Origin of the sequence: Sporomusa sp. (assembly GCF_035561155.1) — a bacterium.
GTDB lineage: Bacteria > Bacillota > Negativicutes > Sporomusales > Sporomusaceae > Sporomusa.
Window position 1 is genome coordinate 1 of record NZ_DATMYD010000146.1, and the last position, 84,935, is coordinate 84,935.

Here is an 84,935-nt window from a genome sequence, read left to right on the forward strand (position 1 = left end):
TCGATAGTTAATCTTCCGTTCGGGAATTATTCGATTCTTCGGTAGTGGCATGCAAAAACCCCCATCAAATCAGATAATATCTAATTCGACAGGGGAGTCATTTACTCCTGTTAGTTAATTGGTCTGCCGTAGTTTTTTTTGTCATAAATTAATTTCGCAACACATATCTATGTAAAGAAAGGGAAGCGTTGAGACTTGAGACAAGTCGCCCCACAAATAAATAAGGATGAAAGACGCATGAAAAATATTCAAACTACCTTAAACCAACATATTTACCCTGTTTTACCCCTGCACATTGCAAGGTTAATCATGTCATTGCCTGGTAGCCAGCTGCATAAGGTCACTGAGATTCGTATCAGAGTTAACCAGCCGCTGCAATTGGTGTTGGGCAATCATGACATAACGGTGGCAGAGCCCAGTCAAGCAGAGGGGGGAACGCAGCCCTATCGCTGCAGTGGTGAAGATCTTAACAGAACCTTTCAGCTAATATGCAAAAACTCGGTCTATGCTTTTGAAGAGGAATTACGGCAGGGGTATTTGACCATCAATGGTGGGCACCGGGTTGGTTTAGCTGGACAGGCAACAACTTTTGACGGAACAGTCAAGACGCTCAAAAATATAAGTTCATTGAATATTCGCTTGGCAAGAGAAATACCAGGCTGTGCTGACCGTATTCTTCCGTTTGTAAAATCAAAAGAGCAAAACGAGGTGTTCAGTACCTTAATTATTTCCCCGCCACGTTGTGGTAAAACAACAATTTTGCGGGATTTAATCCGGCAACTGAGTACAGGTAACCCTATATTGGGTATTGCTGGCGTACAAATCGGATTGGTTGATGAGCGTTCAGAGATCGCGGCCTGTCAAAATGGTATCCCCAGTGTAGACTTAGGGCCGCGTGTCGATGTACTTGACGCTTGTCCTAAGGCTAATGGACTATTAATGCTCATTAGATCTATGGCTCCGCAAGTAGTTGCCACTGATGAGTTAGGACGCGCAGAAGACGCCGCCGCTGTACGTGAAGCCGTTTGTGCTGGAGTAAGCGTTATTGCGACTGCCCATAGCCGGACAATTGATGAATTGCATAGCCGACCTTACGTTGGCGAGTTAGTAAAAGAAAATTTTTTTGAGCGGTATGTTATATTAAGCAATCGGTCAGGACCAGGCACTGTTGAGGAAATTTTCGATTCCCGGCAAGGAAAAGTGATATATACCTGCTTGAATGAGGTGAAGGTATGTGGTTAAAGATTCTCGGAAGTTTAATGGTTGTTACTGCAGGGGCTTGCATCGGATTTAGTTTAGCGGCGCGTTATGTGGAACGTCCGAGGCAAATCAGGCAGCTTATCAGTTGTTTGTCTGCCCTTAAATCTCACATTAATTACGTGGCAGTGCCGCTGCCTGAAGCTTTGTCCCAGTGTACCGGCGGCATTAACGGGCCGGTAGCCAATTTGTTTCATACTATGTCAGAATTATTGGCAAATGGCTGGCTTACTCCGCAGGCTGCCATGAGCCAGGCTATGAAAGAAACAGATCGGCTTGTTTTAAGCAAGCCAGAACAGGAAGTTTTGGCTGTATTTAGTGCAAATTTAGGCGGTATGAACCGGGAAGAACAACACAAATCTTTAGATTTAGTGCATGAGCAGTTGTCCAGAATTCAATATGAAGCTGAAAAGCTTTGTGATCAAAACGTTAAAATGTATCGCTATTTAGGCGTTTGTGGGGGTTTGGCAGTAGTCATAGTTTTAGTATAAGGACGGTTATCTGCTTATATAAGAGAGGAGAGAGTGAGGAATGGGAATAGATGTGTTGTTTAAAATTGCCGGAGTGGGTATTTTAATTTCAGTTTTTCATACAGCATTAAAACAGGCCGGTAAAGAAGACATGGCTCATTTATGTACCCTTGCCGGTTTTGCCATGGTGTTGTTATGGGTAGTGCAACTATTGGGCCGACTGTTTAACACCGTTCAGGATGTATTTAAGCTGTTCTAAGGGGTGTAAACGCCATGGAAATCATACAAATTATTGGGCTAGGGTTTGTCGTTACTCTTTTAATTTTAATTATTAAGCAACAGCGGCCCGAACTTGCCGTACAGCTTGGCCTAACACTGTCGACTATTATCTTTTTAATGGTGCTCGGTAAGCTTAATGTTGTGCTGGACTTATTTCGCGATTTATCGGAAAAGGCCAACATTAGCCAAATGTATTTAAATACTATCCTCAAAATTATTGGGATTGCATATGTTACAGAATTTGGTGCCCAGGTGTGCCGGGATGCCGGCGAAGGCGCAGTGGCCGGCAAAATTGAATTTGCCGGCAAAATCTTAATCATGGTTATGGCTGTACCAATAATTGCCTTGGTACTGGAAACCATCGTGAGACTCATTCCTTAAGGTGGAGTGCACGTGAAAAAATTAATCATTACAGCGATTATCTGTATTTTTTGGAGTAATATCGCTTGGGCGGCGACTGATACAAGTCCGGAATTACCAATCGATTTGCTTGAGAACACATCAGTTAATCATGTCAATCACTTTATTCAGGTTATTAATAAAGAACTAAACGAAGAAATACCTTTATTGACTCCTGAAACAATCAAAGACATAGCGACTAAAGGCCTGGCGTTTAACTGGCAGACCATTTCGAATAAGTTTATTTCCTATCTGTTTAAAGAAATAGCCACAAATATTCACCTTCTGGGCAAACTTCTATTCTTAGCGGTGTTATGCGCTCTGCTGCAAAATCTGCAAAACTCATTTGAGCAGTCAGCTATTTCATTATTGGCGTATAGTGTATGCTTTATCTTTTTATCTGTGATCGCGTTGAGTGCCTTTTATCAAGGCCTGATACTAGCTAGAGAGACTGTAAGTAATATGGTCGGCTTTATGGAGGCGCTGCTGCCATTATTACTATCACTCCTAGCCGGAGTAGGTGCACTAACATCAGCGGCGCTGCTTACTCCACTTATGCTGCTGGTTGTAAGCGTAACAAGTGTTGTTGTCAAAGACATAATTCTACCGCTACTGTTCTTAACAGCCGTCTTAGAATGTGTCAACTATCTTTCCGGCAGCTATAAGCTTAGCAATTTGACCGGAGTACTTAAGCAGGCCGGAATGATGACACTGGGATTAGTACTGGTAGTTTTTATTGGTATCGTTAGTATCCAGGGGGTAGCTGGCAGTGTTGCCGATGGCTTGACGTTGAGAACCGCAAAATATGCAACTGCAACTTTTATACCTGTAGTGGGTAAAATGTTTGCTGACACTGTTGAACTAGTTATGGGTGCATCGCTGCTGTTAAAAAACGCGGTGGGCATTTTCGGAGTACTAGCAATTACACTGATCTGTGCACTGCCGCTGGTTAAACTAATTTCGCTGGTCATAGTAATAAAGATTGCCGGGGCGCTGATTCAACCTATGGGTGACGAAAAAATGGCCAAGTGTCTTGATGCTATGGGGAATAACCTGCTCTTAGTGTTTGGCGCATTATTGACAGTTGCCTTGATGTTCTTTTTGGTAGTTACTATGATTATCGGTGCCGGCAGTGTTGCCATGATGCTGCGTTAGAGAAGCCTTTTGCGGTAGGTGATGATATGATAGCTTCTATTACTATCTGGGTTAAAAGTATTATATATGTGGTATTATTTGCCTCATTTCTAGAGCTTCTGCTGCCCAATAACAGTATGCAGCGCTTTATAAGGGTGATTATGGGTTTGTTTGTCATGCTGGCCATTTTAAATCCTGTTATCAGCGTTATAGAAAACAGGCTGTCAGCAGACCAACTTCCGGCATTAGCCCGGACTGGCAGTAGTTTATCTGATGCTGAGATTTTGAGCACAGCCACTCATGTCGCTGGTAAACGCGATCAACTAGCCCGTGAGTTGTATGCCAGAGATTTATCCAAGCAAATTAGGGCAACAGTACTGGCCATCGACGGCGTGGCTGATGCTAAAGTAACAGTAGTTATTGCCGATGATACTCAGTCAGGCAATAAGACTGTGGGAAAGATTAACGGTGTAGTAGTGTATATTGAACCGGGATTTACTGCTGATGAACGAAAAATTGCTAAGATTGCTATTGGCTCAAATGCAGCCGAAGCGGCTAAAGAGTCAGGCAAGCTATCGCCAGCAGTAACTGACAAGGTGAAAAGGGTGGTGACTGAGTTATATCAGCTTAAGTCTGGCCAAGTTGAGGTTAAACAGATAAAATAGGAGGTTAAGCGTGTATGGGTGCGTTAGGAACTTCGCTGAAGGGATGGCTGTCTGGAGCGAAAAAGGTTGTGCCTGGTCAACTCTTAAAAGATGGTGTGATAAACGCTAGGCTGATATGGCTTGGATTACTTGGAATTATGCTGCTGGTAGTTGGGGGTGTATATGAACCGTTTTCAGCAAAACCTCAACAATATATTCCTACTGAAACTGCCAAAGTAGCACCGGCTGTCAGCCGCAGCTACGAAGAAGCGCTGGAAAGCAAATTATCTAATTTATTGGCTCAGATTAAGGGAGCCGGTGCTGTATCGGTGAGTGTAATATTAGAAACTGGCGGTATGCAGGAGCATGCCAAAAATATTACCAAAGAGACAAAAACAGTGCAGGAAAAGGATAATGCGGGCGGCATTCGTACAACAACTGAGACTAAAGAGTCTGAACAAGTATTATTAAGCAAGGAAAACGGCGCTGATCGGCCAGTGATGGTACGAGAATACAAGCCAGTGATTAAAGGCGTACTGATAGTAGCAGAAGGAGCCTATGATTCAACAGTTAAGGCCAATCTTACCAGAGCAGTGGAATCTGGATTAGGGATTCCTTCGTATAAAATTACAGTATTGCCGCAGAGAAAGTGAGGTAGAGAGGCATGAGAATATTCTCGGTTTTTTCTTTAAATAAAGTAGGTAAATTTGCTGCATTTATAGTGGCAGCAGGCATACTTTCACTACTTATCAGCGGCACTTGGAACTATGCTCAGGATATGCGACAGACAAGAGCAGACAGATCAAATGCTATGCAGGTGACAAAACCGGTCATTACCGATCAGGTTGTGCCAGTAATGGCTCCCGATTTTTTTACTGAATATCGGCTTGAAAGAGATAAGATCAGAAGTGAGCGATCAGATCTCTTACGAGAAATTATAAAAAATGCTAAAACCGACGATACTAAACACCAGGCTCAGGAAACCATTCTAAAAATGACCTTGGAAAAGCAGCGAGAAGCAGAAATGGAAAACCTAATCAAAGCTAAGGGGTTTGGGGATGCCTTGGTATTTGTCCGGGATAACTCAGTAAGCGCAGTCGTTAAGACGACAGCCCTTACGCGGGAAGAAGTTGTCCAAGTGGCTGAAGTGATTTGCCGCATTGCAGGGGTTAAGCCTGAAGATGTTACTGTTAGCGCTAAACCATAAGTGGAGCTCAAAGGCTCCTCTTATTTTTTCACCCAAATTGTAAAATTGGAAAAAGCTTGGTATAATAATAAAGTTATAAGATATCTGTCTATGTAATAGATTGTAGTAGCTAAGTAATTTTGGGGGGGTTGGAATGGAAAAGAGAGAGCGTATGGAAAAGACTGAGCATAATGATGTTGGCTCTATTCGGATCGCTGATGAAGTTGTTGGTATAATTGCCGGGCTTGCGGCCACCGAGGTTACCGGAGTTGCCGGGATGAGTGCTGGTTTGGTCGGTGGCATTGCGGAGATGCTGGGCAAAAAAAATCTTTCCAAAGGGGTTAAGGTTGAGGTCGGCGAACGCGAGGCGGCAGTAGATCTATATATCATTGTTGAATATGGCGTACGCATCCCCGATGTTGCGCTAAGAGTCCAGGAAAACGTTAAGCGGGGGATTGAATCCATGACAGGCCTTGATGTTGTCGAAGTTAACATTCACGTTCAAGGCGTAGGATTTTCTCCAGAAGGTAAAGAAGAAGACATTAGGGTAAGATAATTGGGAGAGGCCAAAGAAAGGAGAGCACTATGGGGATCATTGACCGCATTATCCTGTCTATTTACACATTTTTATTGACTGTTTTATCATTTGCTGTTATTCTCCTGTCTTTACGCCTTATTCCTTTGGAATTGGCGTGGACAAGCATTGCATACGTGTATGGTCAATGGGAAGCTTCGCTGGTTGGAGCGGTATTTTTTCTAGTGAGCATCAGACTGCTTTTGGCCGGCCTTCGCTCCCGTAAAGCCAAAGATACCATTGTTCATCATAATGATATAGGAGATGTGCATATTTCCCTGGATGCGGTGGAAAATTTGGTGGAGAAGGTGGTACGGCACATACGCGGTGTACGCGGAATTAAGGTAAATGTGGCGCTGTCCGCTCAGGGGATTACAGTTCGAATCAAAGCGGTAGTTAGCCCGGAAAGTCATGTACCGACTGTGGCTGGCGAAATTCAGAAACGTGTCCATGAGTATATAAAAAACACCGTGGGGGTAGAACTGGCTGACGTCCAGGTTACCGTAGAGAACATCAGTAATGATTTCAAAGCTAAACAGCGTGTCGAATAGAGGTGACAGTATTGAATTCCAAACTACTGGAGGAAATCTGGCAGCACCATAGCGGTAAACTTCTTGGGATGCTATTTGGCTTTGGGTTTGGCATCCTTGTCATAACTTTTGGTTTTTTTCGTACACTATTTGTAGTTTTATGTGTTGTTGCCGGTTATATAGTCGGTAAACGCATTGACCAAAAAGAAGATATTATGGAAATATTGGATAAGCTGCTGCCTCCTGGATATAATCGGTAGGAGCTTTAGAAAGAGGGAAATTATGAGCCGTAGAAAGGCCCGTGAAATGGCTGTTCAAGCATTATTTCAATTAGATTTTAACGCAGGCGTTACCAATGATGAAGCGCTTAATTCTGTATTTTGTGAGCGAGAAGATATTAATGAGAATACCAAGCTCTACGCCAAGTCATTGGTAGAAGGCACATACAACAATTTAGCTGCAATTGATGAATACATATCAGAGTTGTCACGGGAATGGAAGATTGAACGCATGGCGGGTGTTGACCGTAATATAGCCCGGATGGCTATTTATGAAATGAAATATAGTAACGAACGACTGCAGCCAGGCGTCGCCATTAATGAAGCTGTTGAATTGGCCAAAACTTTTGGTACTGAGGACTCAAGCCGGTTTATTAACGGAATTTTGGGGTCAATCGTAAAAAACAAAGGGCTGTCATGAACTATTCGTTAGGAATAGATACTAGTTGTTATACTACTTCAGTAGCTATATTGAATGAGCTGGGACAACTAGTAGCTGATTGCCGGAGAATTTTAAAGGTCAAAGCTGGTAGCCGGGGGCTTCAGCAATCGGAAATGGTGTTTCAACATACACGCAACATGCCGGAATTGTTTGCTGAGGCCTGCTGTAATATTCCTCGGCCAGTATCTTTTAAATCCATTGGTGTGTCCGCTTTTCCCCGGCCGTTGCCTGACTCCTATATGCCGGCATTTCTCGTCGGAGAAGGCTATGCTAAGGCACTGGCATTCAGTCATAATGTACCGCTTTATCGCATTAGTCATCAGGAAAACCACGTTTTTGCCGGCATATGGTCGGCAGGCGGTCCTAAGTCAGCGAATTTTCTCGCTGTCCATTTATCTGGCGGTACAACTGAAATTGTGCGAGTGTCATCTGATGGAAGCTTAACGAATTCAAGAAGATTGTCACTGGAAATAATTGGCTGCAGCCAAGATATTCATGCCGGACAACTAGTCGATCGTGTTGGGGTTCTTCTGGGGTTACCCTTTCCTGCCGGGCCTCAACTGGAAGCTCTTGCTGCGTCACATCATGACCAAGCTGTAAGCATACCAGTATGCGTCCGGGAAGCCGCTGTTAGTTTTACTGGCCCTGAGACCCATGTTCGCAAGCTTGTTGCGCAGGGTACTGACGCTGGGGCAATTGCTGCCGGAGTGGAACTTTCTATTGCCAAAGCGGTGATGGCTATGGTTAAATATGCGGTTAAAAGTACTGGGCTCACTGAGGTATTACTGGTGGGCGGGGTAATGGCAAACAGATTTATCAGGCACTATCTTCTAGAGCACCTGGAACGTCCCGGTGTGGCCAGGCTGTACTTTCCTGACAATATTTATAGCCCTGATAATGCAACCGGCGCTGCTTATTTTGCGCAAAACTCTCGATAAATTCTCTTATAATTCACCATCGCTGCCTCCTTTGCATATGATACATAAACTCATATGCCGGGAGGTGACACCATGGTACCCTATATTTTAGCAGGTGCAGTCATTGGCTCAATTGTTGGGCATCTTATTCCGCCCGGATATTTTTTTTGGTTTGTGGTGGGAAGTGTAAGCGGGTATCTGACGCAACGCTATTTTGGCTCCAGGTTTTAATGCCATAAAATTCTTTACCCAGACTTATGTCTGGTTTTTTTTGCATTTATAGGTTATTATTATAAAGTGAGACTTAGCTTCAGGTGGGGTTTTTACCCCACCTGAAGTTTAGTCAGCCTTATATAGGGATTTAGCCGCTCTTAACTCCCCGCTTATACCCTGGCAGGGCACAGGTAGAAGATGGGAGTCTTAGGGCGGCTTAGTCATCGGATTAACGCGTTTAAGGTTCGACTGGTGTCGAATCAGAAATATGATGTGAATAAATCAGGTGGAATAAATATGAGCAGCATATATACCGTTAGCGACCTAACTAAATATATTAAAGGGCTGTTTGACAGAGACACTAAACTAGTTTCAGTTTCTATTAGGGGTGAGTTATCTAATTTTAAATGTCATTATTCAGGTCATTGCTATTTTACGCTTAAAGATGCCGGTTCTCAAATAAAAGGGGTTATGTTCAAAAGTCGGGCACAATTTTTGAAGTTTGAACCACGTGATGGGCTCAAAGTAATCGCGTTTGGTCAGGTGACAGTGTTTGAAAGGGATGGACAATACCAGCTTTATGCCGACCAGTTAATACCTGATGGCTTAGGAGAGCTGAGTATTGCTTTTAACCAGCTTAAAGAAAAGCTGGCAACAGAAGGTTTATTTGATGAAAGCCGTAAACGGCCGCTCAAGCTTTTGCCAAGAGCAATCGGTATAGTGACGTCACCGACTGGGGCAGCGCTGAGAGATATTATTACAGTTGCCAAACGACGCCACCCGGGTATGCCGCTTATTCTGTATCCGGTTCAAGTTCAGGGACTGGAAGCTCCTGGCCAGATCGTACAGGCTATCCGTGCATTTAACACCCTTGATAATGTAGATGTGATTATCGCAGGCCGGGGTGGTGGTTCAATAGAAGAATTGTGGGCCTTTAATGATGAAAACGTAGTGCGCGCCATTGCTGAATCCAGCATTCCAATTGTCTCGGCGGTAGGGCATCAGACAGATTATACATTAGCAGATTTTGCAGCTGACCGGCGGGCGGCAACGCCTTCACAGGCTGCCGAACTTGTTGTACCGGATGTTTATGAACTGAAGCGGTACATAAAATCACTGCAAACTATGCTGGAAAACAATATTCGGGCTTTCATTAAAGAGCAGCGGCAAGTGATTCGACAGCTCAGAGATAACAAAGTATTTGTTCAGCCGGAAAAACTTTTTGTCGACAAAAAGCAACTTACAGACCTGTATGTCGAGCGATTGGGACAAGCAATGCAAAAAATAATTTTATCCAAACAGCATGCTTTAAAAATACATACTGAAAAACTCTCAGTGCTTAATCCACTTGATGTGCTGGCCAGAGGCTATTGCCTCGCACGTACACCTGAGGGGCAAGTTGTAACCAAGGCCAGTCAGGTAACGCCAGGGCAGCAGTTGGAGATTATCTTAAGGCAAGGCAGATTGGACATTGAGGTTGTTAGGGTAAGGGAGGACAAAAATGGCTAGTAAAGCAAGTAATAAGCAAAATAATGTATGTTTTGAAGACGCTCTTGGCAAATTAGAAGTAATTGTAAAACAACTGGAAACAGGAGAATTACCGCTGGAAGAAGCCTTAGATAGATTTGGCCAAGGCATCTCCTATGCTAAACTATGTTTTGAACGCCTCAACGCGGCAGAAGCCCAAGTGGATAAAATTTTGCAGCAGGAACAGGGCCGTTTGGTTGAGAAACCGCTTAATCTGGTGGAGGCTGATTGATTGCTATGACAGAACGATATTCACTAAGTCAATACTGCCAGAATAAAATCATTTTGATTGACGATGCTCTTTCACAATATACGCCAGTCGATGCTTATCCGCCTGAAATCTATGATGCTATGCGTTATAGCCTGTTTGCGGGCGGTAAACGATTGAGGCCGATTATGCTTATGGCCGCGGCGGATGCCGTAGGCGGCTGTGGTTCTAATTATTTGCCTGTTGCCTGTGGCTTAGAGATGATCCATACATATTCACTTATCCATGACGATTTGCCGGCCATGGATAATGACGATTACCGACGCGGTAAACTTACCAATCATAAAATATATGGTGACGGCATGGCTATCCTGGCAGGTGACGGGTTATTAACGGCCGCTTTTAGCACGATGCTGTCGCAGCCTAATGTTGATTCTGCAATATTAGTCAATGTAGTCAGGGAAATAGCTGCTGCTGCTGGTGCTTCCGGTATGGTTGGCGGTCAGGCGGTTGACCTTGCCTCTGAAGGACAAACTATTGATGCAAAAACCCTGGAGTTTATGCATCAGGCAAAAACCGGAGCATTATTTAAAGCGGCGCTGCGGGCAGGGGCCCTGCTGGCTAATGCCAGTAAGCATGAAATCGAAGCACTAACCAATTATGCCAATCAGTTTGGTCTGGCTTTTCAGATTACTGATGATATTCTTGATGTGGTTGGCACTCAGGACAAGATCGGCAAGCCTGTTGGCAGTGATATGAGGAATCAGAAAGTAACTTACGTAACACTTTACTCACTGGACGGTGCTAAACAACTGGCACAAAAGGCAGTAGATAATGCCCTGGCTAGCTTAATAGGATTCGGATCCGAAGCAGAAATATTGCGTGACTTAGTAGAGTATTTAATCACTCGTGAAGCCTGAGGTGTAGACTATGGCCGAATTTATGGCGGGAATTGGAAAAAATATTATATTGATGACAGCCATTACCGCTTGGTTTACGGCACAAGTTTTAAAAACAATGACATCTTACTGGCGGCATGGATCGTTTAATGCAGAACGGCTTGTTGGTGCTGGTGGTATGCCGAGTTCACATACTGCATTAGTGGTAAGTCTGGCTGTTGGTATAGCACTTAGGCAAGGGCTTGATTCCGATTTGTTTGCCCTAGCCGTCGTATTGGCCGGAATCGTTATGTACGATGCTGCCGGGGTACGTCGCGCGGCAGGAAAGCAGGCCAAAGTAATTAATAAATTAGTACGTGAGATGCGGGTGGAACACAAAGTCCGGGATACTAGACTTAAAGAGCTGTTAGGGCATACGCCGCTTGAAGTGTTGGGCGGTGCCGTTCACGGCACCCTCATTGCTTACGCGTTTTATGTATTTTGTAGATGAATGTTAGTATTTAAATATGCTATAATATGTTTGAAAAATAGAAATTATCATTATAGCAACCTACATGACTTCTGTCAGGGAAAGCGGGGAACTTAGTTTGGGGAAACTGCTTGATGGCATTAACGGGCCACAGGACCTTAAAAGCCTCTCCTTAGGCCAATTAGAAAAGCTCGCCGGGGAAATCCGCGAGCTTCTTATACATACGGTGTCCACTAACGGCGGGCACCTAGCACCTAATTTAGGTGTTGTTGAATTAACACTGGCTCTCCACAGAGCATTCGACAGTCCTAAAGATAAGTTTATTTGGGATGTAGGACATCAGGCGTACGTACATAAGATTTTAACCGGACGGCACAAACAGTTTTCCACACTTAGGAAAACTGGCGGCATTAGCGGTTTTCCTAAAAGATGTGAAAGCCAGCACGATGTCTTTGGAGCCGGGCATTCAAGTACCTCAATATCCTCAGCCTTGGGGGTAGCACTGGCTCGTGATATGTCAGGCGATAATTATAATGTTGTCGGCGTGATTGGAGATGGTTCGCTTACCGGCGGACAAGCGTATGAAGCACTTAACCATGCCGGGCATCTCGGTATAAATCTTACAGTTATCTTAAATGACAACGAGATGTCTATCGCTAAAAATGTGGGCGCGATGTCAGAATATCTAGCAAAAATGCGTACCGCACCAACTTATTCGAAAGTAAAACATGATATAGAGTATTTACTGCGCCGTATTCCCGCGATAGGTGATAGTGTTGCCAAAACGGCAGAACGGGTAAAAGACAGCTTAAAATATTTTTTGGTGCCTGGAATGCTGTTTGAGGAATTAGGTTTTACCTATTTTGGTCCAATTGATGGCCACAATATTCCCTCGATTTTAGATGTGCTTGACAAAACGAAAAGCGTTAAGGGTCCAGTACTTATTCATTTACTTACGCAAAAAGGGAAAGGTTATGCGCCGGCAGAATGCAATGCTGATAAATTTCATGGTGTTGGGCCATTCTGCATTGAAACAGGGGAAGTAATAAAAACAGAGGGCGCCCCCTCCTATACCCAAGTGTTTGGGGATACATTAGTCAAACTTGCTGAACAAAATCCCGATATTGTTGCGATAACGGCAGCCATGCCTGAGGGAACAGGGCTGAAAAAGTTCTCAGCCAAATACCCTAAGCGTTTTTTTGATGTGGGCATTGCCGAGCAACATGCAGTTACCTTGGCTGCGGGTATGGCTACACAGGGAAAGCGGCCGGTAGTTGCCATATATTCTACTTTCATGCAACGTGGCTATGACCAGATACTACATGATGTGTGCCTGCAAAACCTTCCGGTTATATTTATGTTAGACCGGGCTGGTGTTGTTGGCGAAGATGGGGCAACTCATCACGGCGTATTTGATTACTCTTTTTTGCGGCATATCCCCAATATGGTAATCATGGCACCCAAAGATGAAGACGAGCTCCGGCATATGCTCTATACCGCCACCGAACTTAACGCCCCTGTCGCTATTCGCTACCCTAGGGGCAATGGTCTTGGCGTAGAGTTAAAACCAAAGTTTACTAAACTTGAATCAGGAAAGGCAGAGGAGCTTTTACAAGGGAAAGACGTGGTGTTCCTTGCAGTTGGCACTATGGTTGAAGCATGTCGTAGCGCAGCTGGCCTTTTAGAGGAAAAGGGCATTGCTGCCGGTGTAGTAAACGCACGATTTGTCAAACCCCTGGACGAGCAGGTTATCCGTCAACTGGCAAGAGACATAGGTATTATTATTACAGTCGAGGATAATGTGTTAGCTGGAGGGTTTGGTTCGGCAGTGCTTGAATATGTTAATTCACAGCACCTTAACTGGGTAAAGGTGTTACGGCTTGGATTGCCTGACAAGTACATTGAGCATGGGCCACGCGGCTATTTGATGACTCAGTATGGCTTAGATCACCAGGGAATTGCTGCCAGTGTCGAAGCGTTTATCCGGCAGTTTGGAGCGCGGAAATGACAGGAGAACGTACAAAAGAGCGTCTTGATGTTCTATTAGTCGAAAAAGGATTGGCTGCCAGCCGCGAACGGGCCAAAGCTTATATCATGGCTGGACTGGTAACTGTTGATGGCCAAAAGTCAGATAAAGCCGGCACTGTTATCGCTACCACCGCTAAAATAGCTGTTCATGGGGACAGTATTGGCTATGTTAGCAGGGGCGGACTTAAACTTGCTAAAGCACTTGATCAGTTTAGTCTTGACTTGCACGGCAAGGTAATGGCTGACGTTGGCGCATCAACTGGCGGATTTACCGATTGCGCCCTGAAAAATGGTGTTGCTAAAGTATATGCCATTGATGTTGGTTACGGACAGTTAGCGTGGTCTCTTAGAACAGACACGCGAGTAATAAACATGGAACGCACTAATATTCGGAATGTAAAACCAGAGGATTTGGGCGAATTATTAGATTTCGTATCAATTGATGTAGCGTTTATCTCACTTGATAAAGTAATGCCGGTAATAAAGACATTGCTTGCCCCGCAGGGGGAAGTGGTAGCGCTTATCAAACCGCAGTTTGAGGCAGGACGGGAAAAAGTCGGTAAAAAGGGTGTAGTCCGGGATCCTGCCGTTCATCGTGAAGTTATTAACAATGTCGTAAATATGGCTGGCTCGCTTTCACTGGTGCCTTTAGGACTTACATTTTCGCCGGTCAAAGGACCAGAAGGCAATATTGAATATCTTTTGTATCTAGCAAATTATCCGACCAATGCTGCAGTAGACGAGGCAAGTATTGCTGCCGTAGTCGCTGATGCCCATGCCAATTTAACGGGATGACGGAGGAATACGGCGTGTTGACTGTAGGGCTGTTTCCCAACACAAAAAAACAAAGCATTAGTACAGTGTTGGGGTGGATTGTGCAGTATTTTAAGGAACGTAATGTAAGAGTGGTTTTGCCGGAAGATGCTGCTTTGGAACTTAAATGTACTAATTTGGCTGGAAAACTGGAATGCGTAAAAAATGATATTACATTTGGCATTACCTTAGGCGGTGACGGAACACTCTTAAATACCGCTCGGGAGATTGCGCCGTTCGGTATCCCCGTGTGTGGCGTAAACATGGGGAATCTGGGTTTTTTGACTGAGATTGAGGTGCCTGATCTAAGTACCGCATTAGACAGGCTGGTTCGCGGTGATTATTACATAGAAGAACGACTCATGCTAGATGCTGTTGTTATCCGCAACGGAAGCCCTATTTACATTTCGCCAGCGCTTAATGACATTGTTGTTGCCAAAGGCGGTTTTTCACGCATGATAAAATTAAAATTGTTTATTGATGAAGAGCTGACTGCCGACTATCCTGCCGATGGACTCATTATTGCTACTTCAACTGGTTCAACAGGCTATTCTTTATCCTCAGGTGGACCTATTATCAATCCTAAGCTGAAAGTTATTGTTATTACACCTATTTGTCCACATACGCTGCATTCTCGTGCATTGGTCATTTCTGAGCGGGAAGAGATAAAAGTACGGATGCAGGCGACTCATGATGATATCGTTCTTACGGTCGATGGCCAAGCAGTATATAATCTTTTGCCGGATGATACTGTAGTTGTCCGGCGCTCGCCTTTTCGTGCACGCTTTATCCGGTTTACTGGCAAGAGCTATTACGAAACATTGAGAACTAAACTAAGACGAGGCGATCGAGATGGAAGTTGCTAATGCAGTAGTTATGGCGCAGCGCCTTTTAAGGCCCAAGCTGGTTACTGCTATCCTTGTTGTTGACGCTACCGCCGGTAATGGCAACGATACTTTATTCTTAGCAGACAATACACCAAATACGACTGTTGTGTGGGCTTTTGATATTCAAACACAAGCTCTTACTAAAACACAGGAGCTGCTTACTAACCATGAGCTTGATTATAAGGTGCACCTTGTTTTAGATAGTCACGCCCATATACCAAAGTATATTAACCAGCCTGTGGACGCTGCAATGTTTAATCTGGGATATCTGCCCGGAGGAGACCACGCAATAAGTACTTCGTCAGATACTACCATACAGGCGATAGCGCAAACGCTGCAACTGCTCGCTGCCGATGGGCTGGTTACTATTGCCGCCTATCCCGGTTATGAGCATGGCAGACTGGAACTCCAGGCCGTGCATGAGTATTTAACTAGTTTGAGTCAAAAAATGTTTACTGTTGCCTGTTGGTCAATGGTAAATCAGAAAAATTCCCCGCCGGTTCTATATGTAATTGAAAAGATAAGGAGTGAACAGCTTGAAGGCTCTACGTCACTCAAAGACTAAAGAAATCATTGATCGATATATAATCGAAACTCAGGAAGATTTGGCAGATGCGTTGAGTAAACATGGTATTGATGTTACCCAGGCTACAGTTTCACGTGACATTAAAGAACTTATGCTCATTAAGGTACCGACAGGCGACGGTCGGTACCGGTATGCTTTTCCACCTGAACAGAATATTATTATGTCGCAGGCCCGTCTGGAGCGTACTTTTCAGGATTCTATCGTAGCAATCGACTATAGCCAGAATATTGTCGTTCTCCGAACACTGCCAGGTACAGCCCAGGCCGTTGCATATACTATTGACTATGTAAAATGGCCTGAGATTATCGGCACAGTGGCCGGTGATGATACTATTTTTGTACTGGTAAAACCTATGGATGCTGTCCCGCAAGTTATTGCTAAATTCCGATCGCTCATGGGCAGTGGAACAGGCGTGGTTTGAGGAGAGGTAATAATGTTAAAGTCACTCACTGTCGTCAATTTTGCGCTTATTGATAGAGCGCATATTGAATTTGTACCTGGCCTCAATATCCTGACTGGAGAAACGGGGGCAGGCAAATCTATTTTAATAGATGCCCTATCAGCCATTATTGGTGGCAGAGCCTCTGGAGACTCTATCCGTTCAGGGGCTGATCATTTCCGCATAGAAGCAGTTTTTGACATAACAGGTGTTAGCTCTGTCCAAAATTTTTTGGATGAACAGGGAATTGCAGCTGAAGACGACGGCACCATAATTATTGCCAGACGATTGACCAAACATGGGAGAAATTCTATTCATATCAATGGGTGCCAGGTAACGCTGGCAATTTTGCGACAAATTTGTGAAAAACTTGTTGATATGCATGGTCAGCATGAAAACCAGGCGTTGTTAAAACCCGAAACACACCTGGCTCTCACGGATGCCTTTGCAGCCGACATTAAATCTAAACTTGGCCAATATCGCCAGATATTCAAAGCTTGGCAAGGAGTTAAAAACGAGCTAGTAGCGCTTACCCAAGATTCACGGGAGCGTGTGCAGCGCGAAGAGATGCTCACCTGGCAAACGCAGGAGATTGCTGCCGCAGTATTGGTTCCAGACGAAGAGGAAAAGTTGGAAAGCCAGGTTCGAGTCCTGGCTAACGCTGAAAAAATTGTTAATGCCGTATCCCGTTCGTACATGCTGTTAAGCCAGGGAAATAAAGGCTTTAATGGGATAATAGCTTGCCTTGCTGATATGAAACGTGATCTTGAATTAGCCGCCCGCTTTGACAAGACAATTAATCAGCAATTGGGGGTTGTAACTGAATCACTCTACCAATTGGAAGAAACCATGGGCGAGCTTAGGGATTACCGTGAAAACATAGATTTCAACCCCGCTAAATTGGCTAAGCTCGAAGACCGGCTGGATGTAATCCATAAACTGAAAAAAAAATATGGGGCAACAGTCGAAGAGATACTAGCGTATTGTGAGCGTGTTGCAGCGGAACTTGCAACAATTACTCATTATGATGAGAGTGTAAGCAAGCTTGAGCAACAGGAGCTTGAGCTTAAACTCCAACTGGAGCAACTAGCCGACGAACTTGATAAGCTAAGGCAGCTGGCAGGAAAGGAAATGGGTCAACAAATTTCAGCCCATTTGGCTGATTTGGGAATGTCCAAAGCGCAATTTATCGTAGATGTTAAACAAAATAATCATTATTCTGCAACTGGTGCCAATGATGTCGTTTTTCTATTTTCCGCAAATCCAGGCGAAGAACCCAGGTTATTACATAAAATTGCATCAGGTGGCGAGTTGTCGCGGATCGCTTTGGCGATAAAAACGGTATGCTCAGAACGTGACGAAACAGCGACAATGGTATTTGATGAGGTGGATGCCGGAATTGGCGGACAAACAGCTCAAAAGGTAGCCGAAAAAATTGCCAGAATTGCTTCGTTTGACAAACAGGTTTTGTGTATTACTCATCTCCCGCAAATTGCTTCTATGGCTGACTGCCATATTTATATCGAAAAAATTGTTGAAGACGAACGGACAATGACACAGGTAACCCGATTATCCCCTGATGCTCAGTTGCGGGAATTGGCTAGAATGGCATCTGGCGATATAACACAACTTTCCATTGATAATGCAGCGCAGATGCTAGAAATGTCTACGATAAAAAAAGCAAATTGGAAATATAAAGCGCAAGCGTGAGCTTGCGCTTTTTTTATTTAAAAAACGGTCAGAATTCAGCTTCCAAGGCAATAAATGCTAATATTCCCGGAATAATCCCTCTTAAATTCGGGAAACTCTAAGTTTGCAACCGGTTGAAAGCAAAAATTAAAAGTAAGTGAAAGGCGGAGTGGCAAATTTGGGAAGAATGTAATAGGGAGTGATGGAAGAAAACATGACAAGATTTAATCGGCTACTAAGCAGCAAGCTGATTTTGGCAATGTTTATTATCAGCGCAATCTTTGCATTTTGTCTTTCTCCCCAATTCCGAAGTATTTACGGTCTTCCCATGCATATCCGGATTATTGAAGGTGAGACGGCACTATTTGACGTAAATTTTCCGCTTACCGTTAATGTCAGGCATGACGATGACAGTATTCGCGTACAGACCTTTGAGTCATTGCCAATCATTGCGTTATCGCGGCCAGTGTCACTTGAACCTGTCAAGCTTGGACAATCAACTGTAGAATTTAAGTTGTTCGGAATTATACCATTCCGTACTGTCCAGGTAGATGTGCTGCCGCCTATTAAACTGATTCCAGGTGGTCATTCCATCGGTGTAGTGCTTAGATCACAAGGCGTTATTGTTGTCGGTAATTCGCCAGTACTCAATATGCAGGGACAGTATGTCACTCCTGCTAAAGATGCGGGAATATCCGTGGGGGATGTTATTATTAGTATTAATGGCATTCCTGTACAAAGCGATACGCAGGTAGCCGAAATTATCGATGAAAACGGCAAAAATAACCGCAACATTGATGTTTTACTCAAGCGTACTGACGGACAGCAGCATGTTAATGTATCGCCAACGCTATGTCATGATACCAAACGCTATCGAATTGGCCTATTTGTGCGCGATAGTGCAGCAGGAGTAGGGACGCTGTCTTTTTATGAACCAGAATCAAAAATATATGGAGCTCTCGGTCATATTATTACTGACAGTGACACTAATCAGCCCATAGATTGCGAACAAGGTAAGATTGTGCTTGCCACAGTATCGGGGATTCAACATGGCACAAGAGGCCATCCTGGTGAGAAAATCGGTGTATTTATTGAAGAAGATCAACTGTTAGGCCATATTAGCAAGAATACCCAGTTCGGAATTTATGGGGAACTGAGTTCTAAATTACCAAATGAGCGATATCCTCAGGCAATTCCAATCGCTTCCATGAGCCAAATTCAAGTGGGTCCTGCGGAAATGTTGACAGTAGTTAACGGCCAAGCAATTGAACAATTTACTATCGAAATCCAGAAAATTAATCTACAAGAAGCGCCTGAAAGTAAAGGATTAGTTATCAAAGTGACTGACCCAAAATTAATCGAAAAAACAGGTGGTATCGTGCAGGGAATGAGCGGCAGTCCTATTATTCAAAACGGTAAAATAGTTGGTGCCGTTACACATGTTTTTGTTCATGATCCAACAAGCGGTTATGGTTGCTTTGTTGATTGGATGTTAATGGAAAGCGGTATAATTCCAAAGAAAGAACGCCATTCTGCCAGAAAACTTTTTACGTTTTCTGGTAGTTTTTTTATATATGTTCAGCCTCAGGTTAAAATTACTTGTCATAATCTACGGCTGTATATATAATTAAGATAAGATTTTGGAATATTTACTAAAAATAAAATGGATTCTTTTTCCAAACTAGGAAGGAACTGGCGGGGATTTGTCGAATAGATTTATTAACATACATATATACGATTTAGCAGGGAGAGGATTCCAATGGTAATGGTAAAAGAAACAATTAAGGTAGCTATCGCTGACGACAACAAAGAGTTTTCGGAAATTTTGCAGGAATGTCTTAACCGAGAACCTGATATTGAGTTAGTTGGTGTCGCCTTTAACGGAGAGCAGATGTTATCTATTATTGAAGAGAAATCTCCGGATGTCATAGTTTTGGATATAATTATGCCGCATTTAGACGGGATTGGCGTGTTAGAGCGTATTAACACTTCACATAGTAAGCGCCCGAAAATTATTATGCTTACTGCGTTTGGTCAAGAAACCATAACCCAGAGGGTGGTAGAATTAGGCGCCGATTATTATGTCTTAAAACCGTTCAATATGGACGTACTTATCAATAGAATTAGACAGCTGGCTGGCACAATGATTACTGCACGTCCTGTTGCCGCTGCAACCGTCCAAGCAGTTAAGGCCCGACCTATGGATGTAGAAGTGACTAATATTATTAGAGAAATCGGCATTCCCGCCCACATCAAAGGTTACCAATACCTACGTGATGCAATTATGATGATAATCTCCGAAGTCGAATTATTAGGAGCTGTAACCAAAGTTCTCTATCCTATGATTGCTGAAAAATACTCTACTACCCCCAGCAGGGTAGAACGAGCTATCCGCCACGCCATTGAGGTTGCCTGGAACCGGGGAAATATCGAAATGATTAATAAACTGTTTGGCTATACTATTAAACTAGATAAAGGCAAACCTACTAATTCAGAATTTATGGCTATGATTGCTGACAAACTGCGCATGGAAATGCGGGCCAGTTAGTTAAAAGCCTTATTTAGCAAATATTTTTCAAACCTTGCTAGACAACCATGTCTGCAAGGTTTGTTTTTTTCGTTGCAGGATTTTTTCTCCTGGCAATGAATAAAATAACTATTGTCATTTAAAATTGGATATGGGGGCTAACTATGCAGCAGTATAAGATATTAGCAATTAATCCTGGTTCAACTTCGACTAAAATGGCTGTATATATGAATGAGCAAATAGAGTTCGAACAGGTTATACGTCATAGTACTGATGAGCTTAAGCCGTTTGTTAAAATTTATGACCAGTATGATTACCGGCGGCAACTAGTAGAAAAGGCGCTGGCAGCTCACGATATTAAAATCAGCGATTTGACAGCTGTAGTCGGACGTGGCGGCCCCTTAAAGCCCATGGATAGCGGTACTTACACTGTAAATGAAACTATGGCCGAAGACTTAAAAGTAGGTGTGCAAACCGAACATGCCTCTAATTTGGGTGGCCTATTGGCAAGAGGCATAGCCAGTCAAGCCGGAATTCCGGCGTTTATTGTCGACCCGGTGAGTGTAGATGAATTTGAACCATTAGCCAGAATTACCGGTTTGCCTGAAATGTCTCGCCGGAGTCTGTTTCACGCCCTTAATCTAAAAGCTGTGGCACATAGGGTTGCTAAGGATTTAGGAAAGGACTATAATTCACTTACTTTAGTTCTGGTTCACCTAGGTGGTGGCATTTCAGTCGGTGTACAAAGGGACGGACGCATGATTGATGTAACCAATCCTAATGATGCGGGCCCGTTTTCGCCTGAGCGCGCTGGAGGATTACCATCACACGAATTGGTTAAAATGTGTTTTTCCGGCAAATATACATTTGATGATATTAAAAAGAAATTAGTTGGTGAAGCCGGTCTGGTGGCTCATCTCGGCACTAACGACGGGCGCGAGATAGAAAACCGAATTGCCGGCGGCGACGCTAAAGCGACGCTTATTTATGAAGCCATGGCTTATCAGATAGCTAAGGAGATTGGCGCTATGGCTACTGTGGTACATGGCGATGTTGACGCAGTTGTACTAACCGGTGGATTGGCTCACTCAAAGCTGCTTACTAAGATGATTTGCGATCGTGTAAAATTTATTAGTCAGGTACTGATCTACCCTGGTGAAGATGAATTAGAAGCGTTGGTTGAAGGTACTCTGAGGATCCTGCGTGGAGAAGAGCAACCGAAAATATATGAGTAGAAGGTAATGAAATAGTATGGAAGATAACCGGATAACTATTTTCTTGGGTGAATTTGGCAGCGGAAAAACTGAACTTGCCGTCAATTATGCACTTAAATTAAAGCAGACCGGACAAGAAACAGCCATAGTCGACATTGATCTGATAAAGCCATATTTTCGCACTAGAGAAAACCGCGAACTGCTTGAAACAAACGGAGTCAAAGTCATTGCGCCCGATTCCCGTTTGTCTCATGCCGATTTGCCGATTTTGCCCCATAATCTAGTCGAGATTTTTTCACAGACCAATACCAGGGTAGTTATGGATGTTGGCGGCGGTGAATCGGCTATCGCATTAGGACAACTTAAACGATATTTTGATCAATCTAGCTATCAGGCTTTATTAGTTGTTAACACCAGGCGACCATTTACCAGCAGCGCTGAAGGCATTATCAACATACTACATCGAATCGAACAAGTTTCACGCCTCAAAATCAGCGGTTTGGTTAGCAATGCGAATCTTGGCCCTGAAACGACTTTAGAGCATATACATGAAGGCGTGGCTATTGTTGAGCAGGCAGCCAAGGCACTGGGCTTGCCAATTAAATGGGTAGTTGTGCCTGAATGGCTTGAACAAGTTGTTCAAATCAGCAGACCGTTATTTATTCTCAAACCTTACACGCATTATCCGTGGATGGACTAACCGGTAGAAAAAAAACCGTAGCCGCCCACGGTTTTTTCATCGAAACTCACTGTAAGGTTTTATTAACAATATCTTGCAAGGTGCTGTACTCTTTGCTCAAATTGCGCAATTCTTTCAGCAAATCTTTAATTTTACCACTAAAATAAAAGCCGTTTCTGGCAATCATTTTCATTGGACATCCCTCCCTCTGGAGGTAATATATGATAGTCTTTGGGAAAATATTCCATAAAATTGGAGGTCATAGTATGCCGCATACTGAAACAGATTTTCATGAAATACTAATAAACTCAACTCGATTGTTTGAGGGGAAAGTAATTAACCTACGGCGTGATGAAGTCACGCTGCCAAACGGAAAAACCGGAACCCGAGAGGTTGTTGAGCACCCTGGAGCAGTTGCCGTTGTACCTTTAACTAAAGATGGCAAAGTAATCCTCGTTCGGCAGTTCCGTCACGCTGTACAGCAGGTGATGCTTGAGGTTCCTGCTGGCAAGCTCGATCCTGGTGAAATGCCAGAAGCTTGTGCACTCAGAGAGCTTGCGGAGGAAACAGGCTTTGTTGCCACCAGGCTCCGCAAATTAACCTCAATGTTTACAACGCCCGGCTTTTCCAATGAGGTTATCCATATATATTTAGCTGAGGATTTGGTCGAATCGGATAAAGAACCTGATGAAGACGAGTTTATTAACAGCGAAAGCTATACTCCGGACCAAATTGCTGAAATGGTTGCCAAGGGCGAAATCTGTGATGCTAAGAGCTTAGTGGCATTGTATCTGGCAGGGATACAGTTGCATGATTAAACAATATTTTGCCGACCTGCACATTCACGTCGGAATGAGCGAAAGCGGTAAATGGATTAAGATTCCTACGTCCCGCCGGTTAACAGTACGCGAGATTCTGAAGGAAGCGGCAAACCGCAAAGGGATGAATATCGTCGGCATCGTGGACGCCTTATCACCGCTGGTACTTGCGGATATAAAGCGGCTGACTGAAGAAGGATTACTTACTGCGGTTAATGGCGGCGGTTACATCTATAAAGAAAAAACACTGCTTATACTTGGCGCCGAAATTGAAACAAGGGAGCCTGGAGGCGGTTTAGCGCACACACTGGTGTTTGTACCTGATATTCAGACTATGGCGGCTTTTTCGGCATACATGAGTCAATTTATCCGCAATATCAGTCTTAGCTCACAAAATGCTCATATGCCCCTGCAACAGCTTGTCAATATCGCAAGTAATTTCGACGCGCTCATTATACCGGCCCATGTCTTTACACCTCATAAAAGTGTATACGGTGTATGCTGTGAACGGCTAGCCCATATTCTATCTGATAAGGAGATGGGTCAGTTGGCTGCTATTGAGTTAGGGTTAAGTGCTGACAGCGATATGGCTGACAGAATTGGTGAGTTGGCTGGTTATACGTTTATAACCAATTCTGATGCTCACTCACTGGATAAGATCGCACGGGAATACAATATTTTTGCCCTGTATGAATTGTCTTTCAAAGAAGTGGCTTGGGCCTTGTCTCGCACAGCCGGCCGGGAAGTCAAAGGAAACTATGGCCTTAATCCCCGTCTGGGGAAATACCATCGCACTTTTTGTACTGGTTGTGGGTTTATTGATACAGGTGGTCTTATGGAGCACTGCTGTCCGGAGTGTAACAGTAATAGCCTCGTTAAAGGGGTATTTGACCGGGTTAACGAGATTGCCGATTATCCTGAACCTCATCATCCACTTCACCGGCCTCATTATTTCTATCAGATACCATTAGAGTTTATTCCTGGGCTGGGGAAAAAGATTAAAGATAAACTGCTGGATGAGTTTGAGACAGAGATGAATATTGTGCACTATGCCAGCCATACCGAATTAACCAAAGTTGCTGGTACTAAAATAGCAGATTTTATCATGAGTGCCCGGGCAGGTACAGCCGCTATTGCTGCGGGCGGCGGGGGTACTTACGGCAGGTTGCTTAAAATATAATGGACAAATAGGTCTAAACAGTTTCAGCAGGACATATATTGTAGCAGGTACTGGCAGGGAGGTACATGCATGCTAAAACTTCTTCGCAAGAATGCTGCTGACTATGTTCGTGCAAATATTGTCGCCTATTTTTTTATGATTCTTATTTTTGTTATTGGGATAGTTATTGGAGCTATGGCTGTAAAGACACTGCCTGATGAACAAAAAGCCGAGCTTGTCGGTTACTTACGGGTTTTCTTTCAAGGATTGGTCGAGCCTCAGAATGCAGCAGGTGACACGCAAACACTGCTGGCTGGGGTAATGGTGAATAACATCAAGATAATCGTTATTATGTGGCTGTTAGGCTTTACAATTGTCGGCATCCCTTTTGTGTTATTTATGGTTTGTTTGCGGGGATTTGTGATCGGCTTTACTGTTGGGTTCTTAGTCAATGAGTACATAATGAAAGGGTTATTATTTGCCCTTGTTTCGGTATTGCCTCATAATTTTCTTGCGGTACCGGCTGTATTAGCAACAGGAGTATCGGCGACAACATTTTCATTGATGTTGGTGAGGCGTAATAAGAGTAAAGATAACTTATTTTATAATTCCATTGCTTATTCGGTTTTTTGTTTAGCCATGCTTGTTGTTATGCTAGGTGCTGCTCTGGTAGAAGTATATGTTTCGCCGGTATTTATGAAAACAGTGGCGCAAATGATTGTAAAGTAATAGAGAAAGACTGCTTGATTTGCAGTCTTTTTTTATTTATTATGATTGAATTTTTAATTTACGCATAAACCTGCTATTTAGCGAATATGTATGATATTAAGTTAAGCCGGGGACACATGATAATTTAGTTACGGGGGGAGGGAAGTAAAGGCGCATGGTAGTGACGTTTTCTCTGCGCAGTATCATAAAGAAGTCCAAGTTATACGTCAAAATCGTCCTATTAACGCTGATTATTTTCTACATTCTGCCCAAATTAATGACGATGTTTTGGGAGTTAAATAATCCTGGTCTAAAATTGCGAGACCAGCATCTGTTGGAAAAACCGTTACGAGTTATGAATCCTTTCAACTCGTCCAACTCACAGTATGACATCAGTTTGCAGTCATTAACAAAAAAATACTAAAACTTTACGAAACATTATAGACAAATAAAGGAAAAGTAAACTTAATGTTGAATAAAGTAGCTAGACCAGATACTGTAAATGTTGGCTGGAAATCTGGGAAGAAAAAAGGGTGGTAAAAATAAATGGAATCGTATGTTAATGAATTTATTAACTATCTTGCAGTCGAGCGGGGGTTGGCTCAAAATACGTTAGAATCCTATGGGCGGGACTTACGGCAGTTTCAAACATATTTGCAAAATAGTCAATTAGATTTTTTACGGAATTCTAACCGTGACACCATCCTAAGTTATCTTAACAGTCTCCAATTAAAGGGGCGGGCTGTTTCAACTATATCACGCAATCTTGCTGCGATAAAATCCTTTTATCAATACCTTGTTAGGGAACGCCATCTTGAGAAAGATCCCGCTGTAAATTTGGAGTCCCCCAAGTTAGAGAAAAAATTGCCGAGGATTCTTTCCATCGGTGAAGTGGAAGAATTGTTAAAACAGCCCAATACCTTTCAGCCTACTGGTCTTAGGGACAAAGCTATGCTCGAACTATTATACGCAACCGGCATCAGAGTATCAGAGCTAATATGCCTAAATATATCTGATGTAAACCTTGATATGGGATATATTAAGTGTTACGGCAAAGGAGCTAAGGAACGTATTGTGCCACTAGGCTCGATTGCTGCCAAGTGTGTGCAGGAGTATATCGGTAAAGGTCGTACTAAACTGGTACGTACTTATGAAGAACCATCGCTCTTTGTCAACCATCATGGCAACAGACTGACTCGGCAAGGCTTCTGGAAAATTATTAAGAAGTATGCGATGGAAGCGTGCATTACTAAAGAGATTACCCCTCACACTTTACGACATTCATTCGCTACCCATCTCCTGGAAAATGGAGCAGATTTACGCTCTGTTCAGGAGATGCTGGGGCATGCCGATATATCGACAACCCAAATATATACCCATGTAACTAAAAACCGTTTGAAGGAAGTATATGATAAGACCCATCCTCGAGCATAATAAGGTTAGATTATTTTATAGAGGAGCCGTAAATTTTGTTCAAACGAATATTTGTTATTGTACTTGACAGTGTAGGTATCGGGGCAATGCCTGATGCTCCTGAATATGGCGATGACGGCGCTAATACATTGGTACATATTGCAGAGCTCAAGGGTGGACTTAATTTACCAACATTAGCAGGCATGGGGCTTGGATCAATCGAGCCCATTGCGGGTGTTCAGGTAGTTTCCCGCCCTACGGCTGCTTTTGGTAAGATGACCGAATTGTCTAAAGGAAAAGATACAACAAGCGGTCACTGGGAATTAGCCTGCTGCCCAGTGTTTACCTCTTTTCCTGTATATCCAGATGGTTTTCCACCTGAAATTGTTGAAAAATTTAAATTTTATTCAGGGCATAGCATTTTAGGCAATAAAGCCGCATCGGGAACCGAAATTATTGCTGAGCTGGGAGAACAGCATATGCTTACAGGCCAGCCGATAGTTTATACATCGGCTGACAGTGTTTTTCAAATTGCCGCGCATGAAGAAGTGATTCCCCTTGAACGGTTATATGAATTATGCAAAATTGCCAGGGAAAAAGTGTGTATTGACGAGCACGCCGTAGGCCGAATTATCGCCAGACCGTTCATCGGTAAACCAGGCAGTTTTACCCGGACTGCCAACCGTCATGACTATAGCTTGGAACCGCCGGCAGCAACAGTGCTTGATGTACTGAAGCAGGCCGGTTTTGCCGTCATTGGCATTGGTAAGATTGCTGATATTTATGCCAACAGGGGATTGACTCAATCTTACCCAACAAAATCTAATAAACACGGCATGGAGGTCATTACCGACCTTGCCGAACAGAGTTTGCCGGATGGTTTGATTATGGCAAATCTAGTTGATTTTGACAGTGCTTACGGGCATCGCAATGATGCAGCAGGGTATGCCCGGGCGCTTGAAGAATTCGACACAGCCCTAGCTGTTTTTAAGTCTAAGTTATCTGCAAACGATTTATTAATTATTACAGCCGACCACGGCTGTGACCCCACGCGTCCGGGAACTGATCACACCCGGGAATATGTGCCGATTTTGGTTTATCACCAGGGCTTAGCACAAAGACATAGAACCGTTAATTTAGGGGTAAGGTCAACGTTTGCCGATATGGGAGCCACTGTGGCTGCTAACTTTAACTTGCAACCTTTGGCTTATGGACAAAGTTTCCTAAAAGACCTGTTGAGGTGAAAATAGTGCGTGCTACTGATATAATTACAAAAAAGCGGAATGGTGTAGAACTTTTAGACAGCGAAATTGAGGGGCTGATCAAAGCCTATACCACCGATGAAATACCTGATTACCAAATGGCGGCCTGGCTGATGGCGGTATATTTTCAAGGTATGACAGATAGGGAAACAGCCGCTCTCACTATGGCGATGGCGAAGTCTGGCGTAATGGTGGATTTAAGTCAAGTGCCTGGCATAAAGGTGGACAAGCATAGTACCGGCGGAGTAGCAGACACGACTACTTTGGTACTGGCACCACTGGTTGCGGCTGCTGGGGTGCCAGTGGCTAAAATGTCAGGGCGGGGCTTAGGATTTACCGGTGGTACGATTGATAAACTAGAAGCTATTCCCGGTTTTAAGGCTACGCTTGAGCGTGATGAATTTATTGCAAATTTGCAAAAATATAATATTGCAGTAACCGGCCAGTCTGCCATCATTGCACCAGCAGATGGTAAGCTATATGCGCTCAGAGATGTAACAGCGACTGTCGAGAGTATCCCGTTGATCGCGTCGTCTATCATGAGCAAGAAGATTGCCTCAGGTGCTGATAAGATTGTCTTGGATGTCAAAGTCGGCAGCGGCGCTTTTATGAAAAACCAAGCTGAGGCTATAACATTAGCGGAAACTATGGTACGTATTGGCCAGCTTGTGGGAAGGGAAACGGTTGCTATACTAACAAGCATGGAGCAACCGCTGGGAGCAGCTATCGGTAATAGCCTAGAGGTCAGAGAGGCTATTGAAGTACTGTCAGGACGAGGTGAACCAGCCCTTAGAGAAGTTTGTCTGACACTCGGTTCACATATGCTGGTACTGGGCGGTAAAGCGCTCACGACGGAAGCTGCACGCCGTCAGCTTGAAGGACTTATTGGCAGCAAACAGGCGCTTGCCAAATTCGGAGAATTCATTGCCGCTCAAGGCGGTGATGCTGATATAATAAACAATACCTCTAATTTGCCGCAGGCTAGATATGTTCTAGAGGTTAACAGTGATTGCCAAGGTTTTGTCAAAGAAATAAATGCTGCCCAAATAGGTTATGCAGCTATGCTGCTGGGGGCAGGCAGAGAATATAAAGGGCAAGTAATTGACTTGGCTGCAGGGGTTGTTATAAAATGCAGGATTGGCCAGTATATCAGCCCAAAACAGCCCATAGCTACAATATATAGTAATGATAAGTCAAAATTGGATCAGGTGGCATTAATCTTAAAGAAAGCTGTTAGTATTCATACTCAGGCTGTGGAAAATCCGCCGCTGATAATAGGATTGGTTACTAAAAATGGGCTTTACATCGACTGACATTATGTCAGTCGATTTTTTGTTTGAATTTCCCTGTTTAAGCGGTTTTAATATGGGAAATTATAATTTCAAAAGAAGGGAGTGTTTTCATTGATTCGAAAAATTGCGCTGGTGACATTACTGTTCTTTGTTTTGGTTGCTGCCACTGCTTTCAGCGCCCCGGCAACAACGGCAAAACTACAGTCTGGCACTCAATTGGATACTAGTGCTGTATCGGCTGTACTTATGGATGAGAATGGCACTGTACTTTTTGAAAAAGACCCACATAAGCGACTCCCCCCCGCCAGTGTAACCAAGATTATGACTTTGCTCTTGGCGGTTGAAGCTGTAGAGCAGGGCCGCATTAATCTTACAGATGAAATTTTTGCAAGTGAAAACGCCTGGCGGCAAGGAGGATCGCAGATTTGGCTTGAACCTGGCGAAAAGATGACAGTGAAGGAAATGCTGTCAGCTGTGGCGGTCGTTAGCGCTAACGATGCCGCCGTTGCGCTGATGGAACATATCTATGGTAGCGAGCAGGCCGCGGTTGACGCAATGAATAAGCGGGCTGAAACGCTGGGACTTGCTAACACCCACTTTAATAATGTCAATGGACTGCCAACAACTGATCATTATATGAGTGCGTATGACGCAGCCTTAATTGGCAGAGAAGCTGTAACCCATCCTCTCTACATGGATATGTGCGGCATTAAAGAAGCTTGGCTTAGAGATGGTAAAAATTGGCTTGTAAATACCAATAAACTACTGTGGTGGTATAAAGGCGGTGATGGTCTTAAAACAGGCTGGACTGAAGAAGCAAAGTACTGTTTTGTCGGAACTGCCAAGCGTGACGGTCTACGACTTATTTCTGCAGTCTTTGCGACACCCGAACCACGCTCGCATTTAAGAGAAAGCATGAAGCTTCTTGATTGGGGTTTTGCCAATTTTTCAGCTGTATCCATTGTTACCCAAGGTACAGTTGTCGAACGGCTCAAGGTCAATAAGGGTATAGATAAAGAAATTCAGTTAGTAGCAGCACAAGATTTAAATTTAATCCTTGGTAAGGGTCAAAACAAAAATTTGCAAAAAAAGATAATAGCAGAGTCTACTGTGACCGCCCCGGTGGCAGAAGGTCAAAAATACGGGGAACTTGTCGTGCTTAAAGATGGTAAAGAGGTAGGCAAAGTTGATTTGATTGCCGAGAAATCTATACCAAAAGCCGGGCTGATGAGAATTTTCCAAAACATGATTACCAATATGTTCAATATATCAAAATAAAAGTTGTGATTATTAATAGATGTTTCCTACTCAAAAAACTGTGGTAAAATTTACCACAGTTTTTTTGTGAAATTTGCAGGAAAATATTTCCTTTTAGCGAATTGTCTATATATAAAGTAAAAGTAGGAGGTTATGTTGTTGAAAGTCGTTACAGTTATGAAGCAAGGAGTCCTAGTGATCAGGCTTGAGGGGGAGTTGGATGTTTACGGAGCCAATGAATTCCGCGCGGCAGTTGACAAAGAATTAGATGAGACTGGAGCCAAACATATTTTGCTTAATATGCAGGCAGTTGATTTTATTGATAGTTCAGGCTTAGGAGTTATTCTTGGACGATATAAGCGTATTGCCCAGCTTGGTGGTAAAATGCTTGCCGTCCATCTTGAACCGCACGTGCAGCGGATATTTGAATTAGCTGGGTTAATGAAAATTTTAACAATTTATCAATCCGAAGAACAAGCCTTAGAGCTGCTATAAGGAGGCCATGCCAATGGAAGCAAAAATTAAAAACCAAATAAAACTCTCGATCTTAAGTCTCAATGAAAACGTTGGCTTTGCCAGAGCAGCTGCAGCTGCTTTTGCTGCGCAGATTGATTTGACGCTTACTGACATCGACGAAATTAAAGTCGCTGTTTCGGAGGCGGTGTCTAATGCAGTAATCCATGGGTATGGCGAAGATAATCAGGAACATAATTATATTGAATTAACCATGATCTTATATTTGGACAAGATTGAGTTTACTGTGATTGATTACGGGCGGGGGATCGCTAATATTGAAGAAGCGCGTCAGCCTTCGTTTTCCAGCGATCCTGAGCGTATGGGTCTGGGATTTGTCTTTATGGAGTCGTTTATGGATGAACTTGAGGTTAAATCTGAGCTAAAGCAGGGTACAACGGTGAGAATGGCCAAAACGCTTGCGCCAGTCACCGAACATTAGGTGAAGGACATGCTCAAAGAGGAAGAGTTTAAAGAACTATTACTCAAAGCTCAGTCGGCAGACCCTGCCATCAAGGAAGTAGCTACCGAACGAATTCTTGAAAACAATTTGAATTTGGTGCGAAGCATTGTCCATCGCTTTACCAACCGCGGCTATGAGTGGGATGATTTGTTTCAGATAGGCTGTATTGGACTTTTAAAAGCTATTGAACGGTTTGACCTCAATTTTAGCGTTAAGTTTTCTACTTATGCAGTGCCGATGATTATCGGCGAGATTCGCCGTTTTATTAGGGACGACAATCCTATCAAAGTTAGCCGACCGTTAAAAGAGCTAGCTTACCGTGTTCATAAAATACAAGAAAAGCTGCAAGGAGCTTTAGGGCGGGAACCAACAATCGGCGAGATTGCCAAAGAGTTATCGCTAGCGCCGCAGGAAATTGTTTCTGCGCTTGAAGCCGTTCAACCCCAGGTATCGATATATGAGCAGGCGTTTCAGGGGAGTGATGGTGGCGATGCAATTCACCTGCTTGACCAGTTGATGCACTCAGATGGCCAGGATACTGCCTATTTCGATAAGCTAGCATTAAAAGAAGTACTGGCTCGTTTACCGGTGAAAGAACGTACGGTGATATATTTACGCTTCTTTAACGATAAGACTCAGGCCGAGATTGCTGCAATAATTGGTTTATCACAGGTACAGGTATCACGAATAGAAAAGCAGGCGCTAAAAATTATAAGAGAGTTTTTACAGACCTCGTTGTGAGGTCTGTTTTTCATTGCAAGTATTAATACAATTTAGGGCATAATAATATCAGAGGTGATTGTGATGAGTAACAGTGTAATCAACAAACTAAAAGGCAAAGGAATCATTTACCTTTTTTTAGTGTTTCTATTGATGGCAGGTAGTACAGCAGCTTGGCTATATTTTGGCGCCGATCTACCCAAGAAAGCCCCAATTAAAGCTAAACAGGTTTTTCTTTGGCATAACAATCTAAATAATGCACAGACTATAACTGTTAACAAAACATAATCAGTAACAGGGGGTAGTAATAATGGTTGTAAAAGTGATTGAACTTGTGGGGACTTCCCGCCACAACTGGACTGACGCTGTAGATAATGCGGTATTGGAAGCTGCCAAAACTGTTGACGCCATCCTGGGAGTTGAAGTAACAAACTTTACTGCTAACGTAGACAATGGTCACATAGCTGAGTATAAGGCTGATGTGAAAATAGCCTTTCAGGTTCAGCACTAATTAAATAAAGGTGTTTGCAAAGAGTGCCGCTGGCACTCTTTGTCATTATATAAAGTAGACTTAGCTTCAGGTGGGGTTTTAACCCCATCTGAAGCTAAGTCGCCCTTATCCAGGGACTTAGCCGCTCGCCTGTGCCCTTTGGGTATAACTCCCACTTGTATACCCTAAAGGGCACAGGAAAGATGGGAGCTTAGAGCGGGCTAGTCATCGGATGAATTAATCAGTTTAGCTATGGTCAAAATATAAGCGAACTGAGTGCTCGCTTTCTACCTTGTCAGATAGCTGGTTGCTATATTCAACAAGGCCAATAACGGAGGTGCACAAGTGTTTGACAGTAAGGCCAGTCAGGCTGAACAGCAAAAGTTCCAGGACAAGTTTGAACAGGTAAAACCTAAACCGCCAATAATAAAAAACGTAATATGGGCATTTATTGTCGGTGGCTTGATTTGTGTACTAGGACAATTCTTCCTAAACTATTTTGTGAGCGTCGGATTAAGTAAAAAAGATGCTGCCGGTCCTACTTCCACCTTATTAATATTTTTGAGTGCCTTGTTCACAGGGTTAGGTGTTTATGATGAACTAGGGCGCAGAGCGGGTGCCGGATCAATTGTACCGATAACCGGTTTTGCCAATTCCATTGTAGCTCCTGCCATGGAGTTTAAACGAGAAGGCTTTGTTTTTGGTATAGGCGCCAAAATGTTTGTCATTGCGGGACCAGTATTAGTGTATGGAATTTCAACAGCAGTGCTTATTGGTTTTATTTATTGGTTAAGATTATAGGGGAAGGAGGACGGAGATGAGCAAAAAACGGGGTCAACAAAGTGTTGTTTTTGCATCTCCACCTATTATCACAAGTACGGCCAATGTTGTCGGACCGATGGAAGGAGACGGTATCTTAACTGAGTTTTACGATCGGATACTTAAAGATAATCTTGATGATAATTCCAGTTGGGAAAAATGCGAATCAAGTATGATGGAATGGGCCCTAAAAACGGCAATAAGCAAAGATAACAGTACCATTGATAATGTAGATTATGTACTTGCTGGAGATTTACTTAATCAGTTAATGAGTACGCATTTTGCTATAAGAAACATCGGACGCCCCTTTTTAGGGATGTACGGCGCTTGCTCAACATTAGCCCAAAGTATGCTTGTAGGCTCTATGCTCATTGATGGCGGTTTCGCGAGTAAAATTGCTGCCGCGGTTTCCAGTCATCATGATACGGCAGAGCGGCAATATCGTTTTCCTACAGAACTGGGCGTCCAACGACCGTTGGTCTCGCAGTGGACAGTAACTGGGGCAGGGGCGCTGGTAATTTCAGACAGTGGCGATGGGCCGCGGATTACAGCCGCAACGGTGGGTAAAATAGTAGACATGGGTATAAAAGATCCAAATGCGATGGGACCCGCTATGGCTCCGGCTGCTGCAGATACTTTATGGTGGCATTTCAATGATACCGGCCGGCAGCCAAACTATTATGACATGATCTATACCGGGGATCTGGGGAGTGTTGGCAAAGCTTTGGTTATCGATTTATTTAAGGAAAAAGGCGTCGATTTGTCAGCTGTGTATGAAGACTGCGGCTGTATGATTTTCCGGAAAGACCAGGATGCTCATGCTGGGGCCAGCGGTTGCGCCAGTTCGGGCGTAGTATTTACCGGATATATTTACCGGATGCTGATGCGTCAAAAGCTACGCAAAATACTGCTTGTAGGCACAGGCAGTTTACATAGTACAACATCCTATCAGCAAAAAGAATCCATTCCTTGTATTGCTCATGCCGTAGCAGTGGAAATGTAAAGGAGGCAGCGCATTTGCAGGCATACATAATGGCTTTTGTCATCGGCGGCCTGATTTGTGTAATTGGGCAATTACTTATGGATCTTACCCCGCTTACACCAGCTCATGTTTTGGTGTTGTTTGTCGTTTTAGGCGGTGTTTTGAGTGGATTAGGGCTATATCAGCCGTTAGTCGATATTGGTGGTGCGGGGGCAACTGTTCCACTACCTGGCTTTGGTCATTCTCTGGTTTCCGGCACGATCGAGGAAGTAAACAAAGTAGGTTTCTGGGGGATTTTCAGCGGGGCAGTTAAATCTACGGCCACAGGAATAACCGCAGCGGTGTTTTTTGGTTTAATGATGGCTATTGTTTTTAATCCAAAAGGGTAGGCAGGACGAACACATATGATGGCAGTAGATGTAGTTGGTTTGGTTATTTCCATAGTCTTAGTCAGCATCCGGTATCCACATTATGCTTTGGCAGCAGCTTTGGCTAATGCTACAGGACAAGTGCTTATGGCAGTTTTTTTATCTGGAAATATTGAAAAGATTGTTACGGCCGGAGCGTTTAGCTCCGCTTCGGTTACAAATCTAAGTGAATTAAAAACCGTGCTTTTTGCCTTTAGCGGACCCCTAACAAATTTCATTATTAGTAAAGCGGCTGGTGGTATCGAATTTGTTAGCACAGCTCATTTAGTCAATCCGGCAGCTGTGCTAAGACATCCACTTGCTGTTACAAACCTTAGGTTTGCGGTCGTTTCTTTAATTTTGAGTATATGTCAGTTGTTTTAAGTAAAGCATGGGGTGATGAATGTGCCGAAGCGAGCTTCCAGTAAAATCTCAAGTTATATAAAACCCACCCATTTCCAGTCACAAAACCAGGAGCGGACCCAAGTGGATGATGAAACAGTAATCTCTGATATGGCCAAAGGCTTTTTACAAGCTCAAGCCGAAATGGCCAAAGGGTCTCAGCAAACCAATTCGCCCGAAGTAATGGACCTATTAAGTAAAATAAACAATCAACTGGAAAACTTGCAAAATTCCTTAAACGGCAGCAATAAGTCTGGCGGCCAGTTTCAGCAGTTATTGCAGCAGTCTGTTCAAAATCAGCAGTCTCAGCAAAGTCAAGGGCAGAACTCTCAGCAACCTCAACAAGGTCAACAGCAAGCATCTGGCTCAAAATCAGAAGCTGCTGTATCCCAAGAGTTGAGAAATTTATTTAGTATCCTCCTGCAGAATGACAGCCAGCAAAATAATTCAGCCGGCGTCAGTCAAAGCTCGTCACAGCAACAAAACCAAAATCAAGGTCAGGGGCAAGGGCAGGTACAAGGGCAAGGGCAAGGGCAAAGTCAAAGTCAAAGCCAAAGCCAAAGTAACGGGCAGGGTAATAAGTCTAATAAGAATAGCACAATAGCAGTCCAGACGGCAGCACAAGTACTTGCTCAGGCACAATATGAACTTTCTAATGAGCTTGAAACCAGTCTAAAAAAACTCAAGCAGGTAATTAGCGAAAGTGAGAAAATCGCAAACAAGATTAGCAATTTACTAGGAGAAGAAAATAGCCAAAAGTAATGAGGTGTAATTAATTGACCAAAGTCAAAGAAGTTAATAAAAAAATTCGTGTAATTCTTGTTACCGATGGGGATCGGGTCGCGCAGCATGCTGTAGAAAATATAGGTACTTCTCTAGGGTTACGTTGTATTTCAGCCTCCGCAGGAAACCCAACACCTATCAGTGGTAAAACAATCGTAGAATTGCTAAAAACCGTGCCATATGACCCTGTACTGGTGATGTTTGATGATAAAGGACATAAGGAAAAAGCTGAAGGGGAACGGGCCCTTGAATATGTTGCAAATCATCCAGATATTGAAGTATTGGGAGCCGTGGCTGTGGCTTCTAATACGACTGGTATTGACGGAGTTCAGGCTGATGCCTGTGTCGACTGCCAGGGCCATGTGATTGATGTGTCTGTGGATAAAAAAGGCGAAATAAAAAATAAAGAAGCTTGTGGCTGTAAGCCGGTCATTACCGGAGACACAGTTGACGTACTTAATGATGTTGAAATTCCGGTTATCATCGGCGTAGGTGATATTGGCAAGATGGATAAGCATGATGACTTAAGTCGGGGTGCTCCTATTACCCGTAAAGCCATAGAAGAGATACTGAAACGGAGTGGCGTTAGTTATGACGGATGAACGGAAAATAGAAAAAAACATTGACAGTAATATAAATTATATAAAAGACTACCTGGGTGTAGGCGAAACCTTTGATGTTATTTTTCGTGAATTTAGAGTAGGACGAAAACGTGCTGCGTCATTTTCTATTAATGGCATGACAAATGATATTGTACTGTCAAATGTTTTCGAAGAGTTAACTGCTTATAATCAGGAAGATTTGGCAATCAACACAATGCAAAAACTTTTTTACTCTCGTGCCACCCATTCCCAAGCCAAATTGGTTGAAAATATGAATGATGCCATAACTAGCCTGTTATCTGGCGAGTTACTGTTTTTCGTAGATGGCGAAAGTCAGGTCATAGTTTTAGATGCCCGCGCTTATCCGGTCCGTGCTCCGGCTGAGTCAAACATTGAAAAAGTAACGAGAGGCTCCCGGGATTCCTTTGTAGAGACGATTGTATTTAATACGGCTTTGATTAGGCGTCGCTTACGTGACCCTAATCTGAGATTTGAAATAGTTAAAGTAGGGACTCGTTCTCAATGCGATATTGCAGTCTGCTATATTAAAGATATTACTAACCCCGACCTTGTTGAGACAGTAAAAAAGCGTATAAATAACATTAATATTGATGGTATACCTATGGCTGAAAAAGCCATAGAAGAATATATTGTCGGCGGCAGTAAGTGGAATCCGCTGCCCATGGTTCGATACACTGAGCGTCCGGACGTAGCAGCAGTGCATCTTTTAGAGGGACATGTTTGTATAATAGTAGACACCTCACCCAATATTATGATTTTGCCGACAACATTTTGGCATCATGTGCAGCATGTCGAGGAGTTTCACCAAAATGTTGTGGTTGGTTCGTATTTGCGGCTTGTTAGATTGGCAGGCATTATGTTTTCACTCATTCTGCCGCCCTTATGGCTGGCAATGGTGCTTAACCGTCAACTGCTGCCTGAATCTCTCGCTTTTTTAGGACCGCGCGATCCGGGTATTATTCCTATTGGCCTCCAGTTTATTTTAGCTGAATTTGGTATTGAACTGGTACGGATGGCCACTGTTCATGTGCCTACTGCCCAATCAACAGCTCTAGGTTTTATTGGGGCGTTTATGTTAGGTGATTTTGCCACAAAAGTAGGACTATTTGGCAATGAAATCATCTTCTATACCGCCGTCGCAGCAGTAGGCGCTTTTGCAACCCCAAGCATGGAGTTTGCTATGGCCATGCGCTTGTTCCGTGCGGCTCTTATTGTGTTAGTTATGATGTTCAAATTACCCGGCTTTATCGGTGGATTAGCAGCCGTATTCTTGTTACTGTTAGCCTCACGATCTTTCGGGGTGCCTTATCTATGGCCTGCACTGCCTTTTAATTTCAGTGCTATGAAAGACGTGTTGTTTCGATTACCCATTCCTAGTAAGATTTTACGCCCGGCTGTTTTAAAGCCTCAGGATAAAGACAGGTTAGATAGCGCCGGCGTTAAGGAAGACAGCCAGACCAATAATAAAGGCAAAAAGAAAGAAAAATAGAAGTAGCCGCCTAGGCGGCTACTTCTATTTTCCACGGAAAAATTCTCTTACACGCCCCATACTTTCGTTTATGTTGGCTAGGTGTTCCATAAACGCGCCTTTATTTTCAGCGTTAACGGCATCTTTCATCTGGGTTACTGTTGAGTGAACTTTGGTGACCTCTCCCAATATACCGACTTGTTCCATGCTAGGTTTTACCTGTTCCCATGTACCTTGAAGCTCTTTGACTTTAGCTGCTGCTTTTTTCCAGTCTTTGTCCTCTACATAGAAACTGACATTGCGAATAGAGTTGCTCACAGCGATAATATCGGCAATTGGCGACAACTTATAAGATTTGCCGATGTCGCTAACACTACCCATAAATTTAATTAAGCTTTCATAGGAATCGGTTACTTTCTGACCATTAATGGCAGATGTTAGTTTGCCAATGGCTTCATCCGCTTCCTTAACACCTTTTTTGTCACCAACTGCACCTTTAGCTTGCTGCCATGAAGTCTGTAAATTATTGAGACCTGCCTGAGCCTGAGCCCAGTCCTCTTTGTTGATGCCTTCAAACACAACCCCGGCTGTTGACTCTAAATCATAAAGCTCAGTTGGAGCGGCATAAAACCTTTCTATAAATGGGGGATTGGGTTTTGACTCCACTGGTTTACCAGCCGGACCGATGTCCGGTTTGGGAGCAGGACCTGACAATAAACCGCAGCCGCTCAAGCTAAAGGAAAGGATAACAACTGCAAGAACGAATGTTTTTATAGGAGTGGTGACTAGCACTAAGTATAGGCCCCCTTTCATTATTGGGCGATTTTCGTTGGATGAACCTTATACACTTATTTTGAGCATATCGAGGCGTTTTTAGTATGGAAAACAAATCAAGTATTTCATTTTGCTTTTTATAGCTTTTTTAGTATAATTTAGTAGTACGTTGACAGAACTGATAAGGGGGACTCCATTTGTTTGGTTTTGACGCCGATATGATATTTAGAATACCGGCACTGTTAATTGCTTTAACTGTTCATGAATATGCGCATGCCAGGGCGGCAGTGGCCTTAGGGGATCCGACACCCCGGTTTATGGGGCGACTGACGCTGAACCCGGTAGCACATCTTGATCCTATTGGCTTGCTGATGTTGTGGTTGTTTAAGTTTGGTTGGGCCAAACCAGTGCCTATCAACCCCAGCTATTTTAAAAACTATCGCCAAGGAATGGTAATGGTATCACTGGCCGGGCCGGTTTCCAATATGATATTGGCACTACTTACTGCCTTTACTATCGGTATTTTAGCCAAAATACAATTATTAAGCGGAGACTGGGTCAAGATCTTGTGGATGACTTACAGTTATAATATCATCCTGGCCATTTTTAATTTAATACCAATACCACCGCTAGACGGATCAAAAGTATTGGCAAGTTTATTGCCGGGCCGGCAAGGTTCTGTGTTTGAACAGATGGAACAATATGGCCCTTTTATACTGATGGCGCTTGTGTATGTTGGCGTGATTGGTATGATTACTTACCCCCTTGAAAGAGGTTTAGCCTATATTATCAATGCAATAGTTATGACAATTTTGTAACAGGAGGAGATACAATTGACTAAAAAACGTATTTTCAGTGGTATGCAGCCGTCAGGAAAATTTCATATGGGGAACTTCCAGGTGCTTAACAATTGGATTAAGCTTCAAAATGAGTATGACTGTGTTTATTCCATCGTTGACTGGCATGCGCTTACGTCTTCCTATGAAGATACCAGTAAGATTCCGGAGCGTATTGAATGTATGGCACTTGACTGGCTGAGCGCTGGTCTTGATCCTGAGAAAAATATTATTTTTGTTCAGTCTCATGTTAAGGAACATGCTGAGTTGCATCTTTTATTATCCATGATGACGCCGTTGTCCTGGTTGGAACGCGTGCCTACCTACAAAGATAAACTGCAACAGTTAGGTGATATGGGGAAAGAAATCAATACTTACGGCTTTCTGGGTTATCCCGAATTGCAGACTGCCGATATTGTATTATACAAAGCCAATGCCGTACCGGTAGCGGAAGATCAGGTGCCGCATCTTGAATTGGCACGGGAGATTGTCCGTCGTTTTGCCAATTTGTACAAACCGGTATTCCCTGAACCGCAGCCAATCTTAAGCCCATTGCTGCCAGGTATTGATGGTCGTAAAATGAGTAAGTCCTATGGTAACGAAATCCCCTACGCAGCTGAACCAGATGAGCTGCAGGCAAGGGTAAGATTAATGATTACTGACCCACAGCGCGTCAAAAAAACTGACATAGGAAACCCCGATGTTTGCACAGTTTATACCTTCCATAAAATTTTCAGCCCGGAACAGGCCGAAATTGCCGGCCACTGCCGCAACGCCAGCATCGGTTGTGTAGAATGTAAAAAACGCCTGTCTGAGAAAATGGTTACAACACTGGCCGATGTTCACGGCCGACGCAAAGAGATGGCAGGTAAACCGGATAAGATAAAGGAAATATTGGCTTACGGCGCCGAGCGGGCGCGCAAAATAGCGGCAGCTACTATGGAAGAAGTCCGGGCCGTTATGAACTTGGCCTAATGCACCTATGTCAGGCTATACGATTAAGCTGGAGACCTTTGAGGGGCCGTTGGCCTTATTGATGCACCTGATCGAGAAGCATCAAATTGACATTTATAATATCCCTATAGCAGAAGTCACCGGGCAATACCTGGATTACCTTACGGCAATGGAAGAATTTAACATAGAAGTGGCTAGCGAATTCTTAGTTATGGCAGCTACGCTGCTGCAGATAAAATCGCGTATGCTATTGCCGCGTCCAGTAATAAGCGACGCAGTTGCTGACGAAATTGATCCGCGTCAGGAACTTGTTGAACGCCTGATTGAGTACCGCAGATTTAAACAAATTTCTGAAGTATTGGAGCAATTTAGCGGTGAACGGGATAAGTATTTTACCCGATTGCCGCAGGAATTTGCCCATCAGTTTTCGTTACCTGAAGGGCTCTCTTTGGACGATTTGTTAAAAGCATTTGCCGCTCTTTGGGAAAGCGCTGTCCCGGATTTTGCCGTAATTGCTCCCGAAGAGATTAGTGTTAAGGATAAAATGCACGATATTATTACTTTACTAAGAAGTAATAATGGACGCCTGGAGTTTAGCAAGACGATTATCCGAACAGGCTCTCGCAACGAAGCTATCGCTGCATTTTTAGCTTTATTGGAGCTTATCAGATTAAAACGGATTAGCATCCATCAGGAGCAGCCCTTTGCACCTATTCACCTTACATTAAAGGAGTGAAGGCGCTATGTTTTATCGGCATTTACAAGGGCCTATAGAAGCCCTGCTGTTCGCTAGCGGGCTGCCGCTGCCGGCAGATAAAATTGCCGGGCTATTACAAATACAAACCGAACACGTTCATATACTGATCGCTGAGATGGTAAACTCAATGGCGGTCGAGGAACGAGGCTTGACTATCGTTGAAGTAGCTGGTGGTTATCAGTTATGTACTAAGCCTGTTTTATCCGATATCGTCAGTAAATTGGCTGATGTTCAAGATAGCAAATTATCGACGGCCGCCTTGGAGACGCTGGCCATTGTAGCTTTTAAGCAACCAGTAACCAAACAGGAAGTTGAGAGCATTCGCGGTGTAAAAGCGGATAGGGTCATAAACACGCTCTTAGAGCGGATGCTGATTAAGGAAATCGGGCGTAAAGAGGCGATTGGTCGTCCTATTTTGTATGGAACAACAAACGAGTTTTTACAGTGCTTTGGTTTAAAGAATCTCGACGATTTGCCTGCTATCGCCAACCTGCTTCCTGAGAACCGTTCTGCGGAATGAAGACAGTCACACGACTGTCTTTTTTTATTGCCTAGGGCATGGTGATTCCAGAACGCATAGAGTTTAGAATAAGTGTTTAAATTAAATAATGAACTAGTAAAGAGGTGGAAAGCATGAACAATTGGACAATTATCTTATTAACTGCCGTCAGTTTGATGTTGATGCTTTCGCGAATAAACATTTATATTGAACTTTATTTTTGCCGACATAACGATGATGATCATGTAGCCGTTACCCTATATGCTTTAAGGCCACTGTTAGTTTATACCATTAAAATTCCTGTTATTGAGATTGTACGGTTTAACGATTTACCTTGGATTACCTCAAAAATTAAGGCTCCGCAAGGTGGAACAGAGACCTACGTCGCGCGTGAGCAGCGTTTTGTAAAAAGAATTGCCGAAATATTTGTAAAGAACCCGCAAAAATTCCGAAAGCTGATGAGAGAGGTCAAACGGTATATCAATATCTATAGTTGCTACATTAACAGTCTGGTATCTTCAATACACTGCGAAAAATTAGACTTACGAGCCGAGTATGGTTTTGAGGATGCGGCCAGCACTGGACTTATGATGGGCGTTATTGGAGCAGCCCGTGGACTACTGCTGACATCGCTTGACAACCGCCTGAAGCTCGATGCCAAACCTAACATCAAAGTTACGCCAATGTACGGCCAAAGCCATTTTGAAATTGAATTCAAGTGTATATTAAGAATAAGACTTGGCAAAGTTATTACTGCGACTATGGCTACTTTAACAAATTCATTGCACAAGGAGGCGACTCGCAGTGGCTGAGCATCCAATACAGGGTTTGATGAAGACTGCTATGGAGAGTATCAAAGGCATGGTCGATGTGAATACCATTGTCGGCGATGCGGTTGAGACTCCGGATGGAACAGTAATTGTTCCTATTTCACGGGTGGCGTTTGGCTTTGCGGCTGGCGGTGGCGACTATGAAGCGGAAGAAGCGGCACCTGCTCAAGGCCACCCTTTTGGTGGAGCCAGCGGCGCCGGAATTAGTGTTAAACCAGTTGGTTTTTTGGTATGTTCACCAACTAATGGTGTACGATTTATGTCAGTGGAGAGTAACCTTTTTTACGACCGGCTTATTGATATGGTGCCGCAAGTTATGAATAAAATTGAAAGTATGCTCGGTGGCAACAGTGACGATGATCTCGAGCAGCTTGCCCAAACTGCAGAAACCCAGCCTACTCACCAACACTCGACTCACTTGTAAAATAAAGATTATTAAAAACCCACACATGATTGTGTGGGTTTTTGCATATAATCTACTGATGTAATTATTGAGCTAGGTTGTCAAGTTTATCTTTAATTTGAGTAGAGTGCAGAGCCTCGGCTTCGGCGAAATGTTTAAACATTTTAGCTACTTCTTTGTCATTAACACGATCGGCAAAAGACTGATAATCACGCACTAGTTCCTGCTTTTGTGTAAGAGTCGTGCGTAAGGCTGTTTTGATGTCAAGCATTTCCATATTAATTACACCTCCTTGAATTTATTAGTATTATCTCCGGCTTAGGTCGAAATAATGCCAGGATATTATTTCAGAAAACACTCAATAAGCTTATATGGTTTAATTTGGTAAATATATATTTTTGACCTCTGGGGAATTTAATTATATAATAATCTTTGGTTTATCCTAAACGAAAGGATTGGATTAATGGGACAACTAGTTAATCTTGGGAGATTATTATTGATGTGTCTGGTGCTTTTACCAACAGTTGGCCTCGCGTCAAATCACCCTCCGGAAGTGACGGCAAAGTCGGCAATTGTAATGGAAGTATCTACAGGAAAAGTGCTATATGGAAAAAATGCTGAAGACCGGCGCTATCCAGCCAGTACTACCAAGATTATGACACTGATTACAGCGCTTGAGTATGCCAAACTGGATGATGTGGTTACTGCCAGTGCAAACGCTGCCAGTACCGAAGGATCATCACTATGGCTTACACAGGGAGAACAGCTCAAAATGCTGGATATGTTGTATGGCATAATGCTTATTTCAGGCAATGATGCCACGGTAGCAGTAGCTGAGCATGTCTCAGGGTCAGTAGAAAAGTTTGCCAAGTTAATGACAGACAAGGCTCATGCGATTGGCGCGGTAAACAGTAATTTTATCAATACCAGCGGCTTGCCGGACGAGAACCACTATACTACTGCTCACGACATGGCAAAAATTACAGCGTACGGGTATAAAAACCCGCTGTTTGCTCAGATTGTTTCAACCCAGCATAAAGTTGTTCCCTGGCCTGGTAAAGATCATGACAGGGATCTATACAATGAAAACAAAATGTTATGGCTGTATGATGGAGCCAACGGGGTTAAAACAGGTTACACTGATGCTGCAGGACGTTGTTTAGTTTCAGCTGCTCAGCGCAATGGCACTCAATTGGTTGTCGTTGTATTAGACAGCGAGTACATGTGGGACGATTCCATTAAGTTGTTAGATTATGGATTTACTCAACTTAAGCAGGTACCAGTGATTAATCGGGGCGACATTTTGAAAACAGTCAAAATTAATGAAGGTAAAACAGGCGATGTCAAGTTGATTTCAACAAACGATATAACTGTACCTATGGCTGATAATGAACATGACAAGTATTCTACTGTGATCGATGCTCCAAACAAATTGGATGCCCCTGTTACCTCAGGGCAAAAATTAGGAACAGTAAAGGTCATGTATAATAACATAGAAGTTGCCAGCGCTGACTTAGTGGCTGACCGGTCGGTGGACAGGAAATCCTTTTTCGGACTCCTTTGGGGCTCTGTGTGGGGGTTTCTGACATTTGTCATCCGTAATTTTGCGTAAGGACGCCCTAGGGCGTCCTTTCGTCTTTTTCGACGTTCTAGCCTGATAAAATCTGTCATACCATCATAATGGGTGATATTGACGATGATTAACGTAATTTGGTTGCTTCTTATGGCAGGAGGTATTATTTACGCCGGTATGAATGGGCGAATCGAGGTTGTCACGATAAGTGCAATTAGTGCCGCTAAAAGCGCGGTAGAATTGGCCATTAATTTAATTGGCGTTATGTGTTTGTGGCTGGGTATCATGAAGATTGCCGAGTTATCTGGACTTATCAAAGTCATCTCCTACATGTTGAATCCAATCGTAGGTTTTTTGTTCCCTAGCGTACCCAGAAATCACCCTGCCATGGGTGCAATTATCATGACAATCAGCGCCAATATGTTGGGATTGGGCAACGCAGTAACTCCACTCGGGATTAAAGCTATGCAGGAACTGCAAACCCTCAACCCTAAAAAAGATACGGCGACTCCAGCCATGTGCACCTTGCTGGCTTTATGCACAACCGGGTTTACGCTTGTACCTGCGACTATTATTGCGTTAAGGTCAGCGGCAGGGTCAGTTAATCCTACTGAGATTGTTGGGCCGACCCTCGTTGTGAGCCTGCTTGCCACAATTTTTGTTCTTGTTATCGATAGGCTATGCCGGGCAGTATGGAAACGGTAACAGGGGGTGTCTGAGTGCTGATTGAGCTATGCGAGCAACTGTCAATTTGGGCTATTCCTATTGTACTGCTTGTCATCCCTATTATTGGATATTTACGGAAAGTTAAAGTATATGAGGCTTTTGTTGAAGGCGCAGGTGAGGGCTTTCATACCGCTATCCGCATCATGCCGTGCCTTGTAGCTATGTTAGTAGCCATTAGTATATTTCGCGCTTCAGGTGCCATGGACGCGTGTGTGGCATGGATGGGGCCGGTATTGAGTATCCTGGGAGTACCGTCTGACCTAGTTCCCTTGGCAGTCATGCGGCCGCTGTCAGGCAGCGGTTCACTGGGGCTTGCCACTGAACTTTTAAACACCTATGGTCCTGATTCGCTGGTTGGCCGAATTGCTTCAACTGTTTTAGCCAGCACTGACACTACTTTTTATGTGCTCACCGTATATTTTGGTGCAGTAGGCCTCAGTAATCCCCGCTATGCGGTGCTGGTTGGCCTGTCCGGTGATATTGCCAGCTTCCTCGCTTCAGTCTATATATGTCAATTCCTGTTTGCACATTAACTGGTAACGATCTGTTACCAGTTTTTTCTATGGCGCTGCCTGTGGCATATGGCGGGTGCACGAATACACTGTAATGTGATTTAAAGCACGGGAATTGGAGGGGTAGTCCATGATTAAAGTGGTAGTGGTTGGCGGTGGATGGGCTGGTTGTGCAGCAGCCTTAGCAGCGGCTAAAGCCGGAGCGCAGGTAGTTTTACTTGAGCGCACCGACTTATTACTGGGGACCGGCCTGGTTGGCGGCATATTCCGCAATAACGGACGTTTTACGGCAGCTGAAGAAGCTATTGCCATGGGTGGTGGGGATTTATTCGTAGCTATGGATGCCAATAGCAGACACCGGGGCATACATTTTCCTGGACACAGTCATGCTTCCTTTTATGATGTAACTACGATGGAACCTTTGGTAAAAAAGATTCTGCAGAACTACGGCATTGACGTTAAAACCCGCGCAAGGGTATCTAGTGTAGTTAAATATCGTAAAAAAATCCAATACCTTGTGGATGATAACGAAGAGATTATTCAAGGGGATGCTTTTGTAGACACGACTGGCACTTCCGGACCTATGGGCAACTGCTTAAAATACGGCAATGGCTGTGCCATGTGTATTCTCCGCTGTCCGACCTTTGGTCCGCGGGTAAGCATTACAGCAAAGGCTGACGTTAAAGAAATCATGGGTAAAAAGGCTGACGGCACTTATGGGGCAATGAGTGGTTCCTGCAAGATTAATAAAGATTCACTTAGACCTGAACTAAGAGACCAGCTCGAAAAAGAGGGTATGGTAGTTATTCCATTGCCGGAAAACCTGAAAAAGACAGGTATGCTTGGTAAGAAGGCGTGCTCACAGTATGCGATTGCCGATTATGCCGAAAACATCGTACTTATTGATACCGGCCATGCCAAGCTGATGACGCCGTTCTTCCCGCTTGACATGTTAAGGACAATACCCGGGCTGGAACGCGCCAGGTATGAAGACCCATACTCAGGTGGTGTAGGAAACTCTATACGATATTTAGGAATGGCTCCTTGTAGTAGTTCGTTGATAGTAGAAGGAGTAGATAACTTATTCTGTGCAGGAGAAAAAGCTGGCATTATGGTTGGGCACACTGAGGCTGTAATCACCGGGTTATTGGCAGGCCATAATGCGGTACGCTGTTGCTTGGATATGCAGTATTTGGAATTACCGTCTGAACTGGCTTCTGGTGATTTCATCACTTTTATTCATGAACAAATGGCTACCGAAGAAGGAATCAGACTCAGGTATACTTTTTCCGGCTCTGTCTATTTTGAACGAATGAAAAAGCTGGGATTGTATTCAGCACAGCGTGGAGAAATTAACGAGCGCGTGGCTAAAGCCAGTTTAACCGATATCTATAATACCTGCCTGGTATAAGGAGGGGTGAACATGTGGAACAAACTATCGATAAAATGCATTGACATCAACTCACCCTACTGCCCGTGCCTGCTCTCACAGACCAATCATTGCACATTTTGCAGTCATCTAAAAGGTGAACCAGTGTGTGACTGCAACTGGAGCGGAGTGTGCATACTATATGAAAAGCAGTGGCAGCAGAAGAAACAGAGTTGGGCCAGCGACGCTGATAGGCCTGTTCGGCTAGAGTCTGATACGGAATTTATCATCAAACAAAAAATTGCTGAACATACATACCTATTAGAATTTGAGGTACTTCCCGACCTTGCCCAATCGCTTGACAAATGCGGTTCATTTGTGTTTATGCGCCGGCCGTCTGATCAGCATTTCTATCACTTTCCAGTGGGTGTCATGAAGGTTTCCGGGAATAATATTCAAGTAGTTATCGAAGCCAACGGACCCAAATCTTCACGGTTGCTTGCTGATAACAACAAGCAGGTACAGGTGCGTGGTCCATATTATAACGGTATTTTTGGTCAGCCCTGGATTGACAATGTAGATAATGGTAAAATATTATTAATAGCTGGGGGGATGGGCCAGCCGCCGGCTGTGCCGATCGCTCATAAACTTCTTGAAAAGAGCAATAAAGTCAGAGCTATCTTAGCGCCAGGTAAGATAGGCACGGTATTTATTGCAGGGGAACTGGCCGAACTTGGCATAAAGGTACAGGAAGTAGCATCGATGCGTCAGTTTGGCATGCATGCTTTAACTGAACTCTTAGCTGACAGTGAAGAACGTCCTGAACTAATAGTGAGTGCCGGTCCTGACGACCAGCATTACGGTATAATTGCCGCCATGCAGGCCGCCGGAGTAAATCTCCCCATGGCAGCTACCAACAACACTACAATGTGCTGCGGTGAAGGTATTTGCGGCAGTTGTGAACGGCTAACTAAGAACAATAGCCGAGTACGTACCTGTAAGGTGCAGACAGATTTTAGCCAATTTATCCAAGAATAAATATAGTAAGGAAAGTAGGAATCAAATTCTATGTTGGAACGTTTGCAGAAAGTCATTGCGCAAGCCGGAATTGCTTCACGGCGGGATGCCGAGGAACTCATTACAGCCGGCCGGGTTACTGTCAATGGTAAAGTAGTAACCGAGCTTGGAACGAAGATTGAGTCTAGGCGGGATCGGGTCGCTGTTGACGGTAAACCGCTTAAAGCCGAAAAATATGTTTATATTCTACTCAATAAACCAAAAGGTGTAGTAACTACGCTGGAAGATCCCCGGGGCCGCAAAACAGTGGCCGACATTGTTGCCAAAATTCCGGAACGAATTTATCCGGTCGGTAGACTGGATTACAACACTGAGGGATTATTGATTATGACTAATGACGGCGATGTGACCTACGCCTTAACTCATCCTAGTCATGAGATCGCCAAAACCTATTTGGCTAAGGTCGAGGGATATCCGCCTGAAGAAAAACTCGATAAGCTTCGAGTTGGTATTAAGCTAGAAGATGGTGTTACCGCTCCAGCCAAAATTAATATTGTGGACATTGATCGCGAGAAAGAATTAACAACTTTGGAAATTATCATATATGAAGGAAAAAACAGACAGATTCGCCGAATGTGTGAAGCTATCGGCTACCCTGTCAAAAATCTAAAACGAATTCAATATGCCTTTCTAACGTTAGAGGGACTTCGTCGGGGGCAGTACCGCCAACTGCTTGCCGGCGAGGTTGAAGAACTCAAACGGCTTGGTAAGAAAAAAAACGGATAAGTTTTTTACCCTTATTTCAATGATAAATAAGGGTTTTTTTACTACAACAGTAACTTGAAAGTGAGTGTGACCCACATGAAGCAGGTTCTCATTATCGGTGGCGGTGCGGCCGGTTTAATGGCCGCAGTCAGCGCTGCGCAGCATGGCGCCAAAGTAACAGTACTGGAAAAAATGAAAGATATTGGCCGCAAACTACTTATAACCGGCAAAGGCCGCTGTAATATCACCAACAGCTGTGACCTTCCTGAACTGGTAAAAAACATGCCAGGCAATGGCGCATTTTTGTACAGTGCATTCAATGCATTCAGTAATCAAGATATGGTTGATTTTTTAGAGCAAGCAGGTTTGCCAACCAAAGTAGAGCGTGGCGGTCGTGTCTTTCCAGTCAGCGATCAGGCCAGAGATGTGATTAAAACATTTTCCCACGAATTGTCCAAGCTAAATGTTGAAGTAAAAACGGGGCAAACAGTGAAAAAACTAATCTTAGAAAACGGCCGCCTTACTGGTGCAGCAACAGCTGATAGTGAATATCGAGCAGATGCAGTCATTGTAACTACAGGCGGTGCCTCTTATCCAGGCACTGGCTCCTCAGGTGATGGCTACCGCCTGGCACTGGCAGCCGGACATACTATCATACCTATCAAGCCATCGCTGGTGCCAGTTGAAGTTGAAGAAGAGTGGATAACTGAGTTACAAGGCTTGTCACTCAAAAACGTAACGGCAACAGTTTTTGGCGGTGGAAAAAAAGCAGCTGAGGAATTTGGTGAAATGCTTTTTACGCACTACGGCTTGTCAGGCCCAATTATTCTGTCATTAAGCAAAAAAGTTTCTGAGCTCTTCGCAGCAGTTCCCAGTCAGGAGGTGTCAATTGAGATTAACCTCAAACCGGCTCTATCTACAGAAACCTTGGACAAGCGCTTACAACGGGACTTTATTAAATTCGCCAGGAAACAGTTGAAAAACTCCCTTAATGAGCTTCTGCCAGCCAAAATAATACCGGTAATAATTGATTTGTCTTTTATTGATCCTGAAAAGTTTGTCCATCAAATTACTAAAGAAGAGCGCGTCCGCCTGCTTAATGTACTGCAGCATCTTACTTTTACAATCTCGCAAACCAGGCCAGTGGCTGAAGCAATAGTAACAGCCGGCGGAGTCAGTACAAAAGAGCTTAACTCACGCACGATGGAATCAAAACTTGTAACAGGACTGTTTTTTGCTGGTGAAGTCATTGATATTGACGGATACACCGGTGGATTTAATCTTCAAGCAGCATTTTCTTCCGGCTATGTGGCCGGCATGTATGCTGCTTCTCAGGACTAGGCAAAACTACGACGAGGGGGGTTGGTATGGAAAATAGGAATCACAAGTTCCGCCGCAAGAAATTCCTTACCGTTGACCGGCTGCTAATACGGCTGGCGACAGCTGCTGTTGTTTTGTTATTAGTAGTTCAGACGCTCCTCTTAAGCGCAGATGCCCGTAAGTACCTTTCGCTGGTCGACAAGCTGGAAGGGGAACAAATAACATCGCCGGCTACCATGTATGCAGCCGATGTTCCCTGGCCTAATCCGAATAAAGAAATGAGCGCCGTAAACAAAGTTGTCACCAAGTCAATCCGCACCCTTAGACCCAGTCAGAATGTTACTATTCGAATGATTAACCCGCCGGCAAGTGACGACGCGGTTGTTACGGTAAATGGTGAAACAGGGGGGCATTTTGGCAAAGGAAAAGTTGACCTAACGATCTATGACGGCGATTATATTGAGATTGATGCTGTCAATGTAAAAATACCTGCTCAATTCATCATTGATACACATCATGGTGATATGATATACCCTGTCGACGGGATTATGCTTGAAAGTAAAAATAATATGATCGTAGTGGGCAAAGTTGTTTTTAAACGTTAAACTGCCCTTAGGTGATGCTTTTTTTGAAATATTTACAGAAAGTTGGCAGCAAAGTGCTAACTTTAGAGGAAATTTTCTTTGGGCAGGGAATTATAAATAATACATTTTTGGATATCCGTGGAGGCCTGCTATGATTATAATGATGAATGCGCCCACTATTGATCAAATTAACCGGGTACTGGACAAACTTCGTCAACTAGGACTGGATGGTCACTCAATAACTAGCTCAGATAAAACCATTATTACGGCAAGCGGAGACTTGTCTGCCTGTCAGCCGGAATTATATGAAAGAATGCCAGGTGTGGATAAGGTTGTTATTGTTGAAACACCGTATAAATTAGCCAGTCGGGAATTTCAGGAAAAAAATACTGTTGTCACAGTGGGCAAGGCCCATTTTGGCGGCACCAGCACTCCGGTAATTGCCGGGCCCTGCGCCATTGAAAGTTATAACCAGCTTTACCAAGCAGGGGTTAGCGTTAAAGCGGCAGGGGCGGTTATGCTGAGGGGCGGGGCCTACAAACCGCGTAGTTCACCCTATAGCTTTCAGGGCCTGGAAAAGGATGGACTGGAAATTATCAAGACTGTTGGCCGTGAAGTAGGGCTGCCAGTAATCTCTGAAGTAACCGATCCACGCAAAGTGGAGCTGATTGCCGAACATGTTGACATGCTGCAAATAGGTACCCGTAACATGCAAAATTTTGTGCTTTTGAAAGAAGTGGCCTTAACCAAAAAGCCCATTTTACTTAAGCGTGGTCTTGCAGCAACTATTGAAGAATGGCTCATGGCGGCCGAATACATAATGTCAGGTGGAAATAACCAGGTTGTACTGTGTGAACGGGGCATCCGGACCTATGAGACATATACGCGTAATACCTTGGATTTGACCGCTGTTCCGGTGATAAAGCACCTGAGTCATTTACCTGTTATCGTTGATCCTAGTCACGGTACAGGCAACTGGCGCTGGGTGAGCCCCATGGCCAAGGCTTCGGTGGCCGCCGGTGCTGACGGTCTACTGATTGAAGTACATCCCTGTCCGGAAGAGGCATTGTCTGATGGGCCGCAATCGTTGACTCCAGGCAACTTTACCCAACTCATGGCAGAGCTGAATACTTTAACCGCCGCGCTTGGGCGTTCGTTATAATCACAGGGAAATACATAGTGAAGAGGGATGATTATGGGAGAGGTCATTAAGTTAAACCCTACTAACGGTTTGGTAGGAACAGTAAATATTCCCGGTGATAAGTCAATATCACACCGCAGCGTGATGCTGGCCGGGCTTGCTGATACACCGGTAAAAGTAACAAACTTTCTTCATGCTGCTGACTGCTGGTCAACCATCGACTGTATGCGGGCGATGGGGGTTTCTGTAGAACAGGATGAATCCGGGGGGTTAACCATCACTGGGAGAGGGTTTTATGGTTTAAGCGAACCCTATGATGTTCTTAATGCCGGTAATTCGGGAACTACCATCAGACTGTTAACAGGATTATTAGGCGCACAATCTTTTTTTAGCGTCATGACAGGTGATGCTTCACTGAGGAAACGCCCTATGGCCCGTGTGATAACTCCGCTAGCTAAGATGGGCTTAAATATATTGGGCCGCGAGCAGTCACGTTATGCACCGTTGGCCATTACCCCGGCAAAGCAGGTTACAGGGATCGAGTATGCTATGCCTGTTGCTAGCGCGCAGGTAAAATCGGCTATTTTGCTGGCCGCCTTATATGCCAACAGTCCTACCATAATTACAGAGCCGATGCCTTCTCGTGACCATACAGAGAGAATGTTTGAAACCTTCGGCATTCCAGTTACACGAACCGGCAATGCCATTACCCTTGAGCCTGTGCAAGAACTTACGGCTCCTGAGTTAATTAACGTACCTGGCGACATCAGCTCGGCTGCTTTTTGGCTGGTAGCCGCCTCCATTATTCCCAATAGTCAGCTTACCCTGGTTAACGTTGGTATCAATCCGACCCGTACCGGCATTCTTGATGTCTTGAAGCAAATGGGAGCAGATATCACTATCACTAATGAACGGTGGAGCGGCCGTGAACCAGTAGCTGATATTATTGTGCGGTCGGCTCAGTTAAAGGGTGTAACTATTGAGGCTGAAATCATTCCCCGGCTGATTGACGAGATTCCAGTACTGGCTGTAGCCGCCTTGTTTGCCGAAGGGCAAACAGTGGTTCAGGGGGCAGAAGAGCTTAGGGTTAAAGAGACTGATCGACTAAAAGCAGTCACACTGGAACTTGGCAAGATGGGAGCCGAGATTACTGAAACTCCCGATGGCCTGGTGATTGAGGGGCCGCAGAAGCTAAGCTTTGCTGTTTGCTATTCTCATGACGACCATCGTATGGCTATGGCACTGGCAGTTGCAGGTGTGGCTTCTCAAGGGGTTGAAATTGGAGAACCTGACTGTGTAAAAATTTCTTATCCTGACTTTTTTGCCGTCCTTACAGGGCTAAGGCGGGATTAATAGGAGGAGACTATGAAGCGCTTAATTATTGCAATTGACGGACCAGCAGGAGCAGGAAAAAGCACAGTAGCCAAATTGGCTGCCCAGCAGCTGGGCTACACCTATATTGATACCGGGGCAATGTACCGTGCTGTAGCTTGGCAGGCATTAAATGAAGGCATTGAACCCGATAGTGAAGCTGTCGCAAGGTTGGCCTGCAACCTTGATTTGAAGCTAACATATGTAAATGGCAAAACAGAGGTGGCAGTCAACGGTCAAGATATTACCGATGCCATCCGCACCCCTGAGGTTAACCGGCTTGTGTCTAAAGTAGCACAAGTTCCGGTACTGAGGGAGATAATGCTTAAACTGCAGCGTGATATGGCAGTAGAGGGCGGGGTGGTTATGGACGGCAGGGATATCGGCACACATGTTTTGCCTAACGCTGACATAAAGATATTTTTGACAGCATCTATTACCGAACGCGCCAAACGCCGGTGGCAGGAACTAACGGACAAAGGCTATACCATCGACTTAGCTGAGCTGGAAAACGAAATTGCCTGTCGCGATAAAGCCGATTGTGAGCGGGAAGTTGCACCGCTAGTCGCGGCAGTTGATGCCGTCTTCATTGATACTACTGAGTTAGCCATTGATGCTACAGTTGAAAAGATACTAGAACTTTGCAAGGAGAGACAGGCCTGTGTATAAATTGTTGTGTTTTGTACTAGGTGCCATTTTCTCGATTTTTTTTCGCTGGAAAGTGATTGGCGCTGAGAACGTTCCGGTCGCTGGCGGTGTCATTATCGCGGCAAACCATGTAAGTCTTTGGGATCCGCCGGTTGTTGGCACCGCCATACCCCGGCGGATTCATTTTATGGCTAAAGAAGAGTTGTTTGCCAACCCAATTTTTAGTTGGCTTATTTCCAAACTGGGCGCTTTTCCTGTCAAGCGTGGAATAGCTGACAGGACTGCAATCCGCACAGCTTTATCACTTTTGGAGAATGGCTCTGTACTAGGATTATTTCCTGAAGGTACGCGCAGCAAAACTGGCATATTGGGCGCAGCAGAACCGGGCTTGGCCATGTTGGCCATAAAAGCCGGTGTCCCGGTTATACCTACCGCGATAATCGGTACCAACAAAGTCTTTCGGGACGGTCAATTACTGCCAAAATTTAAAGTGATATTTGGCAAACCTATTATACTTACCCGGGACAATGCCGGTAAAGACAGCTTGGACGTTATGAGCGGTAAAGTAATGGAGGAAATCGGTCGCTTACTCAAAGAAGAAACCAAAGCTATAAAATAAACGAGTAGGTATTGTTATGGAAAATAGCACAATTGAAATATTAGACGGCAATTTATCTATCATTTTAGTGCAGCGTATTGCCATAATCGCCGTTTTTGCTTATGTACTTTCACATACCCGGGCATTTAGATTAATATTTAAAGAAAGCACTACTGGTCGGGAAAAGCTAGCACTGGTATTTATCTTTTCATTGGTTTCGATTGCCGGCACCTACTTTGGAATCCCCATAGAGGGAGCCTTGGCAAATGTTCGGGATACCGGTACCATAGTCGCCGGACTCTTAGCCGGCCCACTGGTAGGTACGGCTACCGGCCTGATTAGCGGCCTACACCGCATTTATCTGGGTGGATTTACTGCTGTGCAGTGTGGTGTTGCCACTATGATGGGCGGTATATTGGCCGGATACATCTATATGAGAACAAAACCTAAAACCCCGGAATGGATTACCGGAATCATAACTGGTGTCAGTGTCATTCTGCTAAGTATGGGGTTTATTCTAGCATTTGCAAAACCATACGATGCAGCCTTGTCGTTGGTTACTCGAATCACTATTCCAATGTCGCTGGCTAATGCAATTGGTATAGCAATTTTTATGATTATTATTCATAACGCCAGAGAACATCAGACTAAGATTGCGGCCTTGCAAACACATAAGGCGCTAAATATTGCCAACGCGACTTTACCGCACTTCCGGCAGGGACTCAATCCGGCATCGGCAGAGAAGGTTGCTATCAACATACTCAATATGACTTCGGCGGCCGCAGTCGCGATTACTGACCTTGAACGAGCCTTAGCCCATATTGGTCTGGGCAGTGATCACCATTCTAGAGGCAGACAGGTATTTACAAAACTGACCAAAACCTGCTTAGCACAAGGCCAGGTCACTGTTGCTCAAACCCAAGCCGAAATCGGCTGCAACGTTCCGACGTGCCCGCTTAAATCGGCAATAGTAGTACCGTTATACTGCCGTGATGAGCTTGTAGGTACTTTGAAGATTTATTATGCTCGCGAAGAAGCGTTAACAGCACTTGATATTGAATTTGCCCAGGGACTTGGCCAGGTATTCAGTACTCAGCTTGAACTAGCCGCCTTACAACATAAGGCTGAACTAGCCGCAAAAGCTGAACTTAAAGCCCTCAGAGCACAGATTAACCCCCATTTTCTGTTTAATGCACTAAATACTATTGTTTCTTTCTGCCGTACCAACCCGGAAAACGCCCGTAATTTGTTGATTGAACTGAGTGAGTTTTTCCGTCGCAGTCTTAAGGCGGCCCGCGATTTTGTAACACTAAAAGAAGAGCTTGAACATGTTGATTCCTACCTTACCCTGGAGCAGGCGCGGTTTGGCCAGAGGCTAACCATTAAACAGGATGTTGAGTCAGACACACTGGACATATTAATCCCTACCTTTATTCTCCAGCCCTTGGTTGAAAATGCTGTAAAGCACGGACTTTTATCCAAAGCTGACGGCGGTACGGTAGAGATTTCTGCCAAAACAACCGGTAGGCAAATTGAAATTTCCATAAGTGATGATGGGCTGGGCATACCACAATCCATTCAAAAACAAATTTTGGAATATGGTTTCGGCAAGGGCGCTGGGGTCGGCTTGACCAATGTCAATGAACGACTCAAAGCTATATACGGGCCTAAACACGCGCTCATTATTAATAGTGTAGAAGGGCAGGGGACAACAGTAATACTTCATATTCCCATCGATGTGGAGGTTATGGTTAATGGCTGACCAGTTACGCACAATAAGGGTGATGGTGGTCGATGATGAAGAACCGTCTCGCAGTGAATTGCGCTACTTATTGGAGCAATTTGAAGATGTTGAAATTATCGGCGAGTTTATAAGCGGTGAGGAAGCCAGCAGAGCTGTGCTGACGCTTAATCCGCATCTTATCTTTATCGATATTGAAATGCCAGGTTTAAATGGTATTCAAACAGCCGAAAGAGTTAGTACTGACACCGCAATGCCGCTACTTGTTTTTGCTACTGCTCATGAAGAGTTTGCGGTAAAAGCTTTTGAACTTAATGCCGTAGACTATTTATTAAAACCCTTTTCCGCTAAAAGGATAACCAAAAGTATTGAGAAAGTTCGCGGCCTGCTGGCCGAAGCGACGACGGCAACAATAAAAAAACGGGATACAGAGGAGACTCAGCTCCAAAGCCTGCAAAAGCTGGCTATAGAGTATAACGGCAAAGCGTATGTTATCGATACAAGGGACATCATAGCTGCGTATTGCACGGAAGGACAAATCTCCATACAAACGGCAGATAAATGTTACTACTCTAATATGCCGCTGCAGGATCTCCAGTCCAGGCTGGATGAACGATTGTTTTTCCGCACCCACCGTGCCTATCTTGTTAATATTGAAAAAATCAGGGAGATTGTCCCCTGGTTTAATGGAACGTATAATCTGATTCTGGAGGGGTTTGACAGAGAAGTGCCTGTTAGCCGTCAGCAGGTTTCTAAGCTGAAAAAATTATTCGGCTTATGATTGTTTTGTAACTATGTAAACATACTTGTGCTATTGACCAGGATGATAGTGTATTTCATCCTGGTTTTTTGTCATTTCGCAGGATACATATTGCTAGCTTTTTGTGTATAATGTATTATTTGAAATATAAAGAAAATTTTAGGTAAAGGAGGGAAGGTGTTCAAGGTCTTTTCATTTATTCATATATTTATAAATTTTTGAAAGGGGGACTTATTTCATGAATTCAGTTAGTTTATTAATAATTGCTGTATGTGTTTATATTTTGGCGTACCGTTACTATTCGGCCTTCATTTCCGCAAAGGTCCTGGCATTAAATGACGCTAATATTACTCCGGCGTACCGCTGTAATGATGGCCGCGAGTTTGTTCCTACGAATAAATGGGTATTGTTCGGTCACCACTTTGCTGCTATTGCAGGTGCGGGCCCGCTTGTTGGTCCGGTGCTCGCAGCCCAGTACGGCTGGGGTCCTGGATTTATGTGGATTCTTTTGGGTTCCGTTTTTGCTGGCGCAGTACACGATTTCATCATCCTCTTTGCATCAGTTCGTCACAATGGTCAATCACTAGCTGTTATTGCCCGGCGGGAGGTTGGTCCCTTAACTGGTGTAACTACTTCACTGTCAGTTCTCTTCATTATCATCGTTGCTCTTGCTGGTCTTGCTATCGTTGTTGTAAACGCTTTGTTTAAAAATCCTTGGGGCGTCTACACACTGTTTATGACCATTCCGATTGCTATTATTGTTGGTCTGTATATGTTCAAAATTGTCCCAGGTTCGATTCGTTCCGGATCGATTGCCGGTTTCATCATGGTAATGGCAGCAGTAATTACCGGTCACTGGCTGAGCCCCGGTCAACCGTGGGCTGGTTTGGCCAATATCTTTGACCTTACCAAACAACAACTGTCAGTTGCGCTGCCTGTTTATGGCTTCTTTGCGGCCGTTCTGCCGGTATGGCTGCTCTTAGCTCCGCGCGATTACCTTAGTTCATACATGAAAATTGGTACTGTATTAGCCCTGGCTTTGGGAATTCTCATCGTACAACCTAGTATCAACATGCCGATGACCACCCGCTTTATGGACGGCGGTGGGCCGATTATCCCAGGCCCGTGGTGGCCGTATGTATTTATTACTATTGCCTGCGGCGCTATCTCCGGATTCCATTCACTCATTAGCTCAGGTACCACTCCTAAGATGATTGAACTTGAGTCTCAATCCCGTGTTATCGCTTATGGCGGCATGCTTACCGAAGGCTTTGTGGCTGTAATGGCTCTTATCTCGGCCGTTGTGCTTATGCCTGGCGATTATTTCGCAATTAACAGCCCGGCTGCTGTATTTGCTAAACTGGGTATACCTACTGTTGAAATAAAAGAATTATCACGCTTAGTACAAATGGATGTTGCTCATCGACCTGGTGGCGCGGTATCTTTAGCAGTTGGTATGGCACATATCTTCTCCAGCATCGGTGGCATGCAGCACCTCATGAGCTATTGGTATCAATTCGCCATTATGTTCGAGGCGTTATTCATTCTTACCACTATTGACGCCGGTACCCGTGTAGCTCGTTATATCCTTCAGGATATTTTAGGAACCTACGTGTATGCTCCTCTTAAACAAACAAACTGGTGGCCCGGCATTCTCTTCACCAGCTTCCTGGTTACTTACAGCTGGGGCTACCTGCTTTATAGCGGAGACGTTGCCAGCATCTGGCCACTCTTTGGTGTAGCAAACCAGCTCTTAGCCGTTGTTGCTCTGGCTATTGGTACCACCATTATTCTGAAAATTGCTCCTAAGAAATCGTATGCCTGGGTAACATTTGCCCCTCTGAGCTTCTTGTCGGTTACTGTTATTGCTGCCGGTGTCATGAACGTGCAAATGTTCTTCAAGCGCGGTGATGCTCTTGGCAACACAAACGGTACTGTAAGTATTATTTTGATTGTCCTGGTAATTATTACCTTACTGGATTCTATTAGATTGTGGTTTAGCCTGTTGAAAAATGATAAACCGATTGGTATGAACACCGAAATCTCAACCTTGTCTTGCCCGGTAAATACCACTAAGCCTAATATTCCAAGCTAATCCTTTTCTCGTTGATCAATTGAATGACCAGAAAAAACCGCCGCTATGTCAGCTTTTGCTAAATAGCGGCGGTTTGATTTGAAACACAAGAGCAAAGGTATTATAATAAAGTGAGACTTAGCTTCAGGTGGGGTTTTAACCCCATCTGAAGTTTAGTCGACCAACTTCCAGGGACTTAGCCTCTCGCCTGTGCCCTTTGGGTATAACTCCCACTTGTAGAAGATGGGAGTCTTAGAGCGGCTTGGTCATCGGATAAATAAGGCGAGTATACCAAAGACTACCAAGCAGGAGGCTGTTATGAAAATTTATCTGGCCGAACACCGTGGTTTTTGCTATGGTGTAAAGCGAGCTATCGACATCGCCTTGAATGCGGCTGATACAAATTGTCCAGTACATACTCTCGGGCCGATCATCCATAATCCGCAAATGGTAAGTTATCTGAAAGAGCAGGGCATTGGTGCTGCTGACAGACTGGAAGAGATATCAACAGGTAAGGTCATTATCAGATCTCATGGTGTTGGGCCTGAAATATATCGCCAAGCTGAGGTTAAACAACTGGATGTAGTGGATGCTACCTGTCCGCATGTGAAAAAGGCTCAACAGGCAGCGTATGCACTTTTAACAGCTGGATATCAGGTAGTTATCGTCGGAGAACGCCACCATCCCGAGGTTCAGAGTATCCTGGCATGGACAAGTCATGAAGCTGACGTGGTGGAAACACCCAGCGAAGCGGAGGCGCTTCCGTTTCATTCCCGGCTGGGGGTAGTGGCTCAAACTACGTTTGCAGCCGAGGATTTTGAGGCTATTGTTACAGTTTTGAGGTTCAAATGTGAAGAATTAAAAATCGAACGCACCATCTGTACGGCAACTGATCTTAGGCAGCAGGCAGCTGTCGACTTAGCAAAAAAAGTCGATATCATGATTGTGGTTGGGGGTAAAAACAGCGCCAACACTACTCGTCTGGCCAGTGTCTGCCGGGATGCCGGTTCACAGGCCTATCATATTGAATCAGCCAATGAGCTTAAGCCAGAATGGTTTGCCGGTGTACAGACTGTCGGGATGACAGCCGGCGCGTCGACGCCCGATTGGGTTATTGAGGAGGTATATAGAAAAATGGAAGAAATGAATATCACTGATGTTGTTAAGTTGGATGTTGGCAGTATTGTAAAAGGCACTATAGTTGGCGTTCGCCATGATGAGGTGTTTGTTGATATCGGATATAAGGCAGAAGGCGTTATTCCTTTATCTGAGCTGGCATATCCGGCGCCGCAAACGGCCGCGGACGCTGTAAGCGTAGGGCAGGTTATCGAGGTATTAGTACTCGACGCTGACAGCGCTGATGGTCAGGTGAAGCTCTCTAAAGTGCAGGCTGACAAACTGACTGCTTGGGATAAACTTGAGCAGGCGTTTACTGCCAAACAGCCGGTAGACGCTAAAATTACTGAAGTTGTAAAAGGTGGGGTGGTTGCTGCCGTTTTTGGCGTGCGCGGCTTTATCCCGGCCTCGCAGGTTGATATTAGATTTGTAGAAACTTTAGAGCCGTTTGTGGGACAGACTGTCCAGGCTGTACCTATCGAAATCGATAGAGAAAAACAAAAGGCTGTACTTTCCCGCAGACAGTTGCTATCATTGGAGAAAGAAGTAAAGGAAAAAGAACTGTTTGCGAAATTGGCCGTAGGACAAACGATTACCGGCAAGGTAAGCCGTCTGGCAAACTTTGGCGCTTTTGTCGATATAGGCGGTATTGATGGGCTTGTACATATTTCTGATTTGTCCTGGCAGCGGGTCAAAACACCGCAGGAAGTTGTCAACGTCGGCGATGAAGTTACTGTCGTTGTACTCAAAGTCGATACTGAAGCCAAAAAACTGTCTCTCAGCTTAAAAGATGTTGAACGTGATCCCTGGTATACAGATGTTGATACTCTGACTATTGGATCAATCGTTAGCGGAGCAGTTAGCAAGATTGCCAAGTTTGGCGCATTTGTTGAAATCAAAAAGGGTATTGAGGGGCTGGTGCATATCTCGGAAATGGCTGAACGGCGGGTGGCTAATCCTGAAGAAGTAGTAGCTACCGGTCAGCAAGTAGCTGTTAAGATACTCAGTATTGACAAAGAGAATAAACGGGTTGGCCTTAGCATGGTACAGGCCGAACAAGATAAAGAACGGGCCGAATTCAGCGATTATCTCACAACCCAGGCTCCGTCATCCGGAGTTACACTTGGCGATAAATTTGGCCATTTATTCAAGCGGGAGGACTAGACAGGCGCATGATACGGCAGTCACGCAAACTGGAACATTTGAAGTATTCCATGCTTTTAGACGATGGCCCGGCGGCTGCCGGATTTGCTGATTTTCACATGGTGCATAACTGCCTGCCGGATTTGGCGTGGCGGGATATTGATGTTAGTACAACAGTGGCCGGCATAACCCTGCCGCAGCCAGTTATCATTAATGCAATCACCGGCGGCGCGGCCGATGTCACGAATGTCAACCGTGAATTGGCCGAATTCGCCCGGCAAACAGGGGCCTCCATGGCGGTAGGTTCACAATACGCCGCCATCGAAGACCCGTCAGCGGCTGAATCATATAAAGTTGTACGAAGGGCTAATCCTAGCGGCGTGGTGTTTGCCAATCTGGGCGCTCATGCTGCCCCTGATGCTGCCCGCTGTGCTGTTGACATGATTGGCGCTCAGGCAATTCAGATTCATCTTAATGCCGGACAGGAAATTATCATGAGTGAAGGCGACCGCGATTTTAGCGGCTATTTGTCTCATATTGAAGCAATTGTAAAAAAAGTTGACGTTCCGGTTATTGTCAAAGAGGTGGGCTGCGGCATCGGCCGCGAGCAAGCTAAGGCGCTTGTCGGTATTGGTGTGAAAGCCATTGACGTGGGCGGTACGGGCGGCACTAACTTCTTGGCTATTGAAGCGGCCCGAGGAAGGCTAAACCTGGACGCTGAGATGGTGTCCTGGGGCATTCCCACTGCCATCGCGGCAGTAGAAGTAGTGTCTGAGGCTGCGTCAGCCGTTGATGTGGTCGTTTCAGGCGGCGTGCGGACACCACTGGATGTTGTCAAGGCATTGTCCATAGGCGGCGTGGCAGCAGGGATTGCCGGTCCTGTGCTAAAGACTCTCAGGCGCAAGGGCCTTGACGGTGCAGTCCGCTGGTATGAGAACTTCGCTACAGATATAAAACGCTTTATGCTCCTGGTAGGTGCACAGAATATCAATGATTTGCGATCAGCCCCGCTCGTAGTTACCGGTTTTAGCCGGGAATGGTTAGCGGCAAGGGGAATTGATACTGTACAATTTGCAACGCGTAAAAAAACATAGTAAAAAGCATGGCCAACGGCCATGCTTTTTGCATTAATAAGGCGACAACAGCACAAACTAGGGTGGATAATTCAACATTACAAGGCTATGAGGTGAGAAAACAATGATGAATATGCCACTCGGAATGATTTTACTTTTAGTTGTCAGCGTGCTGGTATACTTTGGATTAGCCCATCGAATTTTGGACCGCATGCGGATGACTGATAAGCAAGCGTTACTCTTTATTGCCGGTATTGTTGTCGGCAGCTTTATTGACATTCCCATTATGCGTTCCCCTATGCAAATCACGATCAATGTCGGCGGCGCAGTGCTGCCTATTTTGCTCAGTATTTACCTAATTTTCAAAGCCGATGAAACTGCCGAAAGAGTTCGGGCCATTGTCGCCTCCCTACTTGTTGCAGGCGCGGTATCATTAGGCGCACGCTATTTGCCGTATGAGCCCGAAAACATGTTTCTTGATCCCAAACTTATCTATGGATTATCTGCAGGTCTTATTGCCTATCTTGCCGGCCGATCCCGGCGCAGCGCGTTTATCGGCGGTATACTGGGCATCGTCCTGAGCGATATCATCCATATTGTCACCCTCTCTGGGTTGGGTATTCCAGGTACTACCGCGATTGGCGGAGCTGGTGCTTTTGACGTTACCATCATTGCCGGTTTAGTAGCTGTAATGATAGCCGAACTGGTTGGTGAGACAAGGGAAAAGTTGCAAGGCGGTCCGGTATTAGGGCCCAATCGCCCCGAAGGATTGTATGAGTTTAGTAAAGAACTGCATCCAAGTGAAAAACAAAAGGACGAGCAGCAAAATGTCAAGCAAACAGGATCTAGCGATAAAACCTCTGGCAATGGGGGTGAACGCAGTGAAAAATAGATTACTTCCGATACTACTAGCGCTGCTATTTATTGCAGCCAATACCATATGTTATGCTAAGGATGGCGATTACTCGACAGTCGTCGATGAGGTCGGTAACCAGGTGTATATGACCGGTTGGAAAATGCGGTCCGGTGATCAGGTATTGACTGAAAATAACCGCCGGTATGAAGTTGTTCGTGTTGAAGGTAATATTGCTCACGCCAAATTTGTTGGCGAGGTCAACTTATCCATGTATTATAATGAAGATACGAGCATACTGGCACGGCTGAAAGCGTTTCTTCAGCCAGCTATTGCTCAAGCCGAGGGCGGTGGTAAGGTAGCTGTCTACCACACCCACTCCGACGAATCTTATGTGCCTACTGATGGCAAAGAAAGTATCTTAGGAGCCGGCGGTGTCTACAAGGTCGGCGATGCCTTTACCGCTTCGTTAGAGAAAAAGGGAGTCGCTGTAGTTCATTCACAAGCAAAGCATGATCCGCATGACGACATGGCATATGAGCGCTCTCGCCGGACGGCCCTTGATTTGATAAAAAAGGAACAGCCTGATGCTGTTTTTGATATTCATCGTGATGCTGTGCCGCCGGAGGTATATAAAACCAACATCGATGGTCAAGATGTGAGTAAAATCCAGCTTGTTGTCGGTAAATACGGCCCAACAGGTAAACAAATTGAAGACTATGCGCTCCAGATAAAGGCAGCAGCCGATAAGCAGCATCCTGGGTTGGTAAAAGGGATATTTTTTGCTAAGGGCGGTGACTATAACCAGGATTTGCACCCTCGGTCCATGCTGCTTGAGGTAGGCGCTCACACCAATGATCGTGAGTCAGCTGAGAAGGGAATTGCACTATTCTCCGATATTGTTCCAACCATTTTGGGCAAGTCCAGCGCCCCCACAGGTCCTAACGCCGCTGGCACCACCGGCGCCGACGGTAGTGCCGGTCTTGGTTCGGCAGCCGGCGGTGCATCTGGAGCGACTAAATCAATGGGTTGGATTTTAGGACTATTAATCGCGGGCACTGCGGCTTTCCTATTCCTAAGTACCGGCAGTTTTAAAGAAGCCGGCGCCAAACTTAAGAATTTTACATCCACTGAGTTTACCAACTTCCTTGGCCCCAAGGCCAGAAAGCGGCGTAGCACCGAAAAGGATTCCGAGCATTCTGAAAAACAGGACGATAACAAGTAGTGCTCATCAGGCAGGCTTATGTCCTGCCTTTTTTCTTATTTATTTTATCGTTTAATAAAACGCGTTGCAGGAAAATATAGCTACTAACGGAATATTAAAGGAAGGGGGGAATACTTTGACTTATAAAGGGATCATATCAAATGTTAAACCTGACAGTATTGGCGCTGAAATAGGCCTTGTGTCCGGAGACCGGCTGCTTGAGGTCAACGGGGAGGCTGTTCAAGATATTATTGACCTCAGCTTTGCGCTGGCAGAGGAAGAGATTGAATTGCTGATTGAACGGACTTCGGGCGAACAGGAACTGATTGCCCTGGAAAAAGAGTATGATGAAGATCTGGGGCTGGAGTTTGAAAGCGCAGTATTTGACAAAGTACGGCAGTGTGCCAACAAATGTATCTTTTGTTTTGTTGACCAGATGCCGGCTGGAATGCGTGATAGTTTGTATATCAAAGACGATGATTATCGTCTGTCCTTTTTATACGGTAATTTTGTCACACTGTCCAATCTGGGGCCGCGGGACCTCAGCCGTATTGCCAGACTGCACCTATCGCCGCTCTATGTCTCGGTACATACTACAAATGGCGAGCTTAGGGAGAAAATGCTGGGCGGCAAGCAGGCTGGCAAGATTATGGAACAACTAAACGAGCTGGTAGACAAAGGCATTGACCTGCATACCCAAGTTGTCTTATGTCCAGGATTTAATGATGGTGAGGAACTGGAAAAAACTATTAATGATTTATACGCTATGTATCCGTCAGTTCTGTCACTGGCCATTGTCCCTGTCGGACTTACCCGTTACCGTGACAACTGCCACCCGTTAACAACGTTTTCCAATGAAGCGGCCAATCAGGTCATTAAACTTGTTCATAAATGGCAGAATAAATGCCGTAAGGAAAACCAGGAATCCTTTGTTTATCTGGCTGATGAATTTTATCTGGCCGCAGGTCAGGAAATCCCCAGCTATGAATGCTATGACGGGTTTCCTCAACTGGAAAACGGTGTCGGTATTGTCCGTACTTTCCTCTCAGAATGGGAGGAGCAGTCAGTCGCCTGCACAGGTTATGCTGAACCACATTATATTGACGTTATCTGCGGCGTGTCAGCAGAAAAAATCCTAACACCGTTGTTAGCCAAACTGGCTATTCCAAATCTTAACGTGCGGGTCGTTTCTGTAGAAAACAAGTTTTTTGGCTGTGATGTGACAGTCACCGGCCTCTTGACCGGCGACGATATTACTGAAACTTTACGACAGCTTCCCGGTCCTCGCACCGGTATTATTGTGCCAGGCGTGGCACTCAGAAAAGGGGAGCATGTTTTTCTTGACAATACCACGCCGGAAACAATTGCCGTCGAGCTGGGTGTGCCGGTACGTACCGCCTATTTTGCCCAGGATTTAAAGGAACTACTGGCGGCATGGCGGTAATAAGAAAACCGTGAGGAGGGTCTAATTTGAGTAAGCAGAATAACCTTGGTTTAATTCAAGTATATACTGGCAACGGTAAAGGAAAAACTACTGCTAGCTTAGGTCTGGCTTTTCGCGCCTCCGGCCATGGGTTCAAAGTGTGCATGATTCAGTTTATGAAAAAGAATGACGACTACGGCGAGGTAAAAGCTGCCCGCAATCTGCCTAATTTCAAGCTCATGCAGGTTGGCCGCGAGGCGTTCGTCGACTTGGCAAACCCCGAGAGCATTGATTATAAACTGGCTGAAGAAGGCTGGGAGTTGGCCAAGTCGGTCATGTTGTCAGGGCAATACGACATCGTTATTTTAGATGAGATTAATGTGGCTATGGCGGCAAAATTACTGGATGCTTCCATTGTGGCCGCCTTCTTACAGGCCAAGAAAAACAGTACAGAGGTTATTTTGACAGGCCGATATGCTCCGGCTGAAATAACAGCTATCGCACATCTGGTTACCGAGATGCAAGATATTAAACATCCAATTACTATTGGAATCCCGGCACGTCAGGGTATAGATTTTTAGAAATATACAAGGTGGTATTCGATGAGTAAACCAATTGTTGCAATTGTTGGCCGTCCTAATGTCGGCAAATCAACCATATTCAATTATATCGGCCGGAACCGGTTATCTATTGTTGAAGATATGCCAGGCGTTACCCGTGACCGCATCTATATGGATGCCGAATGGTTGGGCCGTAATTTTACCATGATTGATACTGGCGGTATCGAATTCGAAACAAATGACAAAATTCTTACAGCCATGCGTAATCAGGCAAAACTGGCTATTGATGAGGCTGATGCTATCATGTTTATTGTTGATGGCAGAACTGGCCTAACCTCAGCTGACAACGAAGTAGCCGTTATTCTGCGCAACACTAGAAAGCCTGTGCTGCTGGTGGTAAACAAAGTTGATAACATGAAAAATGAAGCTGATATTTACGAGTTTTATAATCTGGGTTTAGGCGACCCTATTGCTATTTCAGCCACTAATGCGCTGAATATAGGCGACATGCTTGACCGGCTGATAGAAAACCTGCCTGAAGAACATGTTGAAACTGAAGAGAATGATCAGATTAAGGTGGCCGTGATCGGTCGTCCTAATGTCGGCAAGTCCTCCCTGGTCAATTCCATTATTGGAGAGGAACGGGTTATTGTCAGCGACATTCCAGGTACTACCAGGGATGCAATTGACACTCATTTTACTAAAGACGGTCAATCCTATGTGATGATTGATACAGCTGGAATGCGGCGCAAAGCTAAGGTTGACATGCCGGTTGAGCGGTATAGCGTCATCCGCTCGCTGCGGGCTGTTGATCGCTGTGATGTTGTGCTCATGGTTATTAACGCCGAAGAGGGCGTGACAGAACAAGATAAAAAAATTGCCGGTTATGCCCATGAGGCAGGCAAAGCCAGCATTATTGTAGTTAACAAATGGGACCTGATTGAAAAAGACGGTAAAACCTCTCTTAAATTTACCGAAACCATTCGCGAAGAATTAGGCTTTATGCAGTACTCGCCGGTGTTGTTTACTTCAGCACTTACCAAACAGCGTGTTCACCGGGTAACTGAGCTTGTCAAATATGTCGCTGACCAACACACTATGCGGGTATCAACAAGTGTGCTTAACCAAGTCATTGAAGACGCGACAGCCATCAATCCGCCGCCTTCAGACCGTGGCAGACGACTCAAGATCTATTTCACTACCCAGCCTGATGTTAAACCGCCTACTTTTATTTTCTTCGTCAATGATCCTGAAATAATGCATTTTTCCTATTTGCGCTTTCTTGAAAACAGATTAAGAGAATCTTTTGGTTTCGAAGGAACTCCACTCAAACTGGTTGTTCGCGGACGTAAAGAAAAAGATGAGTAAACTGATTGAGGGAGTGGGAGAATGGAGTATGTGCTGGTTATTGTCGCCAGCTACCTAGTTGGTTCAATTCCGAACGGCCTGATTATTGGTCAGAAGTTTTATAAGGTTGATTTAAGGCAGTTTGGCAGTAAAAATATTGGCGCAACCAACGCGTACAGAACACTGGGCCCCTGGCCTGCCTTCTGGGTGTTTTTAACAGACGCCCTTAAGGGCGTGGCCGGGGTGCTCATAGGCCAATATATTGGTGGGACAGCGCTGGCCCAATTGACCGGAGGCATCGGAGCTATCGCCGGTCATAACTGGTCAGTATTCCTCATGTTTAAAGGCGGACGCGGCGTGGCCACCGGGCTGGGCGTTATTGCTATGATTGCGCCCACGGTGACGCTCATTGTTTTTGCTATATGGGCAATTATTGTATATTTTACCCGGTATGTTTCACTGGCATCTATCGTGGCAGCCGCCCTGGTACCAATCTCGATGTGGCTGCTCAACGCCAGAGAGGAATTTTTCTATTTTGGCATATTGGCCGCCTTGTTTGTCATCGTGAGACACCGCCCTAACATTGAACGCCTCTTAAAAGGAGAGGAGCCAAAAATCAAAGCCGGTGGCCAACCCGACCCTGGTTCCACGAAAGAGAAGTGACAGTTACAAAAATGCAAATAGCAGTTATTGGCGCTGGCAGCTGGGGCACAGCCCTGGCGGCCGTTTTGGGTCAGAAACACCAGTCTGTTGTGCTCTGGGTGCGGTCACCTGAGTTGTCCGGCCAAATAGAGGCAACCCGCGAAAATGCAAATTACCTACCTTGCTGCAAATTACCGCAGTCTGTTGCCATTACCCATAAGTTGGGCGAGGCTGCGAGCGGTGCAGCTTTAATTGTGCTGGCAACCCCATCTCATGCTATACGCCAAACAGCAGCGGAGCTAGCTCCGTATATCGGGGCAGAGAGTGTCATTGTCAGCGCGGCTAAAGGCTTGGAGTTAGCCAGTGTTAAACGTATGTCTGAGATTATTGCTGAAGAGCTGCCGGTAATCGCCGGACAGATAGCTGTACTGTCTGGTCCCAATCATGCCGAAGAAGTGGCATTACGTCATCCGACGGCCACTGTAGCTGCAGCACAATCACGAAAAGTTGCTGAGTATGTTCAGGATACATTTATGCTGCCATATTTCCGCGTTTATACCAACCCCGATATTATTGGCGTTGAATTAGCCGGAGCGCTTAAGAACATTATTGCGCTTGGTGCAGGAATTGCTGATGGGTTAGGGTTTGGCGACAATGCAAAATCCGCGCTTATGACGCGCGGACTGGCTGAAATTGCCCGGTTGGGGATGGCCATGGGTGCCAATCCGCTGACGTTTGCAGGTTTAGCTGGTATAGGCGACCTGATTGCCACCTGTACCAGTGTCCACAGCCGCAACCGGCGGGCCGGTATCATGCTGGCGAAAGGTAAAACGGTGGACCAAATCCAGGCCGAAACATCGATGGTGGTGGAAGGCATTCGAGCTACTATGGCAGCCCATCAATTAGCCGCTCAATATGATGTCGACATGCCCATAACAGATCAAATACATCAAGTACTGTATCAAAATAAGTCTCCCAAAGACGCAGTTCTTGAGCTCATGACCCGCAGCCGGACGCACGAGGTTGAGGAAGTTGCACTTAACCATTTGCACTGGAGCTAAATAAAACTTGGCATAAAAAAGTATGGTGACTAATAAAGTAATGTATAGTTACTTTTAAGTTACCATACTTTTTTTTATTTTGTAATATTTGGAGTGGCCTGTCATATATTTATAATGACAACTACCGTAATCAGGGAGGGAAACGCCAGATGGAAAAATTCGACCTGTTTAGAGATATCGCCGAACGTACTGGTGGAGATATCTATATTGGTGTAGTCGGCCCAGTTCGGACTGGTAAATCGACGTTTATTAAGCGTTTTATGGAGACCATGGTATTACCCAATATTGCTAACCCCTATGACAAAGAACGCGCCAAAGATGAACTGCCGCAAAGTGCCGGCGGTAAGACCATTATGACAACTGAGCCTAAGTTCATCCCCAACGAAGCTGTAGAAATCAATGTTAAAGACAATGTTAATGTCAGAGTGCGAGTCGTAGACTGTGTCGGTTATACGGTCGAGGGCGCACTGGGCTATCAAGAAGAAGACGGCCCCCGTATGGTGCTCACACCCTGGTTCGAGAATGAAATTCCGTTTCAGGAAGCAGCTGAAGTCGGTACACGCAAAGTCATTGCCGAGCATTCAACCATCGGTTTAGTGATCACCACTGACGGTTCAGTGACCGACCTTGCCCGGGATAAATACATTCCGGCTGAAGAACGGGTTATCCGTGAGCTCAAAGAGCTGCAAAAACCATTCTTGGTAATTTTAAATACCAGCAAACCTAATTCCAAAGAAACGCGGGAACTTGTGGCTAAACTAGAGGGCGAGTACGATGTTCCGGTGATTCCGGTTGACTGCGCCCAACTGTCCCATGACGATATCTACGGTATCTTGCAGGAAGTACTGTACGAATTCCCCGTTAAAGAGGTTAATATTACACTGCCGAAGTGGGTAGAAGAACTAGATAAAGAACACTGGTTGCGCCAAAAATTTGAAGGCGCTGTCAGCGATGTTGTTCAGTATATTCGTCGCCTGCGGGATATTGACCGGGCAATTGATGATTTGTCAGGCTATGACTTTGTTGCTGACGTTATTCTTCATGACATGGACCTCGGCAGCGGTATTGCCGTTATAGAAATGACCGCTCGGGGTGATCTTTTCTACAGTGTCCTGGAAGAACTAACAGGTTTCACCATTGCCGGCGAGCATCACCTCCTGCGGCTCATGAAGGATTTGTCTGTGGCTAAGCGCCAATATGACAAAATCTCAGCTGCTCTTGAAGACGTCGAACAAACCGGATATGGCATCGTGCCGCCGCAACTTGACGAAATGATTCTGGAAGAACCAGAAATCATTCGTACCGGCAACCGTTTTGGCGTAAAACTTAAGGCTTCAGCACCGTCTTTACATATTATCCGAACTGACGTTCAAGCCGAAATCTCGCCGATTATTGGTACTGAAAAACAAAGCGAAGAATTAATTCAATACCTGATGCGTGAATTTGAAGGCGAACCGGAAAAAATCTGGCGTACTAACCTGTTTGGCAAATCTTTGAATGAACTTGTCCGCGAAGGCATTCAGAATAAACTAACAAGCATGCCTGAAAACGCACAAATTAAACTAAAAGATACGCTCCAGAAGATCGTTAACGAAGGTAGTGGCGGACTAATATGTATCATTTTTTAAGAAATGCAGCATTTCGCAGCAGTTTTAAGGTCAGTCTGTAAAGGACTGACTAATTTTTTTGTATTTTTGCTTGTAATCCCCGCCAAAGTGATGTTATAATGTCTACCATATACAGATATCCATCCGCAACAGCAGTACCGAGGAGGGGAAGCATGGTTACAGGCCAAAAAGCTGTTTTTTATCTAGTTCGGGAAGAAATTTTACCCGAAGCGATTAAAAAAACAATTAAAGTAAAAGAGTTGTTAAAACGTGGTGAAGCAAGAACAATTAATGAAGCAGTAGAAAAAATGGAATTAAGCCGTAGTGCCTACTATAAATATAAGGACTATGTTTTTCCGTTTTATGAAGCCAGTAAAGAAAAGATTGTTACACTTGCTTTACTGCTTGAACACAAATCAGGTGTACTGTCACGTGTATTAAACACTATCGCTAATGAGCGTGGCAGCGTATTGACAATTAATCAGGGGATTCCACTTCAAGGAGTGGCCAATGCTACCATTTCGATTGAAACAGCCGATTTGGCGATTGATTTGGAAGCTATGCTTGACAAACTAAGAATGGTAGATGGCGTGAAAAGGCTGGAAGTTTTGGGGCAGGCTTAGGAGGGGAGAACTATGAGTGCCATTAATATTGCTTTATTGGGAATGGGTACTGTCGGTACCGGTGTTATTAGAATATTAGCGAATAATGCCCGCAATATTGAACAAAAAGTGGGCGCTCCAGTAGTTATTAAAAAGATACTTGTAAGAAATCCTGACAAAGCCAGAAACATACTAACAGACGCCGAGATAGTCACAAATTTTGACGAGATACTTAATGATCCTGACATAAAGATTGTTGCTGAGGTCATGGGTGGCGAAATGCCGTCTAAGGACTATATGTTGGCTGCGCTAAAAGCCGGCAAGCATGTAGTGACTGCTAATAAAGATGTTGTGGCCAAATATGGTCGGGAGTTATTTGAAGCTGCCGAGGCAAACCATACAGATTTTCTGTTTGAAGCCAGCGTGGGCGGTGGTATTCCCATAATTCGCCCGCTTAAACAATGTCTAGCCTCTAATCAGATTACTGAAATTATGGGCATTGTTAACGGAACTACCAACTATATGCTCACCAAGATGACCAATGAAAAGATGGACTATGCTGACGTACTGGCCGAAGCTCAGGCCAAAGGTTATGCTGAATCTGATCCGACAGCCGATGTCGGCGGTTTTGATGCCGCCCGCAAGCTTGCCATCTTAGCGTCAATTGGCTTTGGTGCCCGGGTTACGCTGGATGATGTTCATGTTGAAGGCATAACAAATATCGCCATCGAAGATATCGAGTACGCGCGAGAACTTGGTTTTATCATCAAGTTACTGGCGATTGCCAAGCAGGACGAGCGCGGCATTAATGTCCGGGTGCACCCGGCCTTCCTGCCGACCAGCCATCCGCTGGCTTCGGTAAACGATGTATTTAATGCCATATTTGTTAAGGGTGACGCTGTAGGCGAAACAATGTTCTACGGACGCGGGGCCGGCGAATTGCCAACTGCCAGCGCCGTTACCGCCGATATCATCGATGTGGCACGTGACATTCGCCACAATGTCAGTAGTCGAATCCTATGCACCTGCTTTGAGCACAAACATATTTATCCTGTCAGCAATACGGAATCACCGTATTATATTAGATTACTTGTCGAAGATAAGCCTGGCGTACTGGCGGCCATTGCCGGCGCGTTTGGTGCCCAACAAGTTAGCCTGCATTCGGTTATTCAAAAACGTAAAGTAGAGCGTTCCACAGAGCTTGTCTTGATCACTTACCGGGTATCTGATGAAAACATTCGTCTGGCCATGAACACCTTACTTGGCATGTCGGTAGTAAGTAAAGTAGGCAATGTAATCAGAGTGGAAGCAGAACAAATTTCATAAGGGTCAGAAGGTGGCGATACCATGGCAAATACCGTGAAAATCCGCGTGCCGGGAACAACCGCCAATTGCGGCCCGGGGTTTGACGCGGTTGGCATAGCATGTACAATATATAACGATCTTGAACTTACCTTGAGTGACAAAAGCGGCATATCCTTGGACGTAACCGGCGAGGGGGCCGGGGCAATACCGGCTGATGGATCGAATGTTGCCGTTAAGGCCATTCAAATGGTTCTCGCCAAAACCGGTTGTAAAATGAACGGCATTAAACTTAAAATGATCAACAATATTCCGCTGGCGCGAGGGTTGGGCAGTAGCGCAGCTGCTATCGTTGGCGGGTTAGTGGCGGCCAATGAACTTACCGGCAACACACTTACCAAAGAGGCCATTCTAGATATGGCGACCGCCATTGAAGGCCATCCTGACAATGTTGCTCCAGCCATCTTTGGGGGCATCACTGTCAGCATTATGGATAGCGGAAGTGCTAAATATCTACGCTTCCTGCCGCCTAAGGACTTTTCCATGGTGGCTGTAATTCCTGAGTTTAACCTGTCCACCAAGGCCGCCCGCAAGGTGCTGCCTGAGTCAGTACCGTTTGCTGATGCAGTATTTAATGTCAGCCGTACTGCGCTCTTAATCGGTTCCCTATGCACTGGCGAACTGAAACTACTGGCTCCTGCACTGGAAGATAGGCTGCATCAGCCGTACCGCGAACAACTTATTCCAGGTATGGCGCAAGTACTGGCCGTTGCTCGCCAAGCAGGTGCTTTAGGCGCGGCGCTGAGCGGCGCCGGACCGTGTCTGTTGGCCTTTACAGCCGACAATTCTGATGAGATAGGGAAGGCAATGGTCAAAGCTTTTAATATTCATAAAGTGGAAGCGAGATATCAGATCTTAGACATTGATAGTCAAGGTGCTATAATCGTCTAACTATAGCACCCAATATATAATTCTAAAAGGAAAACCCTGTTTGCAATTGCTGCAAGCAGGGTTTTCCTTTTACATATTTGCGATATTTTACGGGACAATATAAAAGAATTGCGCATTAACTCCATTAAGTTACTATCGGTTAATACACTAAGAATTTAGGAGGAATATGTTTGAGCTACGAAATAAAAGTAAAAGAACTGGGTATTACCGTGCCGGATGCGCCAAAACCTGTGGCGGCTTATGTTGCTGCTGTTAAAGATGGTAACTATGTGTATACCTCAGGGCAACTCCCATTTGTAGCGGGTGAATTGAAATTTAAAGGTAAGCTTGGTAAAGACTTTACAGTAGAAGAGGGCTATGAGGCTGCAAAAATTTGTGCGATTAACTGTCTCGCTGCAATCAAAGGTCAAATTGGCTCGCTTGACAATATTGAAAAAGTGGTAAAAATCGTTGGCTTTGTTAGCAGTGCACCAGGGTTCCATGACCAGCCTAAAGTAATTAATGGTGCCTCAGAACTGATCGGCGCCATTTTGGGTAAAGCAGGCGAACACGCGCGTTCTGCTGTTGGTGTCGCCGAACTGCCGCTAAACGCTGCCGTTGAAGTCGAAATGATTGTTAAAGTTAAGTAAATACCTGCTGTTAACATCAAATTCAAACAGATCTACACAAACTAAGGGGATGCAAGAAGATGTCAACACACAAATTTAAATTCCAAATGTATCGCGCGCTCCAGCAAAATATCCCCAATATTTATGCTGATGCCTGTAAGGCTGCTGATGAGATCAACATCCCTAAAGATCTTAGAGGTAAGTTTGGTTTAACCGGTGCTATTGCTGGCTGCCCGGCTCCCCTTCGGAATGATAGAGAAGTAATTCCACTAGCCAACCTTGTTGACGACATCCGCGAATTAGTTAAATCTGTGTACGGCGATGAATTTGATGCCTGCCCGGTCTCAACTTGTGGAGCAGGTCTTTGGGTAACTTTTGACAGCTTATTCAGCCCTCCAATGATGGGCCGCGGGGACAACTACCGGGCTCGCTACATTGCTCCCTATGAAAAACATTTACATCACCAAGGCTCTTATGGCCGTCCGTTCCCTGCCCGGTTTAAAGACATATTTGGCGATCGCGGCACTACAGCCGGCGAACTTGGTTTCTACGGTAAGCGCCAAAACAACCTTGATACTGTAATTGTACCGTTGGCTGGGGCACGCTATGACGTACATGGCATCAAATATTACCCCGTACCGCTCTTAACAGGGGTTGACCCGGAAGAATCTGTCGATATTTTAAGCCAACATGCCAGCATTCATGCTCCATTCTTAACCGGTATTACCAGCCTTGGCTACGAAACTCCCGGCTATGGCTACGCCGTAAAGGATAAAGAGGGCACACCAATTCTTCAAAAATATCTTGCTGATCTGGCCCATTCTTATGACATTCCTTATGTCATTAACAACGCCTGGGGCCTGCCGTTCATAGGATGTAACCCGCTAAAAAATGGCGCTGACGTAATCATCTATAGCATGGACAAAGCCACAGGCGCTGCCACCGGCGGCCTCATCATCGGTAAAGAGGAATATATGGTGCCCATTCACCGCGCCATGTGTGCCCACGGCGATACCGCTTCTTATGGTAAAGCAGCGCTTCTCTCGCAAATTCAGGCTCTCAAAATACTGCGGGACACCCCAAAAGTCCTTACTGATCCTGTTGACGCACTCGAAAGAATAGTTATAGAGGAGTTTGATAAGATTAATCTCTCCGCGCGTCTTAAGGATGGAATCATGATTTCTAAATCGTATAATTCTACCGCCGTTGAAGTTAATTATGAGAAAACTTGGGACGGCGACGAAATGGGTATTCCTATTTTCTCGATTGAAGATATGTATGCCGGAAGCAACATCTTCCAAGCAGGTATGGCGCAAATGGGTATTATCCCGACTGTCGCCTATGACGGAAACATCTGCATTTCCCCAGGCCTTGCCACCGTTGATAGTAAAAATCGCCTTATAGAAGATGTTACCCGTTATGCGATCAAGGGCTTAGTGCGCTTGATTGAGATCACCTGCCGTTACGCTGGCATAGCTTAATTAAAATAGGGGAGGAATCTCTAGTGGCTAGAGTAGTTGTCATTGGTGGCGGCTGGGCTGGTTGCAGCGCAGCTGTAGCAGCAAAAAAAGCCGGCGCTGGCGAAGTAATTTTATTAGAACGCACAGATATGCTCCTCGGCACAGGTTTAGTTGGCGGTATTATGCGCAATAATGGCCGGTTTACAGCTACTGAAGAAGCCTATGCGATGGGTGGTGGCGATTTATTTGACGCTGTTGAAGAGTCTACCCGGCATCGGAATATCGAATTCCCCGGCCACAAACACGTCACCTTATATGATGTAGCTAAGATTGAACCAGCCGTCAGACGGGTCCTGGACCGTCTGGGTGTCAAGTACAACCTGATAGCGCGTGTCCGTGATATTACCGTCGGCAGCTCTAAGATCAAGTCAGTTATTACTGATAGTGACGACGAAATATATGGCGACGTATTCGTCGAGACCACCGGCACGGCGGGGCCCCAAAGTCAGTGTAGCAAATATGGCAATGGCTGCGTCATGTGCATCATCCGCTGCCCGTCATTTGGCCCGCGAATCAGTGTTGCTGCACGCGCTGGAGTACAGGAAATGATTGGCCGTAAGGCCGACGGTTCCTATGCTGCGATGAGTGGTTCGTGTAAATTGCACAAAGAGTCCCTGTCTGAACAAATTGCCAAAGAACTTAACTCTAAGGGCGTTGTCGTTGTACCCATCCCGGAAGAACTCAAAAAGGCTGAATCGCTGTCAATAAAAGCCTGTCAGCAATATGCCCTGAAAGAGTTTGCCGACAATGTTATCCTGCTTGATACTGGTCATGCCAAGCTTATGTCGCCATACTATCCGCTGGATAAGTTGCGAAAAATCCCGGGTTTTGAAAACGCTCGGTTTGAAGATCCATACGCCGGCAGCATAGGCAATTCAATGCGTTTTACCGCACTTTCGCCGCGTGACAATGCACTCAAAGTACAGGGTATCGATAACCTGTTCTGTGCTGGTGAAAAAGCCGGTCTCCTGGTTGGACATACCGAAGCCATTGTCACAGGTACTTTGGCCGGTCATAACGCCGTTCGCCATGTGTTTGGCAAACAACAGCTGATTTTGCCTGAAACACTGGCTACCGGTGACGCTATCGCCCATGTTAGAGAACAAATGCAAACAGAAGAGGGACTGAAACTCAAATATACCTTCTCAGGTGCTCAATACTTTAAGCGCATGCAGGAAAAAGGCCTATATACTACCGATGTTCAGGCCATTAAAGACCGGGTTGAAAAAGCCGGCTTAACGGACGTGTATGCCCGCTGTGTTAAGGAAGCTACATGTCAGTAACGCTAACGACCGCTCACTGGCTATTTCTCTTCTGGGTCGGTGTAGTAATTATCGTTATGGCGTTCCGCAAAGATCCGCTAGTACCATGCCTGTTAGGCTTACTTACAGTCGGCTGGCTATTTAAGAATAGCTTCATCGGCGGAGTCACCAGTGTGTATAACGCATTAATTGTGGCAGGCAGCGAGTTTTGGGGGATCATTGTTATTATCTCAATCATTGTAGCCCTGTCCAAACTACTTAGTGAGACCGGAGCCGACTATCTGATCATGAGTCCTGCTGCCCGGCTTATGATTAATGCTGATATTGCCTTCTGGGTTATTGGTATTGCCATGATGCTTGCCTCCTGGTTCTTCTGGCCGTCACCGGCAACAGCACTCATCGGCGCCATTATGTTCCCCGTGGCAGTAAGAGCCGGCCTACCGGCCATTGGTGCCGCTATGTCCATGAACTTATTTGGTCATGGCATCGCCCTATCTACAGATTACATTATTCAAGGCGCACCAACCATTACAGCCAAGGCTGCAGGTTTTACTAATTCGAGCCCCGTTATTAAAGCCAGTATACCACTAGCACTGACCATGGGCCTTGTGACTACCATAGCCGCATATATCATGATTAAAAAAGATATGCGTAAAAGCCCCGAAGGCTTGTCTGATAAACGCGAAATCAGTGTAGGCAAAGAAGTAAAAAGGGAGATCACTGGCATATCATATTGCCTGGCTGTAGTAACCCCGCTGGCATTTGCCCTTGACGTAGCTGTCATGTGGGTATTACAGCTACGTGGTGGCGATGCTACGGCTCTTTTAGGTGGTACAGCTGTTCTCATTCTGGCGGTTGGCACCATGTTTACATACGGCTGGGAAGGTTTGGAGAAGATTACCGGATTCGTCAGAGACGGTTTTATGTTTGGTATCAGAATCTTTGCTCCTGTCGTCATCATCGGTGGTTTTTTCTTTCTCGGCAAAGGAGAACTTGCCCAAAGTATTTTAAGTGATAAAACAGCCACTGGCTTTCTCGAAGATTTTGGTGTAGCTTTGTCACAGACCGTGCCGCTCAATAAAGTGTTTGTCGCTCTGGTTAGCCTGGCAACAGGCATTCTTGTCGGTCTCGACGGTTCCGGATTTTCACCACTGCCCTTAGTCGGCAGTGTTGCTGCAACGTTTGGCAAGGCAGGCTTTGATACGGCTACGTTAGCGGCACTCGGACAAATTGCCGGCGTATGGACTGGTGGCGGTACCATTATCCCTTGGGGTTTAATCCCGGTTGCGGCCATCACTGGTGTCAATCCGATTGACCTTGCCCGAAAAAACTTTATACCTGTAGTACTAGGATTTGCAGCAACCACGATTGTTGCAATATTGCTATTGTAATTAGACCAAACTAATAAGAAGATATCATATAGCAAAAAAGGTGATACCCGGTATCACTTTTTTTGCTCCATTATCCCGCCAAGGAGAAACATATAAATGACACGGTTCAGACAAGAAAATAGTAGTTTCCATAAAGAAAAAACTAATAAGTATTGACAACTCTCCGTAAATTCGGTAAAATATATTTTGTCAGTCAGGCACAACATTAAATTGTTGTACATACCTGAAAGGCAAAATTGTCGGGGCGTAGCTCAGCTTGGTAGAGCGCTACCTTGGGGTGGTAGAGGCCGCACGTTCAAGTCGTGTCGCTCCGACCAAGTAAATATAGGAAATACACGGGTTCTATGGGTAAACTCCATAGAATTTCTTAATTTATATGTACAGTATATGTACTGCAAAAACTAATATTAATTTCTGTACAGCAACATGAAAGGACTCACTTAGGTATTATCCTGTGAGTCCTTTTTTGCGTTTATATCGGCAGTATATCATTCATTTTATCTGCAATTGCCTTTTGTCTACCTGGGAGTATTTGACCATAATTAGAAAGTGTTGTCTTTGGATCGCTGTGACCAAGAGCCTGTTGCACTTCATTGACATATGCACCTTTAGTTAATAAATGGGTGGCAAAGGTGTGTCGCATATCATGAACTTTTCGTTTTTCTACTCCTGCACTAGTTAATACTTTGTCAAAGTTTCTAGCAAAGTTTCTAGGGTGGTAATGCTTGCCGTTCGCTTGACGAATCACCAAATTATTATCCATGCCTAAATTATAATACTTCTCAACGTCCTCTGCACATTTTGCCTCTTGTTTATCTTTATGTTTCTTTAGTTCATCCAGAACCTTATCAGGAATACCGACTTGCCTCATGGAGTTGTCAGTCTTAAGACTATCAATGATTTCAACGCCACCAGTAACAGGAACCAGCTGCCTATGTATATTAGCTATACCTGTTGAGAAATCTATGTCTTGCCACTGTAAAGCCAATAATTCACCACGTCTTAACCCTGTTGATATATCAAGTAATATTGCAGCATACATAGGGGAGTCCTTGGCTACTTCAAGAGTTTTTAGTATTTCATCTTGCGTCATGGGTTTAATCACTGGTTTTTGCATTGGAGGTAACGTAACTTTTTGAGCAGGATTCTTTGCTAATAGTTCCCGGTCTATTCCATAGTCAAAAGCTTGCTTGAGCATAAATTTCACCTTACGTAGAGAGGCAGGGGCAAGCGGTTTTAGTTTTTTAGGTTGCCCATTTTTATCGGTAGAAGTTCCACCGTTTTTCTGTAGATGGGATATTAGTCTTTCAATGTCAGTCTCGGTTATCTTTTGTAATTGGATATTGCCTATAATCGGTTTAATATAAAATTCAAGGTAGTTACTATAGACCTTAAGAGTGCTAGGAGATATGTCGCGTTTAGTAGTTAACCAATTATGTAAGAAGTCGTTAATATTAGCCCCTGTGAATCTCAAATCTATCTGCTTTTGATTGTCTAGCATTATCTGATTCTTGCGCTTTTGAAAGTCGCGTTTTAGTTCCTCGACTTTGGAATAGTATGTCTTTTTTGAACCGTCCGACAACACAAGGTCAAACGCGTAAATAAAGTATTCTGTGCCGTCAGCTTTTTTACGTTTTCTCTTATATATAGGACATTCGCCTTTTCCCCTTGCCATTACCAACACCTACCTTTATTTGTTAATTTAATTGTACAGTAAAAAGTGGTAGAGGTCAATAGTGAAAAGGGGATTATTTAGGCTTTATATTTGTAGGATTATTGAATTTCATTGAATTTTCAATTATACTATTGATTAATAGGTTGATCTAAAGCAGATAATATGTCTGCTTTTTATTTTGTCTTTTGAAAAGAGGGTTGGAAAGAATGTTAAGTATTGATGAATATATTGCTCGCAGAAAAGAAGAAGATAATCTTAATGAGTTTGATACTAAAGCACGTATGGAAAACACTAGGCTCTGCGTTAACTATGTATTTGAGTACTTTAATAACTTTATAGATATTAAAGATGTCGATAAAAAAACGAAACTACATCAAGAGAAGTTAGACAAATACCAACTCCAATTCAAAGACTATAAACCAGATGTACAAGAGTGGCTTGTTAATATTTATTCTGAGTATAACATTCAAATAAACATACGGATAAAGAACATTTGTAAAGAAAATAGTTACTTTTATTTATTTGATGACGATAGTGAATTCAGAAGTCTTGCATATGAATGTCAAGCGCGCCTTGTGAAAAAGTGTCCATTCCTTGCAGATCAAGCAGAGATGATTTTTAAATTTATAAAAGACTACTATAAAGACAATAGCGAACGTCACGCAAGGAATTCAGGTAAATACATTTGTGAAAGTATTGACCATTGGATTAATGATACTTGGGAATATTATCAAGTTAGTATTGAAGCATTTGTATACGAATGGATACAACGTTTCTCAAACAATAGCAATCTTTGGCCGCCTACGCATAAAAAGAGGAGTCTATATGAATGGCAAGAGTATGCTTACGATTATAGGCAGAAAAGTAATTTGTTTGGTATTGATTCATTATATAGTAAAATGCCTAAAAAACCTTATACCAAGGGAAAGAAACAAGCTTTTGAAGCATTAATATTGAGACGATGGGTATACTGTGATGAAGCGTATTGGAATGAATACGCGAGAAAAGTCTTGCCCACTCTTGAATAAGTTATAGCAGCCTGCATTTATTTTAGTTTCCATGTGATATCATACCCTAAAACATCAAGAATTTTTTCAACATCATAATACTTCATTGAATCCCGACTCAATTTATTGTGTAATGCTCGACTCGACCAATTCAGCCGTATAGCTAATTCTTCAATAGTTATGCCTTGGTTGTCTAATAGCGGTTTAATACGTTCCTTAATTGTCATGATATACACGTCCTTTTCGCAATTATTTAATATATATAATACCACGAAAACGTGTGATAATTAAAGAGTTTTTGAGATAATGGAACATAAGTTCTCTAAAAGATGTAATATAGGAATTTTTTTGCTTTGATACACACGAAAACGTGTGGTATTATTTAAACATAGCAACACACAAAAACGTGTGAAGAGGAGAGATGCACAAATGGAAAATAAAACAAATGGTAATTTCTACGTCAACTGGCTACAATCCGAAAATGGGGAAGATGTTGATCACTTAGAACACTTCGATAGCTTCCCTAAAGCTGAACGATTTGCAACGCAGGAATTACCTGCAGAACGAGTGATCGCGAATTCGATTATTATTATTGAGGCTGCTAAAGTTTATCAAGTCAAACTACATACGGAACTTTGGGAAGCGAAGGTTTAAGTGAATACATTGGGTAATCTCTTGTAAATCATATGTAAATCATAGGTTGGCTTTTATAGCTGGCCTTATTTTTTGTCTTGAATTGTAATAGTTAGCCCAATATAAGTATATTTTGAAGGGGATTTGAGAAAGTTACTGCAAAGAAGCAATTTAAGCATTTTCAAAGTATAACTATATATAACTATAAAAGAAGAGGAATAAACATATGACTAACATTGACACACAACTTAAGGGTAAGAAAAAGAAGTCTCCAAAGAAGAAAAGCGTCTATAAGTTTATTGAATTAAATCAACCATCGCCCGAAGCTATTGATGCCTTACATAAATGTATGTATAATACCATTAAGCAAAGCAGAACCGCAGGGAAACATTGATTCCTGCGGTCTTTTTGTTTTATTACGAAAGATCCATTAATGCGCAACTCCGCAGTCTTCCCTTCACTCACCGTATTCTACGACAGTTCTACCTATTGGTTAGCAGATGGTTTTCACCGTATATTTGCAGCGGTCATCGCAGATTTATCTGAAGTCGAAGCTAATGTTCTCCCTGGTGGTAGGCGTGAGGCAATCTTACATTCCGTAGGAGCAAACGCTTGTCATGGTTTGCAAAGGAAATCCGCAGATAAACGTAAGTCGGTTATAATGATGCTTGAGTTAGCCGAAAAAGATAAAATTGATGGCGTTAAACAATGGACTCAAAATGATATCGCTAAACAATGCTGTGTGTCTCCAGATACGGTTAGTAGAATCAAAAAGGAGTTATCTATCCGATTCGGAGAGATAGATCAGCAGGAACCTAAAGAAGAACTTGTGCAAGTAAATCGCGGCAACTCTACATATACAATGAAAGTCGATAACATCGGTAAAACCAAAGTCCCAACATCGGATAACCTTGCAGACCTCAAAGATCGTGCCAAAGAAAGAGCGCAAGATGAAACCTTAAGACATACTCCTAATGAACATGATATTGATATAGCTAATGAAAATGCTTGCAATATGACTGAAGCGCAAACCCAAGCTATTACCGATGAAGAACCTATGGAAATAACTGAAGATACCTTTAATGATTCATTTGAGGAAGTCTACAGTGGTGATGTTATGCTATCGTCTGAAGTATTTTCTATAGAGGTCATTCCTAAGACTGTGTTGCCAATGGTAGAGAAACTCAGGAATATATGTAATGTACATAATATTGAACATTGGAGGCCAGAAGAGGCAAAACAGAGACAGTTAGCGAATCTTAAGCAAGGCTCAAGTATTCCCGATGAGTCCCCATGGAACCCAACGGGAAACAACCACAGGAAGAACTAATGAAATTGTAGCTGGGCTTATGGGAGTTTCAGAAGCATCAGTTAAAAGGGCATCCAGTGTAATTAATAATGGTACACAAGAACTTATATCCGCAGTAGACAATGGTGATGTGTCTGTAAGAGCAGCGGAGCAAATATCTTAGGTTCAATCACAGGAATAATTACGTCAGGGCAAAACGCCTTGGCTATTTTTTTGTTTATTGTACATAATAACAAATATAATCTGGCAATATTTCCATTTTTATGGAAGGTAAAAGGAAGTTTATGCCGAAAGAATACTAAAAATGTATGGAGGTTACTTAAATGAGAATTATTATTTGTTTGTTGCTTCTATTATCCTTGGCTTTACCTGTAGGAGCAGAACCACGGAATATACTTATTGATACAGTCGATAGTACTAGTGTTTACTTAGACACTCAAACGGTAAAAATTGTACAACCTAAAATATTTGATGTATGGATTGAACTTAGGAACAGTAACGAATCTGACTATGATGTTTTACACTGGCAATTCGACTTTGACAATAAGAAGGTCAAGCAGTTGTTTACTGCCGTTTATGATTCTAACGGTCATATAAAGAGCAGTACATCTGTAGACAAACCTTGGCAGGACATAATCCCTAATTCCAATGCTGAACACTGGCTAAGGCAGGTTATGGATTTTGTAGTAAAGAATCAGGATGAAGTATTTAAGCGTAGCGGTTTATAGAATTAGGGCTAATACAATCACTGCGCTCAATATACTTTAGTCCGAAAACGACACTAATTAATTATGTTTTAGAGAAATTATGAAAGATTAAAGATATTACTAAAGCTATATGCGTAAATTTTTAACTAAAAGTGACTTATATAAAGCAGATGGGGCCTTTACTTTTTCTTTATAAATCCCACTATAGTAGAACTGCAACTTTTCCTTAGTAAAAGTGACTTATGTATAAGATTAAGGTTGACAAAAGTTAACTAAAAGCCACTTATATAAGGGGATTTCTTGTCTGAAAACCTAAGTATATCCCACTATAGTAGAACTGCATAATTTTCTTCGTTAATCCCACTATATATACAGAAGTGCTTATAAGATCACCACAGACTATTAATGTAAGGGTGATTTTTGATTGTCTAAAATAGTCAGTTAAAGTGACTTATATGGAGAACTTCTTGTGTAAGATGCTTAGTTAATCCGACTATATACGAGAGGTTATTTTTGTATCGTTGTAAAGTAATAGGGTGTAGAGTCACCACAGTATATTAATAAGAGTAAATATTTGTTTTTCGTTCGGACATCATCACCTGCCCTAACGAGAATAGGCATGCAGCCGGGAGCTTTTCCTGGTTGCTATTTTTTTTGACTATCAGTTAACGTTCGTTAAATGTAAGCGTCAAAGTAACGCCACATAGTTTGCGCCCCTGAGAACTGAGATAATGTTTGTAAGGGGGTATCAATCATGGAAACAAAGGTAAAACAAACACGCCGAAGCTATTGCGCCACAGAAAAAACAGCGTTGCTGGAA

General features: G+C 44.2%; 95 protein-coding genes and 1 tRNA gene. 91 read left to right on the top strand and 5 right to left on the bottom strand.

Features of this window, described 5'->3' with window-relative positions; all coding sequences use genetic code 11:
• Positions 1-237 precede the first annotated feature (237 nt).
• From spoIIIAA to VN447_RS19240, 28 genes are all read left to right on the top strand, one after another.
• Positions 238-1,242 carry a stage III sporulation protein AA gene (spoIIIAA, locus tag VN447_RS19105; RefSeq protein WP_325527275.1) on the top strand — a complete coding sequence of 335 codons (1,005 nt, stop codon included), beginning with the start codon at positions 238-240 and terminating at the stop codon, positions 1,240-1,242.
• Positions 1,233-1,748: a stage III sporulation protein SpoIIIAB gene (gene spoIIIAB, locus VN447_RS19110; RefSeq protein WP_325527277.1), complete on the top strand. Its 516-nt coding sequence runs from the start codon at positions 1,233-1,235 to the stop codon at positions 1,746-1,748. The genes spoIIIAA and spoIIIAB overlap by 10 nt, the downstream gene beginning before the upstream one ends.
• Before the next feature lie 40 nt (positions 1,749-1,788).
• Entirely contained in the window at positions 1,789-1,986 is a 198-nt protein-coding gene (gene spoIIIAC / locus VN447_RS19115; protein WP_325527279.1) for a stage III sporulation protein AC, read from the top strand.
• A gap of 14 nt (positions 1,987-2,000) precedes the next feature.
• Positions 2,001-2,387, top strand: coding sequence for a stage III sporulation protein AD (gene spoIIIAD / locus VN447_RS19120; RefSeq protein ID WP_325527281.1), 387 nt, complete (start codon positions 2,001-2,003; stop codon positions 2,385-2,387).
• A 12-nt stretch (positions 2,388-2,399) separates the two neighbouring features.
• On the top strand, positions 2,400-3,560 hold the full coding sequence (gene spoIIIAE, locus VN447_RS19125; RefSeq protein ID WP_325527283.1) for a stage III sporulation protein AE: 1,161 nt from the start codon (positions 2,400-2,402) through the stop codon (positions 3,558-3,560).
• 26 nt (positions 3,561-3,586) lie between these two features.
• The gene (gene spoIIIAF, locus VN447_RS19130; protein ID WP_325527285.1) at positions 3,587-4,204 is read left to right on the top strand and encodes a stage III sporulation protein AF; all 618 of its coding nucleotides are present in this window, start codon (positions 3,587-3,589) and stop codon (positions 4,202-4,204) included.
• Between the two features lie 14 nt (positions 4,205-4,218).
• On the top strand, positions 4,219-4,836 hold the full coding sequence (locus tag VN447_RS19135; RefSeq protein WP_325527287.1) for a hypothetical protein: 618 nt from the start codon (positions 4,219-4,221) through the stop codon (positions 4,834-4,836).
• Between the two features lie 11 nt (positions 4,837-4,847).
• A complete protein-coding gene (locus tag VN447_RS19140) occupies positions 4,848-5,390 on the top strand; it encodes a SpoIIIAH-like family protein (RefSeq protein ID WP_325527289.1) in 543 nt (180 codons plus the stop codon).
• A gap of 133 nt (positions 5,391-5,523) precedes the next feature.
• Complete coding sequence (locus VN447_RS19145; protein WP_325527291.1) at positions 5,524-5,925, top strand: Asp23/Gls24 family envelope stress response protein; 402 nt, start codon at positions 5,524-5,526, stop codon at positions 5,923-5,925.
• A 29-nt stretch (positions 5,926-5,954) separates the two neighbouring features.
• Entirely contained in the window at positions 5,955-6,494 is a 540-nt protein-coding gene (gene amaP, locus VN447_RS19150) for an alkaline shock response membrane anchor protein AmaP (protein ID WP_325527293.1), read from the top strand.
• A gap of 2 nt (positions 6,495-6,496) precedes the next feature.
• Entirely contained in the window at positions 6,497-6,733 is a 237-nt protein-coding gene (locus VN447_RS19155) for a DUF2273 domain-containing protein (RefSeq protein ID WP_325527295.1), read from the top strand.
• A 22-nt stretch (positions 6,734-6,755) separates the two neighbouring features.
• Positions 6,756-7,172, top strand: coding sequence for a transcription antitermination factor NusB (gene nusB, locus VN447_RS19160; RefSeq protein WP_325527297.1), 417 nt, complete (start codon positions 6,756-6,758; stop codon positions 7,170-7,172).
• Positions 7,169-8,131 carry an O-sialoglycoprotein endopeptidase gene (locus VN447_RS19165; protein ID WP_325527299.1) on the top strand — a complete coding sequence of 321 codons (963 nt, stop codon included), beginning with the start codon at positions 7,169-7,171 and terminating at the stop codon, positions 8,129-8,131. Before nusB ends, VN447_RS19165 begins: the two co-directional genes overlap by 4 nt.
• Positions 8,132-8,203: 72 nt before the next feature.
• Positions 8,204-8,341 (top strand): hypothetical protein, encoded by a 138-nt coding sequence (locus tag VN447_RS19170; protein ID WP_325527301.1) that lies wholly within the window; start codon positions 8,204-8,206, stop codon positions 8,339-8,341.
• A gap of 279 nt (positions 8,342-8,620) precedes the next feature.
• A complete protein-coding gene (gene xseA / locus VN447_RS19175) occupies positions 8,621-9,832 on the top strand; it encodes an exodeoxyribonuclease VII large subunit (protein WP_325527303.1) in 1,212 nt (403 codons plus the stop codon).
• Positions 9,825-10,082, top strand: a complete 258-nt coding sequence (xseB, locus tag VN447_RS19180) for an exodeoxyribonuclease VII small subunit (protein ID WP_325527305.1) — start codon at positions 9,825-9,827, stop codon at positions 10,080-10,082. Before xseA ends, xseB begins: the two co-directional genes overlap by 8 nt.
• A gap of 5 nt (positions 10,083-10,087) precedes the next feature.
• A complete protein-coding gene (locus VN447_RS19185; protein WP_325527307.1) occupies positions 10,088-10,978 on the top strand; it encodes a farnesyl diphosphate synthase in 891 nt (296 codons plus the stop codon).
• 10 nt (positions 10,979-10,988) lie between these two features.
• Entirely contained in the window at positions 10,989-11,447 is a 459-nt protein-coding gene (locus VN447_RS19190; RefSeq protein WP_325527309.1) for a divergent PAP2 family protein, read from the top strand.
• Positions 11,448-11,511: 64 nt separating this feature from the next.
• A complete protein-coding gene (gene dxs, locus VN447_RS19195; RefSeq protein WP_414714929.1) occupies positions 11,512-13,434 on the top strand; it encodes a 1-deoxy-D-xylulose-5-phosphate synthase in 1,923 nt (640 codons plus the stop codon).
• Positions 13,431-14,249, top strand: coding sequence for a TlyA family RNA methyltransferase (locus tag VN447_RS19200; protein ID WP_325527313.1), 819 nt, complete (start codon positions 13,431-13,433; stop codon positions 14,247-14,249). The genes dxs and VN447_RS19200 overlap by 4 nt, the downstream gene beginning before the upstream one ends.
• A gap of 14 nt (positions 14,250-14,263) precedes the next feature.
• A complete protein-coding gene (locus VN447_RS19205) occupies positions 14,264-15,133 on the top strand; it encodes an NAD(+)/NADH kinase (protein WP_325527315.1) in 870 nt (289 codons plus the stop codon).
• Positions 15,120-15,719, top strand: a complete 600-nt coding sequence (locus VN447_RS19210; RefSeq protein WP_325527317.1) for a class I SAM-dependent methyltransferase — start codon at positions 15,120-15,122, stop codon at positions 15,717-15,719. Before VN447_RS19205 ends, VN447_RS19210 begins: the two co-directional genes overlap by 14 nt.
• Positions 15,691-16,161 (top strand): arginine repressor, encoded by a 471-nt coding sequence (argR, locus tag VN447_RS19215; RefSeq protein WP_325527319.1) that lies wholly within the window; start codon positions 15,691-15,693, stop codon positions 16,159-16,161. Before VN447_RS19210 ends, argR begins: the two co-directional genes overlap by 29 nt.
• 12 nt (positions 16,162-16,173) lie before the next feature.
• A complete protein-coding gene (recN, locus tag VN447_RS19220; protein ID WP_325527321.1) occupies positions 16,174-17,889 on the top strand; it encodes a DNA repair protein RecN in 1,716 nt (571 codons plus the stop codon).
• 193 nt (positions 17,890-18,082) lie between these two features.
• Complete coding sequence (gene spoIVB / locus VN447_RS19225) at positions 18,083-19,495, top strand: SpoIVB peptidase (protein WP_325527323.1); 1,413 nt, start codon at positions 18,083-18,085, stop codon at positions 19,493-19,495.
• A 138-nt stretch (positions 19,496-19,633) separates the two neighbouring features.
• Complete coding sequence (spo0A, locus tag VN447_RS19230) at positions 19,634-20,416, top strand: sporulation transcription factor Spo0A (protein WP_349255170.1); 783 nt, start codon at positions 19,634-19,636, stop codon at positions 20,414-20,416.
• Positions 20,417-20,559: 143 nt separating this feature from the next.
• Positions 20,560-21,630, top strand: coding sequence for a butyrate kinase (buk, locus tag VN447_RS19235; RefSeq protein ID WP_325527327.1), 1,071 nt, complete (start codon positions 20,560-20,562; stop codon positions 21,628-21,630).
• A 16-nt stretch (positions 21,631-21,646) separates the two neighbouring features.
• Positions 21,647-22,309 carry a hypothetical protein gene (locus VN447_RS19240; RefSeq protein WP_325527329.1) on the top strand — a complete coding sequence of 221 codons (663 nt, stop codon included), beginning with the start codon at positions 21,647-21,649 and terminating at the stop codon, positions 22,307-22,309.
• Between the two features lie 46 nt (positions 22,310-22,355).
• On the opposite strand, the gene VN447_RS19245 is transcribed toward VN447_RS19240, so the two are convergent.
• Positions 22,356-22,481, bottom strand: a complete 126-nt coding sequence (locus VN447_RS19245) for a hypothetical protein (RefSeq protein ID WP_325527331.1) — start codon at positions 22,479-22,481, stop codon at positions 22,356-22,358.
• 73 nt (positions 22,482-22,554) lie between these two features.
• Here VN447_RS19245 and VN447_RS19250 point away from each other — a divergent pair, with 73 nt between their 5' ends.
• The 19 genes from VN447_RS19250 to VN447_RS19340 all read left to right on the top strand — a co-directional run bounded on the left by VN447_RS19250 (position 22,555) and on the right by VN447_RS19340 (position 37,888).
• Positions 22,555-23,106 carry an NUDIX hydrolase gene (locus tag VN447_RS19250; RefSeq protein WP_325527333.1) on the top strand — a complete coding sequence of 184 codons (552 nt, stop codon included), beginning with the start codon at positions 22,555-22,557 and terminating at the stop codon, positions 23,104-23,106.
• Positions 23,099-24,286: an endonuclease Q family protein gene (locus VN447_RS19255; RefSeq protein ID WP_325527335.1), complete on the top strand. Its 1,188-nt coding sequence runs from the start codon at positions 23,099-23,101 to the stop codon at positions 24,284-24,286. Before VN447_RS19250 ends, VN447_RS19255 begins: the two co-directional genes overlap by 8 nt.
• A gap of 69 nt (positions 24,287-24,355) precedes the next feature.
• Positions 24,356-24,994 carry a stage II sporulation protein M gene (spoIIM, locus tag VN447_RS19260; RefSeq protein ID WP_325527337.1) on the top strand — a complete coding sequence of 213 codons (639 nt, stop codon included), beginning with the start codon at positions 24,356-24,358 and terminating at the stop codon, positions 24,992-24,994.
• Positions 24,995-25,519: 525 nt separating this feature from the next.
• Positions 25,520-26,407 carry a site-specific tyrosine recombinase XerD gene (gene xerD, locus VN447_RS19265; protein ID WP_325527338.1) on the top strand — a complete coding sequence of 296 codons (888 nt, stop codon included), beginning with the start codon at positions 25,520-25,522 and terminating at the stop codon, positions 26,405-26,407.
• Between the two features lie 35 nt (positions 26,408-26,442).
• Positions 26,443-27,630, top strand: a complete 1,188-nt coding sequence (locus VN447_RS19270; RefSeq protein ID WP_325527340.1) for a phosphopentomutase — start codon at positions 26,443-26,445, stop codon at positions 27,628-27,630.
• Between the two features lie 5 nt (positions 27,631-27,635).
• Positions 27,636-28,961, top strand: coding sequence for a pyrimidine-nucleoside phosphorylase (locus VN447_RS19275; RefSeq protein ID WP_325527342.1), 1,326 nt, complete (start codon positions 27,636-27,638; stop codon positions 28,959-28,961).
• An 81-nt stretch (positions 28,962-29,042) separates the two neighbouring features.
• Positions 29,043-30,218, top strand: a complete 1,176-nt coding sequence (locus VN447_RS19280) for a D-alanyl-D-alanine carboxypeptidase family protein (protein WP_325527344.1) — start codon at positions 29,043-29,045, stop codon at positions 30,216-30,218.
• A 132-nt stretch (positions 30,219-30,350) separates the two neighbouring features.
• Positions 30,351-30,692 carry an anti-sigma F factor antagonist gene (gene spoIIAA, locus VN447_RS19285; RefSeq protein WP_325527346.1) on the top strand — a complete coding sequence of 114 codons (342 nt, stop codon included), beginning with the start codon at positions 30,351-30,353 and terminating at the stop codon, positions 30,690-30,692.
• Between the two features lie 13 nt (positions 30,693-30,705).
• A complete protein-coding gene (gene spoIIAB / locus VN447_RS19290) occupies positions 30,706-31,152 on the top strand; it encodes an anti-sigma F factor (protein WP_325527348.1) in 447 nt (148 codons plus the stop codon).
• 9 nt (positions 31,153-31,161) lie between these two features.
• Entirely contained in the window at positions 31,162-31,914 is a 753-nt protein-coding gene (locus VN447_RS19295; protein ID WP_325527350.1) for a SigF/SigG family RNA polymerase sporulation sigma factor, read from the top strand.
• Between the two features lie 63 nt (positions 31,915-31,977).
• Positions 31,978-32,181 (top strand): hypothetical protein, encoded by a 204-nt coding sequence (locus VN447_RS19300; RefSeq protein ID WP_325527352.1) that lies wholly within the window; start codon positions 31,978-31,980, stop codon positions 32,179-32,181.
• A gap of 22 nt (positions 32,182-32,203) precedes the next feature.
• Complete coding sequence (locus VN447_RS19305) at positions 32,204-32,404, top strand: dodecin family protein (RefSeq protein WP_325527354.1); 201 nt, start codon at positions 32,204-32,206, stop codon at positions 32,402-32,404.
• A gap of 324 nt (positions 32,405-32,728) precedes the next feature.
• Entirely contained in the window at positions 32,729-33,184 is a 456-nt protein-coding gene (spoVAC, locus tag VN447_RS19310) for a stage V sporulation protein AC (protein WP_325527356.1), read from the top strand.
• A gap of 16 nt (positions 33,185-33,200) precedes the next feature.
• The gene (spoVAD, locus tag VN447_RS19315) at positions 33,201-34,205 is read left to right on the top strand and encodes a stage V sporulation protein AD (protein WP_325527358.1); all 1,005 of its coding nucleotides are present in this window, start codon (positions 33,201-33,203) and stop codon (positions 34,203-34,205) included.
• 29 nt (positions 34,206-34,234) lie between these two features.
• Positions 34,235-34,573 carry a stage V sporulation protein AE gene (gene spoVAE, locus VN447_RS19320; RefSeq protein ID WP_414714930.1) on the top strand — a complete coding sequence of 113 codons (339 nt, stop codon included), beginning with the start codon at positions 34,235-34,237 and terminating at the stop codon, positions 34,571-34,573.
• Between the two features lie 15 nt (positions 34,574-34,588).
• Entirely contained in the window at positions 34,589-34,975 is a 387-nt protein-coding gene (locus tag VN447_RS19325) for a hypothetical protein (protein ID WP_325527362.1), read from the top strand.
• A 102-nt stretch (positions 34,976-35,077) separates the two neighbouring features.
• A complete protein-coding gene (locus VN447_RS19330) occupies positions 35,078-35,755 on the top strand; it encodes a hypothetical protein (RefSeq protein WP_325527364.1) in 678 nt (225 codons plus the stop codon).
• Positions 35,756-35,769: 14 nt separating this feature from the next.
• The gene (locus VN447_RS19335) at positions 35,770-36,378 is read left to right on the top strand and encodes a stage V sporulation protein AE (protein ID WP_325527366.1); all 609 of its coding nucleotides are present in this window, start codon (positions 35,770-35,772) and stop codon (positions 36,376-36,378) included.
• On the top strand, positions 36,368-37,888 hold the full coding sequence (locus VN447_RS19340) for a spore germination protein (RefSeq protein WP_325527368.1): 1,521 nt from the start codon (positions 36,368-36,370) through the stop codon (positions 37,886-37,888). Before VN447_RS19335 ends, VN447_RS19340 begins: the two co-directional genes overlap by 11 nt.
• A gap of 24 nt (positions 37,889-37,912) precedes the next feature.
• Here VN447_RS19340 and VN447_RS19345 read toward each other — a convergent pair whose 3' ends face one another.
• A complete protein-coding gene (locus tag VN447_RS19345) occupies positions 37,913-38,659 on the bottom strand; it encodes a DUF4363 family protein (protein ID WP_325527370.1) in 747 nt (248 codons plus the stop codon).
• Positions 38,660-38,838: 179 nt separating this feature from the next.
• Between VN447_RS19345 and VN447_RS19350 the strand changes: the two genes are divergently transcribed.
• The 6 genes from VN447_RS19350 to ytfJ all read left to right on the top strand — a co-directional run bounded on the left by VN447_RS19350 (position 38,839) and on the right by ytfJ (position 42,941).
• Positions 38,839-39,459 (top strand): site-2 protease family protein, encoded by a 621-nt coding sequence (locus VN447_RS19350; RefSeq protein WP_325527372.1) that lies wholly within the window; start codon positions 38,839-38,841, stop codon positions 39,457-39,459.
• Positions 39,460-39,474: 15 nt separating this feature from the next.
• Entirely contained in the window at positions 39,475-40,452 is a 978-nt protein-coding gene (trpS, locus tag VN447_RS19355) for a tryptophan--tRNA ligase (RefSeq protein ID WP_325527374.1), read from the top strand.
• A gap of 7 nt (positions 40,453-40,459) precedes the next feature.
• Positions 40,460-41,167 (top strand): segregation and condensation protein A, encoded by a 708-nt coding sequence (locus VN447_RS19360; protein ID WP_325527376.1) that lies wholly within the window; start codon positions 40,460-40,462, stop codon positions 41,165-41,167.
• Positions 41,168-41,174: 7 nt separating this feature from the next.
• The gene (gene scpB / locus VN447_RS19365) at positions 41,175-41,708 is read left to right on the top strand and encodes an SMC-Scp complex subunit ScpB (protein WP_325527378.1); all 534 of its coding nucleotides are present in this window, start codon (positions 41,175-41,177) and stop codon (positions 41,706-41,708) included.
• Positions 41,709-41,821: 113 nt separating this feature from the next.
• Positions 41,822-42,499, top strand: coding sequence for a DUF2953 domain-containing protein (locus VN447_RS19370; protein WP_325527380.1), 678 nt, complete (start codon positions 41,822-41,824; stop codon positions 42,497-42,499).
• Positions 42,492-42,941, top strand: a complete 450-nt coding sequence (ytfJ, locus tag VN447_RS19375) for a GerW family sporulation protein (protein WP_325527382.1) — start codon at positions 42,492-42,494, stop codon at positions 42,939-42,941. The genes VN447_RS19370 and ytfJ overlap by 8 nt, the downstream gene beginning before the upstream one ends.
• Positions 42,942-43,005: 64 nt before the next feature.
• Here the strand turns inward: ytfJ and VN447_RS19380 are convergent, their stop codons facing one another.
• Entirely contained in the window at positions 43,006-43,197 is a 192-nt protein-coding gene (locus VN447_RS19380; RefSeq protein ID WP_325527384.1) for a rubrerythrin family protein, read from the bottom strand.
• Positions 43,198-43,383: 186 nt separating this feature from the next.
• On the opposite strand from VN447_RS19380, the gene VN447_RS19385 reads away from it, so the two are divergent.
• The 33 genes from VN447_RS19385 to VN447_RS19545 all read left to right on the top strand — a co-directional run bounded on the left by VN447_RS19385 (position 43,384) and on the right by VN447_RS19545 (position 79,101).
• Complete coding sequence (locus tag VN447_RS19385; protein WP_325527386.1) at positions 43,384-44,532, top strand: D-alanyl-D-alanine carboxypeptidase family protein; 1,149 nt, start codon at positions 43,384-43,386, stop codon at positions 44,530-44,532.
• 84 nt (positions 44,533-44,616) lie between these two features.
• On the top strand, positions 44,617-45,198 hold the full coding sequence (locus tag VN447_RS19390) for a nucleoside recognition domain-containing protein (protein ID WP_325527388.1): 582 nt from the start codon (positions 44,617-44,619) through the stop codon (positions 45,196-45,198).
• A 14-nt stretch (positions 45,199-45,212) separates the two neighbouring features.
• Positions 45,213-45,752, top strand: a complete 540-nt coding sequence (locus VN447_RS19395; RefSeq protein WP_325527390.1) for a spore maturation protein — start codon at positions 45,213-45,215, stop codon at positions 45,750-45,752.
• 109 nt (positions 45,753-45,861) lie between these two features.
• Positions 45,862-47,142, top strand: coding sequence for an FAD-dependent oxidoreductase (locus VN447_RS19400; protein ID WP_325527392.1), 1,281 nt, complete (start codon positions 45,862-45,864; stop codon positions 47,140-47,142).
• 12 nt (positions 47,143-47,154) lie between these two features.
• Positions 47,155-48,138, top strand: a complete 984-nt coding sequence (locus VN447_RS19405) for a hypothetical protein (RefSeq protein ID WP_325527394.1) — start codon at positions 47,155-47,157, stop codon at positions 48,136-48,138.
• Between the two features lie 30 nt (positions 48,139-48,168).
• The gene (locus VN447_RS19410) at positions 48,169-48,903 is read left to right on the top strand and encodes a pseudouridine synthase (protein WP_325527396.1); all 735 of its coding nucleotides are present in this window, start codon (positions 48,169-48,171) and stop codon (positions 48,901-48,903) included.
• Positions 48,904-48,978: 75 nt separating this feature from the next.
• Positions 48,979-50,223, top strand: coding sequence for an NAD(P)/FAD-dependent oxidoreductase (locus VN447_RS19415; protein WP_325527397.1), 1,245 nt, complete (start codon positions 48,979-48,981; stop codon positions 50,221-50,223).
• A gap of 26 nt (positions 50,224-50,249) precedes the next feature.
• Positions 50,250-50,807, top strand: a complete 558-nt coding sequence (locus VN447_RS19420) for a hypothetical protein (protein WP_325527399.1) — start codon at positions 50,250-50,252, stop codon at positions 50,805-50,807.
• Between the two features lie 130 nt (positions 50,808-50,937).
• A complete protein-coding gene (aroF, locus tag VN447_RS19425) occupies positions 50,938-51,948 on the top strand; it encodes a 3-deoxy-7-phosphoheptulonate synthase (protein WP_325527401.1) in 1,011 nt (336 codons plus the stop codon).
• Between the two features lie 33 nt (positions 51,949-51,981).
• The gene (gene aroA, locus VN447_RS19430) at positions 51,982-53,280 is read left to right on the top strand and encodes a 3-phosphoshikimate 1-carboxyvinyltransferase (protein WP_325527403.1); all 1,299 of its coding nucleotides are present in this window, start codon (positions 51,982-51,984) and stop codon (positions 53,278-53,280) included.
• A gap of 12 nt (positions 53,281-53,292) precedes the next feature.
• Positions 53,293-53,967 carry a (d)CMP kinase gene (cmk, locus tag VN447_RS19435; protein ID WP_325527405.1) on the top strand — a complete coding sequence of 225 codons (675 nt, stop codon included), beginning with the start codon at positions 53,293-53,295 and terminating at the stop codon, positions 53,965-53,967.
• Complete coding sequence (locus VN447_RS19440) at positions 53,960-54,565, top strand: lysophospholipid acyltransferase family protein (RefSeq protein WP_325527407.1); 606 nt, start codon at positions 53,960-53,962, stop codon at positions 54,563-54,565. The genes cmk and VN447_RS19440 overlap by 8 nt, the downstream gene beginning before the upstream one ends.
• Before the next feature lie 16 nt (positions 54,566-54,581).
• The gene (locus VN447_RS19445; protein ID WP_325527408.1) at positions 54,582-56,306 is read left to right on the top strand and encodes a sensor histidine kinase; all 1,725 of its coding nucleotides are present in this window, start codon (positions 54,582-54,584) and stop codon (positions 56,304-56,306) included.
• Positions 56,299-57,066 (top strand): LytTR family DNA-binding domain-containing protein, encoded by a 768-nt coding sequence (locus VN447_RS19450; protein WP_325527410.1) that lies wholly within the window; start codon positions 56,299-56,301, stop codon positions 57,064-57,066. Before VN447_RS19445 ends, VN447_RS19450 begins: the two co-directional genes overlap by 8 nt.
• A 217-nt stretch (positions 57,067-57,283) precedes the next feature.
• Positions 57,284-59,140, top strand: coding sequence for a carbon starvation protein A (locus VN447_RS19455; RefSeq protein ID WP_325527412.1), 1,857 nt, complete (start codon positions 57,284-57,286; stop codon positions 59,138-59,140).
• A gap of 297 nt (positions 59,141-59,437) precedes the next feature.
• Positions 59,438-61,399, top strand: a complete 1,962-nt coding sequence (locus VN447_RS19460) for a bifunctional 4-hydroxy-3-methylbut-2-enyl diphosphate reductase/30S ribosomal protein S1 (RefSeq protein WP_325527414.1) — start codon at positions 59,438-59,440, stop codon at positions 61,397-61,399.
• Between the two features lie 8 nt (positions 61,400-61,407).
• A complete protein-coding gene (fni, locus tag VN447_RS19465) occupies positions 61,408-62,472 on the top strand; it encodes a type 2 isopentenyl-diphosphate Delta-isomerase (RefSeq protein WP_325527416.1) in 1,065 nt (354 codons plus the stop codon).
• Between the two features lie 103 nt (positions 62,473-62,575).
• Entirely contained in the window at positions 62,576-63,343 is a 768-nt protein-coding gene (locus tag VN447_RS19470; RefSeq protein WP_325527418.1) for a DUF1614 domain-containing protein, read from the top strand.
• Positions 63,333-64,529, top strand: coding sequence for a stage II sporulation protein P (gene spoIIP / locus VN447_RS19475; RefSeq protein ID WP_325527420.1), 1,197 nt, complete (start codon positions 63,333-63,335; stop codon positions 64,527-64,529). The genes VN447_RS19470 and spoIIP overlap by 11 nt, the downstream gene beginning before the upstream one ends.
• 115 nt (positions 64,530-64,644) lie before the next feature.
• Positions 64,645-65,952: a DUF512 domain-containing protein gene (locus tag VN447_RS19480; RefSeq protein WP_325527422.1), complete on the top strand. Its 1,308-nt coding sequence runs from the start codon at positions 64,645-64,647 to the stop codon at positions 65,950-65,952.
• A 26-nt stretch (positions 65,953-65,978) separates the two neighbouring features.
• On the top strand, positions 65,979-66,512 hold the full coding sequence (cobO, locus tag VN447_RS19485) for a cob(I)yrinic acid a,c-diamide adenosyltransferase (RefSeq protein ID WP_325527424.1): 534 nt from the start codon (positions 65,979-65,981) through the stop codon (positions 66,510-66,512).
• A 21-nt stretch (positions 66,513-66,533) separates the two neighbouring features.
• Positions 66,534-67,859, top strand: a complete 1,326-nt coding sequence (gene der / locus VN447_RS19490) for a ribosome biogenesis GTPase Der (RefSeq protein WP_325527426.1) — start codon at positions 66,534-66,536, stop codon at positions 67,857-67,859.
• A 21-nt stretch (positions 67,860-67,880) separates the two neighbouring features.
• Complete coding sequence (gene plsY, locus VN447_RS19495; RefSeq protein WP_325527428.1) at positions 67,881-68,501, top strand: glycerol-3-phosphate 1-O-acyltransferase PlsY; 621 nt, start codon at positions 67,881-67,883, stop codon at positions 68,499-68,501.
• A gap of 11 nt (positions 68,502-68,512) precedes the next feature.
• Positions 68,513-69,541, top strand: a complete 1,029-nt coding sequence (locus VN447_RS19500; RefSeq protein ID WP_325527430.1) for an NAD(P)H-dependent glycerol-3-phosphate dehydrogenase — start codon at positions 68,513-68,515, stop codon at positions 69,539-69,541.
• Between the two features lie 149 nt (positions 69,542-69,690).
• Positions 69,691-71,169: a stage IV sporulation protein A gene (spoIVA, locus tag VN447_RS19505; protein ID WP_325527432.1), complete on the top strand. Its 1,479-nt coding sequence runs from the start codon at positions 69,691-69,693 to the stop codon at positions 71,167-71,169.
• 152 nt (positions 71,170-71,321) lie between these two features.
• Positions 71,322-71,771, top strand: coding sequence for an ACT domain-containing protein (locus tag VN447_RS19510; protein ID WP_084575084.1), 450 nt, complete (start codon positions 71,322-71,324; stop codon positions 71,769-71,771).
• Positions 71,772-71,783: 12 nt separating this feature from the next.
• Positions 71,784-73,076, top strand: coding sequence for a homoserine dehydrogenase (locus VN447_RS19515; RefSeq protein WP_325527436.1), 1,293 nt, complete (start codon positions 71,784-71,786; stop codon positions 73,074-73,076).
• Positions 73,077-73,097: 21 nt separating this feature from the next.
• On the top strand, positions 73,098-74,003 hold the full coding sequence (gene thrB, locus VN447_RS19520) for a homoserine kinase (RefSeq protein WP_325527438.1): 906 nt from the start codon (positions 73,098-73,100) through the stop codon (positions 74,001-74,003).
• Positions 74,004-74,173: 170 nt separating this feature from the next.
• The gene (locus VN447_RS19525) at positions 74,174-74,632 is read left to right on the top strand and encodes a RidA family protein (protein WP_325527440.1); all 459 of its coding nucleotides are present in this window, start codon (positions 74,174-74,176) and stop codon (positions 74,630-74,632) included.
• A 59-nt stretch (positions 74,633-74,691) separates the two neighbouring features.
• Positions 74,692-76,092 (top strand): hypothetical protein, encoded by a 1,401-nt coding sequence (locus VN447_RS19530; RefSeq protein WP_325527442.1) that lies wholly within the window; start codon positions 74,692-74,694, stop codon positions 76,090-76,092.
• A 23-nt stretch (positions 76,093-76,115) separates the two neighbouring features.
• Positions 76,116-77,414: an FAD-dependent oxidoreductase gene (locus VN447_RS19535; protein WP_325527444.1), complete on the top strand. Its 1,299-nt coding sequence runs from the start codon at positions 76,116-76,118 to the stop codon at positions 77,412-77,414.
• On the top strand, positions 77,405-78,784 hold the full coding sequence (locus VN447_RS19540) for a hypothetical protein (RefSeq protein ID WP_325527446.1): 1,380 nt from the start codon (positions 77,405-77,407) through the stop codon (positions 78,782-78,784). Before VN447_RS19535 ends, VN447_RS19540 begins: the two co-directional genes overlap by 10 nt.
• A 240-nt stretch (positions 78,785-79,024) precedes the next feature.
• A tRNA-Pro gene (locus VN447_RS19545) sits at positions 79,025-79,101 on the top strand.
• Positions 79,102-79,256: 155 nt separating this feature from the next.
• On the opposite strand, the gene VN447_RS19550 is transcribed toward VN447_RS19545, so the two are convergent.
• On the bottom strand, positions 79,257-80,459 hold the full coding sequence (locus tag VN447_RS19550) for a tyrosine-type recombinase/integrase (RefSeq protein WP_325527448.1): 1,203 nt from the start codon (positions 80,457-80,459) through the stop codon (positions 79,257-79,259).
• Positions 80,460-80,665: 206 nt separating this feature from the next.
• Here VN447_RS19550 and VN447_RS19555 point away from each other — a divergent pair, with 206 nt between their 5' ends.
• Entirely contained in the window at positions 80,666-81,487 is an 822-nt protein-coding gene (locus VN447_RS19555) for a hypothetical protein (protein WP_325527450.1), read from the top strand.
• A 17-nt stretch (positions 81,488-81,504) separates the two neighbouring features.
• Here VN447_RS19555 and VN447_RS19560 read toward each other — a convergent pair whose 3' ends face one another.
• On the bottom strand, positions 81,505-81,693 hold the full coding sequence (locus VN447_RS19560; protein WP_325527452.1) for a helix-turn-helix transcriptional regulator: 189 nt from the start codon (positions 81,691-81,693) through the stop codon (positions 81,505-81,507).
• 202 nt (positions 81,694-81,895) lie between these two features.
• Here VN447_RS19560 and VN447_RS19565 point away from each other — a divergent pair, with 202 nt between their 5' ends.
• The 4 genes from VN447_RS19565 (at position 81,896) to VN447_RS19580 (ending at position 84,136) form a co-directional block, all read left to right on the top strand.
• Positions 81,896-82,120, top strand: a complete 225-nt coding sequence (locus VN447_RS19565; RefSeq protein WP_325527454.1) for a hypothetical protein — start codon at positions 81,896-81,898, stop codon at positions 82,118-82,120.
• A 205-nt stretch (positions 82,121-82,325) separates the two neighbouring features.
• On the top strand, positions 82,326-82,493 hold the full coding sequence (locus VN447_RS19570) for a hypothetical protein (protein ID WP_325527456.1): 168 nt from the start codon (positions 82,326-82,328) through the stop codon (positions 82,491-82,493).
• Between the two features lie 39 nt (positions 82,494-82,532).
• Positions 82,533-83,429, top strand: coding sequence for a hypothetical protein (locus VN447_RS19575; RefSeq protein WP_325527458.1), 897 nt, complete (start codon positions 82,533-82,535; stop codon positions 83,427-83,429).
• 302 nt (positions 83,430-83,731) lie between these two features.
• Positions 83,732-84,136, top strand: a complete 405-nt coding sequence (locus VN447_RS19580) for a hypothetical protein (protein WP_325527460.1) — start codon at positions 83,732-83,734, stop codon at positions 84,134-84,136.
• Positions 84,137-84,935 lie beyond the last annotated feature (799 nt).

Excerpts from the sequence above, each read along its gene's own strand:
- spoIIIAA (WP_325527275.1), top strand. The coding sequence starts at position 238 with ATGAAAAATATTCAAACTACCTTAAACCAACATATTTACCCTGTTTTA.
- spoIIIAB (WP_325527277.1), top strand. The coding sequence starts at position 1,233 with ATGTGGTTAAAGATTCTCGGAAGTTTAATGGTTGTTACTGCAGGGGCT.
- spoIIIAC (WP_325527279.1), top strand. The coding sequence starts at position 1,789 with ATGGGAATAGATGTGTTGTTTAAAATTGCCGGAGTGGGTATTTTAATT.
- spoIIIAD (WP_325527281.1), top strand. The coding sequence starts at position 2,001 with ATGGAAATCATACAAATTATTGGGCTAGGGTTTGTCGTTACTCTTTTA.
- spoIIIAF (WP_325527285.1), top strand. The coding sequence starts at position 3,587 with ATGATAGCTTCTATTACTATCTGGGTTAAAAGTATTATATATGTGGTA.
- VN447_RS19135 (WP_325527287.1), top strand. The coding sequence starts at position 4,219 with ATGGGTGCGTTAGGAACTTCGCTGAAGGGATGGCTGTCTGGAGCGAAA.
- VN447_RS19140 (WP_325527289.1), top strand. The coding sequence starts at position 4,848 with ATGAGAATATTCTCGGTTTTTTCTTTAAATAAAGTAGGTAAATTTGCT.
- VN447_RS19145 (WP_325527291.1), top strand. The coding sequence starts at position 5,524 with ATGGAAAAGAGAGAGCGTATGGAAAAGACTGAGCATAATGATGTTGGC.
- amaP (WP_325527293.1), top strand. The coding sequence starts at position 5,955 with ATGGGGATCATTGACCGCATTATCCTGTCTATTTACACATTTTTATTG.
- nusB (WP_325527297.1), top strand. The coding sequence starts at position 6,756 with ATGAGCCGTAGAAAGGCCCGTGAAATGGCTGTTCAAGCATTATTTCAA.
- VN447_RS19165 (WP_325527299.1), top strand. The coding sequence starts at position 7,169 with ATGAACTATTCGTTAGGAATAGATACTAGTTGTTATACTACTTCAGTA.
- VN447_RS19170 (WP_325527301.1), top strand. The coding sequence starts at position 8,204 with ATGGTACCCTATATTTTAGCAGGTGCAGTCATTGGCTCAATTGTTGGG.
- xseA (WP_325527303.1), top strand. The coding sequence starts at position 8,621 with ATGAGCAGCATATATACCGTTAGCGACCTAACTAAATATATTAAAGGG.
- xseB (WP_325527305.1), top strand. The coding sequence starts at position 9,825 with ATGGCTAGTAAAGCAAGTAATAAGCAAAATAATGTATGTTTTGAAGAC.
- VN447_RS19185 (WP_325527307.1), top strand. The coding sequence starts at position 10,088 with ATGACAGAACGATATTCACTAAGTCAATACTGCCAGAATAAAATCATT.
- VN447_RS19190 (WP_325527309.1), top strand. The coding sequence starts at position 10,989 with ATGGCCGAATTTATGGCGGGAATTGGAAAAAATATTATATTGATGACA.
- dxs (WP_414714929.1), top strand. The coding sequence starts at position 11,512 with ATGACTTCTGTCAGGGAAAGCGGGGAACTTAGTTTGGGGAAACTGCTT.
- VN447_RS19200 (WP_325527313.1), top strand. The coding sequence starts at position 13,431 with ATGACAGGAGAACGTACAAAAGAGCGTCTTGATGTTCTATTAGTCGAA.
- VN447_RS19210 (WP_325527317.1), top strand. The coding sequence starts at position 15,120 with ATGGAAGTTGCTAATGCAGTAGTTATGGCGCAGCGCCTTTTAAGGCCC.
- recN (WP_325527321.1), top strand. The coding sequence starts at position 16,174 with ATGTTAAAGTCACTCACTGTCGTCAATTTTGCGCTTATTGATAGAGCG.
- spoIVB (WP_325527323.1), top strand. The coding sequence starts at position 18,083 with ATGACAAGATTTAATCGGCTACTAAGCAGCAAGCTGATTTTGGCAATG.
- spo0A (WP_349255170.1), top strand. The coding sequence starts at position 19,634 with ATGGTAAAAGAAACAATTAAGGTAGCTATCGCTGACGACAACAAAGAG.
- buk (WP_325527327.1), top strand. The coding sequence starts at position 20,560 with ATGCAGCAGTATAAGATATTAGCAATTAATCCTGGTTCAACTTCGACT.
- VN447_RS19240 (WP_325527329.1), top strand. The coding sequence starts at position 21,647 with ATGGAAGATAACCGGATAACTATTTTCTTGGGTGAATTTGGCAGCGGA.
- VN447_RS19245 (WP_325527331.1), bottom strand. The coding sequence starts at position 22,481 with ATGAAAATGATTGCCAGAAACGGCTTTTATTTTAGTGGTAAAATTAAA.
- VN447_RS19250 (WP_325527333.1), top strand. The coding sequence starts at position 22,555 with ATGCCGCATACTGAAACAGATTTTCATGAAATACTAATAAACTCAACT.
- VN447_RS19255 (WP_325527335.1), top strand. The coding sequence starts at position 23,099 with ATGATTAAACAATATTTTGCCGACCTGCACATTCACGTCGGAATGAGC.
- spoIIM (WP_325527337.1), top strand. The coding sequence starts at position 24,356 with ATGCTAAAACTTCTTCGCAAGAATGCTGCTGACTATGTTCGTGCAAAT.
- xerD (WP_325527338.1), top strand. The coding sequence starts at position 25,520 with ATGGAATCGTATGTTAATGAATTTATTAACTATCTTGCAGTCGAGCGG.
- spoIIAA (WP_325527346.1), top strand. The coding sequence starts at position 30,351 with ATGTTGTTGAAAGTCGTTACAGTTATGAAGCAAGGAGTCCTAGTGATC.
- spoIIAB (WP_325527348.1), top strand. The coding sequence starts at position 30,706 with ATGGAAGCAAAAATTAAAAACCAAATAAAACTCTCGATCTTAAGTCTC.
- VN447_RS19295 (WP_325527350.1), top strand. The coding sequence starts at position 31,162 with ATGCTCAAAGAGGAAGAGTTTAAAGAACTATTACTCAAAGCTCAGTCG.
- VN447_RS19300 (WP_325527352.1), top strand. The coding sequence starts at position 31,978 with ATGAGTAACAGTGTAATCAACAAACTAAAAGGCAAAGGAATCATTTAC.
- VN447_RS19305 (WP_325527354.1), top strand. The coding sequence starts at position 32,204 with ATGGTTGTAAAAGTGATTGAACTTGTGGGGACTTCCCGCCACAACTGG.
- spoVAD (WP_325527358.1), top strand. The coding sequence starts at position 33,201 with ATGAGCAAAAAACGGGGTCAACAAAGTGTTGTTTTTGCATCTCCACCT.
- spoVAE (WP_414714930.1), top strand. The coding sequence starts at position 34,235 with ATGGCTTTTGTCATCGGCGGCCTGATTTGTGTAATTGGGCAATTACTT.
- VN447_RS19325 (WP_325527362.1), top strand. The coding sequence starts at position 34,589 with ATGATGGCAGTAGATGTAGTTGGTTTGGTTATTTCCATAGTCTTAGTC.
- VN447_RS19340 (WP_325527368.1), top strand. The coding sequence starts at position 36,368 with ATGACGGATGAACGGAAAATAGAAAAAAACATTGACAGTAATATAAAT.
- VN447_RS19360 (WP_325527376.1), top strand. The coding sequence starts at position 40,460 with ATGTCAGGCTATACGATTAAGCTGGAGACCTTTGAGGGGCCGTTGGCC.
- scpB (WP_325527378.1), top strand. The coding sequence starts at position 41,175 with ATGTTTTATCGGCATTTACAAGGGCCTATAGAAGCCCTGCTGTTCGCT.
- VN447_RS19370 (WP_325527380.1), top strand. The coding sequence starts at position 41,822 with ATGAACAATTGGACAATTATCTTATTAACTGCCGTCAGTTTGATGTTG.
- VN447_RS19380 (WP_325527384.1), bottom strand. The coding sequence starts at position 43,197 with ATGGAAATGCTTGACATCAAAACAGCCTTACGCACGACTCTTACACAA.
- VN447_RS19385 (WP_325527386.1), top strand. The coding sequence starts at position 43,384 with ATGGGACAACTAGTTAATCTTGGGAGATTATTATTGATGTGTCTGGTG.
- VN447_RS19390 (WP_325527388.1), top strand. The coding sequence starts at position 44,617 with ATGATTAACGTAATTTGGTTGCTTCTTATGGCAGGAGGTATTATTTAC.
- VN447_RS19400 (WP_325527392.1), top strand. The coding sequence starts at position 45,862 with ATGATTAAAGTGGTAGTGGTTGGCGGTGGATGGGCTGGTTGTGCAGCA.
- VN447_RS19405 (WP_325527394.1), top strand. The coding sequence starts at position 47,155 with ATGTGGAACAAACTATCGATAAAATGCATTGACATCAACTCACCCTAC.
- VN447_RS19410 (WP_325527396.1), top strand. The coding sequence starts at position 48,169 with ATGTTGGAACGTTTGCAGAAAGTCATTGCGCAAGCCGGAATTGCTTCA.
- VN447_RS19415 (WP_325527397.1), top strand. The coding sequence starts at position 48,979 with ATGAAGCAGGTTCTCATTATCGGTGGCGGTGCGGCCGGTTTAATGGCC.
- VN447_RS19420 (WP_325527399.1), top strand. The coding sequence starts at position 50,250 with ATGGAAAATAGGAATCACAAGTTCCGCCGCAAGAAATTCCTTACCGTT.
- aroF (WP_325527401.1), top strand. The coding sequence starts at position 50,938 with ATGATTATAATGATGAATGCGCCCACTATTGATCAAATTAACCGGGTA.
- aroA (WP_325527403.1), top strand. The coding sequence starts at position 51,982 with ATGGGAGAGGTCATTAAGTTAAACCCTACTAACGGTTTGGTAGGAACA.
- cmk (WP_325527405.1), top strand. The coding sequence starts at position 53,293 with ATGAAGCGCTTAATTATTGCAATTGACGGACCAGCAGGAGCAGGAAAA.
- VN447_RS19445 (WP_325527408.1), top strand. The coding sequence starts at position 54,582 with ATGGAAAATAGCACAATTGAAATATTAGACGGCAATTTATCTATCATT.
- VN447_RS19450 (WP_325527410.1), top strand. The coding sequence starts at position 56,299 with ATGGCTGACCAGTTACGCACAATAAGGGTGATGGTGGTCGATGATGAA.
- VN447_RS19455 (WP_325527412.1), top strand. The coding sequence starts at position 57,284 with ATGAATTCAGTTAGTTTATTAATAATTGCTGTATGTGTTTATATTTTG.
- VN447_RS19460 (WP_325527414.1), top strand. The coding sequence starts at position 59,438 with ATGAAAATTTATCTGGCCGAACACCGTGGTTTTTGCTATGGTGTAAAG.
- fni (WP_325527416.1), top strand. The coding sequence starts at position 61,408 with ATGATACGGCAGTCACGCAAACTGGAACATTTGAAGTATTCCATGCTT.
- VN447_RS19470 (WP_325527418.1), top strand. The coding sequence starts at position 62,576 with ATGATGAATATGCCACTCGGAATGATTTTACTTTTAGTTGTCAGCGTG.
- der (WP_325527426.1), top strand. The coding sequence starts at position 66,534 with ATGAGTAAACCAATTGTTGCAATTGTTGGCCGTCCTAATGTCGGCAAA.
- plsY (WP_325527428.1), top strand. The coding sequence starts at position 67,881 with ATGGAGTATGTGCTGGTTATTGTCGCCAGCTACCTAGTTGGTTCAATT.
- VN447_RS19500 (WP_325527430.1), top strand. The coding sequence starts at position 68,513 with ATGCAAATAGCAGTTATTGGCGCTGGCAGCTGGGGCACAGCCCTGGCG.
- spoIVA (WP_325527432.1), top strand. The coding sequence starts at position 69,691 with ATGGAAAAATTCGACCTGTTTAGAGATATCGCCGAACGTACTGGTGGA.
- VN447_RS19510 (WP_084575084.1), top strand. The coding sequence starts at position 71,322 with ATGGTTACAGGCCAAAAAGCTGTTTTTTATCTAGTTCGGGAAGAAATT.
- VN447_RS19515 (WP_325527436.1), top strand. The coding sequence starts at position 71,784 with ATGAGTGCCATTAATATTGCTTTATTGGGAATGGGTACTGTCGGTACC.
- thrB (WP_325527438.1), top strand. The coding sequence starts at position 73,098 with ATGGCAAATACCGTGAAAATCCGCGTGCCGGGAACAACCGCCAATTGC.
- VN447_RS19530 (WP_325527442.1), top strand. The coding sequence starts at position 74,692 with ATGTCAACACACAAATTTAAATTCCAAATGTATCGCGCGCTCCAGCAA.
- VN447_RS19540 (WP_325527446.1), top strand. The coding sequence starts at position 77,405 with ATGTCAGTAACGCTAACGACCGCTCACTGGCTATTTCTCTTCTGGGTC.
- VN447_RS19550 (WP_325527448.1), bottom strand. The coding sequence starts at position 80,459 with ATGGCAAGGGGAAAAGGCGAATGTCCTATATATAAGAGAAAACGTAAA.
- VN447_RS19555 (WP_325527450.1), top strand. The coding sequence starts at position 80,666 with ATGTTAAGTATTGATGAATATATTGCTCGCAGAAAAGAAGAAGATAAT.
- VN447_RS19560 (WP_325527452.1), bottom strand. The coding sequence starts at position 81,693 with ATGACAATTAAGGAACGTATTAAACCGCTATTAGACAACCAAGGCATA.
- VN447_RS19565 (WP_325527454.1), top strand. The coding sequence starts at position 81,896 with ATGGAAAATAAAACAAATGGTAATTTCTACGTCAACTGGCTACAATCC.
- VN447_RS19570 (WP_325527456.1), top strand. The coding sequence starts at position 82,326 with ATGACTAACATTGACACACAACTTAAGGGTAAGAAAAAGAAGTCTCCA.
- VN447_RS19575 (WP_325527458.1), top strand. The coding sequence starts at position 82,533 with ATGCGCAACTCCGCAGTCTTCCCTTCACTCACCGTATTCTACGACAGT.
- VN447_RS19580 (WP_325527460.1), top strand. The coding sequence starts at position 83,732 with ATGAGAATTATTATTTGTTTGTTGCTTCTATTATCCTTGGCTTTACCT.